General features: G+C 70.0%; 106 protein-coding genes, 6 pseudogenes and 1 riboswitch (2 of these 113 cut by a window edge). Of the genes and pseudogenes, 69 read left to right on the top strand and 43 right to left on the bottom strand.

Annotated features, from left to right (window positions below; translation table 11 throughout):
* Positions 1-536 carry the 5' portion of a hypothetical protein gene (locus ACKTSN_RS18460; RefSeq protein ID WP_409470136.1) on the bottom strand. 79 nt of this gene lie to the left of the window's left edge, so only the first 536 of its 615 coding nucleotides appear in the window; its start codon is at positions 534-536; the stop codon falls past the left edge of the window.
* A 308-nt stretch (positions 537-844) separates the two neighbouring features.
* Here ACKTSN_RS18460 and ACKTSN_RS18455 point away from each other — a divergent pair, with 308 nt between their 5' ends.
* From ACKTSN_RS18455 to ACKTSN_RS18420, 8 genes are all read left to right on the top strand, one after another.
* Positions 845-1,699, top strand: coding sequence for a bifunctional methylenetetrahydrofolate dehydrogenase/methenyltetrahydrofolate cyclohydrolase (locus ACKTSN_RS18455; protein WP_409470135.1), 855 nt, complete (start codon positions 845-847; stop codon positions 1,697-1,699).
* 61 nt (positions 1,700-1,760) lie between these two features.
* On the top strand, positions 1,761-2,201 hold the full coding sequence (locus tag ACKTSN_RS18450) for a DUF3017 domain-containing protein (RefSeq protein WP_409474861.1): 441 nt from the start codon (positions 1,761-1,763) through the stop codon (positions 2,199-2,201).
* 530 nt (positions 2,202-2,731) lie between these two features.
* Complete coding sequence (locus tag ACKTSN_RS18445; protein ID WP_409470134.1) at positions 2,732-3,985, top strand: helix-turn-helix domain-containing protein; 1,254 nt, start codon at positions 2,732-2,734, stop codon at positions 3,983-3,985.
* 317 nt (positions 3,986-4,302) lie between these two features.
* The gene (locus ACKTSN_RS18440; RefSeq protein ID WP_409470133.1) at positions 4,303-5,292 is read left to right on the top strand and encodes a malate dehydrogenase; all 990 of its coding nucleotides are present in this window, start codon (positions 4,303-4,305) and stop codon (positions 5,290-5,292) included.
* A 23-nt stretch (positions 5,293-5,315) separates the two neighbouring features.
* The gene (locus ACKTSN_RS18435; RefSeq protein ID WP_409470132.1) at positions 5,316-5,819 is read left to right on the top strand and encodes a DUF5954 family protein; all 504 of its coding nucleotides are present in this window, start codon (positions 5,316-5,318) and stop codon (positions 5,817-5,819) included.
* Between the two features lie 63 nt (positions 5,820-5,882).
* On the top strand, positions 5,883-7,739 hold the full coding sequence (locus ACKTSN_RS18430; protein WP_409470131.1) for a hypothetical protein: 1,857 nt from the start codon (positions 5,883-5,885) through the stop codon (positions 7,737-7,739).
* Positions 7,740-7,767: 28 nt separating this feature from the next.
* On the top strand, positions 7,768-8,151 hold the full coding sequence (locus ACKTSN_RS18425; RefSeq protein ID WP_409470130.1) for a hypothetical protein: 384 nt from the start codon (positions 7,768-7,770) through the stop codon (positions 8,149-8,151).
* A 3-nt stretch (positions 8,152-8,154) separates the two neighbouring features.
* On the top strand, positions 8,155-9,075 hold the full coding sequence (locus tag ACKTSN_RS18420; RefSeq protein WP_409470129.1) for a hypothetical protein: 921 nt from the start codon (positions 8,155-8,157) through the stop codon (positions 9,073-9,075).
* A 12-nt stretch (positions 9,076-9,087) separates the two neighbouring features.
* Here ACKTSN_RS18420 and ACKTSN_RS18415 read toward each other — a convergent pair whose 3' ends face one another.
* Positions 9,088-9,987 (bottom strand): GNAT family N-acetyltransferase, encoded by a 900-nt coding sequence (locus tag ACKTSN_RS18415; protein ID WP_409470128.1) that lies wholly within the window; start codon positions 9,985-9,987, stop codon positions 9,088-9,090.
* A 164-nt stretch (positions 9,988-10,151) separates the two neighbouring features.
* Here ACKTSN_RS18415 and ACKTSN_RS18410 point away from each other — a divergent pair, with 164 nt between their 5' ends.
* Genes ACKTSN_RS18410 through ACKTSN_RS18390 form a run of 5 tightly spaced genes read left to right on the top strand, consistent with a single transcriptional unit; the run spans position 10,152 to position 17,331 of the window.
* Complete coding sequence (locus tag ACKTSN_RS18410; protein ID WP_409470127.1) at positions 10,152-11,696, top strand: aldehyde dehydrogenase family protein; 1,545 nt, start codon at positions 10,152-10,154, stop codon at positions 11,694-11,696.
* A 47-nt stretch (positions 11,697-11,743) separates the two neighbouring features.
* Positions 11,744-13,273, top strand: a complete 1,530-nt coding sequence (locus ACKTSN_RS18405; protein ID WP_409470126.1) for a GMC family oxidoreductase — start codon at positions 11,744-11,746, stop codon at positions 13,271-13,273.
* Entirely contained in the window at positions 13,273-14,442 is a 1,170-nt protein-coding gene (locus tag ACKTSN_RS18400) for a quaternary amine ABC transporter ATP-binding protein (RefSeq protein WP_409470125.1), read from the top strand. Before ACKTSN_RS18405 ends, ACKTSN_RS18400 begins: the two co-directional genes overlap by 1 nt.
* A complete protein-coding gene (locus ACKTSN_RS18395) occupies positions 14,442-16,376 on the top strand; it encodes an ABC transporter permease (protein ID WP_409470124.1) in 1,935 nt (644 codons plus the stop codon). Before ACKTSN_RS18400 ends, ACKTSN_RS18395 begins: the two co-directional genes overlap by 1 nt.
* Before the next feature lies 1 nt (position 16,377).
* Positions 16,378-17,331, top strand: a complete 954-nt coding sequence (locus ACKTSN_RS18390) for an ABC transporter substrate-binding protein (protein WP_409470123.1) — start codon at positions 16,378-16,380, stop codon at positions 17,329-17,331.
* 89 nt (positions 17,332-17,420) lie between these two features.
* On the opposite strand, the gene ACKTSN_RS18385 is transcribed toward ACKTSN_RS18390, so the two are convergent.
* Entirely contained in the window at positions 17,421-17,930 is a 510-nt protein-coding gene (locus tag ACKTSN_RS18385) for a carboxymuconolactone decarboxylase family protein (RefSeq protein ID WP_409470122.1), read from the bottom strand.
* Between the two features lie 47 nt (positions 17,931-17,977).
* On the opposite strand from ACKTSN_RS18385, the gene ACKTSN_RS18380 reads away from it, so the two are divergent.
* From ACKTSN_RS18380 to ACKTSN_RS18370, 3 genes are all read left to right on the top strand, one after another.
* Positions 17,978-19,411, top strand: a complete 1,434-nt coding sequence (locus ACKTSN_RS18380; protein ID WP_409470121.1) for a PLP-dependent aminotransferase family protein — start codon at positions 17,978-17,980, stop codon at positions 19,409-19,411.
* 67 nt (positions 19,412-19,478) lie between these two features.
* Complete coding sequence (locus tag ACKTSN_RS18375) at positions 19,479-19,856, top strand: hypothetical protein (protein WP_409470120.1); 378 nt, start codon at positions 19,479-19,481, stop codon at positions 19,854-19,856.
* Between the two features lie 48 nt (positions 19,857-19,904).
* Complete coding sequence (locus tag ACKTSN_RS18370; RefSeq protein WP_409470119.1) at positions 19,905-21,089, top strand: glutathionylspermidine synthase family protein; 1,185 nt, start codon at positions 19,905-19,907, stop codon at positions 21,087-21,089.
* 8 nt (positions 21,090-21,097) lie between these two features.
* Here ACKTSN_RS18370 and rocD read toward each other — a convergent pair whose 3' ends face one another.
* Together rocD and ACKTSN_RS18360 are read right to left on the bottom strand one after the other, a co-directional pair.
* Positions 21,098-22,303 (bottom strand): ornithine--oxo-acid transaminase, encoded by a 1,206-nt coding sequence (gene rocD / locus ACKTSN_RS18365; RefSeq protein WP_409470118.1) that lies wholly within the window; start codon positions 22,301-22,303, stop codon positions 21,098-21,100.
* 113 nt (positions 22,304-22,416) lie between these two features.
* Positions 22,417-22,566 carry an Arc family DNA-binding protein gene (locus ACKTSN_RS18360; protein ID WP_409470117.1) on the bottom strand — a complete coding sequence of 50 codons (150 nt, stop codon included), beginning with the start codon at positions 22,564-22,566 and terminating at the stop codon, positions 22,417-22,419.
* Positions 22,567-22,636: 70 nt separating this feature from the next.
* On the opposite strand from ACKTSN_RS18360, the gene ACKTSN_RS18355 reads away from it, so the two are divergent.
* Both ACKTSN_RS18355 and ACKTSN_RS18350 read left to right on the top strand, forming a co-directional pair.
* Complete coding sequence (locus ACKTSN_RS18355) at positions 22,637-24,001, top strand: RNA-guided endonuclease InsQ/TnpB family protein (protein WP_409470116.1); 1,365 nt, start codon at positions 22,637-22,639, stop codon at positions 23,999-24,001.
* A 25-nt stretch (positions 24,002-24,026) separates the two neighbouring features.
* Positions 24,027-24,134, top strand: a riboswitch (ZMP/ZTP riboswitch).
* Positions 24,135-24,175: 41 nt separating this feature from the next.
* Positions 24,176-25,627, top strand: a complete 1,452-nt coding sequence (locus tag ACKTSN_RS18350; RefSeq protein WP_409470115.1) for a glycine hydroxymethyltransferase — start codon at positions 24,176-24,178, stop codon at positions 25,625-25,627.
* 38 nt (positions 25,628-25,665) lie between these two features.
* Here ACKTSN_RS18350 and ACKTSN_RS18345 read toward each other — a convergent pair whose 3' ends face one another.
* The 4 genes from ACKTSN_RS18345 to ACKTSN_RS18330 form a co-directional block, all read right to left on the bottom strand.
* Entirely contained in the window at positions 25,666-26,367 is a 702-nt protein-coding gene (locus ACKTSN_RS18345) for a hypothetical protein (RefSeq protein WP_409470114.1), read from the bottom strand.
* A gap of 63 nt (positions 26,368-26,430) precedes the next feature.
* Positions 26,431-27,180, bottom strand: coding sequence for a hypothetical protein (locus ACKTSN_RS18340; RefSeq protein ID WP_409470113.1), 750 nt, complete (start codon positions 27,178-27,180; stop codon positions 26,431-26,433).
* Between the two features lie 99 nt (positions 27,181-27,279).
* Positions 27,280-28,146, bottom strand: coding sequence for a hypothetical protein (locus ACKTSN_RS18335; RefSeq protein WP_409470112.1), 867 nt, complete (start codon positions 28,144-28,146; stop codon positions 27,280-27,282).
* On the bottom strand, positions 28,139-28,741 hold the full coding sequence (locus ACKTSN_RS18330; RefSeq protein WP_409470111.1) for an RNA polymerase sigma factor: 603 nt from the start codon (positions 28,739-28,741) through the stop codon (positions 28,139-28,141). Before ACKTSN_RS18330 ends, ACKTSN_RS18335 begins: the two co-directional genes overlap by 8 nt.
* Before the next feature lie 89 nt (positions 28,742-28,830).
* On the opposite strand from ACKTSN_RS18330, the gene trpS reads away from it, so the two are divergent.
* Together trpS and ACKTSN_RS18320 are read left to right on the top strand one after the other, a co-directional pair.
* Positions 28,831-29,844, top strand: a complete 1,014-nt coding sequence (trpS, locus tag ACKTSN_RS18325) for a tryptophan--tRNA ligase (protein ID WP_409470110.1) — start codon at positions 28,831-28,833, stop codon at positions 29,842-29,844.
* Positions 29,845-30,108: 264 nt separating this feature from the next.
* The gene (locus ACKTSN_RS18320; RefSeq protein ID WP_409470109.1) at positions 30,109-30,687 is read left to right on the top strand and encodes a 2'-5' RNA ligase family protein; all 579 of its coding nucleotides are present in this window, start codon (positions 30,109-30,111) and stop codon (positions 30,685-30,687) included.
* A 30-nt stretch (positions 30,688-30,717) separates the two neighbouring features.
* On the opposite strand, the gene ACKTSN_RS18315 is transcribed toward ACKTSN_RS18320, so the two are convergent.
* Positions 30,718-31,473, bottom strand: a complete 756-nt coding sequence (locus tag ACKTSN_RS18315) for a decaprenylphospho-beta-D-erythro-pentofuranosid-2-ulose 2-reductase (RefSeq protein WP_409474860.1) — start codon at positions 31,471-31,473, stop codon at positions 30,718-30,720.
* Between the two features lie 135 nt (positions 31,474-31,608).
* Between ACKTSN_RS18315 and ACKTSN_RS18310 the strand changes: the two genes are divergently transcribed.
* A complete protein-coding gene (locus ACKTSN_RS18310) occupies positions 31,609-32,520 on the top strand; it encodes a YihY/virulence factor BrkB family protein (protein ID WP_409470108.1) in 912 nt (303 codons plus the stop codon).
* Here ACKTSN_RS18310 and ACKTSN_RS18305 read toward each other — a convergent pair.
* The gene (locus ACKTSN_RS18305) at positions 32,474-33,772 is read right to left on the bottom strand and encodes a D-alanyl-D-alanine carboxypeptidase family protein (protein WP_409470107.1); all 1,299 of its coding nucleotides are present in this window, start codon (positions 33,770-33,772) and stop codon (positions 32,474-32,476) included. The genes ACKTSN_RS18310 and ACKTSN_RS18305 overlap by 47 nt on opposite strands.
* A gap of 91 nt (positions 33,773-33,863) precedes the next feature.
* On the opposite strand from ACKTSN_RS18305, the gene ACKTSN_RS18300 reads away from it, so the two are divergent.
* Together ACKTSN_RS18300 and ACKTSN_RS18295 are read left to right on the top strand one after the other, a co-directional pair.
* Positions 33,864-34,103 (top strand): SCO4848 family membrane protein, encoded by a 240-nt coding sequence (locus tag ACKTSN_RS18300; RefSeq protein ID WP_129799148.1) that lies wholly within the window; start codon positions 33,864-33,866, stop codon positions 34,101-34,103.
* Between the two features lie 34 nt (positions 34,104-34,137).
* Complete coding sequence (locus ACKTSN_RS18295) at positions 34,138-35,403, top strand: metallophosphoesterase (RefSeq protein ID WP_409470106.1); 1,266 nt, start codon at positions 34,138-34,140, stop codon at positions 35,401-35,403.
* Here ACKTSN_RS18295 and ACKTSN_RS18290 read toward each other — a convergent pair.
* A pseudogene (locus tag ACKTSN_RS18290) lies at positions 35,387-35,605 on the bottom strand (sensor histidine kinase); the annotation flags it as partial. The gene ACKTSN_RS18295 and the pseudogene ACKTSN_RS18290 overlap by 17 nt on opposite strands.
* Before the next feature lie 264 nt (positions 35,606-35,869).
* Between ACKTSN_RS18290 and ACKTSN_RS18285 the strand changes: the two are divergent.
* Together ACKTSN_RS18285 and ACKTSN_RS18280 are read left to right on the top strand one after the other, a co-directional pair.
* Positions 35,870-36,365: pseudogene (locus ACKTSN_RS18285) on the top strand (MMPL family transporter); the annotation flags it as partial.
* Positions 36,335-36,610 (top strand): carboxypeptidase-like regulatory domain-containing protein, encoded by a 276-nt coding sequence (locus tag ACKTSN_RS18280; protein ID WP_409470105.1) that lies wholly within the window; start codon positions 36,335-36,337, stop codon positions 36,608-36,610. The pseudogene ACKTSN_RS18285 and the gene ACKTSN_RS18280, both read left to right, overlap by 31 nt.
* Here ACKTSN_RS18280 and ACKTSN_RS18275 read toward each other — a convergent pair whose 3' ends face one another.
* Both ACKTSN_RS18275 and ACKTSN_RS18270 read right to left on the bottom strand, forming a co-directional pair.
* Positions 36,611-36,760: a hypothetical protein gene (locus tag ACKTSN_RS18275; protein ID WP_409470104.1), complete on the bottom strand. Its 150-nt coding sequence runs from the start codon at positions 36,758-36,760 to the stop codon at positions 36,611-36,613.
* 172 nt (positions 36,761-36,932) lie between these two features.
* Positions 36,933-37,340 carry a hypothetical protein gene (locus ACKTSN_RS18270; protein WP_409470103.1) on the bottom strand — a complete coding sequence of 136 codons (408 nt, stop codon included), beginning with the start codon at positions 37,338-37,340 and terminating at the stop codon, positions 36,933-36,935.
* A 112-nt stretch (positions 37,341-37,452) separates the two neighbouring features.
* Between ACKTSN_RS18270 and ACKTSN_RS18265 the strand changes: the two genes are divergently transcribed.
* The 5 genes from ACKTSN_RS18265 (at position 37,453) to ACKTSN_RS18245 (ending at position 41,976) form a co-directional block, all read left to right on the top strand.
* Positions 37,453-37,611 (top strand): hypothetical protein, encoded by a 159-nt coding sequence (locus ACKTSN_RS18265; protein ID WP_409470102.1) that lies wholly within the window; start codon positions 37,453-37,455, stop codon positions 37,609-37,611.
* A gap of 228 nt (positions 37,612-37,839) precedes the next feature.
* The gene (locus tag ACKTSN_RS18260; protein WP_409470101.1) at positions 37,840-38,820 is read left to right on the top strand and encodes a GNAT family N-acetyltransferase; all 981 of its coding nucleotides are present in this window, start codon (positions 37,840-37,842) and stop codon (positions 38,818-38,820) included.
* Positions 38,817-40,154 (top strand): ABC transporter substrate-binding protein, encoded by a 1,338-nt coding sequence (locus ACKTSN_RS18255; RefSeq protein ID WP_409470100.1) that lies wholly within the window; start codon positions 38,817-38,819, stop codon positions 40,152-40,154. The genes ACKTSN_RS18260 and ACKTSN_RS18255 overlap by 4 nt, the downstream gene beginning before the upstream one ends.
* Entirely contained in the window at positions 40,148-41,110 is a 963-nt protein-coding gene (locus ACKTSN_RS18250; protein WP_409470099.1) for a carbohydrate ABC transporter permease, read from the top strand. The genes ACKTSN_RS18255 and ACKTSN_RS18250 overlap by 7 nt, the downstream gene beginning before the upstream one ends.
* Positions 41,107-41,976, top strand: a complete 870-nt coding sequence (locus ACKTSN_RS18245; protein WP_409470098.1) for a carbohydrate ABC transporter permease — start codon at positions 41,107-41,109, stop codon at positions 41,974-41,976. The genes ACKTSN_RS18250 and ACKTSN_RS18245 overlap by 4 nt, the downstream gene beginning before the upstream one ends.
* Positions 41,977-42,192: 216 nt before the next feature.
* Here ACKTSN_RS18245 and ACKTSN_RS18240 read toward each other — a convergent pair.
* From ACKTSN_RS18240 to ACKTSN_RS18200, 9 genes and pseudogenes are all read right to left on the bottom strand, one after another.
* Positions 42,193-42,554, bottom strand: a pseudogene (locus ACKTSN_RS18240) (DEAD/DEAH box helicase); the annotation flags it as partial.
* A gap of 49 nt (positions 42,555-42,603) precedes the next feature.
* Positions 42,604-45,399 carry a glycoside hydrolase family 2 protein gene (locus tag ACKTSN_RS18235; RefSeq protein ID WP_409470097.1) on the bottom strand — a complete coding sequence of 932 codons (2,796 nt, stop codon included), beginning with the start codon at positions 45,397-45,399 and terminating at the stop codon, positions 42,604-42,606.
* A gap of 599 nt (positions 45,400-45,998) precedes the next feature.
* Positions 45,999-46,757: a TetR family transcriptional regulator gene (locus ACKTSN_RS18230; RefSeq protein WP_409470096.1), complete on the bottom strand. Its 759-nt coding sequence runs from the start codon at positions 46,755-46,757 to the stop codon at positions 45,999-46,001.
* A gap of 23 nt (positions 46,758-46,780) precedes the next feature.
* A complete protein-coding gene (locus tag ACKTSN_RS18225) occupies positions 46,781-47,191 on the bottom strand; it encodes a VOC family protein (protein WP_409470095.1) in 411 nt (136 codons plus the stop codon).
* Positions 47,192-47,430: 239 nt separating this feature from the next.
* Positions 47,431-48,192 (bottom strand): succinate dehydrogenase iron-sulfur subunit, encoded by a 762-nt coding sequence (locus ACKTSN_RS18220; RefSeq protein ID WP_129803663.1) that lies wholly within the window; start codon positions 48,190-48,192, stop codon positions 47,431-47,433.
* Positions 48,192-49,946: a succinate dehydrogenase flavoprotein subunit gene (gene sdhA / locus ACKTSN_RS18215; RefSeq protein WP_409470094.1), complete on the bottom strand. Its 1,755-nt coding sequence runs from the start codon at positions 49,944-49,946 to the stop codon at positions 48,192-48,194. The genes ACKTSN_RS18220 and sdhA overlap by 1 nt, the downstream gene beginning before the upstream one ends.
* A gap of 23 nt (positions 49,947-49,969) precedes the next feature.
* Complete coding sequence (locus ACKTSN_RS18210; protein WP_409470093.1) at positions 49,970-50,452, bottom strand: succinate dehydrogenase hydrophobic membrane anchor subunit; 483 nt, start codon at positions 50,450-50,452, stop codon at positions 49,970-49,972.
* A 5-nt stretch (positions 50,453-50,457) separates the two neighbouring features.
* Positions 50,458-50,838, bottom strand: a complete 381-nt coding sequence (gene sdhC / locus ACKTSN_RS18205; protein ID WP_129803666.1) for a succinate dehydrogenase, cytochrome b556 subunit — start codon at positions 50,836-50,838, stop codon at positions 50,458-50,460.
* 178 nt (positions 50,839-51,016) lie between these two features.
* Positions 51,017-51,586, bottom strand: a complete 570-nt coding sequence (locus ACKTSN_RS18200) for a 2-oxo-4-hydroxy-4-carboxy-5-ureidoimidazoline decarboxylase (protein WP_409474859.1) — start codon at positions 51,584-51,586, stop codon at positions 51,017-51,019.
* 167 nt (positions 51,587-51,753) lie between these two features.
* On the opposite strand from ACKTSN_RS18200, the gene ACKTSN_RS18195 reads away from it, so the two are divergent.
* From ACKTSN_RS18195 to ACKTSN_RS18180, 4 genes and pseudogenes are all read left to right on the top strand, one after another.
* Entirely contained in the window at positions 51,754-53,409 is a 1,656-nt protein-coding gene (locus tag ACKTSN_RS18195; RefSeq protein ID WP_409470092.1) for a beta-N-acetylhexosaminidase, read from the top strand.
* Between the two features lie 326 nt (positions 53,410-53,735).
* Positions 53,736-54,056, top strand: a pseudogene (locus ACKTSN_RS18190) (hypothetical protein); the annotation flags it as partial.
* 76 nt (positions 54,057-54,132) lie between these two features.
* Positions 54,133-54,720, top strand: a complete 588-nt coding sequence (locus ACKTSN_RS18185; protein WP_409470091.1) for a hypothetical protein — start codon at positions 54,133-54,135, stop codon at positions 54,718-54,720.
* Positions 54,721-54,850: 130 nt separating this feature from the next.
* Positions 54,851-55,246 (top strand): hypothetical protein, encoded by a 396-nt coding sequence (locus ACKTSN_RS18180; RefSeq protein ID WP_409470090.1) that lies wholly within the window; start codon positions 54,851-54,853, stop codon positions 55,244-55,246.
* A gap of 47 nt (positions 55,247-55,293) precedes the next feature.
* On the opposite strand, the gene ACKTSN_RS18175 is transcribed toward ACKTSN_RS18180, so the two are convergent.
* On the bottom strand, positions 55,294-57,912 hold the full coding sequence (locus ACKTSN_RS18175) for an FG-GAP-like repeat-containing protein (RefSeq protein ID WP_409470089.1): 2,619 nt from the start codon (positions 57,910-57,912) through the stop codon (positions 55,294-55,296).
* Between the two features lie 343 nt (positions 57,913-58,255).
* Here ACKTSN_RS18175 and ACKTSN_RS18170 point away from each other — a divergent pair, with 343 nt between their 5' ends.
* Positions 58,256-58,456, top strand: coding sequence for a hypothetical protein (locus ACKTSN_RS18170; RefSeq protein ID WP_409470088.1), 201 nt, complete (start codon positions 58,256-58,258; stop codon positions 58,454-58,456).
* A 148-nt stretch (positions 58,457-58,604) separates the two neighbouring features.
* A complete protein-coding gene (gene lepB / locus ACKTSN_RS18165; protein ID WP_409470087.1) occupies positions 58,605-59,246 on the top strand; it encodes a signal peptidase I in 642 nt (213 codons plus the stop codon).
* A gap of 90 nt (positions 59,247-59,336) precedes the next feature.
* Here lepB and ACKTSN_RS18160 read toward each other — a convergent pair whose 3' ends face one another.
* The 3 genes from ACKTSN_RS18160 to ACKTSN_RS18150 form a co-directional block, all read right to left on the bottom strand.
* A complete protein-coding gene (locus tag ACKTSN_RS18160; RefSeq protein WP_409470086.1) occupies positions 59,337-60,212 on the bottom strand; it encodes a septum formation family protein in 876 nt (291 codons plus the stop codon).
* Between the two features lie 498 nt (positions 60,213-60,710).
* Positions 60,711-60,920: a DUF397 domain-containing protein gene (locus tag ACKTSN_RS18155; RefSeq protein WP_409470085.1), complete on the bottom strand. Its 210-nt coding sequence runs from the start codon at positions 60,918-60,920 to the stop codon at positions 60,711-60,713.
* Positions 60,902-61,744, bottom strand: coding sequence for a helix-turn-helix domain-containing protein (locus ACKTSN_RS18150; protein WP_224738352.1), 843 nt, complete (start codon positions 61,742-61,744; stop codon positions 60,902-60,904). Before ACKTSN_RS18150 ends, ACKTSN_RS18155 begins: the two co-directional genes overlap by 19 nt.
* Positions 61,745-61,928: 184 nt before the next feature.
* Between ACKTSN_RS18150 and ACKTSN_RS18145 the strand changes: the two genes are divergently transcribed.
* The 7 genes from ACKTSN_RS18145 to ACKTSN_RS18115 all read left to right on the top strand — a co-directional run bounded on the left by ACKTSN_RS18145 (position 61,929) and on the right by ACKTSN_RS18115 (position 67,541).
* Positions 61,929-62,168 (top strand): hypothetical protein, encoded by a 240-nt coding sequence (locus ACKTSN_RS18145; RefSeq protein WP_224738349.1) that lies wholly within the window; start codon positions 61,929-61,931, stop codon positions 62,166-62,168.
* Entirely contained in the window at positions 62,165-62,410 is a 246-nt protein-coding gene (locus ACKTSN_RS18140; protein WP_409470084.1) for a hypothetical protein, read from the top strand. The genes ACKTSN_RS18145 and ACKTSN_RS18140 overlap by 4 nt, the downstream gene beginning before the upstream one ends.
* Before the next feature lie 493 nt (positions 62,411-62,903).
* Complete coding sequence (locus ACKTSN_RS18135; protein WP_409470083.1) at positions 62,904-63,581, top strand: hypothetical protein; 678 nt, start codon at positions 62,904-62,906, stop codon at positions 63,579-63,581.
* Between the two features lie 121 nt (positions 63,582-63,702).
* A complete protein-coding gene (locus tag ACKTSN_RS18130) occupies positions 63,703-64,320 on the top strand; it encodes an RNA polymerase sigma factor (RefSeq protein ID WP_409470082.1) in 618 nt (205 codons plus the stop codon).
* A 359-nt stretch (positions 64,321-64,679) separates the two neighbouring features.
* Positions 64,680-65,456: a hypothetical protein gene (locus tag ACKTSN_RS18125; protein WP_409470081.1), complete on the top strand. Its 777-nt coding sequence runs from the start codon at positions 64,680-64,682 to the stop codon at positions 65,454-65,456.
* Positions 65,457-65,850: 394 nt separating this feature from the next.
* The gene (locus ACKTSN_RS18120) at positions 65,851-66,522 is read left to right on the top strand and encodes an RNA polymerase sigma factor (RefSeq protein ID WP_409470080.1); all 672 of its coding nucleotides are present in this window, start codon (positions 65,851-65,853) and stop codon (positions 66,520-66,522) included.
* Positions 66,522-67,541, top strand: coding sequence for a hypothetical protein (locus ACKTSN_RS18115; RefSeq protein WP_409470079.1), 1,020 nt, complete (start codon positions 66,522-66,524; stop codon positions 67,539-67,541). Before ACKTSN_RS18120 ends, ACKTSN_RS18115 begins: the two co-directional genes overlap by 1 nt.
* A 200-nt stretch (positions 67,542-67,741) precedes the next feature.
* Here the strand turns inward: ACKTSN_RS18115 and ACKTSN_RS18110 are convergent, their stop codons facing one another.
* The gene (locus ACKTSN_RS18110; protein WP_409470078.1) at positions 67,742-68,614 is read right to left on the bottom strand and encodes a L,D-transpeptidase family protein; all 873 of its coding nucleotides are present in this window, start codon (positions 68,612-68,614) and stop codon (positions 67,742-67,744) included.
* Positions 68,615-68,767: 153 nt separating this feature from the next.
* Here ACKTSN_RS18110 and ACKTSN_RS18105 point away from each other — a divergent pair, with 153 nt between their 5' ends.
* The 3 genes from ACKTSN_RS18105 (at position 68,768) to leuE (ending at position 71,716) form a co-directional block, all read left to right on the top strand.
* Positions 68,768-70,348 carry an acyl-CoA mutase large subunit family protein gene (locus ACKTSN_RS18105; RefSeq protein WP_409470077.1) on the top strand — a complete coding sequence of 527 codons (1,581 nt, stop codon included), beginning with the start codon at positions 68,768-68,770 and terminating at the stop codon, positions 70,346-70,348.
* 93 nt (positions 70,349-70,441) lie between these two features.
* Complete coding sequence (locus ACKTSN_RS18100) at positions 70,442-71,023, top strand: Uma2 family endonuclease (RefSeq protein ID WP_409470076.1); 582 nt, start codon at positions 70,442-70,444, stop codon at positions 71,021-71,023.
* Positions 71,024-71,068: 45 nt separating this feature from the next.
* Positions 71,069-71,716 carry a leucine efflux protein LeuE gene (leuE, locus tag ACKTSN_RS18095; protein WP_409470075.1) on the top strand — a complete coding sequence of 216 codons (648 nt, stop codon included), beginning with the start codon at positions 71,069-71,071 and terminating at the stop codon, positions 71,714-71,716.
* Between the two features lie 153 nt (positions 71,717-71,869).
* On the opposite strand, the gene ACKTSN_RS18090 is transcribed toward leuE, so the two are convergent.
* Together ACKTSN_RS18090 and ACKTSN_RS18085 are read right to left on the bottom strand one after the other, a co-directional pair.
* Positions 71,870-72,808, bottom strand: a complete 939-nt coding sequence (locus ACKTSN_RS18090) for a class I SAM-dependent methyltransferase (protein ID WP_409470074.1) — start codon at positions 72,806-72,808, stop codon at positions 71,870-71,872.
* A 164-nt stretch (positions 72,809-72,972) separates the two neighbouring features.
* Complete coding sequence (locus ACKTSN_RS18085; protein ID WP_409470073.1) at positions 72,973-74,403, bottom strand: FAD-dependent oxidoreductase; 1,431 nt, start codon at positions 74,401-74,403, stop codon at positions 72,973-72,975.
* Positions 74,404-74,492: 89 nt separating this feature from the next.
* On the opposite strand from ACKTSN_RS18085, the gene ACKTSN_RS18080 reads away from it, so the two are divergent.
* Positions 74,493-75,167, top strand: a complete 675-nt coding sequence (locus ACKTSN_RS18080) for a TetR/AcrR family transcriptional regulator C-terminal domain-containing protein (RefSeq protein ID WP_409470072.1) — start codon at positions 74,493-74,495, stop codon at positions 75,165-75,167.
* 7 nt (positions 75,168-75,174) lie between these two features.
* On the opposite strand, the gene ACKTSN_RS18075 is transcribed toward ACKTSN_RS18080, so the two are convergent.
* Entirely contained in the window at positions 75,175-76,341 is a 1,167-nt protein-coding gene (locus ACKTSN_RS18075) for an acyltransferase family protein (protein WP_409470071.1), read from the bottom strand.
* Between the two features lie 287 nt (positions 76,342-76,628).
* On the opposite strand from ACKTSN_RS18075, the gene ACKTSN_RS18070 reads away from it, so the two are divergent.
* Complete coding sequence (locus ACKTSN_RS18070; protein ID WP_409470070.1) at positions 76,629-78,134, top strand: glycosyltransferase family 29 protein; 1,506 nt, start codon at positions 76,629-76,631, stop codon at positions 78,132-78,134.
* On the top strand, positions 78,131-80,467 hold the full coding sequence (locus tag ACKTSN_RS18065) for a glycosyltransferase (protein ID WP_409470069.1): 2,337 nt from the start codon (positions 78,131-78,133) through the stop codon (positions 80,465-80,467). The genes ACKTSN_RS18070 and ACKTSN_RS18065 overlap by 4 nt, the downstream gene beginning before the upstream one ends.
* Positions 80,468-80,542: 75 nt before the next feature.
* On the opposite strand, the gene ACKTSN_RS18060 is transcribed toward ACKTSN_RS18065, so the two are convergent.
* From ACKTSN_RS18060 to ACKTSN_RS18050, 3 genes are all read right to left on the bottom strand, one after another.
* Complete coding sequence (locus ACKTSN_RS18060) at positions 80,543-81,538, bottom strand: hypothetical protein (protein WP_409470068.1); 996 nt, start codon at positions 81,536-81,538, stop codon at positions 80,543-80,545.
* Between the two features lie 223 nt (positions 81,539-81,761).
* The gene (locus ACKTSN_RS18055) at positions 81,762-83,093 is read right to left on the bottom strand and encodes an alpha-2,8-polysialyltransferase family protein (RefSeq protein ID WP_409470067.1); all 1,332 of its coding nucleotides are present in this window, start codon (positions 83,091-83,093) and stop codon (positions 81,762-81,764) included.
* Positions 83,093-84,079: a glycosyltransferase family 2 protein gene (locus ACKTSN_RS18050; protein ID WP_409470066.1), complete on the bottom strand. Its 987-nt coding sequence runs from the start codon at positions 84,077-84,079 to the stop codon at positions 83,093-83,095. The genes ACKTSN_RS18055 and ACKTSN_RS18050 overlap by 1 nt, the downstream gene beginning before the upstream one ends.
* 198 nt (positions 84,080-84,277) lie before the next feature.
* On the opposite strand from ACKTSN_RS18050, the gene ACKTSN_RS18045 reads away from it, so the two are divergent.
* The 5 genes from ACKTSN_RS18045 to ACKTSN_RS18025 all read left to right on the top strand — a co-directional run bounded on the left by ACKTSN_RS18045 (position 84,278) and on the right by ACKTSN_RS18025 (position 90,859).
* Positions 84,278-85,645 (top strand): DUF6716 putative glycosyltransferase, encoded by a 1,368-nt coding sequence (locus ACKTSN_RS18045; protein ID WP_409470065.1) that lies wholly within the window; start codon positions 84,278-84,280, stop codon positions 85,643-85,645.
* Positions 85,646-85,686: 41 nt separating this feature from the next.
* Positions 85,687-86,967, top strand: a complete 1,281-nt coding sequence (locus tag ACKTSN_RS18040; RefSeq protein ID WP_409470064.1) for a cytidylyltransferase domain-containing protein — start codon at positions 85,687-85,689, stop codon at positions 86,965-86,967.
* A 14-nt stretch (positions 86,968-86,981) separates the two neighbouring features.
* Entirely contained in the window at positions 86,982-87,920 is a 939-nt protein-coding gene (locus ACKTSN_RS18035; RefSeq protein WP_224735114.1) for an N-acetylneuraminate synthase family protein, read from the top strand.
* A 59-nt stretch (positions 87,921-87,979) separates the two neighbouring features.
* Positions 87,980-89,044 (top strand): hypothetical protein, encoded by a 1,065-nt coding sequence (locus ACKTSN_RS18030; protein WP_409470063.1) that lies wholly within the window; start codon positions 87,980-87,982, stop codon positions 89,042-89,044.
* 93 nt (positions 89,045-89,137) lie between these two features.
* On the top strand, positions 89,138-90,859 hold the full coding sequence (locus tag ACKTSN_RS18025) for a response regulator transcription factor (RefSeq protein ID WP_409470062.1): 1,722 nt from the start codon (positions 89,138-89,140) through the stop codon (positions 90,857-90,859).
* Here ACKTSN_RS18025 and ACKTSN_RS18020 read toward each other — a convergent pair.
* The 4 genes from ACKTSN_RS18020 to ACKTSN_RS18005 form a co-directional block, all read right to left on the bottom strand.
* The gene (locus tag ACKTSN_RS18020; RefSeq protein WP_409470061.1) at positions 90,796-91,776 is read right to left on the bottom strand and encodes an EamA family transporter; all 981 of its coding nucleotides are present in this window, start codon (positions 91,774-91,776) and stop codon (positions 90,796-90,798) included. The genes ACKTSN_RS18025 and ACKTSN_RS18020 overlap by 64 nt on opposite strands.
* Positions 91,773-92,540: a methyltransferase domain-containing protein gene (locus tag ACKTSN_RS18015; RefSeq protein ID WP_409470060.1), complete on the bottom strand. Its 768-nt coding sequence runs from the start codon at positions 92,538-92,540 to the stop codon at positions 91,773-91,775. The genes ACKTSN_RS18020 and ACKTSN_RS18015 overlap by 4 nt, the downstream gene beginning before the upstream one ends.
* 95 nt (positions 92,541-92,635) lie before the next feature.
* Positions 92,636-92,833 carry a DUF397 domain-containing protein gene (locus ACKTSN_RS18010; RefSeq protein WP_409470059.1) on the bottom strand — a complete coding sequence of 66 codons (198 nt, stop codon included), beginning with the start codon at positions 92,831-92,833 and terminating at the stop codon, positions 92,636-92,638.
* An 8-nt stretch (positions 92,834-92,841) separates the two neighbouring features.
* Positions 92,842-93,693, bottom strand: coding sequence for a helix-turn-helix domain-containing protein (locus ACKTSN_RS18005; RefSeq protein WP_409470058.1), 852 nt, complete (start codon positions 93,691-93,693; stop codon positions 92,842-92,844).
* A 225-nt stretch (positions 93,694-93,918) separates the two neighbouring features.
* Between ACKTSN_RS18005 and ACKTSN_RS18000 the strand changes: the two genes are divergently transcribed.
* From ACKTSN_RS18000 to ACKTSN_RS17990, 3 genes and pseudogenes are all read left to right on the top strand, one after another.
* Positions 93,919-94,335, top strand: coding sequence for an ATP-binding protein (locus tag ACKTSN_RS18000; protein WP_409470057.1), 417 nt, complete (start codon positions 93,919-93,921; stop codon positions 94,333-94,335).
* Between the two features lie 67 nt (positions 94,336-94,402).
* Positions 94,403-94,687: pseudogene (locus ACKTSN_RS17995) on the top strand (hypothetical protein); the annotation flags it as partial.
* 56 nt (positions 94,688-94,743) lie between these two features.
* The gene (locus ACKTSN_RS17990) at positions 94,744-94,923 is read left to right on the top strand and encodes a hypothetical protein (protein ID WP_409470056.1); all 180 of its coding nucleotides are present in this window, start codon (positions 94,744-94,746) and stop codon (positions 94,921-94,923) included.
* Here ACKTSN_RS17990 and ACKTSN_RS17985 read toward each other — a convergent pair.
* Together ACKTSN_RS17985 and ACKTSN_RS17980 are read right to left on the bottom strand one after the other, a co-directional pair.
* Positions 94,912-95,520: a class I SAM-dependent methyltransferase gene (locus ACKTSN_RS17985; protein WP_409474858.1), complete on the bottom strand. Its 609-nt coding sequence runs from the start codon at positions 95,518-95,520 to the stop codon at positions 94,912-94,914. The genes ACKTSN_RS17990 and ACKTSN_RS17985 overlap by 12 nt on opposite strands.
* A gap of 198 nt (positions 95,521-95,718) precedes the next feature.
* Positions 95,719-95,850: pseudogene (locus ACKTSN_RS17980) on the bottom strand (IS256 family transposase); the annotation flags it as partial.
* 473 nt (positions 95,851-96,323) lie between these two features.
* Here ACKTSN_RS17980 and ACKTSN_RS17975 point away from each other — a divergent pair.
* A protein-coding gene (locus tag ACKTSN_RS17975) for an IS5 family transposase (protein WP_409474857.1) occupies positions 96,324-97,129 on the top strand; the annotation gives its coding sequence in 2 pieces (ribosomal slippage) (positions 96,324-96,645 and positions 96,645-97,129; 807 coding nt in all).
* Between the two features lie 469 nt (positions 97,130-97,598).
* Positions 97,599-98,852, top strand: coding sequence for an RNA-guided endonuclease InsQ/TnpB family protein (locus tag ACKTSN_RS17970; RefSeq protein ID WP_409470055.1), 1,254 nt, complete (start codon positions 97,599-97,601; stop codon positions 98,850-98,852).
* A 170-nt stretch (positions 98,853-99,022) separates the two neighbouring features.
* On the opposite strand, the gene ACKTSN_RS17965 is transcribed toward ACKTSN_RS17970, so the two are convergent.
* Positions 99,023-99,148 (bottom strand): hypothetical protein, encoded by a 126-nt coding sequence (locus ACKTSN_RS17965; protein ID WP_409470054.1) that lies wholly within the window; start codon positions 99,146-99,148, stop codon positions 99,023-99,025.
* Positions 99,149-99,482: 334 nt separating this feature from the next.
* Between ACKTSN_RS17965 and ACKTSN_RS17960 the strand changes: the two genes are divergently transcribed.
* The 9 genes from ACKTSN_RS17960 (at position 99,483) to ACKTSN_RS17920 (ending at position 110,266) form a co-directional block, all read left to right on the top strand.
* Positions 99,483-100,715: a M20 family metallopeptidase gene (locus tag ACKTSN_RS17960; protein WP_409470053.1), complete on the top strand. Its 1,233-nt coding sequence runs from the start codon at positions 99,483-99,485 to the stop codon at positions 100,713-100,715.
* A gap of 267 nt (positions 100,716-100,982) precedes the next feature.
* Positions 100,983-102,026, top strand: a complete 1,044-nt coding sequence (locus tag ACKTSN_RS17955) for a BMP family lipoprotein (protein WP_409470052.1) — start codon at positions 100,983-100,985, stop codon at positions 102,024-102,026.
* 434 nt (positions 102,027-102,460) lie between these two features.
* Positions 102,461-103,513 carry a BMP family lipoprotein gene (locus ACKTSN_RS17950; protein ID WP_409470051.1) on the top strand — a complete coding sequence of 351 codons (1,053 nt, stop codon included), beginning with the start codon at positions 102,461-102,463 and terminating at the stop codon, positions 103,511-103,513.
* Between the two features lie 347 nt (positions 103,514-103,860).
* Positions 103,861-105,456, top strand: coding sequence for an ABC transporter ATP-binding protein (locus ACKTSN_RS17945; protein ID WP_409474856.1), 1,596 nt, complete (start codon positions 103,861-103,863; stop codon positions 105,454-105,456).
* Complete coding sequence (locus ACKTSN_RS17940) at positions 105,456-106,577, top strand: ABC transporter permease (protein WP_409470050.1); 1,122 nt, start codon at positions 105,456-105,458, stop codon at positions 106,575-106,577. Before ACKTSN_RS17945 ends, ACKTSN_RS17940 begins: the two co-directional genes overlap by 1 nt.
* A complete protein-coding gene (locus tag ACKTSN_RS17935) occupies positions 106,574-107,839 on the top strand; it encodes an ABC transporter permease (RefSeq protein ID WP_409470049.1) in 1,266 nt (421 codons plus the stop codon). The genes ACKTSN_RS17940 and ACKTSN_RS17935 overlap by 4 nt, the downstream gene beginning before the upstream one ends.
* On the top strand, positions 107,836-108,231 hold the full coding sequence (locus tag ACKTSN_RS17930; protein WP_385263623.1) for a cytidine deaminase: 396 nt from the start codon (positions 107,836-107,838) through the stop codon (positions 108,229-108,231). The genes ACKTSN_RS17935 and ACKTSN_RS17930 overlap by 4 nt, the downstream gene beginning before the upstream one ends.
* A gap of 71 nt (positions 108,232-108,302) precedes the next feature.
* Positions 108,303-109,586, top strand: a complete 1,284-nt coding sequence (locus tag ACKTSN_RS17925) for a thymidine phosphorylase (RefSeq protein WP_409470048.1) — start codon at positions 108,303-108,305, stop codon at positions 109,584-109,586.
* A 95-nt stretch (positions 109,587-109,681) separates the two neighbouring features.
* The gene (locus ACKTSN_RS17920; RefSeq protein ID WP_224737231.1) at positions 109,682-110,266 is read left to right on the top strand and encodes a Uma2 family endonuclease; all 585 of its coding nucleotides are present in this window, start codon (positions 109,682-109,684) and stop codon (positions 110,264-110,266) included.
* A 3-nt stretch (positions 110,267-110,269) separates the two neighbouring features.
* Here the strand turns inward: ACKTSN_RS17920 and ACKTSN_RS17915 are convergent, their stop codons facing one another.
* Positions 110,270-111,190: an AEC family transporter gene (locus ACKTSN_RS17915; protein WP_409470047.1), complete on the bottom strand. Its 921-nt coding sequence runs from the start codon at positions 111,188-111,190 to the stop codon at positions 110,270-110,272.
* 145 nt (positions 111,191-111,335) lie between these two features.
* Between ACKTSN_RS17915 and ACKTSN_RS17910 the strand changes: the two genes are divergently transcribed.
* Complete coding sequence (locus tag ACKTSN_RS17910) at positions 111,336-111,722, top strand: STAS domain-containing protein (protein ID WP_409470046.1); 387 nt, start codon at positions 111,336-111,338, stop codon at positions 111,720-111,722.
* On the opposite strand, the gene ACKTSN_RS17905 is transcribed toward ACKTSN_RS17910, so the two are convergent.
* A protein-coding gene (locus ACKTSN_RS17905) for a sigma-70 family RNA polymerase sigma factor (protein ID WP_224737228.1) crosses the window boundary here: on the bottom strand, positions 111,606-112,203 show its 3' portion. 419 nt of this gene lie beyond the right edge of the window; the window shows 598 of its 1,017 coding nt (coding positions 420-1,017); the start codon falls outside the window, past its right edge — the gene reads right to left on this strand; the stop codon is at positions 111,606-111,608. The genes ACKTSN_RS17910 and ACKTSN_RS17905 overlap by 117 nt on opposite strands.

Here is a 112,203-nt window from a genome sequence, read left to right as displayed (position 1 = left end):
ATGATCAGACCGATGCCATAAGCCGCGATCATGAAGATGCCCGTGACGATCGCGAACGAACCGTAGACGATCGAGCAGACGCGGACACCGTTGCCGCCCTTGGCGTACTGCAGCAGCAGCGCAAGACCGAGGATCGCGAACACAGTGGCGAGACCGAGGAAGAAGACGACGACGCCCTTGCCCAGATCGGCGATCGCCTCCGCCTCGGAGTCACCGGTGACACCCGCCTCGGCCATGGTCTCGTCCCACTGGCCGAGCGCGACCCCGTACAGCACGGCGATGACCGCATGGGCCAGCGCGATCACACCGAGCATGATCTGCGAGGCGCGGGTGATGCCCGGCATCTGCGCGGGAGCACCGGGCAGGTAACCGTCGCCGTACGGCTGCTGGACGGGCGGGGCCGCCGGGTATCCGTAGCCCTGCGGCGGGGCGCCGGGCGGCGTCTGCTGGGGGTAGCCGTAACCGGGAGCGGGGGCCTGGGGCTGCTGGGGCGGCTGCCCGTGCCCGTAGGGGTTGTTCGGGTCGCCGAAACTCATGGCGGTCTTTCCTCCGTTTTGCCTGGAGTGCGGGGACGAGGCGCGGCCGGATTCGGAGGAAGGTTCTACAGATGCGGTTCGTCCCCCCGGTACTGCCCGCGACACTGTTCCGACAATCGTTCTTCAGTCACCGTCGGCTTGTCCAGCCGCATTCCGGATGTGTTGTGCAAGTGCAACATCATCGATCATGAGGGACCATGAGGGGATTCATGGGTTGATTCGTCAGGGGATCATGAGGGCGTACGGCGGGACGGCTCCGGAGCACCCGGATTGGAACCGGGACCCGGTCATCCGGGAGGATGGGGTTCATGACCGCCCAGATTCTCGATGGCAAGGCCACTGCAGCCGCGATCAAGTCCGATCTGACCGCCCGCGTGGCGGCGCTGAAGGAGAAGGGCGTCACGCCCGGCCTCGGCACGATCCTCGTCGGGGACGACCCCGGCAGCCAGAAGTACGTCGCCGGAAAGCACCGCGACTGCGCCGAGGTCGGCATCGCCTCCATCCAGCGCGAACTGCCCGGCACGGCGACGCAGGACGAGATCGAGGCGGTCGTACGGGAGCTGAACGAGGACCCGGCCTGCACCGGCTACATCGTCCAACTGCCGCTCCCCAAGGGCATCGACGAGAACCGCATCCTCGAACTCATGGACCCCGGCAAGGACGCGGACGGGCTGCACCCGATGAACCTCGGGCGGCTGGTCCTGAACGAGCCGGCGCCGCTGCCCTGCACGCCGAACGGTGTGCTGACCCTGCTGCGCCGCTACGGCGTGGAGATCAAGGGTGCCGAGGTCGTGGTCGTCGGCCGCGGGGTGACCATCGGCCGTCCGATGCCGCTGCTGCTCACCCGGCGCAGCGAGAACGCGACGGTGACCCAGTGCCACACCGGCACCCGTGACCTGTCGGCCCACCTGCGCCGCGCGGACATCATCGTCGCCGCGGCCGGTTCGGCCCACCTGATCCGGCCCGAGGACGTCAAGCCGGGCGCGGCCGTCCTCGACGTCGGTGTCTCCCGCAGCGCCGAGGGCAAGATCGTCGGCGATGTCCACCCCGGCGTCGCCGAGGTCGCCGGCTGGATCTCCCCCAACCCCGGCGGCGTCGGCCCGATGACCCGGGCCCAGCTGCTCGTCAACGTGGTCGAGGCGGCGGAGCGCAGTGTCGGCTGAGCAGGGCGATGTCGAGCGGGAGGGCGTATCCCCGAACGGCGCCGCCGCCGACGACGACGAGTTGGTCGTCCGGGATCCGATCAGTGTGCCCGACGCCGAAGGGACACCCCGGCGGGTCACTCGGCGGTTCCCGCTGTTCACGCGGGACACGGCGCGGCCCGAGGGCGGCGGCCGGGCGGCGCGGGGTGACGCGCCCGCCCCGGCGCGGCAGTGGCCGATGCTCGCGGTGCTGTCCCTGGTCGGGCTCGGTCTGCTGCTGACGGCGTTCGACGCGTTCCGGATCGGGACGATGCTGATCGGCGTCGCCCTGCTCGGCGGAGCCGTGCTGCGCTGGCTGTTGCCCGGCGTCGGCATGCTCGCGGTGCGCTCCCGCTTCACCGACATCGCCACGTACGGCGTGCTGGGCCTCGCGATCGTCCTGCTGGCGATGATGGTCCAGCCGAATCCCTGGCTGGAGATCCCGTTCCTGAAGGACACGTTGCACTTCACGGTCAGCAGCTAGTCGCTACCGCGGCGACGACCCGTCCCCTCCCCCGAGCAAGGACGGGCCGCCGCCGCACTCAAACTCCCGCACGGTGAACGGCCTGTTCAACAGCTGTCCGTGCGCCGTGGCTCGGAGGTGACCGTTCCGCTACCGTGTCCGCACCCTGCCACAGTCCTCGGCGTCCTCGGCGCGGTTGCGTCTGGGTGGGAGGGGCACCGCTGGGACGCCCGAGGTCACCGGTGTGTGTCCGTTGTGTCGATGTATTGACAGTTCCGGGATCCGGGGCCAAGGCGCTGCACAGCGGGGCTAATCTGCCCAATCGGGACGGTCCGGGACGTCCCGAGCTGGACCGCGGGCCAGTGGGCGTGCAACGGTGCATGCCCGCGGCGCCAACGCCCCCGTGCGCCCCCACCCCGGGAACTGAGATCCTGACCGGGCGCATCCCTGTGGGTAGCCAGAACGGGGACTCGGCAGAGGGCAGCACGCGCGGGGGAAGAACCAGCACGAACCGGGGGGAAGAGGGGGAAGCAATGCCTCGTTGGAGGGCCTTGCCGGACGAACTCGATCCGCAGGTCAGGGAGTTCACGAGCCAGTTGCGGCGACTCGTGGACCGCAGCGGCCTGAGCGTCGCGGCGGTGGCCGACCGCACGGGCTACAGCAAGACGTCCTGGGAGCGTTATCTCAACGGTCGGCTGCTCGCGCCCAAGGGTGCGATCGTCGCCCTGGCCGAGGTCACCGGCACCAATCCCATCCACCTGACGACGATGTGGGAGCTCGCCGAGCGCGCCTGGAGCCGTTCGGAGATGCGCCACGACATGACCATGGAGGCGATACGGATCTCCCAGGCCCGTGCGGCGCTGGGCGAGTTCGGGGCGCCACCGGCGAATGCCAAGGGCGGCAAGTCGGCCCGCCGGGGCGGCAGCGCGACGGCGACCCCCGGGATCGCGGGACCGGCGGGCGTGTCCCCGACGGTGCCGCAGCAGCCCACGCCGTCCGACGCGGACGCACGCGAGGGCACCGCACGGGCGGCCGGACCGGGGGCTTCCTCGGGCGGCAACTCGTGGGGGCTCGCGGGATACGCGGGACCCTCGCAGACCGGCGGCCGCGGAGCGGGTTCGCGCACCGGAGCGGGCTCCGGTGCCGGTCGTAGCGCCGGAGCCGGGGCCGGAAACGAGAACGGGGCCGGAGCGGGAACCAGCGCCGGTGCCGGATTCGGGACCGGCGCCGCACCGTCGGCGACACCCGCCGGCCACCCCGGCCACTCCGTCCGCCCCCCGTCCGGCGGTCGCCCGGCCTCCGGCAGGTCGTCGGGCAGGCGCCGGCTGACGATGTTCCTCGCGGGAGCCGTCGGCGTGGCCGTCGTGGCCGCCGCCGCGCTCTACCTCACCAACGGCGGCGACGGCGACAAGAACAACGACGCGTCGCCCTCCCCGTCCCCCTCCGTCACCACCGACGCCAACCTGCCGCCGGGCGTGAAGTGCAGCGGCGACAGCTGCACCGGCAAGGACGCGGAGAGCATGGGGTGCAGCGGGGACCTGGTGACCACCGCCAAGACGGCGACCGTGGGCACGACCGTCGTCGAGGTCCGCTACAGCAAGACCTGCGGGGCGGCCTGGGGGCGCATCACCCAGGCGACGCAGGGTGACGAGGTCCAGGTGACCGCGGGCGCCGCCAAGCAGAAGGGCTCCATCACGGTCGCCGGCGACGCCATCGCGTACACGCCGATGGTGGCGGTGCGGGACGCGGGCGAGGCGACGGCGTGCGCGACGCTGGCGTCGGGGCAGGAGGGGTGCACGGACTGACGCAGGTCAGTGAGTCGAGCCCGTCCGGTGGAAATTGGCCGGGGGACAGAGGAATGGCCGCCGTATTCCTGGGCACGCGAACCGTACCCCTACGGGAGTCCGGCAACGGTACCCCCACGCGGCGGCCGTCCCGTCTCTCCTCTCCCGGACGGGCGGCCGCCGCCTTTCGTGGTGCTGTGGGCTGGGCCACACCGACCCGGACGTCCGGGATCCCGGATGCGCGATAGCCTGACGCTGGATCTCTCTTGACGCCAAGAGATCGATCAAAAAAGCCGGGGCAGGGACGCCCCACCGCCAGCTGTCATACGGAGAACGCCATGACCCGCACTCCCGTGAACGTCACCGTCACCGGCGCGGCCGGCCAGATCGGTTACGCCCTGCTCTTCCGCATCGCCTCCGGCCAGCTGCTCGGCGCGGACGTGCCGGTCAGGCTTCGCCTCCTCGAGATCACCCCGGCGCTGAAGGCCGCCGAGGGCACCGCGATGGAGCTGGACGACTGCGCGTTCCCGCTGCTCCAGGGCATCGACATCAGCGACGACCCGAACGTCGCCTTCGACGGCGCCAACGTCGCTCTCCTGGTGGGCGCCCGCCCGCGCACCAAGGGCATGGAGCGCGGTGACCTGCTGGAGGCCAACGGCGGCATCTTCAAGCCGCAGGGCCAGGCCATCAACGCGCACGCCGCGGACGACATCAAGGTCCTGGTCGTCGGCAACCCGGCCAACACCAACGCGCTGATCGCGCAGGCCGCCGCCCCGGACGTACCGGCGGAGCGCTTCACCGCGATGACCCGCCTCGACCACAACCGCGCGCTGACCCAGCTGTCGAAGAAGACGGGCACCCCGGTCTCCGAGATCAGGAAGCTGACGATCTGGGGCAACCACTCCGCCACGCAGTACCCCGACATCTTCCACGCCACGGTCGCCGGCAAGAACGCCGCCGAGGTCGTGAACGACGAGAAGTGGCTCGCCGAGGACTTCATCCCGACCGTCGCCAAGCGCGGCGCCGCGATCATCGAGGCCCGCGGCGCGTCCTCCGCGGCCTCCGCCGCCAACGCCGCCATCGACCACATCTACTCCTGGGTCAATGGCACCCCGGAGGGCGACTGGGTCTCCATGGGCATCCCGTCCGACGGCTCCTACGGCGTCCCGGAGGGCCTGATCTCCTCCTTCCCGGTCACCACGAAGGACGGCAAGTACGAGATCGTCCAGGGCCTGGAGATCAACGACTTCTCCCGCGCCCGTATCGACGCCTCCGTCAAGGAGCTCGAGGAGGAGCGCGAGGCGGTCCGCTCCCTCGGCCTGATCTGACGGCTCCTGGCCGGCTTTCCTCTGTGATCCCCGGGTGGCTGCCGCCGCCCGGGGATCCTTGCGTTTCACTCCCTACGACCAACCATGCTCGCGAGTACGAGACGGGCGGAGGGGAGCTGCTGTCGTCCGGTGACGAGACTCCGCAGGCCGCCCGCGACTCCCTGGCCGCCTGGCTGCGGGTGATGGCTCCCTTCCGCCTGCGCCTCGGTGAGGAGGAGCGCGCGGAGTACGCCCGTCTGGCCGACCGGCTCGACGAACCCCGCTGCAACGTCCTCGCCGTCGCCGGTGTCCCCTATCGCGTGGCCCGTGTCGAACGCCTGATCCGTATCGGCCCCGACGGCCCCGAGCCACGAACGGCAGGAGGAGTTGAGGAGGCTCTGGTAGGCGTCCGCGGGAAAGGGTGCAGGAGCCGTGTGGGAAACGTGGGCGGAAGGGGTGGGAGGCATTATCAAGTGACGCGCGTCACAGGGGTGATCTATACTGATTGGCCCTGCCAGGTCAACTCGCTCTGTTTTCTAAGCAGTTGACCCGGTCACGACGATGAACTGCCACGACTGGTCCTGTACTGGTCCTGTATCGGGGGACGATCCATGACCCAGCCACAGCTCCCACCCCAGCGGGCGGGCGCGCCGGGACCCGGAGCGCGCCGTCCGGTCGACCCATCGCGGAGCGAGGCCTGCCGGCTGCTGTGCGCGGGCACGTATCTGCACGTCGGCTACCGGGACGCGGTGATCGACGAACTGTACGTGCACCGCGAGCGGTTCGCCGCGCCGTCCTACGGCTTCGACGCGGCCCGCGTCCTCGCCCACGCCCTGCGCGCCCGCCGCCAGGAAGTGGCCTGGGCCGCCGGCCTGATCGGCCTGTGGGTGGTCGCGGCGGCGCTCACCAAGGGGCTGATCATGCAGGTGATCTGGCCCATCCTTCTGATCGCCCTGGGCCGCCGACTGGGCGGCAGCCGTGGCATCGACGCGAAACTCCCGCAGTTCGCCCTGATGCGGCGCCTCCTCGCCTTCGTCCTGCGCTGGTACGGGCGCCTCACCCTGTTCTTCGCGTACTTCCTCCTGCTCCGGCTGCTCATCGTCGGTCCCGACGAGTACGCGTACGACTCCTTCGGCGGCTCCGGCGACAGTTACTTCGACTCGTCGGACAGCGGCGTCCTCGGCGGCCCCCTCGACGTGCTGTTCGCGGGCTTCACGGACGCGAGCCGCTTCACCGCCGGGTGCCTGCTCGCGCTGCCGCTGCTGCTCGCGCTGCTCAGCGTGTGGCAGCGCGGTCAGTTCGCGCGGACGATCGCGGGCGAGCTGTCCAAGGAGCGCTTCCCGAACATCGCCGACGACCCGGCCGAGGCGGCGCCCGGACCGTGGCTGAGCGAACTGAGCCGGCGTATTCGTCAGGAGCAGCACGCGCCGCTGATCCTGTACGCGAAGTCCGACCCGTTCCGTGGCGCGGGACTGCCGTATGAACCCTGGTCCCTGTCGATCGAGCTGCGCCCCCGCACGACGGGCGACGGCGACGCTCCACTCGACGCCCTCACCAAGTCCGCACCCGGGCCCGCGCCGGCGACTGCGGAGCCGCTCGACAACAACACGGTCCTGGAGAAGATCAAACCGCTGGTGGAGCAGCTGCAGGAGCCGTCGCCACGCAGTTCGCCGCGGGCGGCCGAGGCCGTGATCGACCGGCTGCGCGAACTCGTCGTCGACGAGTGCGTGTTCCTGCCCGCGGAAGGGCTGCCGGGCCGGATGGCCTTCCCGTACACGCCGGACACCTACGCGATGCACCGCGCCGACGCCGTGGAGGAGGGCGGCGAGCAGCGCCGGCACTTCCTGCGCGTCCGCGTCGGCGGCTGGGACGAGGAGATCGTCGTCACCGTGTTCGTCCGCGTCCACACGCAGGGCGGGATGCTGATGCTGGAGGTCGCGCCGCACGTACTGCCGCCGGTCAACCCGCTGTTCGCGATGGCCGACAGGATGGCTCACGAGCATCTGCACCGCGGCGGTTTCGGCCGCTACGTCTTCGCGCTGCTGCGCATCCCGGCCGCCACCGGCGACGCCCTGCGCGTCCTGGTCCGCGCCGTCGCCCAGCAGTGGCGGCAGCTGACTGGCGTCCACGCGGACACGCTGCCGGACGGGCCCGGCGTCTCCGTGCGGGAACTGGGCGCGGACGACGAGGCGACCCTCTTCCAGGAAATGGACATCGCCCGCTATCTCAAGTCCATCCAGGACCGGATCGCCGGCGGGGTGCGCCTGGCGCTGTGGAGCGCGGGGTACGACGTCGCCGAGTTCGAGCAGAAGGTCACCAACGTGTTCAACAACAGCGGGACCTTCGTCGGAGGCTCCGTCCAGGGCAATGGGATCGCCATAGGCGACAACAGCAAGGCCACCTCGTCGGGCGGCGGGGCGTCCAGAGCGTCGTCGGCGGGCACCGGTGGCGCGTCGAAGCCGAAGTAGCACACCCGTCAGCACAACGGAGGATGACATGAACCAAGCGCCAGCGGGCGACGGCCACGGCTCCGGCACGTATGTCGGGGGATCCGTCACCGGCAACGGCATCGCGGTCGGTGCGGGCGCCAGTGCCCGTTACACATCAATGTCGGCCCCGGCCGACGAGTCGCATCAGGCGTTGCTCCAGGCCATCCGCGACCTCAGTGAGGACCTGAAGAGATACCCGGTCACGTCCGAGACGCAGGAGCTCTCCGCGCGTCTGGAGGAGACCGAGCAGCAGGTGACCACCACCGGCCGCGCCGAGCCCGGCGTCCTCGACCGGCTGCGCACCGCCCTCGAGGCGGCGAGCGGTGTCCTCGGCGCGATCACGTCCGCCACGGCTCTCGGTACGGCCGTGGCCGGAATCGTCGGGGGCTGAGCGATGAGCGGCGGGGGCGCCGGCGAGGTCCGGTGGAACAAGGACACCCAGTCGTGGGAGCCGACGGGTGCGGGCGGTCACCCCGCCCCGCCTCCGCCGCCTGCTAGACCTGCCTGGCCACCGGCGGGCGGCGGGGCGGCCGGCGCCGCCGGCGGGGCGCCGCCGGAGCGGCCCCCCGCGGAACCGGCGGGCGGCGCGGCCCCGCCCGATTGGCCGCAGCCGCCCTCCGTACTGCCCGGGGCCCCGCGCGGCCGCCGGGGAAGGATCGTTGCCGGCGCGGTCGTCGCGGCGGTCGCGATCACCGCGCTGGCGAGCTGGCTCGCGGTCGACCGGGCGGGGGACGACGGCGACGACAAGGCGGGCCGCACCCCGTCGAGCACGGCCGGCCTTACCCGGGGCGGCCAGGTGCCACCGCCGGACGACTCGTCCGACGTCGCCTCGCCCTCCGAGGACCCGTTCACCGCCGCGTCCGAGTCGCCCGAAGTACCTGCCGGATACCGGCCGGTGGACGATCCTTCGGGCTTCTCCACCGTCGTTCCCGAGGACTGGACGCGCAGCGAGCAGGACGGCGGAGCCGTCGTCTTCTACACCTCGTCCGACGAGCGCGGCCTGCTGCAGATCTTCGAGGTGATCGAGGCGGGCTACACCCCCGACGACGCGCTGGACATCGCCGTCGACAGCCTCTCCGAGCAGCCGGGCTTCGCCGAGATCAGCCGGGGCCCCGTCCCCGAGGAGACGTACGCGAGCGAGCTCGTCTACGAGTACGACAGCGAGGACATCGGCGAGCGGGTGAGGGCTGTCGACCGGGTCTTCCAGACGGACGACGGGCGCCTCTACGCGATGATCGTCCGAGGCGCGACGGACGACTGGCCCGAGACGCGGGAGACACTGGAGAACGCCAGGTCGGCGTTCACGCCGAGCTGAGGCAGCCCCGGGTCAGCCGCCGTCGGGGGCGGGCAGACGCTTCTCGAACCAGTGGCTGGCGTAGACGTTGTCGTCGTACGCCGGGATCGCCGCGTATCCGCACGCCCGGTACATCGCCTGCGCCTCGGTGAGCGCGGTGTGGGTGTCGAGGCGTACGGCGGTCAAGTGCCGTGCCGCGGCCTCCTGTTCGAGGGCGCCTAGCAGGCGGCGGGCGAGACCGAGGCGGCGGGCGTCGGGGTGCACCCAGACGTGGCGGATCTCGCCGACGCCGGGTTCCAGGCGCCGTAGTGCTCCACAGCCCACCGGGCGGCCCTCCTCGTAGGCGACGAAGAACGCGCCGGCGTCGCCCGACACCTCCTCCGGCCGTACGAGGGAGTCCTTGTCGAACCCCTCGGGGAACCGCTTGTCGATGTCGGCCGCGTAGGCGTCCAGGCAGGCCCGGGCGTCTGGTGCCGCGCCGTCGACGAGGTCGACGGTGATGCCCGCGAGGCGCAGCAGGCGCTGCGTGGTGGCCAGCGCCTCGGTCAGTTCGGCGCGCTGCGGTTCGCTGAGGCATTCGAGCAGCCCGACGACGACCGCACCCGCCCGCCGGTTCTGCTCCTTCACCTCCACCCGTCCGGCCGGGGTCAGCTCGATCATGCGCAGCCGGTTGTCCTGCGGGTGCGCACTCAGCCGGACCATGCCCTGGGTCTCGAGCGCCTTGGCCATCCGGCTCAGATACCCGGCGTCCAGGCCGAGTCGGCTCCTGAGCTCACGCAGGGACGCGCCGTCCCCGATCTCGAAGAGCAGCCGGGCCTCGCCGAGCGGGCGGTTCTGACCGAGGTAGTGGTCGTCCAGTACGCCGATACGGCGCGTGAAGTAACGGTTGAAGCGGCGGAAGGCCGTCACATGGTCCGTCGATACTGGCTCCATATTTCTTTGACTTTAGTCAAAGGACGAGGCCTCGTCCACGGCTTCGTCCCCTTTGTCCGCATGTTCAGTGACACAGCGCACTTTCGGCCACCGGTTTCGCATGCCGGTGCAGACCCCGGGCAGGTGCTCCGGGTCCTGAACAGGAACGGAAGGCAACACCAGGCATGGCGGACAGAGCGGAACACCCCAAGGATCAGGAACTCCGGGCGCACGGCACCCTCCACATCGCAGGGGAGTGGCGGCACGCCGTCTCCGGTGCCACGCGCGAGATCCTCGACCCCGCGGACGCCCGGCCGTTCGCCGTGGTCGCCGAGGGTGACGAGAAGGACACGGATCTGGCCGTCGCGGCCGCCCACCGCGCCTTCGACGGAGGTCAGGGGGAGTGGCCGCGCACTCCCGTCGCGGAGCGCGCCGCACTGCTGCGCCGCGTCGCCGACCTCCTGGTCCGCGACCGGGAGCGGCTCGGCCTGCTGGAAAGCCGGGACGCCGGCAAGACCCTCGAAGAGGGCCGCGTCGACATCGACTGCGTCGCCGACGCCTTCCGCTACTTCGCGGACCTGGTGGCCGCGGAGGCCCCGGGACGGGTGGTCGACGCGGGCTCGCCCGACATCCACAGCGTGGTCGTGCACGAGCCGGTCGGCGTCTGCGCGCTGATCACGCCGTGGAACTACCCCCTCCTCCAGGCCAGCTGGAAGATCGCCCCCGCGCTCGCGGCCGGCAACACCTTTGTGATCAAGCCGAGCGAGATCACCCCGATGACCACCATCGCGCTGATCGAGCTGCTGGCCGAGGCCGGACTGCCCGCCGGAGTCGCCAACATCGTCACGGGTCCCGGCCACACCGTCGGCGCCCGCCTCGCCGAGCACCCCGACGTCGACCTGGTCTCCTTCACCGGCGGCCTGGTCAGCGGCACCAAGGTGGCCGCGGCTGCCGCACCGACCGTCAAGAAGGTCGCCCTCGAACTCGGCGGCAAGAACCCCAACGTCGTCTTCGCCGACGCCTGCGCCACCGAGGCGGACTTCGACACCGCCGTCGACCAGGCCCTCAACGCGGCCTTCATCCACAGCGGCCAGGTCTGCTCGGCGGGCGCGCGGCTCATCATCGAGGAGAGCGTCAGGGAGCGGTTCGTCGCCGAACTCGCCCGCCGCGCCGCGAAGATCCGCCTGGGCCGCGGCACCGAGCCGGGCGTCGAGTGCGGCCCGCTCGTCTCCGAGCAACAGCGCGCGAAGACCGAGGACTACGTCGCCTCCGCGCTGGCCGAGGGCGCGGTGCTGCGCTGCGGCGGCAAGCGCCCCGACCCCTCCCCGGAGCGGCCCGAGACCGGCTACTTCTACGAGCCGACGGTGCTCGACCAGTGCCACCGCGAGATGAGGGTCGTACGGGAAGAGGTCTTCGGGCCGGTGCTGACGGTGGAGACCTTCCGCACGGAGGACGAGGCCGTCGCGCTCGCCAACGACACCGAGTACGGGCTGGCCGGCGCCGTCTGGACCGCCGACGCCGGGCGGGCCCGCCGGGTCGCGGGCCGGCTGCGGCACGGCACCGTCTGGATCAACGACTTCCACCCCTACCTGCCGCAGGCGGAGTGGGGCGGCTTCGGCAAGAGCGGCGTCGGCCGCGAACTCGGCCCGGCCGGACTCGCCGAGTACCGCGAGGCCAAGCACATCTACCAGAACCTCGCGCCCAAGCCGGTGCGCTGGTTCGCCGGCTGAACCCGCACCCACCCCCTTCTTTCGACCCCCCACCGGAGTGCCACCCCATGCCCGAGAACACCCACGTCTACGACTACGTCGTCATCGGCGGCGGCACGGCAGGCTCCGTCATCGCCTCCCGGCTGACCGAGAACCCCGACGTCACCGTCGCCGTCATCGAGGGCGGCCCCAGTGACGTCGGCCGCGACGACGTCCTCACCCTGCGCCGCTGGATGGGCCTGCTCGGCGGCGAGCTGGACTACGACTACCCGACCACCGAGCAGCCGCGCGGCAACTCCCACATCCGGCACAGCCGCGCCCGCGTCCTCGGCGGCTGCTCCTCCCACAACACGCTGATCGCCTTCAAGCCGCTGCCGTCCGACTGGGACGAGTGGGAGAACGCCGGCGCCAAGGGCTGGGGCGCCGTCCAGATGGAGGCGTACTTCGCCCGCCTGCTGAACAACATCGTCCCGGTCGACGAGAAGGACCGGAACGCCATCGCCCGTGACTTCGTCGACGCCGCCCAGTCCGCGCTCGGCGTGCCCCGCGTCGAGGGCTTCAACAAGAAGCCGTTCACCGAGGGCGTCGGCTTCTTCGACCTCGCCTACCACCCCGAGAACAACAAGCGTTCGTCGGCCTCGGTGGCGTATCTGCACCCGGTCATGGACGAGCGGCCCAACCTGACGATCCTCCTGGAGACCTGGGCGTACCGGCTGGAACTGAACGGCACGCGCGCCGAAGGCGTCCACGTCCGCACGAAGGGCGGCGAGGAGATCCTCGTACGGGCCCGCAACGAGGTCGTCCTGTGCGCCGGCGCGGTCGACTCCCCGCGGCTGCTGCTGCACTCGGGCATCGGCCCGAAGGCCGACCTGGAGGAACTCGGCATACCCGTGGCGCACGACCTGCCCGGTGTCGGCGAGAACCTGCTCGACCACCCCGAGTCGGTGATCGTCTGGGAGACCCACGGCCCCATCCCGGAGAACTCCGCGATGGACTCCGACGCCGGCCTGTTCGTACGCCGCGACCCCGAACACGCGGGCCCCGACCTGATGTTCCACTTCTACCAGATCCCGTTCACGGACAACCCGGAGCGGCTCGGCTACGAACGCCCCGCGCACGGCGTCTCGATGACCCCGAACATCCCGAAACCGAAGAGCCGGGGGCGGCTGTACCTGAAGAGTGCGGACCCTGCCGAGAAGCCCGCCCTCGACTTCCGCTACTTCACCGACGAGGACGACTACGACGGCCGCACCCTCGTCGACGGCATCCGTATCGCCCGCGAGATCGCGAAGTCCGAGCCGCTCGCGCACTGGCTCAAGCGGGAGGTCTGCCCCGGCCCGGAGATCACCAGCGACGAGGAGCTCAGCGAGTGCGCCCGCAAGGTCGCGCACACCGTGTACCACCCGGCGGGCACCTGCCGCATGGGCGCCGTGGACGACGAACTCGCCGTGGTCGACCCGAAGTTGAGAATCCGCGGCCTGGACGGCATCCGGATCGCCGACGCCTCCGTCTTCCCGACCATGACCGCCGTGAACCCGATGATCGGGGTGCTGATGGTCGGTGAGCGGGCCGTGGACCTGATCGGGGGTGGTGCGTGATGAGTACGTCCGTGTTCTCGGTGGACGGCCTGTGGAAGGTCTTCGGCCCGAAAGCCGACCGCGTCCCGGCCGACCCCGAGCTGACCGCCCTCACCCCCGCCGAACTGCGCGCCCGCACCGGCTGCACGGCCGCCGTCCGGGACGTCTCCTTCGACGTGCGCAAGAGCGAGGTCTTCGTCGTGATGGGCCTGTCCGGCTCGGGCAAGTCGACGCTGGTGCGCTGCCTGACCCGACTGATCGAACCGACCGCCGGCACGATCGCCATCGACGGCGAGGACGTGCGGGCCATGGACAAGGCCCGGCTGCGCGAACTGCGCCGGCATCGTGCCGCGATGGTCTTCCAGCACTTCGGTCTGCTCCCGCACCGCACGGTCCTCGACAACGTGGCCTACGGCCTGGAGATCCAGGGCGTGGGCAGGGCGGAGCGGCGCGCCAAGGCCGCCGAGGTCGTCGCCAAGGTCGGCCTGGAAGGCATGGAGCAGCGCAGGCCCGGCCAGCTGTCGGGCGGCCAGCAGCAGCGGGTCGGGCTGGCCCGCGCGCTGGCCGTCGACCCCGAGGTGCTCCTGTTCGACGAGCCGTTCAGCGCACTGGACCCCCTCATCCGGCGGGACATGCAGGAGGAGGTCGTCCGGCTGCACCGCGAAGAGGGCCGCACGATGGTCTTCATCACCCACGACCTGAGCGAGGCCCTCAAACTCGGTGACCGTATCGCCCTGATGCGCGACGGCCGCATCGTCCAGCTCGGCACCCCGGAAGAGATCGTCGGCTCCCCGGCCGACGACTACGTCCGCGAGTTCGTCCGGGACGTGCCCCGTGAGCAGGTCATGACGGTCCGTACCGCCATGCGGCCCGCATCGGCGGACGAGGCGGACAGTGGCCCGGCGGTGGCGCCGGTGGCGACGGTGTCGGAGGCGATCGAGGCGGTCGCCCGCACCGGCGGCCCGGTCAGGGTGATGGACGGGGGCCGCTGCGTCGGCATCGTCGACCACACGGGCCTGCTGGACGTGGTGGCCGGCGTCGCTGACGTAGCTGCGGGCAGTCGTGCCGCTGGGGCGGCACGGGTGGGCGATGAGGGTGCCCCCGCGCGAGCTCGTTCGAGCGTGGGGGAGGCACCCCGCCAGCGCGGGCAAGCGACCAGCTCCGCCGGCACCAACAAGGAGCCGGTCTGATGGCCACGATCACCGCAGCACCCCCTCGCACGCTCCCCGGCGCCCTCAAACACCCCGCCGCCCGCAAGCTCCTCCTGCTCGCCCTCGCCGCGGCGATCCTTGTGCCGTTGGCCAACGCGCGTTGGACGAGCGGCACCTGGCCAACCGCCCTCACCATCGACCTCACCCAGCCGCTCACCGACGTCAGCGACTGGATCATCGACAACCGCGACAGCCACCCCCTGTTCCTCTACTTCTTCGGCCACATCAGCAACGCGGTCGTCCTCTCCGTACGCGCCGTCTACCTCACCCTCCTGACCATCGGCTGGGCAGGCGTGACGGCACTGGGCGCCCTCGTCGCCTGGCGAGTCGCCGGAGTGAGGCTCGCGCTCGGCACGGCGGCAGCCTTCCTCGCCTGCGGATTGCTCGGCATGTGGGTGCCGACGATGCAGACGCTGGCCCTGATGGTGGTCGCGGTGCTCGCGTCGGTCGTGGTCGGCGCCCTGCTCGGCCTCGCGGCGGGACTGTCCGACCGTATGGACCGAGCGTTGCGCCCGGTCCTGGACACCATGCAGGTGCTCCCGGCGTTCGCGTACCTGCTGCCCGTCGTGCTCGTCTTCGGCATCGGCGTCCCGGCCGCCGTCCTCGCCACCGTCGTCTACGCTGCCCCGCCCATGGCCCGCCTCACCGCCCTCGGCCTGCGCGGCGCCGACAAGGGTGTCCTGGAGGCGGTCGAGTCGCTGGGCGCCACCGCCCGCCAACGCCTGTTGACCGCCCGTGTCCCGCTGGCCCGCAAGGAACTCCTGCTCGGCCTCAACCAGACGATCATGATGGCGCTGTCCATGGCCGTCATCGCGTCGGTGATCGGCGCGGGCGGTCTCGGTGACCGCGTCTACCAGGCACTGGCCTCGGTGGACGTGGGCGCGGCGCTGGCCGCGGGCATCCCGATCGTGCTCCTCGCGGTTGTGCTTGACCGCGTGACGGCGGCGGCCGGGAACGGCGGCACGGAACATCCCCGCGCGGGATGGCCGTACGCCCTGGCTGCGGCCCTGTCCGTGGCGGTCGCCGGCCGCCTGCTCGGTCGTACCGACTGGCCCGACTCCTGGACTTTGAACATTGCCGAGCCGGTGAACCGGGCCGTCGACTGGATGACCGCCCACCTGTACTCGGGAGTGCCGGTCGTCGGCGGCACCGCCGACTGGGCGGGCCACTTCACCACCTGGGTCCTGGACCCGGTGCGCGACGGGCTGCAGTGGCTGCCCTGGTGGTCGGTGCTGCTCGTCGTGGCCGCCCTCGCCTGGCTGATCGGCACTTGGCGCACCGCGCTCACCGCCGTCCTCGCCATGGCCGCGATCGGCGTACTCGGCGTGTGGGAGCCGGCGCTGGACACGCTCTCGCAGGTGCTGGCGGCGGTCGCCGTCACCCTCGTCCTGGGCTTCGCGACCGGCATCGCGGCGGCCCGCAGTGACCGCTTCGAGCGGCTGCTCCGGCCCGTCCTGGACGTCTTCCAGACGATGCCGCAGTTCGTTTACCTGATCCCGGTCGTCGCACTGTTCGGTGTGGGCCGTGCCCCCGCCGTCGCCGCGGCCGTCGTCTACGCGCTCCCGGCCGTCGTCCGTATCACCGCGCAGGGCCTGCGCCAGGTCGACCCCGCGGCCATGGAGTCGGCCCGCTCGCTCGGCGCGACCAGCGGACAGCAGCTGCGCCAGGTCCAGCTCCCGCTCGCCCGGCCCGCGTTGCTGCTGGCGCTCAACCAGGGCGTGGTCCTGGTCCTCGCCGTGGTCATCATCGGCGGCCTGGTCGGCGCCGGCGCGCTCGGCTACGACGTCGTCTTCGGCCTTGCGCAGGGCGACCTGGCGACCGGGCTGGTGGCCGGTGCCGCGATCGTCTGCCTCGGCCTGATGCTCGACCGGGTGACACAGCCGACCGGTCGCCGTGCGAAGAAGGGAGCCTGAGATGCGTCGCAAGCGGATGACGGCGGCGGCTCTCGCCGTACTGGTGCTGACCGCCGGCTGCGGAGCCGCCGACATGACCAAGCAGGCCTCGCCCTTCGCCAACGCGCAGGGCGCCAAGACCGTGACCCTGTCCGTGCAGTCGTGGGTCGGAGCGCAGGCGAACGTCGCCGTCGCCCAGTACCTGCTCGAACACGAACTCGGCTACCGCGTCGACACCGTCCAGGTCGACGAGGTCCCCGCCTGGGACGCCCTCAGCCAGGGCCGCGTCGACGCGATCCTGGAGGACTGGGGCCACCCCGAGCAGGAGCAGCGGTACGTCGACGACAAGAAGACGATCACTCGAGGCGGCGACCTCGGGGTCACCGGGCACATCGGCTGGTACGTCCCCACGTACTTCGCCAAGCAGCACCCCGACGTCACGAACTGGAAGAACCTCAACAAGTACGCCGACCAGTTCCGCACCCCGGAGAGCGGCGGCAAGGGCCAGTTGATGGACGGCTCCCCCTCCTACGTCACCAACGACAAGGCGCTGGTGAAGAACCTGAAGCTGGACTACCAGGTCGTCTTCGCCGGTTCGGAGGCCGCGCAGATCACCCAGATCAAGCAGTTCGCCAAGGAGAAGAAGCCCTTCCTGACGTACTGGTACTCCCCGCAGTGGCTCTTCAAGAAGGTCCCCATGACCGAGGTGAAGCTCCCCGCGTACCAGGAGGACTGCGACGCGGACCCGGCGAAAGTCGCCTGCGCCTATCCGCACACGCCGCTGCAGAAGTACCTCAACACGGACTTCGCCCGGGACGGCGGCAAGGCCGCGGCCCTGCTGAAGAACTTCAAGTGGACGACCGAGGACCAGAACGAGGTCTCTCTGATGATCGCCGAACAGAAGCTGACGCCCGAGGAGGCGGCGAAGAAGTGGGTGGACAGCCACGAGTCGACCTGGCGGTCGTGGCTGCCCTGACCACTACTCCCGGGACTGGCTCAGGTCCGCGGCGATCTCCCGCAGCGCGTCCCTGGCGCGCTGCGGGAGGCGCAGCGTCGTACGAGCCGTCATGCGTGGTGCCCGCCCGGCTGGTAGTGGCCCGGCGTCATCCGGGCGGTCACGCCGAACCGGTTCCAGGCGTTGATCACGGTGATCGCGGCGATCAGCTGCGCCAGCTCGGCCTCCTCGAAGTGCTTGGCGGCCTTCTCGTACACCTCGTCCGGTACGAACCCGTCCGTGAGAACGGTCACCGCCTCGGTCAGCTCCAGCGCCGCGAGCTCCTTCTCGGTGTAGAAGTGGCGTGACTCCTCCCAGGCGCTGAGCTGCACGATCCGCTCGACGCTCTCGCCCGCAGCCAGTGCGTCCTTCGTGTGCATGTCGATGCAGAAGGCGCAGTGATTGATCTGGGAGGCGTGGATCTTCACCAGCTCGTACAGCGTCGGGTCGAGGCCCTGACGGGCGGCCGCGTCGAGCCGGACCATCGCCTTGTAGACGTCGGGGGCGAGCTTGGCCCACTGCAGACGCGGCGCGATCTCGGCGGCGTACTCCACGGTCTTCTCTTCGTTCGTCGTCGTCATGTCCTCGACCCTACGAGCGAAGCAGCCCAGGAGTATGGTCCATTTCCATGGCGAAACCTCGGGCCACTCTGGGCATCGACCTGCACCTCGAACCCTCCGGACCCGGCCTGCGGCGCGGCCTGACCGATGCGCTGCGCGAGGCCGTGCGCACCGGCCGGCTCGCCCCCGGCACCCGGCTGCCCTCCTCCCGCTCCCTCGCCGCCGACCTGGGCATCGCCCGCAACACCGTCGCCGAGTCCTACGCCGACCTCGTCGCCGAGGGCTGGCTCACCGCCCGCCAGGGCTCCGGCACCCGGGTCACCGACCGGGCCGTACCCCAGCCGCCCGAACGCACCGCAGCGCACCCGCGCGTACCCGGCCGACCCGCCTACAACCTGATCCCCGGCACCCCCGACCTGGCCTCCTTCCCCCGTGCCGAGTGGCTCAAGGCCACCCGTCGCGCCCTTGCCTCGGCCCCGAACGACGCCCTCGGCTACGGCGACCCCCGCGGCCGCATCGAACTGCGCACCGCCCTCGCCGGCTACCTCTCCCGCGCCCGCGGCGTGCGCGCCGACCCCGACCGGATCGTCGTCTGCGCCGGATTCGCCCACGGTCTCGAACTGCTCGCCGGGGTCCTCCACGCCCGCGGCCTGCGCACTCTCGCCGTGGAGTCCTACGGCCTCGACGTGCACTGGAACATCGTGGAACGGGCAGGCCTGCGGACCGCCCCGCTCCCGTTCGACGCCGACGGCACCGTCGTCCAACGTCTCGGCCCCGCCGGGGCCGGGAACACCCCCGTCGATGACGATGACGGTCTGGCCGGCGCACGGGCCGTGCTGCTGACCCCCGCGCACCAGTTCCCGATGGGCGTGGCGCTGCTCCCCGAGCGCCGGGCCGCGGTGGTGGACTGGGCGCGCCGCACCGGCGGACTGATCCTGGAGGACGACTACGACGGCGAGTTCCGCTACGACCGCCAGCCCGTCGGCGCCCTGCAGGACCTCGACCCCGACCACGTCGTCCATCTCGGCACCGCCAGCAAATCCCTCGCCCCCGGACTACGCCTGGCCTGGATGGTCCTGCCGCCGTCCCTCGTCACGGAGGTCACCCGGCACGGTGGCGGCCGGTCCGCCGGCGTCCTGGAACAGCTGACCCTCGCCGAGTTCCTCACCTCCGGCGCCTACGACCGCCATGTGCGCGCCGCCCGCCTGCGCTACCGGCGCCGCCGCGACGACCTGGTCGCCGCCCTCGCCGAACGTGCCCCGGACGTGCGCGCCACCGGCATCGCGGCCGGCCTGCATGCCGTACTCCAACTCCCGCCCGGCACCGAACAGTCGGTGGTCCGCGCCGCCACCTGGCAGGGCGTCGCCGTCCACGGCCTGTCCCGCTACCGCCACCCCACCGCCCCGACCCAGCCCCTCGACGCCCTGGTCGTCGGATACGGCACCCCACCCGACCACGCCTGGGCGGGAACACTGGAAGCGCTGTGCAACGCCCTGCCCTGATGTGATCGCGCACAGTCAAGCCCCCTATGATCACGGGTCGGACCACTGTCAACGGGGAGACAAGGACATGGCGGAAACCAGGCGTCGGCTGCGCTCCAGCACCGTCGTACTCGGCGGCATGGGCGTCATCGCCGCGGCCCTCACCTCCTGCGGATCCGAACCGGACCGCCGCTGTGTGGACCGCGACAGCTATGACTACATCAACGGCTACAAGATCGTCGCCGACCAGAACTGCAAGTCCTCCTCGTCCGGTTCGTCGTCCGGTTCCTCGTACGGCAAGGGCAGGAAGAGCACCGGCAGCAGCACCGGCAAGCGGGTCGACGCCGACTGGTACTACGACGCCGAGGTCAGCAGCGGCTACGCCGACTACGGCACCTTCAGCCGCAGCGAGGCCGTCGACCGCGGCGGCTTCGGCTGCTCCGGCTCCGGCAGCGGCGGCGGCTGAGCCGGCGGAATCGCACGGGATCCGACGGACACGCAAGGAAGCCGCTTCGTGGAACGCCGCACCATCGAGCCCCGCCCCGGCTGGCAGCAGACCGTCGAGGAACAGGGGCTCATCTACCCGCTCACCCGCTATCCCGACAACTCCCTGCGCCCCTACTGGGACGAGAGCGCGTACTACGTCTTCTCCCTCGCGGAGGTGGAGGCGCTGGAGGACGTGGTCGAGGAACTGCACCGCATGTGCCTCGCCGCCGCCGAGCACATCGTCACCACCGACCGCTTCACCGACCTCGGCATCACCGACCCGCGCATCGCCCGGGCCGTCGCCGAGGCCTGGCAGCGCCGCGCCGAACTCCCCTCCGTCTACGGCCGCTTCGACCTGCGCTACGACGACACAGGCCCGGCCAAGCTGCTCGAATACAACGCGGACACGCCCACCTCCCTGGTCGAGGCCGCCTCCCCCCAGTGGTTCTGGATGGAGGAGCGCTTCCCGGGCGCCGACCAGTGGAACTCCCTCCACGAACGCCTCGTCGCCGCCTGGAAGAAGCAGTCCGCCCTCCTCCCGCCCGGCAGCCCCCTGTACTTCGCCCACTCCAGCGCCGACGAACTCGGCGAGGACCTGATGACGGTCGCCTATCTCAAGGAGACCGCGGAGCAGGCCGGCCTCGACACCGACTGGATCTCCATGGAGGAGATCGGCTGGGACCGCCTCTCCGGACGCTTCGTCGACAACCACCTCCGCTTCATCCGCAGCTGCTTCAAGCTCTACCCCTGGGAATGGCTCACCACCGACCGCTTCGCCGACCACGTCCTCGACACCCTCGACAACGGCGGCGGCACCGGCACCACCCTGTGGATCGAGCCCGCCTGGAAGATGCTGCTGAGCAACAAGGCACTCCTCGCCATCCTCTGGGAGCTGTACCCCGGACACCCGAACCTGCTGCCCGCCTACCTCGACGGCCCCCGCGAACTGGCCACGACCAGCGGCTACGTCGCCAAGCCCCTGCTCGGCCGCGAGGGCGCCGGAGTGACGGTCCACCAGCCGGGCGCGGACCCGGTCGTGCGCGAAGAACCCTGCTGCTACCAGGAGTTGGCTCCCCTGCCCGACTTCGACGGCAACCGCGTCGTTCTCGGCACCTGGGTCGTCGAGGACGAGTCGGCCGGCCTCGGCATCCGCGAGTCCTCCGGCCTGATCACGGACGAGTACGCCCGCTTCCTGCCGCACGTCATCCTCTAGAGCAGAACCTAGACGCCCAGCACACCGCGAAGTTGGACCAGCCCCCAGTCCAGGTCCTCCTTCCCGATGACCAGCGGTGGGGCGATCCGGATGGTGGAACCGTGGGTGTCCTTCACCAGCACGCCCCGGTCCATCAGCTTCTCGGACACCTCCCGCGCGGTGCCGTACCTCGGGTGGATGTCCACACCCGCCCACAGCCCGCGCCCGCGCACCTGCGACACCCGCCCGGTCCCGGCCAGCGCCGCCAGCTCCCGGTGCAGATGCTCGCCGAGTTCCGCCGCCCGCGCCTGGTACTCGCCCGACCGCAGCATCGCGATCACCTCCAGCGCCACCGCACAGGCCAGCGGGTTCCCGCCGAACGTCGACCCGTGCTCCCCGGGCCGGAACACCCCGAGCACCTCCGCCGACGACACCACCGCCGACACCGGCACGATCCCGCCGCCCAGCGCCTTCCCGAGCACATAGACGTCCGGCACGACCCTCTCGTGCTCGCACGCGAACGTCCGCCCCGTACGCCCCAGGCCCGACTGGATCTCGTCGGCGATGAACAGCACATTCCGCTCCCGGGTCAGCTCCCGCACCGCCGGCAGATAACCCGGCGGCGGCACGATCACCCCCGACTCGCCCTGGATCGGCTCGAGCAGCACCGCGACCGTGTTCTCGGTCATCGTCTCCCGCATCGCCGTCAGATCCCCGTACGGCACGATCGCGAAGCCCGGCGTGTACGGTCCGAAGTCCGCCCGCGCCTCCGGGTCGGTGGAGAAGCTGATGATCGTCGTTGTCCGGCCATGGAAGTTGCCTCCGGCGACCACGATCTTCGCCATCTCCGCGGGCACGCCCTTGACCCGGTACCCCCACTTCCGGGCCGTCTTCACCGCGGACTCCACCGCCTCCGCGCCCGTGTTCATCGGCAGCACCATCTCCATCCCGCACAGCTCCGCCAGCTCCGCGCAGAACGCCGCGAACCGGTCGTGATGGAAGGCGCGTGAGGTCAGCGTCACCCGCTCCAACTGCGCTTTCGCCGCCTCGATAAGCCGCCGGTTGCCGTGCCCGAAGTTGAGCGCCGAGTAACCGGCCAGCAGATCCAGATAGCGTCGGCCCTCCACGTCCGTCATCCACGCCCCGTCGGCGCTGGCGACAACCACCGGCAGCGGGTGGTAGGTGTGTGCGCTGTGGGCTTCGGCGGCGGCGATGAGGGCGTCCGTCGTGGTCACGGGACCTCCAGAGGACAAGCGTGAACTCCTACCGCCATCGTCGGCTACTCCTCCCCCTTTAGCGCGGGCGGGATGTTCTGCCCCGTGAGCACAAGGAAAGAAGCGAATCCGCGTCAGAGTGATTCGTCTTCTGTCTCCACGGCGGCGAGAGCGACCTCCAACAGGTGCACGATCTCAGAGTTGAGGGATCGCCGGTCGGTCTCTGCCTGGGCGGCTAGCCGGGCATGAACATCATCAGGAAGCCTGAGCGTGATTCGAATCATGACACCATCATAGTGTCACCTCTGCTAAGGTTGTCATCAATTCGCAGGTGAGAGAGGAGGTGTGCTCTTGGTGTCCAAGGCTGATATCGGACGCCGGTACCGGATGTATCCGGAGCTGGAGGTTGCCCGTCGGCTTGAGGCATGGGGGCACACTGCTCGGGCGTTGTGGAATATGGAGCTGTACCAGCGGATCTACGTCTACGAGCAGCGCGGCGTGACCTTGAATCTTGCGGGGCAGGGCGGGTTTCTCACCGAGGCGCGAAAGGAGATGGACTGGGTTTCCGACCTTCCGGCGCAGGCGGCGCAGCAGGTGCTCCGGCACTTGGACGCGGCGTATGCGAACTTTTGGAACCCCGACCACCCCGCCGGGTTCCCCGCCTGGAAGACACGCGGTCACCGCCTGTCGGTTTCCTTCCCTGGTCAAGCCGTTGAGGTGCGCAAGCTCAACCGGCATTGGGCCGAGGTCCGGCTACCCAAGCTGGGATGGGTGCGGTTCCGTCTCTCCCGCTCTCTCGGTGGCACGATCCGTAATGCCACTGTCTCGCGGGACGGGGACGGCTGGCATGTCTCCTTCGGCGTGCACACTGGGCGGAAGCCCAGTGTGCCGAACGGCAAGCCCGCATGCGGAGTGGACTTCGGTGTCAGCGCCTCGGCTTTTGTGTCCACCGAGAGCACTCCGCGCCGGATGCCACCTACCTTGACCAAGTCGGAGCGGGCCCGCCTCAAGTTTCTGGAGCAGAAGAAAGCCCGACAGCTCACCTACGCCAAGAAACACGCGGGCGGTAAGTACAGCAACCGTCTCCGCGAGACGATCGCTCAGGTGGCCAAGCTCCAGACCCGGCAGGCCAACCGTCGCCAGGACTTCACACACAAGCTCACCACCGACCTTGCCAAAAGCCACGGCATGGTTGGTATCGAGGACCTCAGCGTGAAGAACATGACCAAGTCGGCCAAGGGCAGCGTCGAGCATCCTGGTAACCGAGTCCGGCAGAAGGCCGGGCTGAATCGCGGCATCCTGGACAACGCTCCAGGAGAGCGGCGGCGCCAGCTCGAGTACAAGTGCCGTATGTACGGCTCCACGCTGATCGCGGTGCCGCCCTTTCACACCTCCCAGACCTGTGCAGCTTGCGGCAAGGTCGACCCCCACAGTCGTCAAGGCTGCGGACGTCTCTTCCGATGTGTCCACTGCGGACACGAGGACGACGCAGATCACAATGCCTCGACAGAGATTGAGGCTCGAGCCCGCCGGACGGGTGGCTCGGTCATCAACAGCACGCGCAGCACACAAACAGTGCGAGTCCCCGCTCAGCGCGGGAGGCGGATGCGTGAAGCCCTCCCCGATACCCCATGGGTAGCGGAAGGGAATCTTCCTGCTTCAGCGTCGGCAGGGAGAGGAATCGTCAACCTCGCTCGCATGGTGGACTCGGGAACTTGATCGTCCGGCGCGCCCGGTAGGCTGACTCGCGGGCCGTGACTGGCGCGCTGGGATGGGACCGACCATCGGGGAGCGGCCCCCGAGGGCCTTGAGACGGCCTGGCGAGCGAGTGCCGTGCGCCTGGGCCGAACCGTGAACCGCGAACGCTGAAAGCCACGCCGCCCGGAGGCCGACATGTCAGAGCAGCAGCCCCTCTCCACTGAATCCACCGCCTTCCGCTCCGCCCTTGATGTGATCCGCGCCGTCGAGCCGCGCGTCGCCGACGCCATCGGCCAGGAGGTCCACGACCAGCGCGAGATGCTCAAGCTGATCGCGTCCGAGAACTACGCCTCCCCGGCCACCCTCCTCGCGATGGGCAACTGGTTCAGCGACAAGTACGCCGAGGGCACCATCGGCCGCCGCTTCTACGCCGGCTGCCGCAACGTCGACACCGTCGAGTCCCTGGCTGCCGAGCACGCCAAGGAGCTTTTCGGCGCCCGCCACGCCTACGTCCAGCCGCACTCCGGCATCGACGCCAACCTCGTCGCCTTCTGGGCCGTCCTCGCCCAGCGTGTCGAGGCCCCCTTCCTGGAGAAGACCGGCGCCCGCCAGGTCAACGACCTCTCCGAGGCCGACTGGGCCGAGCTGCGCCAGGCCTTCGGCAATCAGCGCATGCTCGGCATGTCCCTGGACGCCGGCGGTCACCTCACCCACGGCTTCCGCCCGAACATCTCCGGCAAGATGTTCGACCAGCGCTCCTACGGCACCGACCCCGCCACCGGCCTCATCGACTACGAGGCCCTGCGCGCCTCCGCCCGCGAGTTCAAGCCGCTGATCATCGTCGCCGGCTACTCCGCCTACCCTCGTCTGGTGAACTTCCGGATCATGCGGGAGATCGCCGACGAGGTCGGGGCGACCCTGATGGTCGACATGGCGCACTTCGCGGGTCTGGTGGCCGGCAAGGTGCTGACCGGCGACTTCGACCCGGTCCCGTACGCCCAGATCGTCACCACCACCACCCACAAGTCGCTGCGCGGCCCGCGCGGCGGCATGGTCCTGTGCGACGACTCCCTCAAGGACCAGGTCGACCGTGGCTGCCCGATGGTCCTGGGCGGCCCGCTCCCGCACGTCATGGCCGCCAAGGCCGTCGCTCTCGCCGAGGCACGGCAGCCCTCCTTCCGTGACTACGCCCAGCGCATCGTCGACAACTCCCGCGCCCTCGCCGAGGGCCTGATGCGCCGGGGCGCGACCCTGGTGACCGGCGGCACGGACAACCACCTCAACCTGATCGACGTCGCCTCCTCCTACGGCCTCACCGGCCGCCAGGCCGAGGCCGCGCTTCTCGAGTCCGGCATCGTCACCAACCGCAACGCCATCCCGGCCGACCCCAACGGGGCCTGGTACACCTCCGGCATCCGCATCGGCACCCCCGCCCTGACCACCCGTGGCCTGGGCACCGCCGAGATGGACGAGGTCGCCGGCCTCATCGACCGCGTCCTCACCACCGCCGAGCCGGGCACCACCAAGTCCGGCGCGCCCTCCAAGGCCGCCCACGTCCTCGACCCCAAGATCGCGGACGAGATCTCCCGCCGGGCGACCGACCTGGTGGCCGGCTTCCCGCTGTACCCGGAGATCGACCTCGGCTGACAGGCGCCCACTGTTGAGTTGTCAAAGACCGGTGACGCTCACAGATCGATGAGCTGCTGTCGTGGCTCCTCCCGCGGCGGTCCCCCTCCAGGGCGGGCCGCCGCGCGGCGTATCGCCAGGGTGCCGCCGGCCCCGGCCGCGAAGCCCACGGCCAGGCCCGGTATCGCCCACCACACGGCGTCCGCCGCCGGAGCCGAGCTGTCGGCCTGGGGCGCGGGCTCGCTCGCCGGTCCGCCCAGCAGGCCCGCCCTGTCCAGCCGCTCGTAGACCGAGCGCGGCGCCCGATGCCAGCGGATGTCGTCGTCCTCCACGTCCGGCGCCGGATCCGAACGCACCCACGGTGTGCCGTCCTCGGCGACGAGCAGCTGATCCTGCCGCTCTATCGCCACGTCCCCGCCGGGCGGACTGTCGGTCATGGGCCAGCCGCCCACCCCCGTCAGCCCCCACACCACCGTGATCTGCACCGGTGGATACCGGCCCTCGGTCCAGGCCTCAGGCACCCGCTCCGTCCCGGTGTACATCGGCTCCAGCAACTGCCACAGCCGCGCGAACGGCTGCTCACCGGACCGCACCGCGGTCGGCTGCCCGGCACCGCCCACGACCACCATCGCCAGATCGGGCGCCCGAGCCGCTCTGCCGGCTGCCCCGGCCGTCGGCGCTCCGCCGCACAGAGCCAGCGCCGCCGACACCGGCCCCAGCACCGCGAGCCGCGCCGCCGTCCGCCCCCTTCGGTCCCTCATTCGCCCTCGACCTCCCCCTACCGATCTCATCCGTCCGCCGCGCTCGTCCCGCATGCCCGGCGCTCACGCGTCCAGCAGCTCCTGCCGGGGCCCCGGCTCCCCGCGCCGACCGCCCAGCGGCAACCGCGTGGCGAAGGGCCGCAGGGTCAGCGCAAGCACCGCACCGGCCGCCCCGCCGGGCAGGGCCCACCACCAGTCGGTGTCATCGCTCATCCGCGATGCCGTCGCGGCGCTCTGGGGTGCCGCAGGTCCTTCCGCCGGTTCGGCCGGCACCGTCTCCGTCGTGGTGCCGTCCTGCCCGTCCGTCGCGTACGTCTCCCCGAGCGAGAAGGCCGACAAGTCCTCGTCGCCGTCGGGCTTGCCCAGCATGTTCAGGTCGGTGAGCAGGGCCCGGAGGCGCTCGGGGTTCGGGGCAAGGTGCCAGCTGCCCCTGGTCGGCTCGGTGATGCTCATCGACCGGTGCACCCACACGTCCTTGCCGTCGGTGACCGGGAAGATCCAGTCGACCCGCCAGGGCGAGGTGTCGTGTACGAGCCAGGTGACGGTGATGCGCCGGTCCACCATCGCGTCCTTGGGCGGCTTGCCGAGCATGCCCGCCTGGAGGAGGGAGTCCAGCTGGGTGTACTCCCGGTCCGAGTAGTACAGCCCCGCCGTCTCCCCGGTCGCCGGCGAGGCCAGGAACGCGCTCGTCGGCCCCCCGGCCGAGGCGGGCGCCGCACCCCACACGAACATCCCCAGCGTTACCGTCAACGCCCCCGCCAGCGCCGTCAGTCGACGCCATCCGCCTTTCGAGCCGAGCACTCGCCTGCGCATCCGAACCCCCAAGCAGTCGATCGCCGTGCGGCCCGTCCGCGAGCCGCGTGTCACTTCTGGTACACCGCCCGACCCGCCGGGGTTCCCACACCGGACCGACTATTCGGAGGACTTCTCCAGCGACTTCGCGATCTCCACTGCCCGCTCCTTCGACGTCACACCCTCCAGCCGCAGCGTGAGGCTGTCGTCGTCCGCCGCGCCTGTCCCGTGCGTCCACAGCAGCGTCGGTCCGGCCGTCCGCTCCTTGCGGGTGTAGGGAGAACCGTCCGCGCCCACGAGCCAGAAGCTCAGCAGATGCGGCCGCGCGAACCACAGAGCAGGCTCCGGCACGGAGGAGTCGCCCAGCGTGATCCACTCCGGCTGCTCCCGCACGGTCTTGATGAAGCCGGTGTCCAGGCGCGCCGAGAACTCGTCCAGCCGTATCGTCCGCTCGCCCTCCTGCCAGCACAGGCTCACCAGGAACCGCCCCCGCTGCTCCCCGGTCACCGTCACCGTGTCCGGCGCGCCCAGTGCCCGCGGCACAGCCGGCTCGAACCCGGCCCGGCGCTCGGCCTGACCAAGCGACACCGACTCCGAGGTCTCACAGCCAGGCACCTCGGCGCTCGCCGACGGCCGGGCCGACGGGTCGTAACGCACCTCGACCCCGCCGAAGCCGAACCAGTCGAAGACCGCCGCCCGCACCGGGGGCGTGAGCACGAGCACCGTGAGCAGACCGCACAGCACCGCGGTCAGCGAACGCCACCGCGCCCGCGTCCACCGCCGCGCCGAGCGCAGCCGCTCCCCGGCCCCCGCCGGCTCGGCCACCGGCACCGGAATCTGCTCGGCGAGTATCTGCTCCAGCACCCGCTCGACCATCGTCTCGGCGCCGTCCGACCCCGGCCGGTCAAGGGACCGCCCTAGCGACCGCAGCTCCTCCGGCAGCCCGGGGCCGCCGTCACCGTCGTACGAATGGCGCTCCTCACCCATGCTCCTCACCCCCTTCCCCGGGCTCGAAATCCGGCAGCAGCCTGCCCAGCTTGTGCAGTGCGCGATTGAGTCGGGACTTCACCGTCCCCCGGGGCCAGCCCAGTGCCTGGGCCGTCTCCGGCTCGTCCATCTCCAGCAGATAGCGGTAGGTGACGACCAGGCGGTGCTCCTCGCTCAGCTTCTCCAGGGCGGCCAGCAGGGCCACGCGGCGCTCCGTGCGCAGCGTCGCCACCGCCGGGTCCGCCGATTCCGGTATCAGCGGCTCGGCCTCCACGAAGGCCGCCTCCCGGCCGGCGAGCGTGCGCTGCCGGGCCGCCGTGCGCACTGTGTTCCTCGTCTCATTGGCGACGATCGACAGCAGCCACGGCCGGAACGCCGAACCGTCCCGGAACCGCCCCAGCGCGCAGTACGCCTTGACGAAGGCCTGCTGCACCGCGTCCTCCGCGTCCGCACCCGCCCCGAGCGCCGCGGCCGCCCGCAGTGCGATGCCCGTATGGGCCCGCACCAGCTCCGCGTACGCCTCCGGCTCTCCGGCTCGTACGCGTGCGATCACCGCGGCCTCATCGACGATGCGGCCCCCCTCCCGCGTCCTCACACTCTTGGTACACCGCGGAAGCCGAATCGGTTCCCACCTGTTTCGCGTCAGTTCCGGACCGGTCCGCGAGACCTGAGAGAATGGTGTGCATGGCCTCTGATCGACCCCGCGTGCTCTCCGGAATCCAGCCCACCGCAGGCTCGTTCCACCTCGGCAACTACCTCGGCGCCGTCCGCCAGTGGGTGGCCCTGCAGGAGACCCACGACGCGTTCTACATGGTCGTCGACCTGCACGCGATCACGGTTCCGCAGGACCCGAAGGAGCTGCGGGCCAACACCCGCCTCGCCGCCGCCCAGCTCCTCGCCGCCGGGCTGGACCCGGAGCGCTGCACGCTCTTCGTCCAGAGCCATGTCCCCGAGCACGCCCAGCTCGCCTGGATCATGAACTGCCTCACCGGCTTCGGCGAGGCGTCCCGCATGACCCAGTTCAAGGACAAGTCCGCCAAGCAGGGCGCGGACCGGGCATCCGTCGGCCTGTTCACGTACCCGGTCCTCCAGGTCGCGGACATCCTGCTCTACCAGGCCAACGAGGTCCCGGTCGGCGAGGACCAGCGCCAGCACATCGAGCTCACCCGCGACCTCGCCGAGCGCTTCAACAGCCGGTTCGGCGAGACCTTCACGGTCCCGAAGCCGTACATCCTCAAGGAGACGGCGAAGATCTACGACCTTCAGGACCCGTCGATCAAGATGAGCAAGTCGGCGTCCACGCCGAAGGGCCTCGTCAACCTTCTCGACGAGCCCAGGACCACCGCCAAGAAGGTCAAGAGCGCCGTCACCGACACGGACACCGTGATCCGCTTCGACCCGGAGAACAAGCCGGGCGTCAGCAACCTCCTCTCCATCTACTCGACCCTCACCGGGGCCGGAATCGGGGAACTGGAGGAGAAGTACGCCGGCAAGGGCTACGGTGCGCTCAAGACCGACCTCGCCGACGTCATGGTCGAGTTCGTGACGCCGTTCCGGGAGCGGACCAACCAGTACCTGGACGACCCGGAGACGCTCGACTCGGTCCTGGCCAAGGGCGCGGAGAAGGCGCGCGCCGTCGCCGCGGAGACGCTGGCGCAGGCCTACGACAGGGTGGGCTTCCTCCCGGCCAAACACTGAGCCGAGCAACCGAGCCGAGCAACCGAGCCGAGCGACCCAGCCGAGCAACCGGCCGCGCGCCGCAGCGAGCACCGAACCGAGCACGGATCCGGACACGGATCGACCCCGGGACGGCTCTCGGCGCGCGGCCCCTCACAGCGCTGCACATCACTACGGCCACGCCTGCCCAGGGCGCAGCCGTGGCCGTACAGTCGATAGCCGGGCAGCCGTACTCGCGGCCACCCGCCACGCACGGGACGTACCAACACGACGACAGGAGAAGACGTGGGGACCGTAACGATCGGTGTGTCGATCGCGGTCCCGGAGCCGCACGGCAGCCTGCTCCAGCAGCGGCGCGCGGGCTTCGGCGACGCCGCGGCTCACGGCATCCCCACGCACGTCACCCTGCTGCCGCCGACGGAGGTCGAGGCCTCGGAGCTGCCCGCGATCCAGGCGCACCTCGCGGAGGTCGCAGCCGCCGGGCGCCCCTTCGCGATGCGGCTGTCCGGCACCGGCACCTTCCGGCCCCTCTCGCCGGTCGTGTTCGTGCAGGTGGTCGACGGTGCCGAGGCCTGCGCCCGGCTGCAGAAGCGGGTGCGCGACACGTCGGGGCCGTTGGCGCGCGAACTGCAGTTCCCCTATCACCCGCACGTCACCGTGGCCCACGGCATCGACGACGAGGCCATGAACCGTGCCTACGAGGAGCTTGCCGACTACCGGGCGGAGTGGGCCTGCGTCGGCTTCGCCCTCTATGAGCAGGGCCCCGACGGGGTGTGGCGCAAGCTGCGCGAGTTCACCTTCGGGAGCGCGGCCGTGCCGCCGCAGGCGGGGCCTGTGGAGCGGGGCACCATTCCGAGCCGGTAAAAGCCGGCCGGCCGATACCTACCGACCGCTCTAGATCGGCAGCCGCCGGAACACCGCGCGCGGGGTGTGCCTCAGCGCCGACATGAGCAGGCGCAGCGCCCCCGGTACCCACACCGTCTCCGAGCGTCGGCGCAGACCCAGCTCGATCGCGGTCGCGACCGCCTCCGGGGTGGTCGCGAACGGGGCCTGAGCCCGTCCGGCGGTGCTCCTCGACCGTACGGACCCGGGGCGTACGACCATCACGTGGACGCCCGTGCCGTACAGCGCGTCGCCCAGGCCCTGGGCGAAGACGTCCAGGCCGGCCTTGCTGGAGCCGTAGATGAAGTCGGCGCGGCGGGCGCGCTCGCCGGCCACCGAGGAGAGCACGACGAGAGAGCCGTGGCCCTGGGCCTGCAACGCACGGGCGCAGACCAGGCCTGCCGACACGGCTCCCGTGTAGTTGGTCTGCGCGACGCGCACGGCGCTCACCGGCTCCCGCTCGTCGTGGGCCTGGTCGCCGAGCGTCCCGAACGCGAGCAGCACCATGTCGATGCCGCCCTCGGCGAAGACCTTGCCGAGCACCGTCTCGTGGGACTCGGGGTCGAGCGCGTCGAAGGCGGCCGTGCACACGTCGGCGCCCAGGGTTCGGAGCTCCTCGGCGGCCCGTTCGAGGGCGGGTGAGGGACGTCCGGCCAGCCACACCGTGCGGGTGCGGCGGGCGATCAGGCGGCGGGCGGTGGCCAGCGCGATCTCGGACGTACCGCCGAGGACGAGGAGGGACTGAGGGAGGCCGTTGGCGTCCTTCACGACGATCACGCTCCTTATGGAGGGCCGGGCATTGCGGCGACCGTAGCGCCCTGTATGCGGCAAGAGTTATGAAACATCCCTTACCTCCCCGGAATGGCTGATTAACGGGGGCGTCACGAAGGGCAAGGTCGGTTCATGGACTGGCTGAAGAAGCTCCCCGTCGTCGGCCCCGTGACCGCCCGCCTGATGGCCACGCACGCGTGGCGGTCGTACGAGCGGCTGGACCGTGTGAAGTGGACGCGGCTGGCCGCGGCGATGACGTTCACCAGCTTTGTCGCGCTGTTTCCGCTGCTCACCGTGGGTGCCGCGATCGGTGCCGCCACGCTCAGCGCCGAGCAGCAGCAGGAGCTGCAGGACAAGATCGCCGAGCAGGTGCCCGGCATCTCCAAGCAGCTGAACATCGGCGCCCTGGTCGACAACGCCGGCACCATCGGCCTCATCGCCGGTGCCCTGCTGCTGTTCACCGGCATCAGCTGGGTCGGCTCGATGCGCGACTGTCTGCGGGCGGTGTGGGAGCTGCCCGACAGCGAGGAGAACCCCGTTCTGGTCAAGGCCAAGGACGCGGGTGTCCTGATCGGTCTCGGCGGCGCGCTGCTGGTCACCCTCGCCGCGTCCACCGTCGCCTCGGCCGCCGTCACCTGGATCGCGCGCCAGCTGGGCCTGGCCGAGCACGGCTGGGGCAGCCTTCTGCTGCGTATCGCCGCGTTCGCCGTCGCCGTACTGGCCGACTTCCTGGTCCTGCTGTACGTGCTCACGCTGCTGCCGGGCGTCGAACCGTCCCGGCGCCGGCTGATCGTGGGCGCGTTGATCGGCGCGATCGGCTTCGAGCTGCTGAAGCTGCTGCTGAGCGGCTATATGCAGGGCGTGGCCGCGAAGAGCATGTACGGCGCGTTCGGCGTCCCCGTCGCCCTGCTGCTGTGGATCAACTTCACGTCGAAGCTGGTGCTGTTCTGCGCCGCCTGGACGGCGACGCAGAGCAAGGAGGCCGAGAAGGCGGAGGTCAACGGCGGCGACGCACCAGATCCGGCAGCGGCCAGCGGCGATTGACCAGGAACACCCCGCCCGCGAGCAGCACCAGCAGCCCACCGGTGATCGCGAGCGCGACCCCGATGCCGCTGGACCCGCCCTCGGTCCTGGCGCTCGCCACGGGCTTGGCCGAGCCGCCCCCGGAGGTACCCGCACCACCGGCCTCGCCCGCCTCGCCGGAAGCGGTCGCACCGGGCTCGGCGCCGGCCTGCGCGGCACCCTTCGGCGGCACCAGCTCACCGACCGGCTCCACCTTCCCGGCCGCCTTGAAGCCCCAGTCGAACAACCGCGCGGTCTCCTTGTAGACCTCGTTGTGCTCGTCGTTCTGCGGGTTCATGACGGTGACGAGCAGCACCCTGCCGCCTCGCTCGGCGACGCCGGTGAAGGTGGCCCCCGCGTTGGTGGTGTTGCCGTTCTTGACGCCCGCGATGCCCCGGTACTGGGAGAGGCCGTAGTCGCCGGTCAGCAGTCGGTTGGTGTTCTGTATCTCGAAGGACTTGCGGACGGGCTTGCCCTTCTTGTTCTTCGTCGTCGTGCCCGGGAACTTCGCGGTCGCCGTCGCGGCGTACTCGCGGAAGTCCTTCTTCTGCATCCCGGAACGGGCGATCAGGGTCAGGTCGTACGCGGAGGAGACCTGGCCGGGGGCGTCGTAGCCGTCGGGGCTGACCACGTGGGTGTCGAGGGCCTGGAGCTCCTCGGCGTGCTCGTTCATCTCCTTGACGGTGTTGTCGACGCCCCTGTTCATCGCGGACAGGACGTGCACCGCGTCGTTGCCGGAGCGCAGGAAGACGCCGAGCCACAGGTCGTGGACCGTGTAGGTCTCGTTCTCCTTTATCCCGACCATGCTGGAGCCGGCGCCGATGCCCGCCAGGTCGGAGACGGCGACCTTGTGCTTCATCGTCTTGGGGAACCTGGGCAGCACCGTGTCGGCGAACAGCATCTTCAGGGTGCTCGCCGGGGCCAGCCGCCAGTGCGCGTTGTGCGCGGCGAGCACCTCGCCGGACTCGGCGTCGGCGACGATCCAGGAACGGGCACTGACGTCCTTGGGCAGCACCGGAACCCCGTCGGCGAGGTTCACCTGCGTGCCCGGCCGGCCGAGCCGCTCGCCGCCCACGGTCGACATGTTCGCCGGGGGAGTGGCCGACGGGCTCGCCGAGGAACTGGGCGACGGGCGCGGCGCCGCGAGAGCCGCGGGCGCGGTCAGCGAAACAGTCAACAGGGTTGCGGATGCGAGCAGTAGGGATCGCCTGGCGGTCTTCTTGGGTGCGGGCACGAGCGAGAACGTACATGCCCGGGTTCGGGAAGTTCCGCCCCCCTCCCCACCCCGGGAACGGAACCGGACACCCGGCGGCGATACTGAACGTATGAAACTCAGCCGCCCGATCTCCTGGTTCCTGCTCGCCTTCGGGGTGTGGAGCTGGGTCATCTGGGTCACTTTCGTCAAGAACCTGATCAAGGACAGCAGCGGGCTCGCGTTCGACGACGGAGACCCGACGGCGTACTTCTGGGTGCATCTGACGCTCGCCGTCGTCTCCTTCGTATTGGGGACGGTCGTCGGGGCCATCGGGTTGCGCGGACTGCGCGCACTGCGCCGTACGTCATAGCAACCGGCACCCGGTCGAAGAGAGAAGCAACAGCATGGTGATCGTCTTTCTGCTCGTCGTCGTGAGTGTCCTCGTGGTGGCGAACTGGTATCTGTGGCGCCGCCTGTTCCGCGACACGACGCAGAGCCCGGGCCCGGTGCGCCGCACGGGCGCGGTACTGGTCGCCGGTGGCTGGGCGCTCGCCATCGGCGCGCTTGTCGCCGAACGCACGGGCGCCCCGTTCTGGTTCCAGCGCACCCTCGCCTGGCCGGGATTCATGTGGCTGGCACTGTCCATCTACCTGCTGCTGGCCCTGCTCGTGGGTGAGGTCGTACGACCGCTGCTCCGCCGCTTCCTCGAACGCCGGGACCGCGAGCGGGCGTCGGCCGTGGCCGGCATACCGCAGCCGGAACTCATCACGGCGGGCAGTACCGCCGCGCAGCCGGAGGCCACCGACCCCCCGCAGCCGCCGGACCCCGCCCCCGCCCCCACACCCGCCCCTTCTCGTCGTCTGTTCGTCTCCCGGGTCGTCGCCGGCGCCGCCGCCGCGGCGGCCGTCGGAACCGTCGGCTCCGGCACGTACGGCGTCCTGAACGGGCCGACTGTGAAACGCGTCACCGTCCCGCTGGCCAAACTCCCGCGCGCGGCGCACGGTTTCCGGATCGCGGTGGTCAGCGACATCCATCTGGGCCCGGTCCTCGGCCGGGGCTTCGCCCAGAAGGTCGTGGACACGATCAACTCGACACAGCCCGACCTCATCGCGGTCGTCGGCGACCTCGTCGACGGCAGTGTGAAGGACCTGGGGCCCGCTGCCGCACCCCTCGCCCAGTTGACGGCCCGACACGGCGCCTACTTCGTCACCGGCAACCACGAGTACTTCTCCGGCGCCGAGCAGTGGGTGGAAGAGGTACGGCGACTCGGCCTGCGCCCCCTGGAGAACGCTCGCACGGAACTGCCCCACTTCGACCTCGCGGGCGTCAACGACGTGGCCGGCGAGGAGGAGGGCGACGGCCCGGACCACGCCAAGGCCCTCGGCGACCGGGACGCGGCACGCGCGTGCGTGCTCCTGGCCCACCAGCCCGTGCAGATCCACGAGGCCGTCGAGTACGACGTCGACCTCCAGCTCTCCGGCCACACCCACGGCGGCCAGCTCTGGCCCGGCAACCTCCTTGCGGCCGCCGCCAACCCGACCGTGGCGGGCCTGGAGCGCTACGGCGACACCCAGCTGTACGTCAGCCGCGGAGCGGGCGCCTGGGGGCCGCCCACGCGCGTCGGCGCACCCTCCGACATCACGGTGATCGAGCTGGCCTCGCCCCGGTGACACACAGCCGTACCACCCCGTCGGAGCGCTCCACGCCGAGCCGCACCGGCACGTCGGCGGGTGTGTGGATACGGACGTTGCCCAGGAAGTTGCCGAGTATCCGGCGCAGCATGCCCTTGTCGTACAGCCGGAGGTAGCCGCGTATCGCGGACAGCGGGGTGCGCAGTTCGTGCGAGGCGTCGGCGGCGAAGCGGCGCAGCTGGACGTCGGCGATGCTCACCTCGTCCGCCACGACCAGCACGGTGCCGGGAGCCGTCGTCATGCCCCCAGTAGCGGCGCGGGCACTGACAACCGGTCCGTCTTCGCTTTGAAGTTCGTTGAGAGTCATGGGCGGGTCGTGTCCACGCCCGCGCCGGGCCGCCGATCCTGTTGTCCAGGACCTGGGGTACCAACCGACAACGGATGAAGGAGCGTTGAGCGTGGCGACATTGGCATGATGGTGCTGTCGGCACCGGCTGGTGGTCCGTTGCTGCCGCTTGTGGTCGCGATCTTCGGCGTGGGCACGGGCATGTTCTCCACCCGGCTGCTCAGCCATGCCACGAACGTCCCCGAACTCGCCTCGTTCCTGTCCACGTTGATCGGTCTCGGCGTCGGCATCGACTACGCCCTGTTCATCGTCACGCGGCACCGGCGCGGGATCCTGCGCGGCATGGCCCCGGAGGAGTCGGCGGCCACCGCCCTCAACACCTCCGGCCGGGCTGTGCTGTTCGCCGGCGGCACGGTGTGCATCGCGCTCGCCGGGATGCTGGTGACGAACCTGCGCTTCCTCGACGGTGTCGTCATCGGCACCTCACTGACCGTCGTCCTGAGCGTGCTCGCGGCCGTCACCCTGCTGCCCGCGATGCTCGGCTTCCTCGGCCACCGGGTGCTCAGCCGCCGCCAGCTGGCCGCGCAGGGGCCCGAGCCGGAGCGGCCGACCGGCCCCGCGTCGGTGGTCCACGGCTTCGTCCGCACGGCGGAGGGCGAGCCGGTGGAGGGCGCGGCGGTGACGCCGCTCTCGCGCGGCGGACGTCAGCTGGACCGGGTCACGCCCCTGGTGGACGGCTCGTACATCGTGGCGGTGCCGGGACCGGGCACATATCTGCTGGCGGCGACGGCGACCGGGCTGGCCTCACGGGCAGGGCATGTGGTCGCCGGGGAGGGGCCGCTGGTGTACGACGTGGAGCTGGCGGAGATGGCTGAGGGGGAGGTGGACGCGGTGAACTAGTCACGGCTGCCCGGCCTTGAGGATCTGTTCCACGTCGAGGGTGACCTCGGAGCCGATGGCATCCACACCGTCGCCCTGGTCATCGACGAGGACCAGCACCGGCCGCCGGCCGAGTACTGCCGCGTCATGCTGTCTCGTCTGCGCGAGCACTACCACGCCCGCGCCCAGGCCCGCTGACAGGCGGGTGCGAGCGGGCCCGCCAGTTCGTCACTGTGCTCGCACGATCGGCCGATCCCCGGGCCGAGGTCTGGCTCGTTGACATGTGCAGCAGCGCAAGCCTGCCGTACCCGGACATGTGGGGAGAGGAGACCCGGTGGAGCTCTCAGCCCGGCACGTGCCGTGGCGACACTTCGAGGACGAGCATGACGACATAAGGCTCGCTGAAGTGTGCGACGGAGTACGTTCGATTACCGAAGGGGACGGAGTCGAGGATCCCCATGCCGTCGTCGCCTTGGCCATCGCCGACGCCGAGGAAGCCGTGCGCCTTCTGACCGCAGCACAGTACCTGGCACCACTGCCCACCAGCGCACACGAGACCCTCACCGAGGTCGGTCGCCTGTTTGGCGACGACGCGAAGCTGTTCACGGCGGACCATGACCTCGATACGCCCGCTCACCGCGCCCGTGAACGCTGCGGATGCCGGATCGAGCTCACCGCCCGTGACGGCGCGCTGTGGGACTTCCGTCGCGAAGACAGTGAATGGTGCCTCGTACGCGGGGCTGACGGCCACTGGGTGGAACTCGCCGCCTCGGACGCATGCGCCGACCCACGTCACCTGACCGCCCTGATCCGCTCGGCCGCATCACTTCCGACGGTTCGGACCTGCCCAAGACCGAGTAGCGATGACCAAGACCACCGACGCTGTCATGGCACTCCCCGAAGCCGCCGCGCCCCTGCGCCCCTCTCACGGCTACGTCAACGGTGACGCCCGCATGACCTCGTCGACGAAGAGCGACGGGCACGCTGTTGACGGAGCGACCGGATCAGGAATGTTCCCCTGACGGAAGCGGATGCTGATGCGGAACCGACAGCCGCCACGGACACCCTGGGCCGAGCCGCCCTGCCCCCCCCACCGAGCAGCCGGGCGCGGACCGCCTCATCGCCCCACGCGCCCTCATGAACCAAACCCTGATCGCCGTGGCGCAGCGCACCCCACACCAGACCGCAGCAGCTCTGCAGGCGACGCTCGGCGCCGTCCCTGACCGGTGTATGGAAGGACAACCCCGCCGATGACCGATCGCACAACGACATCCCGGCCCGACATCCGTGGCTTTCGCGCGGGCGACGGACCGCAGGTGGTGGAGGTGTGGCGGCGCAGTGCGCCGGCCGACCCCGTCACTGCGGACCGCTTCCGCTCCCTGGTGCTGCTCGACGCCAACTTCGATCCGGAGGGTCTTCGGGTCGCCGTCGAGGGGAACCGTGTCGTCGGTGCGGCCTACGCGGTGCGCCGTCTGACGCCGATGACCGGCACCGACCTGGAGCCGGAGCAGGGCTGGATCCCGTTCTTCTTCGTCGACCCGGCCGCCCGCAGGCGCGGCCTCGGCCGTCGGCTGCTGGCCGACGCCCTCGACTGGCTGCACGGCCACGGCCGCACCCGGGTGGACTTCTCCTCGTACACCCCGAACTACGTCCTGCCCGGCCTGGACGCCGAGACGTACCCGGAAGCGGCCCTGCTCCTGGAGTCCCTGGGCTTTCGCACGCTGTACGAGGCGGAGGCGATGGATCGTGGCCTGGTGGGCTATCGCTTCCCGGAGGACGTCGCGCGCCACGTGGAGGAACTGACGGCGCAGGGCTACCGGTTCGCCACCCCGTCCGACGACGACCTGGTGGATCTGTTCGCGCTCGCCGGGAGCCACTTCGGTCCGGACTGGGCGTGCACGATCCGGGCATGTCTGGCCGCGGGCACGCCGCTCGACCGGATCGTCGTCGTCCGGGACCCTTCGGACCGCATGGTCGGCTGGGCGATGCACGGGGCGTTCGACGCGGTGGACGAGCGGTTCGGCCCGATCGGCGTGTTGGAGGAGATGCGCGGCATCGGACTCGGCGAGGTCCTCCTGCACCTGGTCCTGGAGAGGATGCGGGCGCGCCGCGCGCACTCCGCGTGGTTCCTGTGGACCGGCGCGCAGTCCCCGGCAGGCCACATGTACCGCAAGACCGGCTTCACCACGACCCGTGTGTTCCGCGTGATGCGCCGGACGGCCGCTCGATGACGCCGGCACGCCGCACCAGCCGTCTGAGCCGCCGCCACTTCGCGCTTGCGCTCCCCTCGGCGCTGCTCGCCTCCGGATGCGCGTCGCACCAGGGCACCGGGCGGCCCGGGGACCCGATCGTCCTCACCCTGCTCTCCCACTACGCGAGCGGGGTGCTCAAGGAGGCCCTACAGGGCCCGGTCGACGAGTGGAACGCCGGCCACGACCGGGTCAAGGTGCAGACCAAGGCCGTCGAGTTCACGGACCTGCTGACCACGTTCATGGTCCGGCAGGCCGCGGGCCAGGGCGCCGACATCCTCCACCCCTACTGCTTGTGGAACGGCCAGCTGGTCCAGGCCGGCGTCCTGCGGCCCGCTCCGGGGGAGCACGCCGAGGAGATCACACGCGGCTACAGCGAAGCTGCGGTCGACGCCGCCTCGGTGGGCGGCCGGGTCTACGGCTACCCGACCGAGGTGCAGACGTACGCCCTCTACTACAACAAGCGGCTGCTGCGGGAAGCCGGCATCGACGGCCCGCCACGCACCTGGCGGGAGCTGGAGGAGACCGCCTACCGCACCGCCAGGCATGACCGGTACGGCAACACATTGGTCCAGGGCTTCGGGCTGTCGACCGTTGACGACTCCACCACCGTCGGCCAGACACTCGCCCTGCTCAACGCCGCCGGCGGCAGGTTCCTCTCCGAGGACGGCAGGAGCACCGCCATCGACTCGCCGGCCGGACGGGCCGTGTTCGATCTGGAGCACCGCCTCGTCGTCAGAGGTGCGAGCGCCCCGGGTGTCAACGTCTACAAAGCGTTCCGGTCCGGGCAGGTGGCCATGGTGGTCAGCGCCGGCTGGTGGACCGGGAGCCTGAAGACCCTGATGGGCAAGGACTACCGCGACGTCGGCGTCGCGCCGCTGCCCCTCCCCGAGGCGGACGGCAAGCGCGCCACGCTCTCCACCGGCTTCATGCTGGGGGTCAACGCGGCCAGCAAGCACCCGCGCGCGGCCTGGGAGTTCCTGCGCTGGCTCAACACCGAGAAAGTGAACGTCAGAAGCGCCAAGGAGGGTGGGAAAGCGACCCGGATGAGCTCCCTACAGGTGTCGGTCGGCTCCCTGACCGGCCGCGCCGACGACATGCGCGGGCTCCTGGGCGCGCACAGCGACGCGAACCTGCGCCCCTTCCTGGACGCGCTGGCGTACTCGGTGCCGGAACCGAATGTGCCCGGCGCACAGCAGGCCAAATCGCTGCTGCGCAAGAACATCGAGGCGCTGTGGACCGGTCAGCAGTCAGTCGACCAGGCACTGCGCACCACCCGTCGTCAGGTCGATCGAGAGGTGTCGCGCTCATGGTGAACGCGCTGACGCCGGCGACGACCGAGCGGGCGGCGCCCAGCACGCGCTCCGCCGGGCCCGCCGTCGACGGCCGCGCCCGGTCCCGGCGCCGCCAGGCCGTCGTCGCCTATCTCTTCCTGGCGCCGACGTTGCTGTTCTTCGCCGTCTTCCTGATCCTGCCGCTCGGTTTCGCGCTGCTGCTGTCGATGTCCCGCTGGGCCGGGTTCGACCTCGGCGGCATCCAACCGGTCGGAACGGACAACTTCGCGGGCCTCTTCGCGGACGGATCGACGTTCCTGGCGCCGATCCTCACCAACACGCTGCTGTTCGCCCTGGGCACCGTGGTCCTTGCGCTCGCCGGCTCCGTGGTTGTCGCCACCTGCATCGACAACCTGCGTTTCCAGGGTCTGTGGCGCACCCTGTACTTCCTGCCGATCGTGACGACCGTCGTCGCCGTCGGCAACGTGTGGAAGTACATGTACGAGCCGGGCGGCCTCGTCAACGGCGTACTCAACGCCCTCGGACTCGGCTCGGTGGCCTTCCTCCAGGACCCGGACACTGCGCTGCCCTCGGTCGTGGTCGTCCAGGCCTGGGCCTCGGTCGGCTCGGCGGTCCTCATCCTGACTGCCGGGCTGAAGTCCATTCCCGAGTCGTACTACGAGGCCGCAGCGCTCGACGGCGCCGGGCCGGTCACCGTCTTCTGGAAGATCACACTGCCGCTGCTGCGGCCGTCCCTGCTGCTCGTGTGCATCACCCAGTTCATCAGCGGCCTGCAGTCGTTCGCGCTGATCACCGTGATGACCAAGGGCGGGCCGGGTGACGCGACCAACGTGGCTGCCCTGGAGATGTACCGGCAGGCCTTCTCGTACGGCCAGTGGGGCCCTGCGAGCGCCGCCGCCTTCGTACTGTTCGTGGTGGTCCTCGTGGTCACCCTGGCGCAGTTGTGGATCTTCCGGCGCAAGGAGGAGGACGCGTGATCCGCCGCCGTTTCCCGTGGTTGTCGTATCTGGTGGTCGTGACCGGCGCCGTGCTCACGGTGGTGCCGTTCCTCGACATGGTGATGACGTCGTTCAAGGGGGCCGGTGAGGCCGGCACGCTGCCGTACCAGTTCCTGCCCAAGGTGTTCGACCTGTCGAACTACCGGGCGGCGATCGACCAGCTCGATCTGCCGGTGCTCTTCCGCAACAGCGTCGTCGCAACCGCCGTGATCACCGGGTCGGTGCTGTTCACGTCATCACTCGCCGGCTACGCGCTGGCCAAACTCCGCTTCCCCGGCCGGAACTTGATCTTCCGACTCGTGCTGTCGACGATGATGTTCCCCCCGTTCCTCTTCTTCATCCCGCACTTCCTGATCCTGGTGCACTGGCCACTTGCGGGCGGCAACGACCTGTTCGGGCGCGGGGGCGCGGGCCTGACCGTCAGCATCGCCGCGCTCGCCATGCCGTTCCTCGTCAACGGCTTCGGAATCTTCCTGATGCGCCAGTTCATGGTCTCGATCCCGGACGAGGTCCTGGAGGCCGCGCGCATCGACGGTGCCGGCGAGTTCGCCGTGTGGTGGCGGATCGTCGTGCCGCAGACCAGGCCGGTCCTGCTGACGCTCGGTCTGCTGACCTTCGTCCAGGCGTGGAACGAGTACATCTGGGCGCTGCTCATCTCGACCGCCAACCCGGACGTGATGACCCTGCCCGTCGGCATCCAGTTCCTGCAGGACTACGTGGACCCGACCCGCACGATGCCGATCGTCATGGCCGGTCTCGTCCTGAGCATCCTGCCGGTCCTGATCCTCTTCCTGCTGCTGCAGAAGTACTACATCCGCGGCGTGATGCTCAGCGGGCTCAAGTGAGACGCTTCGGCACGCGCCCGACGTGAACTTCGCGGTGACAGGTGGGGCAGGCGCCCGCCCGGGTGGGCAGAGGATCTGAAGTTCTCGGACGACTTGGCAGAGGGTCAGGCCGGCGCCAGCCGCTGCAGGGTGCAGAAGGCGGGGGCACGGACAAAGGTGACGTGGTGGTGCCCGCATCTCCAGGTGCGGCCTTCGAAGCGGGCAAGTCCCGGGGCCTGCTTCCTCTCGCGGACTGGAGAAGTGCGGCAGCGCCGACTCCACCGAGGCCTCGGTGGCGTCCCGCCCCGCTCCTTGCCGTCGGCGCCGGCTCGGACGATCCGGCCGTCGGCGTCGCGCCGGACGTGCACCTTGCGCTCGTGCCCGGTCCTGGTCAGGGCGCGGAAAGCGAGCTGCTCGACGAGTCGTTCATCATGCGAGCGCAGGCCCTGGAGCACGGCTACCAAGGGACGGAGCCGGCGCCGACGATGTCCACGCCCTCGCCGGCAACCAGCAACGGGGCGGGGAAGGCGCGGTGCACACGCCGGCACATCGCGTCGATGCGCCTTGGCCAACTGGCACAGCACCTCGTGCCGCTCGGTGCCGTGCCAGTGGTCCGAGGTGGGCCTGGCGCCGCTGCACGCGGCATCGTCAGCTGGACGGGACGGTGACGGCCCGGGCGTTCCAACCAGAGACACGTACGCGTGGGGTGCCGTCCGGATCGACTGTCCGATGGGAGGCCACCAATGTTGCCGATTCGCCCGGCCACAGGCTGATCTGATTGTCGTTCCAGTGGACGGGCAGCGTGGGAGTCCTCCCGTCCGCGGAGACCAGGTCGACGTCGGTGAGCAGAGCGGGGGCGTTCGTGGTGCCCGGGTGGCGGAGGGCCACGGTCGTCGTCGATGTGCCGGCCCCAGTCACCTTCGTTGTGGCTGTCACGTCCAAGGTGACCTGCGGCATCGAGTTCAGTCCCGTCAGGTCGGCGTAGGAGGTGGTGGGGGTGTAGTACCAGTCGGTCTTGGCGTAGTCGAGGACGTCCTTGCGGGTGGAGAGCCAGTAGACGTTGCGGCCCAGTTCCCGGCCGGTGGCGTCGGTGAGCAACAGCCGGGCCAGGTACGTCTTTGTCAGGCCGGTGACCGAGGCCGGGAGGGTCAGCGAGGTGGTGGTCACGCCGCGGGCTTCGACGTCGACACCGGTCACCGTGCGGTCGTACTTCTTGGTCCCGTCGGTGTTGAAGAGCGTGACCCGGGCCTTCAGCCCTGAGGCGGCGGTGCTGCGGTTGTTGACGATGCTCACCGTGCGGTTGTCGTAGCCGTACTGGATGTGGAGGGGTTCGTTGGCCTTCTTCGCGCCGAAGTAGGCCCCGTTCTGGTCCAGATAGCGGTCGATGAGCTGCCAGTGGAGGGAGGTCCAGCCGCTGTTGAGCATCCAGTAGATGACGCCGGTCGCGGGGGCGGTGGTGTCCTTGGCGTTGCGGGAGTACGCCTCGAACTGCGCCCGGACGTTCTCGTACTGGGCGAGCTGGGCCTTGCGCACGTAGTCGCCGAGATCGGTCGGGGGTCCGTAGCGGCCGGCGAGCGCGGCGTTGTACAGCTTGAGTGTCGAGAATGTGGGTGAGGGAGAGCGGTGGTACTGCGGAGCGGAGGGTTGCTTCCAGAGGGTCTCCAGCTCGGCCGGGGTCAGCATCCGCCGCAGTGTGTCGAGGGTGGGGATGCTCGGGCCGGCGCTGGTCTCGGAGTTGAAGCCGGTGGCTCCTCCCTCGCGTTTGTCGTACCAGTAGCTGGGCGGCACCCAGTCGTAGGGGCCGGTCATCCGCATCCCGGAGCGGCCGGTGACGGGGGTCGGCTTCCCGGAGGCGGAAGGGATCACGGGCACGTTCCAGTCGGCCGCCCGCAGCGCTTTGAGGTATCCCGACTCGATCTCGGCGTTGGGCGCCGCGTCGCTGCCGATCAGGAACGAGATCACGCTGGGATGGTGGCGCAGCCGGGCCGCCTCGGCGGCCATCGACGCCTGGGCGACTGCGTGGTCGGCGGCGTCCCACTTCTCCCCGGACTCCGTGGGGTTGACCTCCCCTTCCCACTTGTTGCAGCACTCCCAGCCGGCGATCGTGAGGATCCCGTACCGGTCGGCGAGGTCGAAGAACTCGTCGGGCTCGAGGTGGCCTTCCAGGCGCAGCGTGTTCAGGCCCAGGTCGCGGACGTACTGCATGCGGTGCTCGGCGTAGGCGTGGTCCCAGCGCAGGAACTCGTCGGGGGACCAGCCCGCGCCCTTGATCAGCAGCGGGCGGCCGTTGATCCGGTACTGGCGCGCGCCGTCGGCATTGATCGGTGCTTGAACGTCGCGGATACCGAAGGTGGTGTGTGCGGTGTCGGAGGTGACCCCGTCGACCCTCACGGCCAGGTCGAGGTCGTACAGGGGCTGCCCACCCATCCCGGCGGGCCACCATACGCGTGGCGAAGCCACATGAAGTCCGGGGTGGTCGGCCGGGGAGAAGACCACGGTCCGGCTCTCCCCGGGCGCCAGCGTCACCTGCCGGCTGAGGGCTGCGGGCCCGGCCGTGCCGGAGAGGAGCGCCGTGACGGTGTCGGGTGAGTCGTTGCGCAGGCGGGCCTTCACGGTCAGGTCCGCGGAGGCGAGCGACGGCACGGCCAGGTCGGTCACGACGTGGGCGTCACGGAGGACCACCGGGCCGCTGCGGCGGACGACGACGTCGCGGACGATGCCCATGTTCCGGTCCGGTGGCGGCTGCAGCCAGTCGAGCCAGCCCACGGTGAGATGCTTGCGCGAGTCGTTGGGCTGCACCCGGAAGGCGACCGTGTTGGTGCCCGGCCTGACCAGAGCGGTGATGTCCAGCTCGTGTCGGGTGTAGGTCCCCGCGACCTGGCTCGCCGTCGAGATCCGACGGCCATTGACGAAGACGTCGGCGGCAGAGGTTACCCCGCTGAAGTCGAGATACGTACGACCTGCCCGGCCGTCGACCGAGAAGTCGGACCGGTACCACCACGGGACCGTGAAGTCGGCGGCAGGGATCAGCTTCTGGTTGGTGGAGTGAAATGGGTCGGGGTGGACGCCGGCCGCCAGCAGGGCGGCGAGGACGGTGGAGCGAGGGCCGGCCTGGTACCAGCCCTTCGTCGGATAGCCGGGGCTGGACACCTCGGCCGCCGGGTCCGTCACCCGGGCCGTCGACTGGATCATGAACCCGGCCAGAGCCGTGCCGGAGTCATGTCCGACGGTGACCGCGGCGGCAGCCGGCGTACCGATCGCCGCCCGGCCAATAAAACCGACCGGGGTGAGGGCAGGGGCCAGGAGGACAAGCAGGCCGAGGAGGGCGCAGACGACGGACCGGCCGGATACCCGAGCCCGGAGGTGTGACGGACCACGGGCCGGAATGGACGGGGACGGGTAACCAGGGCGGCACGGCGACACCCTGCCCAGCAGTTGAGGCATGCCATTCAGCATGGTGACGAAACCTTGACAGCCGACGCTCCACATGCCGCGCGTCGCCCGATCGCAGCAACCGAGGAGGGCGGGGAGGAGTAATTCCGAGGTCCTCAGGTGTTGCGCGCAACCCGGATGACGGGAGTGTGGGCCCCCTGACCAAACCCTACTGGCCATTCGTTGCCAGACGGCTCGCCTCCTCCCACGACGTCAGCTCCTGGACGCCGTCGAAATAGGGCGCCGCTTCGGCCGGCTCCAGGACGGCTTCGAGTTCGAGCGGGGCGTCAACGCGCGGAAGGAACCGCACGGCCTGGTCGCGCTGGTCGCCACTTCCTGCGGGCTGAGGAAGCTGCGGAGCCTGGCCCGGTGGCTGGGCGCCCTTCCGAGGAAGCTGCGGAAGTCACCTTCTGACCGAGTCTGCGACGTCGGTTCGTTTCGAAGTCACCCAGGGGTTTGCGGTGGGACGGCGGAGCGTGCTTCCACTGCTGGGGAACCTCACACTCAATGTCGATCTGTACGCAGCGATCCGCCATGACCCTGCGGCAGCATGTCAGACGGGCTTTGCAGCCGGCTCGGCGGACCTTGAGGACCACATCACCCGATAGTGATCAACCCGCCCGCCCCTTGCCTCCCGGATCCGGCATCACCTTCGTCATCCCCGGCAAGAAGTCCGTGAACAGCTCGTGCACCTCCAGCACCAGCGGCCGCAGCACCCGGAACCGCGCCAGCGACACCCCCCGAGCCGTCAGCCGCGCCCCCCGCTCGGCCAGTCGGTAACTCCGTTCGCGCCCTTGCGTGCGGTCGAAGATCCAGTACAGGCACAGGCCCATCTGAGCCAGCCACATCAACTCGGGAAGAACATCCCGCAGTTCCTCCGGCACCTTCGCCCCGGACCCGGCCAACACCTCCCGGTGCACGCTGATCGCCTCCACGCGCGCGTGCTCCGACTCCGGCGAGAACGGGCTGAGCGGGCTGTCCGGGTCGGCGGCGTTCTTGAAGAACTGCACCGCGAACTCGTGGTACGGCGTCGCGACGTCCAGCCATGCCTTCAGGACGCCCGCGAGCCGCGCCTCCAGGTCGGTCTCGCGGTCCAGGACGTCGCGGACCGCCTCCTGGTGCTCGGCGGCGATCCGGTCGTAGAAGCCCTGGACCAGGTGCTCCTTGCCGGCGAAGTAGTAGTACGCGTTGCCGACGGAGACCCCGGCCTCCTTGGCGATGGCCCGCATGGTGGTCCTGTCGTACCCGCGCTCCCTGAACAGCCGCATCGCAGTCTCCAGGATCAGCGCACGCGTCTGCTCGGACTTGGTCGGCGTACCGCTCCCCTCGGGGTGGTCGCTCGGCGCGGGACTGTCGTTCTTCGCAGGCACGAAGAGAGCCTAGCCAGTGGGATTCAGGGCCTCCGCCCCAGCTCCGGCCGCTTGCTGTAGTCCGTGAATCCGAGGATGTTCCCCCACGGATCGGCGATCTCGACGGTCCAGCCGGTGGCCACGGGGGAAGGGGCGTCCAGGAGGGGGATGCCGGCCTCGGTCAGGGCATGGGCCGCCGTGCGCGCGTCCGGCACCTCGAGCCACACCCGCGGCGACGGCCAGGGCGGCGGACGGTGCCCGAACTCCTCCTCCCGCCGCAGCAGAATTCCGGGCGTCTCACCTCCGACCTTCAGCAGTGCGATCCCGGCCTCGTCGAGCCGGAAGTCCGTCGCGAACCCGGCCCGCTCGTACCACCGCACGGCCTCGTCGAGGTCCCCGACGGGCAGCAGTACGTTGTCGAAGCCGAGCAGCTCGTACGACTGGTCATCTGACATGTCCTCAGGTTAGGTGCACGCCGAAGCCCGGCCACGGACACCGGACCGCGGGCCGACCATGTGATCACCCGTTGAGGTGAGGCCGAGGCCGAAGGCCCGTTGCCGATGACACGAAGATCACGGATCCGACCGTCCTGAGCCAGCTGTAGGTGACGTACGCGGATCTCCGGGAGCCCGACACAGCGAGGGCTCCCGGCCCGGCGTACCGGACGGGGAGCCCTCGCTGTGCTGACGGAAGGTCAGAAGCGCCGGGTGATCAGCGCCCTCTTCACTTCCTGGATCGCCTTCGTGACCTCGATGCCGCGCGGGCAGGCGTCCGTGCAGTTGAAGGTCGTGCGGCAGCGCCAGACGCCGTCGCGGTCGTTGAGGATCTCCAGGCGCTGCTCGCCGGCCTCGTCACGCGAGTCGAAGATGAAGCGGTGCGCGTTGACGATGGCCGCCGGGCCGAAGTACTGCCCGTCGTTCCAGAAGACCGGGCAGGACGACGTGCAGGCGGCGCACAGGATGCACTTCGTCGTGTCGTCGAAGCGCTCGCGGTCTTCGGCCGACTGCAGACGCTCACGCGTCGGCTCGTTCGTGTCCTTCGTGATCAGGAAGGGCATGACGTCCCGGTACGCCTGGAAGAACGGCTCCATGTCCACGACCAGGTCCTTCAGGACCGTCAGGCCCTTGATGGGCTCGACCGTGATCGGCTTCTCGGGGTTGATGTCCTTGATCAGCGTCTTGCAGGCCAGGCGGTTCTTGCCGTTGATCCGCATGGCGTCCGAGCCGCAGATGCCGTGCGCGCAGGAGCGGCGAAACGTGAGCGTGCCGTCCAGGTCCCACTTGATCTTGTGGAGGCCGTCGAGGACGCGCTCCTTGGGGTCGATCTCCAGCTGGAAGTCTTCCCAGGTCGCCTCCGCCGAGACCTCCGGGTTGAACCGGCGGACCCGGAAGGTGACGGTGATGTACGGGGTGGCCGTGGACTCCGCCTCGGCCTTGTCCAGAACAGGGGTAGCCATCAGTACTTACGCTCCATCGGCTGGTAGCGGGTCTGGACGACCGGCTTGTAGTCGAGACGGACGGACTCGGTCCCGTCGGCGCCGACCTCGCGGTACGCCATGGTGTGGCGCATGAAGTTGACGTCGTCGCGGTTGGGGTAGTCCTCGCGGTAGTGACCGCCGCGGGACTCCTTGCGGGCCAGCGCGGACACCGCCATGACCTCGGCCAGGTCGAGCAGGTTGCCCAGTTCGACGGCCTCCAGGAGGTCCGTGTTGAACCGCTTGCCCTTGTCCTGGATCGCCACGTTCTTGTAGCGCTCGCGCAGCTCGGCGATCTTCTCCACCGCCGTCTTGATCGTCTGCTCGGTGCGGAACACCATGACGTTGGCGTCCATGGTCTCCTGCAGCTCGCGGCGGAGAGTCGCCACACGCTCGTTGCCGGTCGACGTCCGCAGGCGCTCGATCTGCTCGACGACCAGGGACTCCGGGTTCTCCGGCAGCTCGACGAAGTCCGCCGTCTGCGAGTACTCCGCCGCCGCGATACCGGCCCGCTTGCCGAACACGTTGATGTCCAGCAGGGAGTTCGTGCCGAGACGGTTCGCGCCGTGCACGGACACGCACGCGACCTCACCGGCCGCGTACAGGCCCGGGACGACGGTGGTGTTGTCGGCGAGGACCTCGCCCTCGACGTTGGTCGGGATGCCGCCCATCGCGTAGTGCGCCGTCGGCTGGATCGGGATCGGGTCCGTGTACGGCTCGATGCCCAGGTACGTGCGCGCGAACTCGGTGATGTCGGGCAGCTTGGCGTCCAGCTGCTCCGGCGGCAGGTGGGTCAGGTCCAGGTAGACGTGGTCGCCCTCGGGACCACAGCCGCGGCCCTCACGGATCTCGGTGTAGATCGAGCGCGAAACCACGTCTCGCGACGCGAGGTCCTTCATCACCGGCGCGTACTTCTCCATGAAGCGCTCGCCGTCCTTGTTGCGGAGGATGCCGCCCTCACCACGGGCGCCCTCCGTCAGCAGGATGCCCATGCGCCAGATGCCGGTCGGGTGGAACTGGAAGAACTCCATGTCCTCCAGCGGCAGACCCCGGCGGTAGACCGCGGCCTGGCCGTCACCGGTCAGCGTGTGCGCGTTCGACGTCACCTTGAAGAACTTGCCGCAGCCGCCGGACGCGTAGATCACGGCCTTCGCCTGGAAGACGTGGATCTCGCCGGTGGCGAGTTCGTACGCCACCACACCGGCCGACTTCTTGATGCCGTCGACCTCGGTGATCAGCTGGTCCAGGACGTAGAACTCGTTGAAGAACTCCACGCCCTCCTTGACGCAGTTCTGGTACAGCGTCTGGAGGATCATGTGGCCGGTGCGGTCGGCCGCGTAGCAGGAGCGGCGGACCGGGGCCTCGCCGTGGTTGCGGGAGTGACCGCCGAAGCGGCGCTGGTCGATGGTGCCGTTCGGGGTGCGGTTGAACGGCAGGCCCATCTTCTCCAGGTCGAGGACCGAGTCGATGGCCTCCTTCGCCAGGATCTCGGCGGCGTCCTGGTCGACCAGGTAGTCACCGCCCTTGACCGTGTCGAAGGTGTGCCACTCCCAGTTGTCCTCCTCCACGTTGGCCAGCGCCGCGGCCATGCCGCCCTGCGCGGCGCCCGTGTGGGAGCGGGTGGGGTAGAGCTTGGTCAGCACGGCGGTGCGGCTGCGCTTCGTCGACTCGATGGCGGCGCGCATGCCCGCGCCGCCTGCGCCGACGATGACGGTGTCGTACTTGTGGATCTTCATGAGTGGATACCTCAGCCCCGTGCCTAGCGGATGTTCGGGTCGAAGGTGAAGATCACCAGCGTGCCCAGCAGGATGGTGAACACCGTTGCGGTGTACAGCAGGCCCTTCAGCCACAGGCGCGTGTTCGCGCGCTCCGCGTAGTCGTTGATGATCATGCGCAGACCGTTGGCGCCGTGCAGCATCGCCAGCCACAGCATCAGCAGGTCCCAGACCTGCCAGAACGGCGACGCCCAGCGGCCGGCCACAAAGGCGAAGCCGATCTTGGAGACGCCGCCGTCCAGCACGAGCTGGATCAGCAGGTGCCCGATGACCAGGACGACCAGGACGATGCCGGACAGGCGCATGAAGAGCCAGGCGGCCATCTCGAAATTGCCGCGCGTGGTCTTCGGGGTCTTCTTGGTGCGCTTGCGCGGGGGCTCGATGAGCGGTGCGGGGTTGTCGACCGTGTAGACGGAGCCGCCCTCGACGGGGCCGATCCCGGAAGCGGTCTTTTCAGTCGTGGACATTGGCGTCAGCTCCCGAACACTTCACGAGCGGCGTGGCCGAGAACGGGGTAGATCGCCCCGAGCATCAGCACGACCCAGATGCCCACGACCGTCCAGAGCATCTGCTTCTGGTAGCGCGGGCCCTTCGACCAGAAGTCGACGGCGATGACACGCAGGCCGTTGAGCGCGTGGAAGAGGATGGCGGCGACGAGGCCGTACTCCAGCACGGCGACGATCGGCGTCTTGTACGTGGCCACGACCTCGTCGTAGGCCTCGGGGGAGACACGGACGAGTGCGGTGTCCAGCACGTGTACGAACAGGAAGAAGAAGATGAGGACGCCGGTGACTCGGTGAGCCACCCAGGACCACATTCCTTCCCGGCCGCGGTACAGCGTTCCAGCCGGCACGGAAGAACCCTCCGGGAGCGGGGATTAGGGCCTGCCGGCTTCGTTGGTCGGACGGGCCCGGCCGGGTACGGTCCACCGGCCCCCAGCATCGTATCCACGGTTGCCTGCGGCGCTTACGGGGGGCCTGCGGATGTGATCAAACCGGCAGTCGAACGGGCTATTCGGGTGGAGTGTGCTGTTATGTGCCGGGTTTAGCGCCGTTTGGGCTGGTCGCGCAGTTCCCCGCGCCCCTTAGGGCGTTCACCAAACGTCCTCTTGCCAGGCGACGGAGTTCCTCTGCTGCTACCACCCGCTCCTCCTCCGGATCGTTGGCCAATCGTGACCGGATCGATGCCAGGATCTGGTCGAGGGCCTCGTCCGGAGGGAGGTCGTCCACGTAGATGACGAACGCATGTCCGAATCGGGACTCGTATGCCGCCTGCGCCGCGCTGAGTGCCGTGTGGGCGGCGGAGTACACGCCCTCGGGCAGCTCGGGCAAGGCCTCCGCCGCCAGCGCCTCCGCCAGGTCCCCCGGTGTCAGGTCGTACGCCGCCTCGTCGGATGCGGCGAGCAGGGCGTCCAGGTCGGGGTAGGGGCGGTGGGCGGTGAGGCGGTGGGCCCAGTGGGGGCTGCGCAGGCAGGTGAGGAGGATGCGCTGCACCGCCTCGGCGGGGGCCGTGTTGAACAGGTCCAGCGGGGCAGGGGTGCCGCGGGTCTGTTCCGGTAAGGCGACTTGGCCGGGGAGGTCGGGGAAACGGTGCGCAGGCAGCGTGGGTCCTTGTGGGCGTCACGTGTGTGTCGGCAGGGGATCTTGTGAGAGGTGTGTCGTCACGTTATCGAGAGTGGTCAGGGACTGTCCGATAGATGCGCGAATTTCACCCGCACGGCAGAGTTTGAGTGCGCGCGGTGGACGCTCGACGGCCTTAGGTTGGCGGAGTGAGCCAGCACAGACGCCGGACACCGGCGACGAAGGTGAAGCGGAGGCGGGTGCTGATCACGGCGGCCGTCGCCGGCGTGATCGCGGTCGGGCTGAGCCTGGGCGTGTGGGCCGTGGAGGGCGGCAGCGGTCCGGCCGGTTCGGCGAGCCGGCCCGCGGACACCGCCGCACCGACGGCCTCCGACCGCGATGCCGCGGCCGCGCCGACCCCGTCGCCCACCCGCTCGTACCCCCTGTCCACGGCCCCTCGCACGATCCCCGCCGTCCGCGACCACACTCCGGGGCGCGGCCCCGGATGGCGCCCGGCGCGTGGGTACCGCGTGGTGGTGAGCGACGCGGACCTGGCCGACGAGGGGCGGCTGATCGCCGGTGAGCTGGGGCTGTCGTACGGCGGTGAGAAGGATGACGTGCGCGCCGGGGACGTACGGCTGGCGCTCGGCGGCGAGGCGGGTGCGGACCCGGAGTCGTACACCATGACCGTGCGCGGCGGGCGGGTGACGATCAGCGGGCCTGCCGACGCGGGCGTCTTCTACGGCACCCGCACGCTGAAGCAGACCGTGCACGGCGGTGGCACGGCGCCGGAGGGCATCGTGCGCGACGAGCCGGCCAAGCCGCAGCGCGGGCTGATGCTGGACATCGCCCGCAAGCACTTCACCGCCGACTGGATCGAGGACCGGATACGGGAGCTGGGTGACCTGAAGTTCAACCAGCTGGGCCTGCACTTCTCCGACGACCAGGGCTTCCGCATCGAGTCCGACAAGCATCCGGAGATCGTGTCCGAGGAGCACCTGACCAAGGCGGAGGTCAGCAGGATCGTCGACCTCGCGGAGAGCCGGCACATCACGGTGGTGCCCGAGATCGACTCGCCGGGGCACCTGGGCGCGATCATCGCAGCCCATCCCGATCTGCAGTTGCGCAACGCGCAGGGTGTGGCGGCGCGCGGTGCGGTGGACATCTCCAAGCCGGCCGCCGCCGAGATCGTCGACGAGCTGATCGACGAGTACGCCGACCTCTTCCCCGGCGGGCAGTGGCACCTCGGCGGTGACGAGTACCGGGCGCTGACGGCCTCCGACCCCCAGGCCTCGTACCCGCAGCTCGCGGCCGCCGCTCGGGAGGCGTACGGCTCCGGCGCGACCGTCGCCGACCTCGCCACCGGCTGGCTCAACGACCGCGCCGCCACCGTCCGCGCCCACGGCCGCACCCCGCGCGCCTGGAACGACGGGTTCTATGCCGGTACGACCGTGCGGCCCGCCAGGGACATCAAGGTCGCGTACTGGACGGGCAAGGAGATCGGCGCGCGCATCCCGGTCGAGTATCTGAGGGCGGGCCGCGAGGTCATCAACTACAACGACGAGTTCCTGTACTACGTCCTCGGGCAGCCGCAGACCTTCGTCTATCCGACGGGGCAGCGGATCTACGAGCGGTGGACTCCGCGCGTGCTGCGCGGTACCCAGGCGGTTCCGGCGCAGTACGACGACCAGATCCTCGGCGGCTCCTTCGCGGTGTGGTGCGACCTCGCGAACTCCCAGACGCAAGCCCAGGTGGCCGCCGGCATCCGGATGCCGCTGCGGGCGACGGTCCAGAAACTGTGGGATCCGGGGCGGCCCGGGTTGTCCTGGGCGGAGTTCAAGGCGCTGGCGGACCGACTGGGCTAATCTTCGGGCACATTGGGTAATCGGCTGCTCTCTTTGGGTGATATAGTGGTGTGGTCGGTTACAGCGGAGCGCCTGTTATCGGCGAGGTGTGACTTTGCGCGACCAGAGGATCGTGCCGAGAGAGCTACCCGTCGGGGCGCTTGCGGCCGAGGACCGCAGGAGGGCGGACCAGCCCTGCCGAGGACTTCGCGCAGCCAGTGAGGCGTAAGACGCGGATCGCCGAAGCAGACCAGCGCGCCCTCTGACCCCGAGGACCGCTTGCGGGGCAGTCTGAGTAATCCGGATTGCGGCGCCTGGCCAATACTGGCCAGCGTCGTTAGGGGCGGTACGTCATGGACAGCGACTGTGGTCGCTGAAGGCGGCGGCGCCGGACAGCCGTCTGGACGACCTGTCCGGCCCGCGCCGCCATGGCCAGGCGCATCGGCGCCGGAAACGAGGGGCTGACCCTCGAGGACTACGTCCTCGAACCTCGCGACGCCGCCGAACGGGCCGTTGCCTGGGCCGCGGAGGCCGGTCACATCGTGCCCGCCGGGCCGCTGCTCGACGTCCTGACCGCCGACCCCGACCCGGCCCCGCTCCCGCGGGACCCCCTGGCCGAAAACCTCTTCTTCCGCTTCCTCGACCGGCTCGGCGTGGTACCCCTGTGACACTGCGGCGGCGTGGCGCGCAGTAAGGGGAAGTGCGGGCTCCGTAAGGGATGGCGCCCCGGAGCAGGAGGCGTGGATGAGCCTGGTGGAACTGATCGCGCAGGCCGACGAACGCGGACTGGTCGCCAGTGGGCTGGCTTGTTTGGATCGGTGTGTGCCCTTGTATCGGTGTGTGCCCTTGTTGGGCGGTGGCGACGAGGTGCTGCGCCCGCTGTGGGCGAACCTCGCGGACGGCTCGGACACGGGCGAGTGGGGCGCTCTGCTGGACAAGACGCGCGCACAGCTGGGCGTCGCGGACGTCATGGACGCCGAGGACATCGAGGACGAGGCCGCGTTGCTGGTCCGGCGGATGCTGGCCGCCGCCCCGGGTGTCCGGTCGGCCGCAGAGGCGCGGGTGTGGGCCGACGGCTGCTCGGTCGCCTCCCTGCAGATCCACCGCCTCCTCGACCCCGCCGAGGACGGCGCGGACTTGGTCGACTCCCACCGCGCGGGCCGTACGGAGGGCATGTCGCCGCTCGTCGCCGCCGAACTGCGCCGCCAGATCACCGTCCTGGAACTGCTCGCCGAGCACGGCTCGGGCGGATTGCGCCGGGCGCTGGAGGTCTCCACGGAGGGGCGGCGGGTGCTGCGGGCGGTCGTGTCGCGCCGGGCGCGTCACGCGTAAACCGGATTGCCGGAAAGAATCCTGTGACCGTCCTGGGGTGGCGTTGGGACGGTCCTGCGCCGGTTGCGGGAACCCGCCGGATCCGTGTGACGAATCCTCGCGCCGTCGCGCTCTTCGGAGTGTGACGACTGTGACGACAGAGCAGGGAACCAGGCCCTCAGCTGCGACGAAGCCGGTGCGCTGGGCGGCGGACGCGGTGGCGACGCTGCGCGAGGGGGCGCGGCTGCACCTCGACTACTCGGCGCAGAGCCTGTGGCGCGTCGACCGGCTGATCGACGAACTGCGCCGGGAGGAAACGCCGTACGCCGCCGTGGAGAGCGTGCTGCGCGGCCTGGGTGCGTACGCGGGTGAGGTGATCGTCCGTCAGACCGGCGCCGAGTGGTGGGCGACCGGGGGCGACCACTGGGTCCGCACCCCCGACGGCCGCCTCTGGGACCCGGTCGACGAGGCCCGCCGCTGCTTCTCGGGCGACGGTTCGCTGCGGCTGCTCTGCCGGGACGCGACGCTCGGTACGACAGGGCGGTGACGGCCGGGGCCCAAGTGCCGCGCGGGCCCCGGCCGTCGGATCCGCGGCTACGGCGTCAGGGTCTGGCCCAGCATGCCGTCCGTGGGGGTGCCCAGGGCGGACTTGCTGAGGATGACCGTCTGGGCGTAACCCAGGCCCGTGCTGTTGCTCGGCAGGTACATCAGGATGCCGTCGCCGCCGTCCTCGCCCGAGGCGCCGAACGTCAGGTCGGCGCGCCCGTATCCGGACAGGTCGGTGAGCGAGACGGCTGAGCCGAACCCGTCGTTGGACTCGGTCGAGCCGGGGACGCCGGTGGTGTCCTGTGAGATCGCGAGCGAGCCGGAGCCGGTGAGGCCGGTCGAGCTGCCCTTGATCAGGAGTGCGTTGCCCGCGTTGACCTGGTTCACCCCGCTGCGGGTGAGGTCCTCGTTCTTGGCGCCGGCGAGGACGTCCGGGTAGCCGTCCGCGTCGTAGTCGCCGATGGAGACGGAGATGCCGAGGGCGTCGCCGGACTCGTTGCCGCCGGGGACATCGGCGGTGTCCTGGTGGACGACCTTCATGCCGGTGGTGGTGAAGCCGGTCGACGTGCCGAGCAGCATGGTGACCTGGCCGCCGGAGATGGCGCCGGACTCGGCGGCGACGGGCTGGCCGATGACGATGTCGTCGTAGCCGTTGGCGTTGATGTCGCCCGCGGCGATGGAGCGGCCGCCCTTGACGGAGATGACGCCGGCCTTGGTCAGACCGGTCGCGGAGCCCGCGAACCGGGCCACACGCCCGATGCCCGCGGTGTCCCGGTAGTTGAGGGCGACGTCCGCGTAGCCGTCCCGGTTGAAGTCGCCGGTCGCGGCGTCGAGGTGGGCGAGCGAACCCGTGGCACTGGTCAGCGTGCCGGACGCGGTGGCGCCGCCGGACAGCCGCACGTGCCAGTTGCCGCCCTTGCCGGTGCCCGCCGAGAAGACGTCCGCCTTGCCGTCGGCGTTGAAGTCGCCGACCGTGACGGTGGAGCCGAGCTTGGCGCCGGCGGCTGTGACCGTGCCGGACGTGGTGTACGAGAAGCCCTTGGTGAGCGTGGGGCCGTACATCACCGTGACCTGGCCGCGGTCGGTGTTGCCGCCGGCGTCGTCCTCGCCGGGGGAGCCGATCGCGAGGTCGGCGTGGCCGTCGCCGTTGTAGTCGCCCCACGCGGTCGAGGCGCCGAAGGAGTCACCGGCCTCGGAGGAGTCGGGGACGCCGGCGCTGTTCTGGGTGAGGCCGATGCGCGACGCCGTGACGGGGCCGTCGATGCCGCCGGGGATCACGGTGACCCGGTTGGCCGCCGGCGTACCGGCGACGAGGTCGCTGACGCCGTCCCGGTTGTAGTCCGAGGTGGCCAGGGCGTGCGAGATGCCCGGCGTCTTGGCGAGGGAGCGGATCAGGCCCAGCTTGGGGTACAGGTTGGCGCCGGGGCAGGCCGTGGCGTTGGTGTCCTTGTGCCCGAAGACGCGCGGCAGGGTGATCTGCTCGCCCAGCGGCACGTTGTTGCCGCTGTAACCCTTCTCCGCGCGGGAGGTCAGCGTGACGCTGGTCGTCGGGTCGATGCCGTACATCCCGAACTTCCAGGCGATGATCCGGGCCATGGCGTCGAGCGCGGCGCGGCTCGGCTTGGCGGTCTCGAAGTTGCCGATGTACGAGATGCCGAGCGTGTCGGTGTTGAAACCGGCGTCGTGCGCGCCGACCACCGGCAGGTCCATGCCGCCGCTGCGGCCCTCGAAGATCTGGCCGCACTTGTCGACGATGAAGTTGTAGCCGACGTCGAACCATTCCTGGGCCAGGTGCGCCTGCTGGATCGTCCGCATCCGGGCCGCGCTCTCGGCGCAGGAGAGCGTGTTGTCGTTGTCCACGCCGGTGTGGTGGACGACGGCGGCCTTGATGTCGGTGCCGTAGCTCGGCGTGCCGTTGTAGTCCGTCGACGCACCCCACTGGGCCTGCGTGATGATCGGCGGCTTGACGACGGTCGAGGGCCGGGGAGCGGGGACCGTGGAGGTCGGGGTGGGCGTGGGGGACGCCGTCGGGGAGGAGGTGTCCGTGGCCGTGGGCGTGTCCGTCGGCGTCGGCGTCGCGGTGTCGGTCGGCGTATCGGTCGGCGTGGGCGTGTCCGTGGCCGTCGGCGATTCGGTGACCGGGGCGCTGGTCTCCGCGACGAATGCGGCGGGCTCCATCCCGTCGGCGCCGACGGTGTTGGTGCCGATGCCCTCCGGGTCGGTGCCCGGGTCGAGCAGCTTGACGTCCATGCCGGCCGGCTGGCCCGTCGCCTCCGTGCCGTCGGCGTTCACCAAGCGGACCTCGATGCCGTCGGACGCGCCGGTCCACAGCGACTCGGTGCCACCGCGCGCGGCGGCGCGCTCCGCCTCGGCACCGTCGGCCTGGCTCGGCTCGGCCACCAGTTCCTGCCACTTCGACCACTTACCGGTCTCGATGTCCCGAGTGCGCACCTGGGGCCTGCCCTTGGCCTTCGCCTCCGGATCGTCCCAGGTCAGCACCACGGCGCTGAACCGGTCGGTGTCCCGCCGGTCCAGGCTCTTGCGGCCCCTGCCCTCGTCCTTCAGCTTCAGCGTGTGTACGGACGGCTTGCGGCTCTCCCGCTTTGCGTCGGCCGGTGCGGACGGATCCGCGATCGCGTACGTCACGACACCGGCACCGCTGAGCACGACGGCTCCCACCGTCAGCCACGCGCGTCTCTTGAGACTGAGCGGTTTGTATGCATGCGACGTACGACGCGTACGTCGAGTACGACGACTCAAGACGAATCCACCCCAAAGAAGGCCGTACAAGGCCAGAGAAGAAAGTCACGTGAGGCACATCCGTCACACGGATGGCCTGCTTCCCCCAGCGATTCGCGCCAGGTAAACGTCACAGCCCGGCGAGTTTAGTGACGTAGATCACATCGGACGGCTCAGTCGATAGCGATCCGGGGGCCGAACTGCCCGCCGACTACAAGCAGTTGTGCCAGGCTTTCGGCGTCGGCGAGTTCTCGCAGGAGGTGTCGGTGCTGTGCGCCGACGAGACCCGGGTGGGGGACCTGCTGCTTGGTGGCGCGGACTGCTGGAGAGCGATGACAGTTCGGACGGCCTGTTCGCGCCCTACCGGATCCATGAGCCCGGCACGACCGGGGGCCTGATCCTCACCGATACCGGGTTCCGGCCCTGCACCGTGGCCGATGCCGTGCCTGAGCCGTTCTTCGAGCCTGCCTGAAGCGCCGGTGACGGAGAGGAGGGAACTTAGCCTGATGGACGATGTGTGGAAGCCGCCGGCGTACGAGTCCCAGCAACCAACCTCCGCACCGTATGTGTGGCCACACACGCCAGCGGCGGGCCGTGTGGGCAGTCGCATACCAATGGTGGTGGCGTTGGGGATCGCGGTGGCCGGCATGGTGCTCGCGGCGGTGAGCATCCTGGCGACCAGGGACGAGACGGCGGGCTACCGGACGTGGCAGCAGCAAAGCCGGGCGATGGAGCCGACGTATCCCGAGGGAAGCGACGTCACGGTGAGGCCCGTCGACGGTTCGGGTGTCCGGCGCGGTGACGTGGTCTTGTTCTCTGCACGTGACTGGGGCGCCGACAGCGTCTTCATGATGCGGGTGATAGGCGTCGGCGGCGATCACGTCGTCATCGACGAGACCGGGACGAGGGTGAGCGTCAACGGCAAGACCCTGCGGGAGCCGTACCTAGCCAAGGGGGATCCCGTTTTCGGCCTTCCTGTGGAGGTCACCGTCCCCGCGGGTCGGCTCTTCCTCCTCGGCGACCACCGGGACATCGCGGCCGACTCACGCGCCCCCCACTACGAGCACAGCGGAACCATCGCTCGCTCCGCCGTCGTCGGCATAGCGGTGGACCCCGCAAGTGTTCCCTCCCCCGATCGTCTGTGGACGTGGGTGGGCGCGGCAACAGCCGCCGCGGGCCTGGTCGCGGCAGCCGTCGCCGCGACCGTCAGGCGCCGCCGCATCGGACTTGCACCGAGAATCTGGCACCCCGCCAGCCGCTGAAGGAGGCCAGGCCGGACAGGAACACCGGCCGGCCAATGAGGAGGCGGGGCCGGGTCCTTGGCGGACGCGGCCCCACTGGTCCGAAGGGCGTCAGGTCGCCGCCCAGACCTCCGCATCGTCGGCCGGGACGGTGGTGGCCAGGCCCAGTTCCTTGCGGGCGGCGACCGTCTTGTTCGGGTCGAGGCCGGTGAAGGCCGGGTCGTAGGCGAGGTAGAACGCGTCGGCGTCGGTGGCGTTCGCGGCCTTCTTCCAGTGCTCGGCGGTCTTCTTCAGCTGCTCGCGAAGCTTGCCGACCTCCGTGCCCTCGATGTCCTGCAGGCCCTCGAGGTGCGCATCGAGGGCGGCTGCGACGGCTTTGGCCTGCGCCTTGTAGCCGTCCAGGTCGTCCTCGACGTAATCCTCTTCGGACTGGTTCGCCCACAGAGCGTCGTAGACGGCGTTCGCACCCTTCAGGTAAGCGGTCTGCTCGGGCTTCGACGCAGCCTTCAGTGAGCCGGTGAACTTGCCCGATTCCTTGGTGTAGGTGCAGGTCACGGCGCGGTCACCCGTCGCCCAGCTCTCCTTGGTCGGGGTGTAGTAGAAGAGGTCGACCCCCTTGGGGAGCGCCCAGGTGTCCTGGGCGAACTTCCCCGCCTCGACCGGGCACCGCTCGTCGGCGATCGCCGAGATCGCGTCGTCGCCGGGGTATGTCTTCTCATCGTCGATGTTGAATTCGCCGACGACCTGACCCGCGTGCGCCTCGCCGCAGGGCACGATCTCGACGGCGAACGTATCGCCCTCGACCTTGCCGTTCGGGTTGTAGCAGTCCCCGATGCCCAGCGAGAACACCGATCGCTGGCGGGCCACCTTCTTCGCGCCGTCCTTGGCGCTGTCGACGACATCCGAGCACCCCACCGCGCCGATCGCGAGCAGGGCGACGACGGCAGATATGCCACGAAGGGGACGGTATGGGGTACGGATTGCCATGACGTGTACATCCTCTTATGAGAACTTTATGAGGGGCGGCGTGCGCATCGTATGCCACTCCTGTGACGGGACTGCGCGAAGGCCCTTGCCAGTCAGGGCGGGTGCACGGCAAGTCCCAGCCCTCCAGGGTTTCGTGCCGACGCTCGACCCATTTCAGTCAGCGGCGATGTCGCGCTCCGTGCCGGGCCAGTACTCGGACAGCCGGTCCAGCGCCGGCAGGCCGCCGTCCTGCACTCTCCTCTTGGCTCGTCACAGCCTCTCTGACTCTCGACGAGCCGCAGTGGTTGTACGCGATCGCTGCAGGTGCGGTCCACGGCACGGCGAAGAGTTCGATGCGGCCGAAGTCTTGCAGGGCGGGTCCCTGGCCGGGAACGGGTCGGGATTCCGGGGTCGTGGCCGTCGTGGCTTCCGCTCGGTAGCCGGGCAGGGGGTGTCCGACCATGTCAACGGCCCTCGCCGTGGTGACGAGGGCCGGTTGTTCGAGGGCTGGCGGTGGGCTCAGGCGGGGAGTCCGCCGTCCTTGACGGCGGTGACGAACGACGACCACGCTCGGGCCTCGAAGGCGAGGGCGGGGCCGTCGGGGGCCTTGCTGTCACGGACGGGGACGATGGCGGGGAGGTTGGCGGCAACCTCGACGCACGCGCCGCCGTCCGGGTTGCTGTAGCTGCTCTTGCGCCACGTCGCTCCGGTCAGGTCGATGACTCGCACGGCACTTCCTCCAACATCCGCAGGATGAACTTCCGCGACTCGGCAGGGTTCAGTGCCAGGTCGCGCATCGCATCGTACGCACGTTGCAACCGCTCAACTGAGGCGTTTTCTTCGATCAGTTCACCGCGGTGCGCGTTCTCCGCGTACGCCACCGTAACGCCGTCCAGCAGCCGCAGGAACATCAGGTCGGTGCTCACCAGCCCGTGCAGGCCGGCACTCTGCGGTAGCACCTGAAGTGTGATGTTCGGTTGCTCCGACACCTTCAGCAGATACTCCAGTTGTTCCCTCCATGCCCCAGCGTCTTGTAGCGGGGTGCGCAGCACCGCCTCGGCGAGAAGGGCGCGGAACGGCGGCGCGTCCTCCCCGTCCAGCACCTTTCGCCGCCCTGTGCGTGCCTCGACCTGCTGGTCCAGCTCCTTGCCCTTGGCACCGCCCAGCGCGAGCACCTCGTATGCGTACGCCTCTGTCTGGAGCAGGCCGTGAACCGTGCTCACGCCGTAGTGCCACAGATTCACCGCCTCGCTCTCCAGCGCCATATACCGCCGATACTGCTCCTTGAACTGCGTAGGATCCCCCACCGCCAGCTCCCACAACGCCAACAACAACCCCGGCGTCCCGTAATGCTGATCCAGCGCCTCGGCCACTTCGGGGCTCCCCAGCGTCGCCCCGCTCTCCAACTTCCCGAACAGCGACGCGTCCCAGCCCACCACCTTGGCCAGCTCACGCAGACTCTCGCCCCTGGCCGTGCGCAGTAACCGGAGTTCCTCCGCGTACCGTCGGCGCGGTTCCTGGCTGCGTCCCGTGATCACCCTTCTCGGCGGCATCGCGCTCCTCCGTCGTCCCTGGAAGAAGGCCGTGGCAGGTGTGGAAGTAAGCCGCAGGGCGACGAAGGAGAACTCGTCCACGGCGTTCCGGTCCCGCTCCCGGGCCATGCTCGTAATGACCAGAACACACAGCGTAATCCAGGCAGTTCACCCCGCGTGGGGGAACGGCGGAAGGGGCGGACCCATGACGACGGAGCACCGGGCGGCGGCCGAGACGATCAGAGACGCCGAGGAGGTCAGGGATGCCCTCGCGTCCGCCCTCGAACGCGCCGGACTCAGACTCCCGTCGCTGAGGCTGGACCCGAACACCTACGCCGACGCGAACCCCCGGCCCCTCATCGAGCTGGGACGCTGTTCCCCGCCCCTCGCACGGGAGTTGGCGGCCGTCATCGAGAAGGGAAGCGAGAGGGGGGCGGCGCGGTGACCCGGCGCGTGTTCCGCTACGTCCCGTTCACCATCGAGCAGGACCGCACCGCGGAGCCCGAGTACGAGGCCCGTTGCGTGTCCGGCGACGAGACCGAGTGCGGTGCGCGGTCTGGTACGCACGGCCATGCCGCGCCCGTCGAGGAGTGGCAGCGCAAGCACACGCAGGAGACCCGGCACCTGCGCTACCGGCGGAACTTCGGCGACTACGCGGTGATGCGGGGGAGCGGGGGCACGACGTGACCGTCCTCCATCACTGCTCTGCCGAGCGGGAAGTTGGGGAAGACAGGGAAGACGTGGCGGCCGGTTCCGAGGTGTGCGAGCACTGGCAGATCGAGAAGCGTGACGGCAAGACGCACTGCCGGGACTGCGAGCGACAGCTCCACCTGTGAGGGATCGGCCCCCTGAGGCGCTTCGCAGACGCACGAGAGGTCCAAAGGCTGTACGCGTTCTGTGACTTTGCTGTGTGTGAATGAACACGTTCGTTACCCGTGATGCTCATGAGGCGACGTCCGCTTGATCAGCGGAAGGGCCGGAAGGAGCCCTTCCGCTGACCGAGCGAAGGGGTGGGGTCCCATGAGCACGCTGGATGAACGCGTCCCGTGCGCCAGAGACATGCGGTCGTGTGCGGCGGCGTTCGTCGCCCGCGTCACCGCCCGCAACCGGCTGCCGCTGGACTACTCGGTGGCCAGCCTGCGAGACCCCCGCCGAGTTCCTCGCCCTGGCCGAGGAGGCGATGGCCGCGGAGCAGGGCTGGACCTTCACGGTGAAGGGGCGCGAGGGCCTGGTCCTGCGAGGGCAGGAGAACGCCGCGACCTACACGGCCACCGTGCACCGGACCACCAGCGACCCGTGGGCGCTGCACTCCACCGGCACGATCCGCGGCAGGAACGGGGCCAAGCCAGAGGAGATCTACGTCGTCGACGGGACGGCGTACGTCAACGAGGGCGGCGGCGCCTGGGAACACGGGCCGCTCTCCGACCCGGAGTTCGCGGACAAGGTGGAGGACCCCCTCGCCGCGCTCGACGGGTTCCGGGGATACGGCGACGGGATCACCCTCGCCGAGCCGGACGGCCCCGAGGGCCGGGTCGAGTTGCGCGTCCGTACCACGACCGCCCGGCTGACCGGTGTACGGGACGAGGGCGTCGTACAGAAGGCGCTGCGCGAATTCACCCCGACCCTGGAGCAGTTGCGCGCGGCCGGTGTCACCGCCCCCGAGAGCCGGATCATCGTGGCGGGCACCGAGGAGTCCTTCGTGCTCGACGCCTCGACCTACCGCGTCACCGCGCACACCTTCAAGTGCACCTTCCTGATCCCCCACGAGGGGCGGCAGATCCGTTACGACCAGGAGGTGACGGAGCGGACCGCGGGGACGTACGAGGGCACCGTCGTGCTTCCGGACGGAGTGGGCTGATGAGCGCCCTGTGACACTTCTGTGAGGCCGGGCGCTGTTGACCGTGGGGGTAGGTGGGCAAAGTGCGGCCGTACCCCGGGGGCACGGATTCGCCACGAACCAGTACGGACGAGGACAGTTCTTGGGCCGAGGAGGGGAACCCCGCCGCGTGCACGCGCACGACGGGGAATTGGGCGCGGCCGTCGCGCGGGCCCAGGAAGGTGACGAGGCCGCCTTCGCGGCCGCGTACCGGCTGGTGCAGCCAGGACTGCTCGGGTACCTGCGCGGGCTGGTCGGGGACGACGCGGAGGACGTGGCGTCCGAGGCCTGGCTGGAGATCGCCCGGGACCTGGGCCGGTTCAAGGGCGACGGAGCCGGGTTCCGGGGCTGGAGCGCCACCATCGCCCGGCACCGGGCGCTGGACCATCTGCGCCGGCAGAAGGCACGGCCCCGGTCGTCGGCGCTGGAACAGGACGTACTGGACCTGGCCGGTCCGCACAGCACGCACGACCAGGCGCTGGAGTCGATCTCCACGGAGCACGCCGTGGAGCTGGTCCGCGGGCTGCCGCGGGACCAGGCTGAGGCCGTGCTGCTGCGGGTGGTGGTCGGCCTCGACGCCCCGGCCGCGGCCCGCGTCCTCGGCAAGCGCCCGGGCGCGGTGCGGACGGCCGCGTACCGGGGGCTGAAGCGCCTGGCCAAGCAGCTGGGCGTCGAAGGTGTGACGGATGGCGGCCCCCAGACGCTGGGGGAATCGAAATGAACAGTGAGTGACGGCGGCGGCCAAGACGGCGCATCGGCGAGGCAGGCCGGTCGGGTGCGGCGGCTCCCGGAAGGGCGCCGGTGGCCGGTCGACGGACGGGCGCGTGAGTCGTACGGGCGTGCGCGCCGTACAGGCTCTACGGAGGCCGCGAGTCACAGCTGCCACATGGGACACATAGCGCACATGGTCACAGAGACCACGTGGGCCAGGGGGCCATACGGGCCCCACAGGCGTGTGTGAGTCACAAGAGTCCACAGGCCACATGAATTGAACAGGTCGGACAGGGACGGGAAGCGGACATGGGTGAACAGCAGAGCGGCGGTGGGTCCCCCGGCCGTCGGCGTGTGCACCCTGACGGCATGGCCTCCGGCCACACGTCCGGCCACACGTCCGGTCACGCGTCCGGCCCGGCCGTGGCACTCGACGACGCCGAGCTGGAGGCGCTGCTCTTCGCCGCCGTGCTGCGCGGGCACCGCGTGGACGCCGAGGGCGAGCAGCGTGCCGTGGCCGCGTTCCAGGCCGCGCGGGACGCGGGGGCACACCGAGCGCGCACCCGGCGCCGGGACGACTGGCGGCCCCGCGAGCAACGGCGGCTGGCGCTCTCGGTGAAGACCACGCTCTCCCTGTTCATTGCGAGTCTCGCGCTGGGCGGCGTAGCGGTCGCCACGATCGGCTCGTCCGACTCGTCGGACGGCCCCGCCGCCGACCAGGGCAGGCCGACCCGGTCGACCAGTACCTCCGACCTGCCGGCCGCCGAGCGTTCCTCCGCGGCGTCCGACGCCGCCTCCGGGAAGCCCGACCACCCGTCCACCGCCCAGGGCACCGAGGCCCAGTGCCGCGCCTACGACCAGGTCAAGGACCGCGGTAACGCGCTGGACTCGACGGCCTGGCAGCGGCTCGTCACGGCGGCGGGCGGCGAGGACAAGGTGGCCGCGTACTGCGCCGAGCAGCCGGCGCGGGCGGCGGCCACGAGCAGGCCGAGCCAGGCGGCCACGCCGGGCGGCGGAGCGGCGGGCGCGACGAACGGTGCCGACGACAACCGTGCCGACAACGGGGAGAGCCGCGCGGGCAACGTGAACAGTGGCGCGGGCGGCGACCAGGCCGACAAGGCCACCGTGAACGGGAAGAAGAACTGACCCACAGGGAAAGAGCCCTGACCTCGCGCGCCCCGGTACCTCCACTCGCCAGGCGGCGCGGGCCCTGCGCCGAGGCAACGGCCGGGGTCGCCACCCCCCACAGGAGAGACCCCGGCCGTCGCGCGGCACGGACCGCGCGGCGGCCCGTACTTCCTACAGCGCCATGAGTGCGTTTTCTGTCACACCCGTCCGTGTCACGAGTTAGTTGCATCCTCTACGGACATGGACGGGGAGCGGTTTCAGGACGTAACGTGCTTTTCGCGCCGCGCCCGGAACGGGTGGCAGATGACCGCAACCACCAGGGGCCTGAAACAGCAACCATCAATTGAGGAACCACGATGGCGAGCAACCAGGTTCGCGAAAGCGGCGCCGGTTCAGGCGCAGAGGGAGTGCGGTGCTGGGGGACGACGCGGAGCTGACAGCCGCGGTGCTTGCGGCGCAGGACGGGGACGAGACCGCGTTCCGGACTGTGTACCGCGCGGTGCAGCCACGGTTGCTCGGATACGTACGGACGCTGGTCGGCGACCCCGACGCCGAGGACGTGGCGTCCGAGGCCTGGTTGCAGATAGCGCGGGACCTGGAGCGGTTCAGCGGGGACGCCGACCGGTTCCGGGGGTGGGCCGCCCGGATTGCCCGCAACCGTGCGCTGGATCACATACGCATGCGGGGACGCCGCCCCGCGATAGGCGGCGACGAGACGGAACTGACCGGCCGGGCCGCCGAGTCCGACACCGCGGGCGAGGCCATCGAGGCCCTGGCCACCGACCGGACCCTCTCCCTCATCGCCCGGCTGCCGCAGGACCAGGCCGAGGCCGTCGTCCTGCGCGTGGTGGTGGGCCTCGACGCGAAGACCGCTGCTGAGACGCTGGGCAAGCGCGCCGGTGCCGTACGCACCGCGGCGCACCGCGGTCTGAAGCGCCTCGCCGAGCTCCTCGGCGAGGCGGGAGCCGATCCGGAATCGGCCGGCGTCCTCGACGCCCTGCCGCCGCAGCGAGAACCGCGCGACCGCGCGGTGACGTCCGCGAGTGTGACGCCCAGGCGCGCGCGGACGCAGAAGGACATGTGATGGCCGACGAGCAGTACAGGTGGCTGGACCGCGATACGGCGGAGCGTTTGCTGAGCGGAGAGCCACTGGACGCTGTCGACGCCGCCGCCGGAGACCAGGCCGCAAGGCTTGCCGAAACGCTGGGTGCGCTGTCCGTGAAACCCGCGCCGGCCAGCGACGAACTCCCCGGTGAGGCCGCCGCGCTGGCCGCTTTCCGCAAGGCGCGGGCGGACCGGGACAGTGAGCGCGCCGACCTCGGTGCTCCCGGCCATGCGCACCCCTCCGCCGCCGGCCTCGTGCGGATCGGCGGCCGCTCCCACCGGCGTACGCCCGCTGTTCGCGGCCCGCGCTGGGCCCGCCCCGTGCGCCTGGGGCTGGCCGCCGCGCTGGCCGTCGGCATGGTCGGCGGGGTGGCTGTCGCGGCCGGAACCGGAGTCCTGCCCACGCCCTTCGACGACGAACCCGGCCCGGCCGCGTCGGTCTCGGCCGCCGAACCGCCGGATTCGGAGCGCCCGCTCGTCTCGCCCTCGTCGGCGCAGGGCGGCGAGACCGGCGCGCCCACGCCCGAGGGCACCACGAGCGGCCCCGCCGTCGAGGAGTCCACCCCGGCCGACAAGAGCACGGCCGAGGAGCGGGACGGCGCCGAGAGCCCGGCCGGCCGGCCCGGCGGCTGGTCGGAGGCGGTCACCTCGGCGTGCCGTGATGTGCGCAACGGCAAGGAGCTGGACCTGGGCCGCAAGCGGACCCTGGAGGGGGCGGCCGGCGGTTCGTCACGCGTGGAGAAGTACTGCGACGACGTCCTGAAGAACGCCGGCGGTGCCGAGGCCCAGGTCGACAAGGGCCGCAGTGACAGCAACGACGACAAAGGCAAGGACGAGGACCAGGACAAGGGCGACGACACAACCTCCGGCATCCCCGGGGGAAGCCTCAGTGACCGGGACGGCGTGTCGTCCTCGCCGTCGGCCTTCGCGCCCAGTCGTCCGGAGCGGTCGGCGACCTCGCCGCTGCCGACCGCCGGCCCGTCCCGCTCGGCCTTCTGACCTGCGGTTTCGTTCCGCATTGAACTTCTCGCCCCGCAGGGTGTGACATTTTCGGCCGCGGTGGCGCAGTACTGAATGAGCCGACTGGTCATCGGCCGTCGCACAGAGCCGGGGTTCCCCCCGTACCTACGGCTCGTGCATTCGGCGCGGGCGGGACACGTTCCCCCGGTCCCGCCCGCGCCCCGAACCCCTCCCTCGCCTCACCAGTGCACGACGACCTTGTCGCCATTGCGCACCTGGGCGAACAGATCCGCGATCGCCGCCTCGTCCCGCACGTTGACGCATCCGTGCGAGGCTCCGGCATACCCACGGGCGGCGAAGTCGGACGAGTAGTGCACGGCCTGTCCGCCGCTGAAGAACATGGCGTACGGCATGGGCGAGTCGTACAGCGTGGAGTGGTGGTGCCGGGACTTCCAGTAGACCTGGAACTCGCCCTCCCGGGTGGGGGTGTACGACGACCCGAAACGCACCGGCATCGTCGAGACCGTCCGCCCGTCGATCATCCAGCGCAGGGTGCGGCTCGACTTGCTGATGCACAGCACCCGGCCGGTCAGACAGCGCGGATCCGGGGCGTCGGCGGGCTGGCCGCCCATCAGATACAGATCCCACTGGCCCGGCTCACGCGTCATCTTCAGCAGCCGCTGCCAGGTGACCGTGTCGGTCTCACCCGTCTGCGGCAGCCCGCGCTTTCCCTGGAAGCCCCGGACGGCCTGCTCGGTCAGGTCGTCGTACGTCCCCGTCGGCCCGTCGAACAGCCAGGCGACCTGCCGCAGCCGCGCCTGCAGCTCACGCACGTCCCGGCCCGTGTCACCGGGTGACCAGAGGACCTTCGGCGGCGCGGCGGGCGGGGACGGGGCGCTGGATCTGTCGTCCTGGTCTTCGCCTTGGCGTTCGTCCACGTCCACGTCTTCGTCTTCGGCGGGGTGGGAGGATGTCGTGGGCGGCGTCGCCGGCCTGGTGCCGGTGATGTCGATGTGCACCGGCTCGCGGGGCTTTCCGTCCGCGTCCACGGCCTGCGCGGTGCAGCCGCACACCGTCACCAGCGCCGCCAGCGCGGCTATCGCTCTCCCCATGCCCGCAGTACGCATGACAGCCCCCGTCGTCTCATGGCCGCCCCACCCCAGGACGCCGACGTCACCTGAGATGTTCCCCGCGCATGACGGGTTGCGAACGGCGCGGCATCGTTATGAACAAGAAGTGAGTCGGTGTTCGGCGGGAGGCACACCATGGCGCGCGAGTCGGAGTCCGGACTGCCCATCGAGCCGGTGTACGGACCGGACACCCTGCAGAACTGGGACCCGGCGGAGAAGCTGGGCGAACCGGGGTCGTATCCCTTCACCCGTGGCGTGTACCCGACGATGTACACGGGCCGCCCCTGGACGATGCGCCAGTACGCGGGCTTCGGTACGGCGACGGAGTCCAACGCCCGCTACCGGGACCTGATCGCCCACGGCACGACCGGCCTGTCCGTCGCCTTCGACCTGCCGACCCAGATGGGCCACGACTCCGACGCGCCCCTCGCGCACGGCGAGGTCGGCAAGGTGGGGGTGGCCATCGACTCGATCGACGACATGCGGGTGCTGTTCGGCGGGATCCCGCTGGACAAGGTGTCGACATCGATGACGATCAACGCCCCGGCGGCGCTGCTTCTGCTGCTGTACCAGCTGGTCGCGGAGGAGCAGGGGATCAGCGCGGACCAGCTGACCGGCACGATCCAGAACGACGTACTGAAGGAGTACATCGCGCGCGGGACGTACATCTTCCCGCCGAAGCCCTCCCTGCGTCTGATCGCGGACATCTTCAAGTACTGCAAGGCCGAGATCCCCAAGTGGAACACGATCTCGATCTCCGGCTACCACATGGCCGAGGCGGGTGCCTCGCCCGCGCAGGAGATCGCGTTCACGCTGGCGGACGGCATCGAGTACGTCCGCACGGCGGTCGCGGCGGGCATGGGCGTGGACGACTTCGCCCCCCGCCTGTCCTTCTTCTTCGTCGCGCGTACGACGATCCTGGAGGAGGTCGCCAAGTTTCGTGCCGCGCGCCGGATCTGGGCGCGGGTGATGCGGGACGAGTTCGGCGCGAAGAACCCCAAGTCGCTGATGCTGCGCTTCCACACACAGACGGCGGGCGTTCAACTGACGGCCCAACAGCCGGAGGTGAACCTGGTCCGTGTCGCCGTCCAGGCCCTCGCGGCGGTGCTCGGCGGCACACAGTCCCTGCACACCAACTCCTTCGACGAGGCGATCGCCCTGCCGACCGACAAGAGCGCGCGGCTGGCGCTGCGGACGCAGCAGGTGCTGGCGTACGAGACGGACGTGACGGCGACGGTCGACCCCTTCGCGGGCTCGTACGCCATCGAGACGATGACGGACGAGGTCGAGGCGGCGGCCCTGGAGCTGATGGGCAAGGTGGAGGAGCTGGGCGGCGCGGTCGCGGCGATCGAGCGCGGCTTCCAGAAGGGCGAGATCGAACGCAACGCGTACCGGATCGCGCAGGAGACCGACGCAGGTGAGCGGGTCGTGGTCGGCGTCAACCGCTTCCAGCTCGACGAGGAGGAGCCGTACGAGCCACTCCGCGTGGACCCGGCCATCGAGGCCCAGCAGGCGGAACGGCTCGCGAAGCTGCGCGCCGAACGCGACCAGCGGGCGGTGGACGCGGCGCTCGCAGAACTGAAGAAGGCGGCGGAGGGGGAGGACAACGTCCTGTACCCGATGAAGGAGGCGCTGCGGTCTCGGGCGACGGTGGGGGAGGTGTGCAACGCGCTGCGGGGGGTTTGGGGGACTTACGTGCCGAGCGATGCGCTCTGAGCAGGGCGGTTACTCCGTATGAGTGATCACGGGCAGAAGCCGGTTGCCTCCGGTTACGCTCGTTGCAGAGTGGGCCCCGAAAAGGAGGACGCCATGGCCGTACTGCAGCAGGAAATGACCGTGGGCGAGGCCGCTGACCTGCTTGCCCGTGCACTGCCTGGCCGCCGCGTGGAGATTCTCCAGGGGAGGCTCATCGTGACACCGCCGCCGGACGGTTCGCATGCTCTGTCGTTGACCTGGCTGGTCGAAGAATTCGGGGGAGCCGGAGCCCGGAAGGCTGGGCTCAGGTACGTCCAGGGCATTGGCCTTTGGCTGCCGTCACTGCCCGACGACTTCGCAGTGCCGGACTTTTCGGTCGTAGACGAGGACTTCCGGGACGCTCACGTCCAGAAGAATTGCTACGCGCCGAACGTCTTCCGCATGGTCGTCGAAGTGACGTCGTCGAACTGGTCCGACGATCTCGGCCCCAAGGTTGAGTGCTACGCCCAGGCCGGCATCCCCGTCTACCTCATCGCCGACCGCAAACACGACGAGGTCCTCGTCTACCGGGACCCGTCCGACGGCAAATACCCCGCCCCCCTGCGCTACAAGCGAGGCCAGACCGTCCCCGTCCCCGAGTCCGTCGGCGTCAGTCTGGAACTCTCCGTCGACACCCTCCTCGACGGCGACGACTGAAAATCCAGAGTCGGAGTGTCGTACCCGCATGCGACACTCCTTTCCATGTTCGGCGTCATCGATCTCCCCACCTATCTGGCAGGCCTGGTCCTGATCGTCCTGCTGCCCGGCCCCAACTCCCTGTACGTCCTCTCCGTGGCCGCCCGCCGAGGCGTCCGGGCCGGATACACCGCCGCGGCCGGCGTGTGGTGCGGGGACACCGTGCTGATGACACTCTCGGCTGCCGGAGTGGCGTCTCTTCTCCAGGCCAACGCCGTGTTGTTCGGCATCGTGAAGTACGCCGGTGCCGGATATCTGACCTGGCTGGCAATAGGGATGCTGCGGGCCGCGTGGGGGATGTGGCGGACCCGGCGGGAGCAGTCCGCCGGCGACAGCGCGGCCGCCGTCGGCGACGAGCGGCCCTACCGCCGTGCCCTGGTCATCAGCCTGTTCAACCCTAAGGCGATCCTGTTCTTCGTCGCCTTCTTCGTACAGTTCGTCGACCCGGGATACGCCTACCCCGCCCTGTCCTTCGTCGTCCTCGGCACCTTCGCCCAGCTCGCCAGCGTCCTCTACCTCAGCGCGCTCATATTCAGCGGCACGAAGCTGGCCGCCGCCTTCCGCCGCCGCAGGCGCCTGTCGGCGGGGGCGACCTCGGCGGCGGGCGTGCTCTTCCTCGGCTTCGCGGCGAAGCTGTCGGTGGCCAGCGCGTAGCGCTCCGCTGAAAGGGGCGCGATGGGAAGTGCCGCGATGTGCCGTCGGTTGTCTGCGGCGCCGTCGTGGCTGGTCGCGCCCACGCGGCGGTAGCCGCACATCGAAACAGCCCCGCGCCCCTCAGGGGCGCTGCCCGCCACGTCAGCGTGTTGGTTACCGTCTGGCGGCGCGGGCGTTGACGATGGCGCGGGTCAGGACGGGCGGCAGCAGGTCGACCGCGAGGCGGCGGGTGCGGCTGCGCCGGTGCCGGTGCCGGGCCGGCCGGGTCGCCTCCGGTGCGGCCGCTTTCTCCGGCCGCTCGGCCACAGCGAGTTCGGGCTCGGGCTCGTCCGCGTGGCGGGAGAGCGGGAAGCCGGGAGCCTTCATGCCTCTGGACTTCAGCCGGACGAGACGGTGTCCGGCCGCGTGCTGCACGCTGAGCGCGCAGTCGTCCCGACCACGCACCATCGCCAGCAACTCCTCCTGCACGGGCCCGGGATCGCCCCAGGTGCCGTACAGCTTCTGCGTGCTCAGACAGATGGGCCGCAGCCCGCGCGTGAGCACGGCCTCCCACACGGCGACGGAGACGCCGGGCGTGTGCTCGGAGCGGAAGTCGTCCAGGACGACGATGCCGTCGGGCAGCAGGACATCACGCGCGGCGCCGATGTCGTCGTACACATGCTCGTAGAGATGCGAGCCGTCGATATGGACGAACCGGCACGAGCCGGGCTCGACCTCCGAGGGCACCATCGAGCTGGGGCCCTGCAGGATGCGGGGCAGTTCGTCATGGAAGGAGAGGTAGTTGGTCTCGAAGGCCTGGCGGGTGAGTGCGCTGTACGACTTCGTCGACTCGGCGCGGTTGGCGTCGTCCGGCGCGTCGCCCTCGAAGAGGTCGCACACCGTGTACCGCTCGCCATGCTGTAGACGGCGCCCCAGGAAGATCGCGCTCTTGCCCATGTAGACCCCGACTTCCAGCAGGTCGCCGCGGACTCCCGCGGCCTCCTGCCGGTCCAGGAGCCAGTCGAAGAGGACCTGGTCGAGTACGGGGAACCAGCCTGGAACATCGTCGAGCCGTCGGGGCCGCGGAGGTGCCTCATGTGCAGTGGTGGTCATGGAAGGAGAACGCCCTTCCTCGTGCGAATGGTGCGGTCAGGGACTGCCCCAGCGCCTGCCCGGGGGGCCAACCTGCCCAAACCAGTCGACAGGTGAACAACGGGTCAATTCCCTACGTACCGTACGCCGACAGCGCCCGCCCACCGAGTAACCGACGCCCGTGGCTACCCGGCTACCCCCGTCCGTGCCGCGTACTCCACCAGTCCCGCGCCCGTCTCACCCGCCCAGCCCACGTAGCCGTCGGGGCGGATCAGGAAGACGCCGGCGCCGTACGTCTGGTGCATCTGCTGCGCCTTGCACGCCGGAATGCGGACCGTGGGGACGGGGAGCGCCGGGAGGTCCGCTTCCGTGCCCACGGTCAGCAGCGTCCAGTGCGGCCCACGGAAGGCGTCGAACAGCCGCACCTCTTCAGTGATTCCGTCCGGCGCACGATCACCCGCACGGACCCCCGCGCCCGCGTCCGTACGGGTCTCCTCGGTGAGCGAGGAGTTGCGGTAGCCGAGGCCGAGCTGGCGGGTGGCCTCGCCGCGTCGGGTCTCGCCGCGGTGCACGCGGGTCGACAGTCCGAGCATGTCGGCGGCGATCGGGCGGCGCTCCTCCTCGTAGGTGCCCAGCAGGCTCGCGGGGGCGCCCGCGCGCAGCACCGCGCCCAGCTTCCAGCCCAGGTTGTAGGCGTCCTGGACGCTGGTGTTCAGGCCCTGCCCACCGGCCGGCGAGTGCACATGGGCCGCGTCCCCGGCGGGGAACACCCGGCCGTCCCGGAACCGGTCCGCCAGCGCCGTACGCGGCCGGAAGTCGGAGGCCCACCGCACCTCGGTGACGTCCTCGGGGACCAGATGCGACCGGGCCGCGACCAGCTTGCGCACCCCGTCGAGCGACAGGTCGGGCGTGGCGCCCTCCGGGAACTGGGCCACCACCTGGAAGTCCTCCGTACCGGCGAGCGGGCAGACGGCGAGGAAGTCGTCGCCCTCCCCGCGCGGCGGGAAGATGTGCCAGTTGTCACGGTCCAGGCCGGTGATCCGCACGTCCGCCACGAGCGTCGGGGCCGGATCGATGGTCTCGCCGGTCATGCCGATGCCGAGCGCGCGGCGCAGCGCCGAGCGGCCGCCGTCGCAGGCGACCGCGTACCGGGCGCGCACGTCCTCGCCGGAGGCGAAACGCGTGGTCACGCCGTCCGCGTCCTGCTCGACGCCGACAGCCTCGCGGCCGAAGGACACCCGCCCGCCCAGCTCCTCCAGCCGGGCGCGGAGGATCTCCTGCGTGCGCCACTGCGGCACCATCCACGGCTCGGCGTAGGGCGAGTCCTCGGTCGTGTCGGCCGGGTCGATCATCCGGTGCTCGCCGACCCGCTCACCGTTCTGCCAGATCATGCCGACCGGGTAGCCGCCGCCCGCCGCGAGGATCGCGTCGACCACGCCGAGGTCGTCGAACACCTCCATCGTGCGGGGCTGGATGCCCTTGCCCCGCGAGCCCGGGAACAGCCGGTCGGCGCGCTCCACGACCAGCGCCGGCACACCGCGCCGGGCCAGATCGATGCCGAGGGCGAGGCCGGTCGGGCCCGCGCCCACGATCAGTACGTCGGTGTGCAGAGCCATACCCATCTCCTTAACGTTGTTAAGTGACGACGTCCACGAGCGTGCCCTTAACGCCGTTAAGTTGTCGAGCGCGGGATAGGTTGACGGACGTGAGCGACACGGAACGACGAGCACCGCTGGACCGGCGACGCGTCGCGGACACCGCCCTGCGGCTCCTCAACGAGGTCGGTCTGGAGGGCCTGACCCTGCGCGCCATCGCCAGGGAACTGGACGTCAAGGCGCCCGCCCTGTACTGGCACTTCAAGGACAAGCAGGCGCTTCTCGACGAGATGGCCACGGAGATGATGCGGCGCATGAGCGCCGACCTCATGGAGGAGCCGGAGGCGCCGCACGAGGACTGGCGGGAGTTGTTCTTCCGGCGGATGAGCGGCCTGCGGGCGCATCTGCTGCGCTACCGCGACGGCGCCAAGGTCTACGCCGGCACCCACTTCACGGACCTGTCCTACGCGGAGCCCATGGAGGCCAACCTGCGGATGCTGACGGAGGCCGGGTTCACCCCCGGCCGCGCGGCCCGGGCCTGGTTCACCGCGTACAGCTACACCATCGGGTATGCCATCGAGGAACAGGCCATGGGTCCGGACCCGGCCGCGGGCGCCGAAGGCTACGACCTCGACGCCCGCGCCGAACGCCTGGCCGCGCACCCGCTGGCCGCGGCGGCCGGCCTCGAGATGTTCCAGGACCGCGACCGGGGCTTCGAAACCGGCCTCCGGGCGGTGATCGAGGGCATCGCGGCGACCCTGCGGCCCTCCGCGACACCCGACTGAGACAGCGTCAGACCTTCGGTACCTGGGCCTGCGTCAGTGACCGCCGCAGCAACGGCGTCGCCCACTTCTCCACACACCGGTTGAAAAGCCACGCCAGGGTCAGCATGAACGCCAGCGTGGTGGCCAGGGTCGCCCAGGACGTCAGGGCGAAGTCCCGGTGGAGGACCTCGATGACTGGCCAGCCCAGGTGCTCGTGGACCAGGTAGAAGGGGTACGTCAGGGCGCCCGCGACCGTCAGCCAGGGCCAGTCGGCCCAGCTCAGCCAGCCCAGCGCGACGGCCAGGACCGCGACGAAGCCGAAGGTGACGATCAGGATGATGACCGAGGCGGAACGGTAGGAGAACTGGTCCGGGTAGGGGCTGTGCCAGAGGCTGTCCACCGCCTCGTGCTGCCCGATCAGCCAGCTCACCGCCACGATGCCCCACGCGGTGACGTCCCGCCGGTTGCGGTACACCAGGTAGATGCCCATGCCGCCGATGAAGAACGGCGCGTACTCCGGCATCACGACCAGATCGAGGAACGGCTGGTCGGCGGCCTTGGTGATGGCGGCGAGCAGGGTCCACACGGCACACAGGAGCACCACGCGCCGGCGGTTCGCGCCCGGCAGCACGATGCACACGGCGAACAGCGCGTAGAAGCGGATCTCCACCCACAGCGTCCAGCACACGCCCAGCACCCGGTCCGCGCCCAGCGGCTGCTGGAGCAGCGTCAGATTCACCAGCGCGTCACTCGGCGTCACCGCCTCGTATGCCACCCCCGGCAGGGCGAACACGGCCGTCACGAGGACGACCGCCACCCAGTACGAGGGCATCAGCCGCGCGACCCGGGAGGCGAAGAACGACCGCAGCGGGCGGCCCCAGCCGCTCATGCAGATCACGAAGCCGCTGATCACGAAGAAGATCTGGACACCGAGACAGCCGTAGGCGAACCACGAGTGCAGCGTCGGGAACTGGACCTTCGGTGACGATCCCCACGCATGGGTGACCTCACCGCCCCGGCCGCCGTAGTGATAGAGCGCGACCATCAGCGCGGCCAGCAGCCGCAGCCCGTCCAGGGCGCGCAGCCGCCCTCCGGAGCTTCTCGTCCGTGGTCGGCCGCTCGCGGCCTCCCGCGGTCTCTCCGGCGCGGGAGCAGCGGGTCGGGGCTTCGCTGTGCTGACGACCGTCTCGGTCACGCTCGTATACCTCGGCTACCTCGTTTGTCCGCAGGCCTGTTCGGGCGCCCATCCTGCCCAATGCACCCGTATCAGTCATAACCCCCGGAGGTGTCTGTCAACGCCCTTTGACGCCGCCCGCCACCCTAAACGTCGTTCTACGGAATTCCGTTCGACGGAAACACGATTTGCCCACCGGTCCCGAGCGGTTCACCTTGTCGTCGTATTGGTTTCTTACTGTTCTCCAATCCACCATGTTTACCCAGGCAGATCCTTGCCTGCTTCGTCATATCCAGAGCAGGAGCACCATGACGGTTCGCAGCAGATGGTCCCGTTCCCGAACAGGGGACCCGGCATCGGCGGCCACTGACGCCGGGCCGCCGACCGCACAGGTGAACCCGGCCGAGCTGGAGGACTGCCTGCGTGCCTGCGCCGTCCACAGCGGCAAGCTGGTGGGCAGCCTCGACCGGCGCCGAACAGCGCTGGCCGAGAAGCTGCGCGAGCTGCTCGCCCTGTGGGCCGCACAGGAGCAGCCCCAGCCGGCCGCGACGGGCGCCGGCAGCCTGATCCGGCGTGGCGCCAAGGCCGTCAGCGGTAGCGGGCTGAGCAACGAACTCCTCGACGCACTCCTCGTCGTCGGCAACAAGGCCCTGGACTGCGGCTACGACGACGAGCTGAACCTCGCCCTGCTCATCAACGACACCGTGCTGACGCAGCGCAAGAACTCCCGCGCCGGCTGGCGGCTGCGCGGCCGGCTGCTCGAGGCGATGGGCCGCCCGGCCGCCGCCGTCGAGGCCTTCGACCGCTACCTGAGTCTCACGCAGGAGGACGGCTTCGGCGTCCGCGCCAAGGTCGCCGGCCTGCGCACCGCCCAGGAGCGACGCGGCGAACTGCTCGCCCTGCTCCAGCGGACCGTCCCGGACGCCGCCGCCTTCGCCGCAGGCCCGGCGACCGACGTGTGGGCCGAGGGGCTCGAGGCGCACTCCGCCGGCGACTGGGACGCCGCCCAGGCTCGCCTCGTGGGCGCGCTGCTGGCCATGGACCGAGCTCAGGCCCCCGAACAGGAGTTCCAGGAGGCGCTCAGCCACTACCTGGACCTGTGCACCGGCATCCACCAGCGGCCCACCCCCGAACTCACCGAGGCGATAGCCCTGTTCGCCGAGCAGCGCCGCAACCGGATGCGCGGCCCGCTGTCCGACCCCCTGTTCGGCGGCCTGCAATGGATCAGCCTCGGCGAGTTCCGCAACAGGATCGCCGGCAAGTCCATCTGCCTCATCGCCAACTCCGGCAAGGTCGGCGAGAGTTCGATGGGCGCCGAGATCGACGCCTACGACCTGGTCGTGCGCTTCAACTCGTACAAGATCGACGCGGTGCACACCGGCAAGCGGACCGACATCCACGTCTCCATCCACAAGCACGGCTTCAACTGGGACCAGCCGGTCGACATCCGCCTGATCTTCGGCGGCATCTCCGGCGACTGGAAGTGGTCCCTGCGCAACCGCCTGGTGCCCGGCGCACAGAAGTACCTGGGCGACGAGTCGCTGCGCTGGCCCGTGCGCAACATCGGCAAGCTGGGCACCGACGTGTGGCCCGCCATCCCGACCTCCGGCTTCAACATGCTCTGGCTGCTCGACTTCCTCGACGTCAGCCCGACCCTCGACCTGATCGGCTTCGACTTCTACGAGAGCGGTGCCTACCGCATCGACGCAGCGATGAAGATGCCTATCACCTCCGTTCACGAATACACCAGCGAGAAGGCGTGGGTCATGGAACGGGCCCAGAGCGTCTCCGGCATGAGGATTTCCCTGAGATGACCGCGACCCACATATCCGCCGCCGAGGCCCGCACCGCGGCCCCGGCCACCGATGCCCGCGCGCTGACCGGCAAGCGCCGTATCGCCTTCGCCAGCTTCGTGGACGAGAACTACCTGCCCGGTTTCCTCGCCCTGCTGCGCTCCCTCGCCCTGTCCAACCCGGGCGTGTGCGAGGACTTCGTCGTCCTGCACGACGACCTCAAGCCGTCCTCCGTGGCCCGCATCCGCGCCCTGCACCCGCGCGTGAGCTTCCGTCGCGTCGACGCCGACCACTACGACTCCTACGCCAAGGGCGACCAGGACAACTACCTGGTCCGCAAGGCGTACTTCATCCTCGACGTCTTCAAGATCCGCGACTACGACACCGTGATCACCCTGGACACCGACATGGTCGTCCTCGGTTCGATCTCCGAACTCCTCTCGCTGCGCGAGGGACTCGCCGCCGTACCGCAGTTCTTCTACGGCCAGCACAAGCTCAACAGCGGCCTGCTCGTCATTCAGAAGGAGTACCTGAGCGACGAGTTCTACGCGAAGATCGACCAGGTCGGCCGCAGCGGCTCCTACGAGCTCGACAAGCACGACCAGGGCATCCTCAACGCCGTCCTCGACGGCGACTTCGTCCGCCTCGACGCGAAGTACAACTTCGTCAAGCGGCGGCTGTCCGGCGACCTCCCCGTCCCCGACGACACGGCCATCCTGCACTTCACCGGCCGCCACAAGCCCTGGCAGGGCGGCGAGGCCGGCTACGAGCAGGCGCAGGAGCGCTGGCGCGAGTTCGACCTGAGCGACGCCGAGCTGCAGGCCGCCTACCTCACCGGCGGCGGCACCATGCACCACGACCTGCTGGTGCACTTCGGCACCCCGCACGTCGAGCGCACCGGCCACGTCGACACCGCCCGCCGCGTCGCCCACGCGCACATCGCCAAGGGCGACTACCAGGCCGCCGTCGACATCATGGAACGCGTCCACCTCCCCATCGACGAGGCCTGGCCGCACGAGGTCTACGGCCACGCCCTGATGAGCGTCTCCCGTTACGAGGAGGCCAGGGCCCAGCTGCTGCTGGCCACCGCCGCACCCAACCGCGCCGCGACCGCCTTCGCCCGCCTCGCCCAGATCTCCTGGGTGCACGGCGACGACGCCACCGCGCAGAAGTACGCCGTCCAGGGCCTCACCGTCGACCCCACGCACCGGGCCAGCCGCATCTGGCAGCAGCGCACCCTCGGCGTCCCCGCCCAGCAGTCCGGCAGCCCCGCCGAGCAGCTCGCGCACGTCGCCTTCTACATGGACCGGCAGGGCAACGCGGGCGACAAGCTGCTTCCGGAGAGCGTGCGCCTCGGCTTCGACCCCGACACCACCAGCCGCCGCTGGCACTCGGTGCACGCCCACCGCCTGTTCGACGAGGCGGCCCTGGAGCGCGTCAACGCCCGCCGCGGACTGGTCATCGGCGGCGGCGGCCTGTTCATCCCGGACACCATGCCCAACGGCAACAGCGCCTGGCAGTGGAACGTCCCCGACGAGCTGCTCAAGCGCATCGACGTGCCGATCGCGGTGTACGCCGTCGGCTTCAACGCCTTCGACGGACAGTCCTATCGCGCCCAGCGGTTCCGGGAGTCGCTGCGCCTGCTCGTCGAGAAGTCCGCCTTCTTCGGGCTGCGCAACCACGGCTCGATCGAGAAGGTACGGGCCATGCTCCCGGCCCATCTGCACGACAAGGTGCGCTTCCAGCCCTGCCCGACCACGGTCACCCGCCAGCTCGTCGCGAACTGGCAGGACCCGGCGACGCGCGACGACACCATCCTCATCAACGCCGCCTACGACCGCGCGGGGCTCCGCTTCGGCCACGACTACGGCTACTTCCTGGCTCAGATGGCCAAGGCGGTCAGGGAGCTCGGCAACCTCGGCGAGGTGCAGTGCGTGGCGCACTCGCTCGACGACGAGAAGCTCGCCTTCGACCTGCGCCGCGAGCACGGCGTCTCGATGCCGGTCATCCCGATGTACGACTTCGAGAACGACGAGATCCGCGACCTGTACGCCAGGACCAGGCTGGTCATCGGTATGCGCGGCCACGCGGGCATGATCCCGTTCGGCTGCGGCACGCCCATCATCAGCCTGATCTCGCACCCGAAGATGGCGTACTTCCTGCGGGACATCGAGCGTCCCGAGTGGGGTGTCTCCGTGCACGACCGCAACCTCGCCGACGTGCTGGTGGAGCGCTCCCGCGACCTGCTCGCCGACCACGACCGGACCGTCGCCGACGTGCACGGCCGGCAGCAGGAACTGTGGAAGATCACCCAGGCGAACGCGGCGGAGCTGCGCACCGTCCTGGGCGCCTGACCCACGACAAGGGCCGCCCGGCCGGGACGCGTGTCCCGGCCGGGCGGCCCTTGTCAAGGCGAGCGGGCCCCTCGCTCAGCTGCGCACCGCCTTGCGGACCAGCCGCTTGATGCGGGTCATCGGGGAGCGCCCGGCGGACTGCCGGCGGTCCCGCTCGTAGGCCTTCTTCAGCTGCTCGAAGTGGTCGGCGCGGGTGCGGCTGAGGTACTCGTCCGAGGTGAGCGGCCTGGCGATGGCCCAGGCCTGCTTGTGCCTGCCGTCGTAGTGGGCGACGTACGCCTTGGCCAGCTCCAGCACGGACTTGAACGGGATGCCGCCGGTGTGGTCGCGGTCGATGCGCTCCTGCACGGCGGAGATCAGCTCCAGCTTCCTGTCATAGCTGAAGCTGTCCTCGCTGATGACGGTCAGCACGTCCTCGGGGATGGGCTTGACGACCTCGAAGGCGAGGGTGGAGCGGATCGGCGGGCCGGCGATCTCGATGTACGGCAGCAGGGCGCCCGTGCTGTAGTGCAGCCAGGGCAGGCGCGGTCCCGCGAAGTCCTGGTGCAGGACGACCGACCCGGGCCGCAGCCGGGTCAGGAACCGCTCGGACACACACTTGAACACCCGGGACGTCTTGGCTATGTCGATGTGCAGGAACTCGACGGGCGTGCGGTCGTCCGGGTCGGAGGTCTGCCAGAGGTCACCGGCGTGGATCTCCAGGAAGGGCAGGAACGGATCCAGCCGCCGGCGGAACTCGTTCAGGAAGGAGTTGTCGCCCTCGGGTGCCTTGCCGGCGTCGAAGAACTTCTCCGTGGCGAAGGTGCCCTTGCCGACCCGGAAGAAGTCGTAGGCGTGCAGCCGTCCCGTCTTCTCGTCGAACATCGGGCTCTCGTGCAGCCCCATGGCCAGCGCGTACGTCGAGCCGCCCCCGCCGGAACCCAGCTCGACCAGTCGGTCCTCGCCCGTGAGGTGATGCCGGCCCAGCAGGTAGAGGAACTTCAGCTCCCACGTACTCACCTGTGTGTAGGGCAGGTTGTCCGGGAGCTGGACATCGTCGAAGAGGGAGTAGAGCCGGCCGAGGTTCGTCATGGGGGCCTCACGGATCGGTTGAGGTTGTTCTGAGGACCTGGTGCGCGATTGCGCGATCGTAGGCACCTTCACGACCGACCTGTTCGATTGTTCCCGGCTGTTCATCTGCTCTTCGCCGAAGCGCGGTGAACGAGAGAAACCCGGTGACCGTCCGGGCGCGGCGGGTGGGCCACGCCCGTGGCCCACCCGCCGCATCGCCCGCCCGGTCCACCCGCGAACTCCCTCAGCGGCGTACCGCCTTCTTCAGCGCCCGGACCTGCCGGACCACCCGGCGCGCCGCGGAGTTGCGGGGCAGGAACGACAGCCGCTCCGGGATACCGCCCGGCAGCCCCTGCGAGGTGAGCCGGCGCTTCTTGAAGTAGCGCTGGGTGCGCGGCCCGAGGTGCTGGGAGAGGAAGCGTTCCGCCGCGGGCCTCAGGCCCGCCTGGATCTGCGGCTGCATGGTGAAGCCGACCGTCTCGACCAGGCCGGTCAGCAGCTCGTCCGCGAGCGTCTCCTCGCCCTTGCCGTCCTCCAGGTCCGGCAGCAGCGCGTCGGCCAGGGTGACCGGAAGACGGTTGCTGTTCTGGTAGGGGGTGAGCCGGTCCAGCAGCGGCGCGGTGCCGATGCGGGCGACCGGCAGGTCGTAGAACGCGGACGCGGTGAACAGCGCGGTCGAGAAGCAGCCGACGACCAGCGCGGGCCGCGCCTTGGCGAACAGCACCTCCGCGAGCACCGGCGTGTCCAGGACGGTGAGGTCGACGCCGAGCTTCTCGGCCTCGCTCTCCAGGGCGCGGCTGTAGCGGGCCGGCGCGGTGGGGTGCGGCTTGAACACGATCGAGCGGTGCCCGCGGGCCACCGCCCCCCGCATCATCCGCACGTGCAGGTCCTCCTCCTCGGCCGGGGAGAGGATGTTCAGCGCGGACAGGTACTGGCCGAGCAGCAGCGCCGCGCTGTCCGGCAGCGGGGGCAGCTCCCCGGCGGTGTCCGTGAGGCCGCTCATCACCTTCAGGAAGGCGTCCGTCGGCACCACCTGCGCCGGCACGTCGAACTCGGTGAGCAGCAGCGGGGTGAGCCCCGGCACCAGGTCCAGGTGCAGCAGCCGCCGCACCCGGGTGCCGACCAGCGGGTCGAGCTTGTTGCGGGTGGGGCCGTAGCTCATCAGCCCGTCGGCGTAGACGACGAGGGGGGCGCCGGTGAAGATCTGGGCCAGCCCGAGCGCCGGGTTGACCTGGATGGACTCCATGACCAGCTCCACCCGGTCGTCGCCCAGCCCCCACAGCAGTCGCAGATGGCGCTCGAACAGCGGCAGGTCGTCGGGGCGCGGCGCCCAGGCGCCGGGGTGGAAGGGCCGGATCGCCTCGTTGTACGACAGGACGTCGTCGAAGTGGTCGCGCAGCGTGCCGAAGCCCGGCATCTCGTCGACGGCCGGGGTGGTCTCCGGCGTCGCCGAGTTGTTGAACACCAGCAGCACCCGGCGGTCCGCCTCGGCGAAGCAGTCCGAGTCGATCGCGGCGGCCAGGGTCGCGGCGCCGTACAGCGTCGAGACACAGAAGATCTGGGTGGTACGGGACATCAGGCAGCCGCCTTCGCTGTGGTGACCCGGCGCCGCAGCCGCCGCAGCTTGGAGGCGCGGCGCAGGTCCATGGTGTCGAGTACGTCGCCGAGCGCGTCCTGCGGCATGCGCTTTATCGCCGCCGCGCTCATGATCCGCAGCTGCTTGGCCACGGCCGGTTCGAACTTGTCGGTCTCCGACAGGTGGTGGGCGATGATCGCGCAGTAGGTGCGCACCGCCTTGGGCAGCAGCACATCGGCGTTACGGTCCGCCGCCGTCTCCTCGACGACCTGGTCGAAGGCGCGGATGAAGTCGAGCTGGCGGACGTCACCGATCTGCGTGAGGGAACCGGCGACTCCGCGCCGGTAGAACACGCCGAGCAGGTTCAGCACGGCGAAGGACTCCGCCTCGCGGTGCAGCTTCCAGATCCACGGCCGGTCCTCGGCCGTGCGCAGTCCGTCGGTGAAGTGCAGGACGCCCTTGTCCAGCAGGCGGCGGTGGAAGGCGCCCGCCCAGGCGTAGGCGTAGTCCACCGAGGTCGTGCGGTGGGCGGGCAGGATGTGGTCGCGGGGGTTCATCACCTCGTACCGCCGCCCGACGGGCGCACGGGTCACGCTGCGGGCGCGGGCGGTGGCCTGCACGTGGTCGGTGCGCACGAAGTCGCAGCCCAGCTCCTCGATGGCCGCCACCAGCTCGGTGTAGTAGCCCGGGGCCAGCCAGTCGTCACCGTCCAGGAAGGTGATGTACTCGCCGGTCGCGGCATCGAGGCCGGTATTGCGAGCGGTGGCCAGCCCTCCGTTTTCCTCTCTGCGGATATAGCGCACCTGAGCGACCGCGGAGAGTTCATCGGCCGCACGTTCGAGAATGGCCGGCGTTTCGTCCTTCGATTTGTCATCGACCAGGATGAACTCGAAGTCCGGCCTGGCATTGGCGCGAAGGCTTCTCAGGTTGTCGGGGGCGTATTGCTGCACGTTGTAGAACGGCACGATCACGGAAAGCTTTGGCACCTGCGAAAGCCTAGGAGGTGGCCCCGCTGCGGAACTTTCCGGTGAGGGTACTGAGGGTGAACTCAATGTGTCGGAACGGTGCATCCCGTGTACTTCCTGGACTTCGGCGGGGCAGTTCGGCTCTCGGTGGGTTGCTGTTAACTTTTCGTTGAGGCGAGGTTGGCCAGCAACTAGAAATTGCTTCCTAGCGTCTTGGACGTGCCACCAAGTACAACGAAGCCCACGCGGATCGCAGTACTCGCGGACTCCGACACCCGATGGAAATGGGGTGCGCTGACCGCGAGCCGTATCGCTCCGGGCCCGTCCATGGAAGCCGGACCGCAAGGCGAGACGCAAGTTGCCCCTGCCCTGGACGGGTTTCTGTTGCGCGGCCGGGCGACCCCCACCCCCCGCCAACTGGCCGAAGTGGGTGTCCGCGCCGATTCCCTCAGGGAGGTCACGGCCGTCGAGTTCCTGCGGATCATGGCGCAGGAGTCGTACGACGTCCTGGTCCTCTCCCTGGTCGGCGGCGGCGTCCAGGCGATGCTGCACGGCCTCGGGCGTGTCTGGGAGGACCGCGAGACGCGGCCCGTCGTCGTCACCGGCTATGTCGGCGTCGTCTACGAGAAGCTCGCCGACGGCCTGCTGCTGCGGCACGGCGCGGACCTCGTCCTCGCCAACTCCCGCCAGGACGCCGAGCGTTTCCGCGCGGTCTACGACGGGGTCGGCGCCGACTCCTCCGCGGTCACCGAGGTGGCACTGCCGTTCCTGGGCGGCGCGAAGTACACCGGCGAGCACGACCCCTACACGGTCGTCTTCGCCGCCCAACCGTCCGTTCCGGAGAGCCGCAAGGACCGGACGTACCTGCTGGACCGCCTGGTCCAGCACGCGCGGCTGCACCCCGAACGCGAGGTGCTGCTCAAGCTGCGCTCCAAGCCGGGCGAGCACACCACCCACATCGAGGAACTGCCGTATCAGAAGCTGGCGCAGAAGCTCGGTGACCTGCCGCCCAACTTCCGGCTGGTCTACGGCAACATGGGCGAGGTCCTCGACCGCACCGACCTGCTGGTCACCGTCAGCTCGACGGCCGCGCTGGAGTCACTGCACCGCCGGATCCCCACCGTCGTCCTGACCGACCTCGGCGTGCGCGAGGTGCTCGGCAACCACCACTTCGTCGGCTCCGGCTGCCTCGCCTCCTGGGACCAGCTCGACGCCGGGCACCGGCCCACGCCGGACGCCGACTGGGTGGCCCGGCAGGGCGTCGCAGCTGGGGGTACCCCCTCTGGGGGAGGCTCGTACGAGTCCGCTTTCATCCCGGCCCGCGAGCGGATCGCCAAGCTGCTCGGCCGACCCGGCGGACTGCCGCCCCTGACGCCGTACTACACGCCCGCGACGGCCCCCGGCTATCTGCCCGGCATCCTCGCCCGCCACCACCTCGGCCCCGACGGCACCCCGTTGCCCGGCGCTCCCGCCCACGACAAGGAGCCCGGCCCGGTCCGCCAGATAGTCCGCCGCGCCGCCCGCGGCGCCTACCGGCACGGCGTCCAGCGGGTCGCACCCGTCATCCGGCGGATGGGGGAGCTGTGAGCCACGGGACCTCACCTCACGCACGTCAAGGAGTAGAGCCAATGTCCAACCCGGAAGCGGGCCAAGGCGCTTCGGCGCGCCGGGTGCTCGCGGTGATCCCCGCGCGCGGCGGCTCCAAGGGCGTGCCCGCGAAGAACCTTGCCCCGGTCGGCGGCATCCCGCTGGTGGCCCGCGCGGTGCGCGAGTGCATCGCCAGCCGCCTGGTGACCGACGTCGTCGTCTCCACCGACGACCAGGCCATTGCCGCCGCCGCCCGCTCGGCCGGCGCCGAGGTCGTGCTGCGCCCCGCCGCCATCGCCGGTGACACCGCCACCTCCGAGGCCGCCGTGCTGCACGCCATGGACGCCCACGAGGCGCTGCACGGCTCCCCGGTCGACGCCGTCCTGCTCGTCCAGTGCACCAGCCCGTTCCTGATCCGCGAGGACATCGACGGCGTGGCCGGCGCGGTCGTCGAGAACAGCGCCGACACGGCCGTCACCGTCGCGCCCTTCCACGGCTTCATCTGGCGGGACGCGGACGCGGAGGCGGAGGCCGACAGCGTGGTCACCGCCGCAGACTCCCGCAGCACGGGCGGCGGCTACGGCGTCAACCACGACAAGTCCTTCCGCCCGCGCCGCCAGGACCGCCCCCAGGACCTGCTGGAGACCGGCGCCGCCTACGCGATGAACGCGGCCGGCTTCCGCGAGCACCAGCACCGCTTCTTCGGCCGCACCGAGCTGGTGCGCACCGACCCCGCGCGCGTGCTGGAGATCGACGACCCGCACGACCTCGCCCGCGCCCGGGCCCTCGCGCCGCTGTTCGACGCGGACCGCCCCGGCGCCCTTCCGACCGCCGCCGACATCGACGCGGTCGTACTCGACTTCGACGGCACCCAGACAGACGACCGGGTGCTGATCGATGCCGATGGACGGGAGTTCGTCTCCGTGCACCGCGGAGACGGCCTCGGCATCGCGGCCCTGCGGCGCAGCGGCCTGACCATGCTGATCCTGTCCACGGAGCAGAACCCGGTCGTCGCCGCCCGGGCCCGGAAGCTCAACATCCCGGTGCTGCACGGCGTCGACCGGAAAGACCTCGCGCTGAAGCAGTGGTGCGAGGAGCAGGGCATCGCGCCGGAGCGCGTGCTCTACGTCGGCAACGACGTCAACGACCTGCCGTGCTTCGCCCTCGTCGGCTGGCCGGTAGCGGTCGCGAGCGCCCACGACGTGGTACGCGGCGCCGCCCGCGCGGTCACCACCGTCCCCGGTGGCGTCGGCGCGATCCGAGAGATCGCCGGCTGGATCCTCGGACCCTCTCTCGACTCTCTCGACCCCTCCACCAAGTAAGGAAAGTTCCTGCCATGAGCACCAACTCCCGCCTCCGTACGTTCGGTTCCCGCGAGGTCGGCCCCGGCAAGCCCGTCTACATCTGCGGCGAGATCGGCATCAACCACAACGGCGAGCTGGAGAACGCCTTCAAGCTCATCGACGTGGCCGCCGAGGCGGGCTGCGACGCGGTCAAGTTCCAGAAGCGCACCCCGGAGATCTGCACCCCGCGCGACCAGTGGGACATCGAGCGCGACACCCCCTGGGGCCGGATGACCTACATCGACTACCGCCACCGCGTGGAGTTCGGTGAGGCCGAGTACCGCCAGATCGACGAGTACTGCAAGGAGAAGGGGATCGACTGGTTCGCCTCCCCGTGGGACACCGAGGCCGTCGCCTTCCTGGAGAAGTTCGACGTCCCCGCCCACAAGGTCGCGTCCGCGTCCCTGACGGACGACGAGCTGCTGAAGGCGCTGCGCGCCACCGGCCGCTCGATCATCCTCTCCACCGGCATGTCGACGCCGAAGCAGATCCGCCACGCGGTCGAGGTCCTCGGCTCCGACAACATCCTCATGTGCCACGCCACCTCCACCTACCCGGCGAAGGCCGAAGAGCTGAACCTCCGCGTGATCAACACGCTGGAGAAGGAGTTCCCGAACGTCCCGATCGGCTACTCCGGCCACGAGACCGGCCTGCAGACCACCCTCGCCGCGGTCGCGCTCGGGGCGACCTTCGTCGAGCGTCACATCACCCTCGACCGCGCGATGTGGGGTTCGGACCAGGCCGCCTCGGTCGAGCCGCAGGGCCTCACGCGCCTGGTGCGCGACATCCGCACCATCGAGGCCTCCCTCGGTGACGGCGTCAAGAAGGTCTACGAGTCCGAGCTGGGCCCGATGAAGAAGCTGCGCCGCGTCCAGGGCGTCGTCGCCGAGGCGGAGATCGCCGCGGCGGCGGGCGAGCCGCTCCAGGTCTGACGGCACCGTCAGCCCCTCACAACCCCCACAACGCCCTACGACGGGACGGTCGTACGCCGATGAGCCCCCGCGCCGGGAATGCCGGCCCTCACACTCTCGCCTTCGTCGAGAGTCCGGTACAGCTCCTGAACGTGCTGGAGTGGGCGCATGTCCACGCACCCGGCGCGGGGCTCACGCTCGTGGTCCTGTCGCCCGTCGACCCGATGACCCGCGGCCAGCTGCGGCGGATGGCGGAACTGGCGCGCGAGGAGGGCTACGAGGTCCGCTGGGAGGAAGCGCGCGGCGGCGCGTCGGCACCCTTCCAGACGATCGGCGGGCTCGTGGGGCCGCTGCGCCGTGCGGAACGGATCGTCATGGGCGATCCGTTCTCGCGGTACGTACAACTTCTGCTGACGATCACGCGGGCCCGTGACCTGGTGGTAGTGGACGACGGGACGGCGACGATGGAGTTCGTCGCCCAACTCGCCCGCGGTGAACGCCTGGAGCGCTGGCACCGGCGGGGCAGCCGTCCCGGCCCGCGCGATCTGCTCTTCGCCCCGGTGTCGTCCTCCGCCCGGCGCCGCCTGACGCCCGGCGAGCGCCGCCGGGTCGAGATCTTCTCCTCGATGCCGATCGACGAGGCACCGGGCGGCGTCACCGTCACCGCGAACGACTTCTCCTGGACCCGCACCCGCTTCGGCCCGCCCCGCATCACCAAGGGCGCCGACATGGTCGGCACCTCGCTGGTCGAGACGGGCGTCGTGGACGGCGAGCGGTACATCGACGCCGTACGCTCCCTCGCCAAGACGCACGGGGCCCGCCGCTACTTCGCCCACCGCCGCGAGAGCACCGACAAACTCCACCGGCTCGCGGTGGAAACGGGCCTGGAGATCGTCCGCCCCGACCTCCCCCTGGAACTCATCGCCCGCCGCGGCCCGGTCGGCCGCACGATCCTCAGCTTCCCGTCCACGGTCGTCCACACCCTCCCGCTGGCCCTCGCCGGTACGGTCGTCCGCGTCGCCGTCTGCGACATCAACCCCGAATGGCTCACCCGGACCGCATCACCGCGCGCCCAGGGCTTCCTGGACGGGGTGACGGGGACGGCCCGCGATGTGCATCGGCTGTCGGCGGTGACGGCGGTGTGAGTCGGCCGACGGGCGACAACTGCCGTGCCCGGCCCGGCGGTAGCCGCTTGTTACCCTCTGACCTGCGAGGTTGGCTGAGCTGAGAGGCGGGTCGTGGCAGCTGCCGGACATGACGATGATGCTGACGCTGCGTCGAGCAGGGCCGAGACGCTCCGTCGACGGGCCGAGCGTGCCTTCCGCTCCGGCCGGGCCGACTTGGCCCACCAGATCGCCGTCCGGGCACTGACCGAGGCCGGGCGGACGACGGACTCCCGCGCCCTGCTCCTGGAACACCTCGGCCGCTATCTCGACGCGGGAAGCACCAGCTGGGAGCACGACTACTTCGAGCAGTCCCTCGCCGAGCTGGGGCCGAAGGCTCCGCTGCACGAGCGGATCCGGGTGCTCTGCTCCTCCGGCCTCGCCGGGCTGCGGCGCGGCCGCACCGACGACGGCGTACGGCTGCTCCACGAGGCCGCAGAGCTGGCCCGCGAGGCCGACGACACCGAGCTGGAGACCGTCGTCTGCACGGTCGTGGCCGAGGCCGCCCTCACCCTGGGCCACCTCGACGAGTCCCTCCACCGCACCCGGCGGGCCCGCCGCCTGGGCATCGAGTCCCGGCAGTACCACCTGGTCGTACGCTCCTACTTCAACGAGGCCCGCGCCACCTACCTACGCACTGGGAACGTCGCCGACGCCGCCCGTATCCGCGGCGCAGGCCTGGCCTACGCCGCCGAACACGGCGAACTGGCCACCGAGGAGGGCAACACACTGCGCCTGGCCCTGATCGAGGACCTGATCGAGGCCGGCCGCTGGACCGAGGCCGACGACCTGCTGAGCGACCCGGCACCGCACGAGCGGAACGGTTCGCTCAACGAGGTCGAGGAGGTACTCGTACGGGCCTGGCTGCAGAGCTGGCGCAGCCGGGATGTGGACCCGGCACCGTCGTTGGTCCGGCTGGTGGCGACCAGCAGCCCGCTGCACGAGGCGTACTTCCTCAGCCTGGCGCTCGCTGTGGCGGCCAGGCTCGGCGATCACGCGGCCGTCGAGGAGCTGACCGGCCGTGCGCTCCTCCTGGCCGGCGGGCACCTCGCACCTCCCAGCAGCGGCCTGTACGTCATCGACGCGCTGGCCTCCGCGATCCACGCCCAGACGGCCGGCCCCCGGCCGCCCATGCTGCACCCCGACACCACGCCGCACCGGCTGCTGGAGATCGTGGAGGGCGTCTACGCCCGGGTACGCCACCATGTGGCCGCGCCCTACGAACTGACGGACGGCGTGGTGGCCGTGGCGCGTGCGGAAGCGGCACGGGTGCCGGGAGGATCCTGGGAGCAGGACGAGGCGGAGCACTGGGACACCGCCATCTGGGTCTTCCGCCGCACCCATGCCCGTGCCCGCCTGGTCCACGCCCTGCTGGGGCGGGCGGCCGTGTACGGATCGGGTGACGAACGCGCGGTCGAGCTGCTCGACGAGGCGGAGCGCATCGCCGTACCCATGGGAGCGGAGCCGTACCTCGAACGGATCGCCCGGCTGCGGGCGCCCCGTCCCCCGGACCGTCCCCCGGACCGTGCGCCGGCCGCGCGCCGGCCGCCCCCGGCACCGTCGGCCGACCTGACACCACGCCAGCGCGAGGTGATCGCCCGCCTCGCCGAGGGCCGCACGGACCGGGAGATCGCCGAGGAACTGCGCCTGAGCGTCCGCACGGTCAACGCGCATGTCGCCCAGCTCCTGACCAGACTGGGCGTGCGCAACCGTGCGGAGGCCGTGGGGTGGTACTACCGCTCCGAGGACGGACGCTCCGAGGACGGACGCGGTGCGGAGCGCGGTACGTCGGGCTGACCCACGATCGGTCCGGTCACCGTCGGCGTGGTGCTCCTCGTACCGCTGCGGCAGGCCGCCGTGCCCGCCACGCACACCAGCACCACACCGGCCAGCTGGCCCGCGTCCGGGGTCTGGGCGAGGACGAGGAAACCGATGCCCGTCGCGACCGCCGGTTCCAGGCTCATCAGCGTGCCGAACGCCCCCGCCGTCAGGCGGCGCAGCGCGAACAGTTCCAGTACATGCGGGGCGATCGGCAGCAGCACCGCGGCCAGCGCCGAAACGACCAGCACATGCGGGCTCCACCAGTCCGCCTCCGCCCCGCCGCCCGCCACCACTCCGGTGCACAGGGCCGCCACGGCCGTGGACAGCGCGACGCCTTGCTGACCGGGCAGCCGGTCGCCGACCCGCTGGGTGAGCACGATGTAGCTGCCGAGCCCCGTCGCGGCACCCAGTGCGTAGCCGATCCCCAGCCAGTCCGCGGACGCCTCCCAGGGCCGGGTGAGCAGCAGCACCCCGCCCAGCGCCAGCAGCGGCCACACCAGGTCGGCACGTCGCCGCGACCCCACGACGGCCACCAGCAGCGGCCCGGTGAACTCCACCGCGCTGACCGTGCCCAGTGGCAGCCGGTCGATGGCCTGGAAGGAGCACAGGGTCATCACCGCGCTGGCGCAGCCGAGCGCCGCCGTCGCGCCCAGGCTGCGGCGGGGCAGACGACGGATCCGCGGCCGGGTCCATACGAGCAGCAGTACTGCCGCGCAGCTCAGCCGCAGCCAGGCCGTCCCGGCCGGCGAAACCCGGTCGAAGAGGGGCACGGCGAGCGAGGCGCCGGTCTGCACGCTGACCATGGCGCAGACAGTGGCGGCCATCGCCGGTGCGGCAGCGCGGACGGGGGAGGCGGCGGGCGGGGCGGGCGCAGTGGGCGCGGTGGAGGTCATGCCGGTACGGGGGCGTACGCGGCGGTCGCCCGGACGAGGAACGCGGTTTCCGCGTAGAAGAACTCCCCGTCCTGCGCGGCCCGTTCCACGGACGCGGTCCACTCGTCGATCTCGGCGACCGACAGCGGTCCCGTCCCGCTGACCGCGCGTTCCCGCAGGGCCGCGGCGATCTGCTCCACCCGGTGCCGGGCGAATCCGGTCAGCTCCGTCCCCACCGTCACATGCGTGTCGACGTGCTCCATCCGCAGCAGGCTCTTGCGCACCAGGGCGGCCGCCTTGCGCCCCATCCAGGCGTCGCTGAACTCCATCCACTCCTCGGGGAACTCGGCCCATCCGTGGCACACGGCACGCGTCAGCTCCGGGTCGCCCGCGCGGATCACCAGGGCGTCGTAGTCGGTGTGCGAGATCACCGCCGTACCGCCCGGCCGCAGCAGCCGGGCCACTTCGTCGATCAGCGCCGCCGGGTCGCGCAGGAACTCCAGGACGTCGTGGCAGACGACCGCGTCCATGCTGCCGGCGGCGTACCGGGTCGGCTTGTTGAGGTCGTGCACCTCGATCTCGGCGTCCCCGCCCAGTAGGGTCCGCGTGGCCGCCACCGCCTCCCGATCGACGTCGCACCCGTGTAGTAAGGCGCCCGGCACCCGCTCCGCCACGGCCTGCAGTGTCCCGCCAGTTCCGCACCCGAGGTCCAGCACCCGCTGTCCGGTGGCCACGTCCAGGCTCGTGGCCAGCGCACGGTGTATCGAGTGACCAGGCATGGGCATACGAATGTCCTCCACAACTCTGAGACGAGCAGCACTGGTGACGTTTCTACGGGTGCTTGTGGGAGGAGCGCTTCGGTAGTTCTACCTAGCCGTGATCACTTGGCCGGAAACTCCCTCTTCAGGGCTTCGATGAAGGGGGTGAAGGCCTCGATTGGGACGCTGAGGGCCCCGTAGGACGGGGCCTTCGAGTCGCGGATGGCCATGTGGGTGCGGCGGTCTGAGATTTCCACGCAGGCGTTGCCGTCGCCGCCACCGGAGTATGACGACTTCCGCCAGTTGTCGGGAGTGTTCACCGTGTGCCTCACAGCTCTTTGGCCAGCTTGTGGATCAGTTCACGCGACCGTTCGGGATCGAGTGACGCAGCTTCTACTCTACGGAAAAGTGTTCGAAAGACGCTGAGTTGGGCCTCGGAGTCGATGAACGTCGTGCCGTGAGGGCCGTCGCGCACCACGGTGTCCAGCTTCGGGACGCCGCCGCCCGCGTAAATCATGGCGCAGCCGGTGTCGTCGAAGCGTTCCAGGGCGAAGGGGATGACACGGACGGTGATGTGATCCGCTTCGGAGAGTTCCAGGATGCGGGCGAGCTGAGCCTGTGCGGCAGCCCGGCCACCGACTCTGATCCGCAGGGCCGCCTCGTGGATCACCGCCTCGTACGGGATCGGCGTGGCCCCTTCGATGATCAGGCGCCGCTGCATGCGATGCCGAACGCGCAACTCTAGCTCTCCCTCGGGGAGTTCCGGAATGCGGGTTGAGAAGAGCGCCCGTGCGTAGTCCTCGGTCTGCAGAAGGCCTGACACGTGGAGCAGGTCCACGTCCCATCGGAAGGTGGCGTTGTGTTCCAACTCGGACAAGTCCAGGAACGACGTGGGCAGATGCCCCCGGTACTCCTCCCACCAGCCGCGCGTCCGGTCGGTCGCCATCGCCGTCAAGGCTTCGACGAACTCCTCGTCCGTGCAGGCGTAATGCCCTGCAAGTCGGCGCAGTCGCTGCTCGCTTACGCCCGAGGTGCCCGACTCGATCTGGCTGATCTGGACGGAGTTCACGCCGAGCAGTGCTGCTGACTCGCGTGCACTGAGCCCTGCCGCTTCGCGGAGCCTGCGCAATTCGACCGCCAGCCGCAACTGTCGCGCTGTGGGCTCGCGCTTGGTTCCCATCGACTGCTCCTTGGTTCAACGCGCTTGCAAGCGCGACTTGTTCGGGGGCCAGGTTAGGTGATCGGCTTGCTGCTTCTTAAATCTAAGGTCTACCGTCGGTGATGCGACGCACACTCTGCGGAACGCCGGGATCCCGGAAGCGCACCACTCCGTCCTGCCATGACGGCTGCGGCACTGCCACCGCCCGCTGACCGCAACCCCAAACCGCCGAACAGGAGTCGACGTATGCCCGAAACCGAGTCCGAGCCCGAGTCCTGGGAATACTCCCTCTCCATCCCGAACGACCTGCGCGCCGTCACCATCAGCCGCCGCACCCTCCGCCTGATCCTCACCATGCATGGCCTGATCAACCTCGTCGACGTCGCCGAACTGCTCGCCACTGAGCTGGTCTCCAATGCCGTACGCCACACGAAGGGGCCCGCAGCCCTACGGGTGTGCTGGGCGGCGGGCGTGCTGCGGATCGGGGCCTGGGATGCCGACCCCGAACCGCCTGAACCGCCAAGGTCGTTGGATCAGCTCGCCGAGCTGGAGGAAGGGCGCGGCCTCGCCCTCGTCCGGGCCTGCAGCGATCTGTGGGGATGGCGGCCGCTGTCCAGGCACGGCAACAGGGGCAAGTACGTCTGGTGCGAGGTGACCACGTAGGTCACGGCTGCTTGTGGGCCAGGACGAACGCGCGTGGGCGCGTCTCCTGGTCGACCGGTTCGCGCAGGACGCGGGCCTGGACCTTAAGGCCCGCCTTGGCCAGGTGGGCGGCGACCGTGTCCGGGGTGCGCCAGTAGTAGTCGAGCGATATCTCGTGGCCGAAGCGTTCCGCTCCACGGTCGTCCACGCCCTCCCGCTGGCCCTCGCCGGTACGGTCGTCCGCGTCGCCGTCTGCGACATCAACCCCGAATGGCTCACCCGGACCGCCTCACCGCGCGCCCAGGGCTTCCTGGACGGAGTGACGGGGACGGCCCGCGATGTGCACCGGCTGTCGGCGGTGCGGGCGGTGTAGCGATCCGCGAATGAGAGGATGCGCGGACCGCGGCACTCGCAAGCAGGGGGAGAGGCATGGAGATACTCGTGCTGTCCGGCGTTCTGGCGCTCGCCGTCGGAGGATGCGTCTGCGTCGTGTGGGCGGAACGGGGCGGCCCCCGCTGGGTGCGTGTGGTGGCCGCCGTGACCCGGACGGCCGGCGAGCTGCTGAGCCGGTCCGGAAGTTCGCGCAGTCGCTCCGGCTCAGACGACTAGAGACTTGCGGGCCAGCAGGAACGCCCGCGGGCGTTTCTCCTCGTCCTGGGGCTCGCGCAGGACACGGGCCTGGACGTCGAGGCCGGCCTTCGTCAGGAGGTCGGCCACCTTTTCGGGCGTACGCCAGTGGTAGTCCAGGGCGATCTCGTGGCCGAAGCGTTCCGTGAGGTGGAGGCGGTCCTCCGTGTCGCCGTGCTGAAAGCCCACCAGGACGTGTCCGCCGGGGAGCAGAACGCGGTGGAACTCGGCGAACGTCGCCGGCAGGTGCTCGTCCGGGATGTGGATGATCGAGTACAGCGCCAGCACGCCGGCCAGTGTCCCGTCCGGCAGGTCCAGGCTCGTCATCGAACCCACGTGGAAGCGCAGACCGGGGTGCGCCCGGCGGGCCAGCTCCACCATCCGCGGGGAGACGTCCACCCCGAACACCGGGACACCGAGACCGTCCAGCATCGCCGTGACCCCGCCCGGGCCCGAACCCAGGTCGGCCACGGGGGCGGGGGCGTGCGTACGGGCGAGGTCGGCGAAGGCGCCGATCACGGCCCGGTCCACGGGCATGCCGGGGCCGTCGGGGAAGTGGGCCGCGTAGTCGTCGGCCATCGCGTCGTAAGAGGCCCGGGTGGCCTTGAGGAAGTCGGGCGGGGCGGGGAGCACAAGGCACAGATTAGCCTCGCGCTTTCGCGAGGTGGACTGTCCGATGCTTGATCAAAAACGCGGAAAGTGCTCCTGACCTGTAACGATAGGACTTGCTGAGGGTCCTGCTGGCTGCGAGGAAAGAAGCACTTCCCAGGTGATGGAGAGGGCGTCGGCTTCCGCGGACATGAGCGCGTCGGCGAACGTCTTGACCATCGCGCGCAGCAGATCGGGACTCGCCGCGGCGAGATTCTCCTCCGCGAGGGCGTGCAAGGGCACACTGTCAGGTGCGGTCATCGTGCTGATCTCCTTCGAGGCTTCGACATCTCGAAGATCAGCCGGTGGCCGTTCTCGTATCCGGACACTCACTCCGACGCCGGGGCAAACGCCCGGATCAGGTGGGAGCCCGTACACCACTTCTCAGGACGCAACCCGGCTATCGCGCAGACGTCGGAATCCTGATTCCTGGGGCCGAACTTCCTGTTGTGTGACCGTGAGCGTGACCTTGAGATGCCTCGGAATTTTCGGGAGTGGCTGCCTACCGAGCACCTGTGCTAGAAGGTGCTCGACGTCGTTGGAGGGCTCGATCTTTCAGCGTTCGAGAGCAACTATCGCGCCGACGGGCAGGGAGGGGTGGCATATCCTCCTGCGAACCTGCTCGCGCTGATCCTGTACTGCTACAGCAAGGGTGCGCTCTACCCGCCGTTCTTAGAGCTTGTCTCACGTGGTGTCTGATCGATGCGGCATGATTCCTTCTTATGGGTGTCGATCTGTCGCAGCGGTTGGTTCCTGACGAACTCTGGTTGCGGGCGGCTCCGTTGCTTCCCTCGTTCGCGCCGCGCCCGCAGGGAGGAGGGACGGCCCCATGCGATGAGCGGGCCGTGTTCACCGCGGTTGTGTACGTGCTGACCAGCGGATGCGCGTGGCGGCATCTTCCCGAGACGTTCGGCGTCTCTCCCGCCACCACGCACCGCCGGTTCTCCGCGTGGACAGAAGCCGGGCTGTGGAGACGTCTACACCGGGCCGTCTTGGACGAGCTCGGTGCCCGCGGAGAGCTGGACTGGTCCTCCACGATCGTCGATGCAGCCTCGGTCCGCGCGAAAAAGGGGGATCGCTGACCGGGCGCAATCCGGTCGACCGGGGCAAGAAGGGCAGCAAGCTGCATGTGCTGTCCGACGCTCAGGGCTTACCCCTGGCGCTCGGCGTGTCCGGGGCGAACGTCCACGACAGCCAGGCTCTGCTGCCCCTGGTCCTGGGCATACCCGCGATCCGCTCGCGGCGCGGTCCGCGCCGGCGCCGTCCCGGCAGGCTCCGTGCGGACAAGGCCTACTACTCCGCCGAGCACGTGAAGTGGCTGCGCGGGCGCGGCATCGTCCCGCGTATCGCTCGGCCCGGCATCGAATCCAGTGAGCGCCTGGGCCGACACCGCTGGAAGATCGAACGGTCGATCTCCTGGCTCTTCGGCTACCGCCGCCTCACCGTCCGGTACGAGAGGAAGGGCACACACTTCTTGGCCTTCCTCGGCCTCGCAGCGGCACTGACCTGCTACAAGAAACTGGCCAAGCTCGCCACGTGAGACAAGCTCTTAGGCTAGGTGAAGCCGTCCAGTGAGCCTTGCGAGGTCGCGTCGGTTGCCAGCGGGGGTGCCGCCAATGCTGGAACAACGATACCGCTGCCACCAGCAGCCAGCGTTATCGCACCAGCAGGCTCAGGACCAGGCCTGCCGTGCCGAGCAGGCCGAATTTCGCCAGCATCCAGGGGATCTGCTCCTCGCCGCAGGCATACGCGTTCATGCGAGCAGTGTTCCCCGGAGGGACCTGCTGTGTGCGCTGCGTGGCGGAAACCTCATGCGGCGGTGATGGTTTGGGGCCGGATGGGGCGGCTCTGTACCCGCGTACTGGCCCGGTCCAGCTGGATGGACAGTTCCGGCGTCGCTGTGGCGATCTCATCCCGGCTCTGGATAGCGAGAGCAACTGGCCGTTGCGTATCCGGATTTTCTCATGTTCGAATGCGAAGGTTCGAAGTGTGAGGGTAGAGTCGCGGGCGTGAAACTGGTCGTGCAAGTGAAGCTGCTGCCGACGCCCCTGCAAGCGAAGGCACTGGAGGCGACACTGCGCGCTTGCAACGAGGCGGCGACCTGGGTCGGCCAACTGGCTTTCGAAAGAGATGTGAAGAACAACTTCGCGCTGCGCAAGCTCACCTATGACGAGGTGAAAGCGCGGTGGGGCCTGGGCGCGCAGGCGGCCCAGCACGTGATCAAGAAGACGTGCGATGCGTATGCCACGCTCAAGGCCAACATCAAGGCTGGAAACCTCGGAAAGCCCGGCTCGAAGCGGTATCGCCGTGCTGTAGAGAGTCCGATTGCCTTCCGTCCGGAAGGGGCGCAGCCGTACGACGACCGAATGTTGTCCTGGCAGATCGCCGAGCGGCGCGTGTCGGTATGGACGGTGACCGGCCGGGTGAAGAACATCGCGTTCAATGCCTCGCCGGAGCAGTTGGCGACCCTCGCCCTGCATCGCAGGGGAGAATCAGATCTCGTTTGCCGCGACGGCCTGTGGTTCCTGCTGGCCACCTGTGAGATCCCTGAGCAGTCGCTGAACATCGAACCGGTGGATTTCCTCGGCATCGATCTGGGCATCGTGAACATCGCCACTACCAGTGACGGTGAGATCATGGCCGGGCGTGAGCTCAACCGTGTGCGGAGCCGGGAACGGAAGCTCCGCGCGAAACTCCAGAAGAAGAACACCCCGTCCGCCAATCGCCGCCTGCGGAAGCGGCGGCGCAAGGAGGCGCGGCGGGCCAAGGACATCAACCACAAGATCGCGAAGCATGTGGTGGCCGAGGCGGAACGCACCGATCGCGGGATCGCCCTGGAAGATTTGACGGGCATCCGCGAGCGGGTACGGCTTGCAAAGCCCCAACGGGCCACCCACTCCGGCTGGTCGTTCGCCCAGCTGGGGGCGTTCATCGCGTACAAGGCCCGCCGGGCCGGGGTGCCGGTGGTGCACGTCGATCCGGCATACACCTCCCGTACCTGCGCCGAGTGCGGGCACATCGACAAGGCGAACAGGGTCTCCCAGGCCTGGTTCGCGTGCCGGAACTGCGGATTCGTTGATCATGCAGACCGGAACGGCTCCCGCAACATCCGCGCCCGCGCGTGGGAGTTGTGGCGACGCGGGGCCCAGTCAACGGCCCCTGCCCCACTACCGCGCCAGCGGAGTGGGGCTGGACGCAAACGCAGCACCACATCCAGTGATGCCCGTTCTGCAAGCCCGTCGCTCCAGCGACGAGTAGTTTGACAGGGTGAAGCAACTGCAACCGAGGTCGATCTTGCCGGGATAGCTCCTCCCGGCACGCTCCCTGAGGCGCTCCTCTACTTCTCATGCACCCGGATTCCCGAGTTCATCAATGCCTCGCGGCCCTGAAACGCTCCTCCTGCTCCTTCTGTCTCCGGAGCATCGCCCCGTCATCAAGGAACCTTGGTGCGCCAGGTGAAGCCGTTCAGCAGGCCCTGCGAGGTCTCGTCGGTCGTCTGTAGCGGATACCACCACCGGTGGACCAGCGACACCACAGCCACCAGCAGCCCGAATTTCACCAACCATCCAGGGGGTCTGGTCCTCGCCGCAACCGCACGCCTCCATGGGGTCCGCGAGCGGTGGCCGTGTGCGCTGGCTGGCGGAAACGTCGCGTGTTGGTGATGACTCCGGGATCCGAGCTCCCTTCCCCCACAGGTGCGATCCCGCCAGGTGGAACAGAACCGCCGCGTGAGTGCGGGGCGTGGTATGCGTAGAAAAAGAAAAGGCTACCCATTTCAGCCCACGCCCATGCGTCGAGCGGCCAGATTTTCTTCCCCTAACGGGTTGAACTTTTGCTGTTTGAGGATGAGTTGGCCACCCCGGCGTCCTACCCTTTAGAGGGTGAAGCAACTGATGTCCCCAGAATCCGAAGCCGATCATCCCGGGGGAGCCATTCTTCCCGGCACGCTGCCGACGGCGCTCGGCGCTGAACTCGTCGCGTTCCGGCGCGACTTGCACATGCACCCGGAGCTCGGCAACCAGGAGTTCCGTACGACTGCCGCGATCAAGGCACGCCTCGAGAAGGCCGGCCTGAAGCCGCGGGTGCTGCCCGTCGGGACCGGGCTCGTATGTGACGTCGGGGCCGACGGCGGGCAGTGGCGCGGCGGGGCCCCCATGCTCGGGTTCCGGGCCGACATCGACGCCCTGCCCATTCCGGATGCCAAGACCGAGTGCCCCTACCGGTCCACCGTGCCCGACCGGGCGCACGCCTGCGGGCACGACGTCCATACGACCGTGGTGCTCGGCGCCGGGCTAGTCCTCGCCGAGCTGCACAAGCAGGGGCTGCTGCCGCGGCCCGTGCGGCTGGTCTTCCAGCCGGCCGAGGAGGTGTTGCCCGGAGGTGCCGCCGACGCCATCGACTGCGGGGTGCTCGAGGGGGTGGAGCGGATGATCGCCGTGCACTGCGACCCCAGGGTCGACGCTGGGCTGATCGGGCTGCGGGAGGGCCCCATCACCTCCGCCTGCGACCGGCTGGAAATCGCCCTGGACGGGCCCGGCGGGCACACCGCCCGGCCCCATCTGACGACCGACCTGGTCACCGCCGTCGCCCGGGTGGTGACCGACGTGCCCGCGCTGGTCGCCCGGCGCGTCGACACCCGCAGCGGGCTCGCCGTGACCTGGGGGCGGATCGAGTCGGGGCACGCACCGAACGTCATCCCGCAGCACGCCGAGCTCTCCGGAACCGTGCGCTGCCTGGACCTCGACGCCTGGCGGCAGGCGCCCGACATCGTGCATGCGGCGATCGACGAGGTGGCCAACCTGCACCGCGCCAAGTCGGAGATCAACTACGTGCGCGGTGTTCCCCCCGTGGTCAACGAGGCCGAGACGACCGAGCTGCTGCGCGAGGCCATGACCGCGCGGCGCGGGGCCGACTCCGTCGAGGGGACCGACCAGAGCCTCGGCGGCGAGGACTTCTCCTGGTACCTGGAGCAGGTGCCCGGCGCCATGGCCCGGCTCGGCGTGCGCACCCCCGGCGAGCGCACGGTGCGCGATCTGCACCAGGGCGACTTCGATGTCGACGAGTCCGCCATCACCGTGGGCGTGGAGCTGTTCACCGCTGCGGCGCTGGTCCACGGCGGGCGGTAGGCCGGTCGTTCGACGTCGTTCTCCTCCGGTTGCGGCCCGCCGGGACTGGGGGCAGCCTGGTGCGCGTAGCGATCAGAGATGCCCTTCACCGCGCCGGGATCGCCCCAGGTGCACACCATTCGAGCCGGTGGTTCACAAGCACGTAACCGGCCACCGGCACGAATGGATAACGGCCACGCAGAAGCCCGTTCCCAGGAGTGTCTACGCGCGTTAATGTGCGCCGAACCGAGCACCCACTGCGGGGCTTTGGAGAATGGGGAACTTCAGATGCGTCGGATATCCAAACTGACCCGCGTCGCGGTGGGGGTCGCGTCGCTCGCACTCGCCGCCACGGCCTGCGGTGGCACCAGTGGTGACAGCGGCGGCGAGTCCAAGGAGAACCTGGGCCTCGCCATCGCGTACGACATCGGCGGCAAGGGCGACCAGTCCTTCAACGACGCCGCGTACGCCGGTCTGCAGAAGGCCGCGAAGGAGTTCGGCTACAAGACCGCCGACATCGAGCCCACCGAGGGCGAGACCGACGCCGACAAGGAGCAGCGCCTGGCCTCCCTCGCCAGGCAGGGCTACAACCCTGTCATCGGCGTCGGCTTCGCCTACGGGCCCGCCATGCAGGCCGTGGCCGAGAAGTACCCGGACACCACGTTCGGCATCGTCGACTCGGTCGTCGAGGGCGACAACGTGGCCTCCCTTGTGTTCGCCGAGGAGCAGGCCTCCTATCTTGCCGGTGTCGCTGCCGCCAAGGCCACCAAGACCAACACCGTGGGCTTCGTCGGCGGTGTGGACATTCCGCTGATCCACAAGTTCGAGGCCGGTTACAAGCAGGGCGTCGCGGAGACCAACCCGGACGTCAAGGTCGTCTCGCAGTACCTGACGCAGACCGCCGAGGAGGGTGGCTTCTCCAGCCCCGACAAGGGCAAAGCCGCCGCTGAGGGCCAGATCGAGAAGAAGGCCGACGTCGTCTACCAGGCGGCCGGTCTGTCCGGGCAGGGTGTCATCGAGGCCGCGGCCAAGGCCAAGGTGTGGGCGATCGGCGTCGACTCCGACCAGTACCAGCAGGAAGCGCTCTCGGCGTACAAGAACTACATCCTCACCTCCGCGCTCAAGGACGTCGGCGGTGCGGTGTACACGCTGGCCAAGTCCGTCGAGGACGAGAAGCCGCTGACCGGTACCCAGACCTTCGACCTGAAGGTGGACGGCGTCGGGCTGTCCGAGAGCAACCCGGAGTTCGCGAAGATCGCCGGTCTCCAGGATGCCGTGAACAAGGCCAAGGAAGGCATCATCGACGGCTCCATCAAGGTCAAGACCGAATAGGTTCGGATCGGTGAGAAGCGGGTGGGCGTTCGGAGCGTCTGCCCGCTTCCTGTTATGCCTGCGGCGGCCTGTGCCGCTGTGTGGGGGCTGGTGTCGCGCCTACCGGCGGTGGGTGGGTCGGGGCCGCGCCGGGGGGTGTCCGTCCTCGGTCTGCCGATGGGTTTCTTGGTGGGGTGTTCCGGCGTTCACGGCAGCCGCTGCGGGCGGACACCCCCCGGCACGTCCCCTTCCCGCCGTGGGCGGCTGCGCATCACCGAGTGCCACTTTCCGTTTGCAGGCGGCAAGGTGGTGACCTGGGGTGCGGGTGGTATTGGCCACGGGCGGATAACAAGGTGGACAGAAGGGGTTTTCAGGCAGGTCTACGCGCGTTAATCTGCGGCGAAGCCAGCGCCGAAGCTGAACCGTCCGGCGCTTGTACGACAGGAGCACCACACATGCGCCGGGTTTCCCGCATCGCGGTCGCAGGCGCAGCGACCGCATCCCTCGCCCTCGCTCTGTCCGCCTGCGGCGGCACCTCGACCGAGAGCTCGTCCTCCGACTCGAAGGGCGACAAGGGCCTCGCCATCGCCTACGACGTCGGCGGCAAGGGCGACCAGTCCTTCAATGACGCCGCTTACGCGGGCCTGGTGCAGGCGAAGAAGGAGTTCGGCTACAAGACCGCCGACATCGAGCCCACCGAGGGGGAGACGGACGCCGACAAGGCGCAGCGTCTGGCGTCGCTGGCGAGGCAGGGCTACAACCCGGTGATCGGTGTCGGCTACGCGTACGCGCCGGCCGTCAAGGAGGTCGCGGAGAAGTACCCCGACACCACCTTCGGCATCGTCGACGACGCCCAGGTCCAGGCGGACAACGTGGCGGACCTGGTCTTCTCCGAGGAGCAGGCCTCGTATCTCGCCGGTGTCGCTGCCGCCAAGGCCACCAAGACCAACACCGTGGGCTTCGTCGGCGGTGTGGACATTCCGCTGATCCACAAGTTCGAGGCCGGCTACAAGCAGGGCGTCGAGGACACCAGCGGTGGCAAGGTCAAGGTCGTCTCGCAGTACCTGACGCAGACGGCTGAGGAGGGCGGCTTCTCCAGCCCCGACAAGGGCAAGACCGCCGCCGAGGGGCAGATCGAGAAGAAGGCCGACGTCGTGTACGCGGCGGCCGGTCTGTCCGGTCAGGGTGTGATCGAGGCCGCCGCCGCCAACAAGGTGTGGGCGATCGGTGTCGACTCCGACCAGTACAAGCAGGAAGCCCTCGCCAAGTACAAGGACTACATCCTGACCTCGGCGACGAAGGACGTCGCCAAGGCGGTGTTCGGCCTGGCGAAGTCGGTCGAGGACGGCAAGCCCGTGACCGGTATCGTCAAGGGCGATCTGAAGACCGGCGAGGTCGGGCTCGCGGATTCCAACCCGAAGTTCGCGGACGACGCCGAGCTCCAGGAAGCCATCGAGACGGCCAAGGAGAAGATCATCAGCGGCGAGATCAAGGTCAAGAGCAGCTGACAGGGCAAGGGGGTGTCTCATGGATCAGGTCGGCTCCAAGTGGCAGCGCCTGCTAACGCGCTGAGCGGGGTCTGGTGCGTGCAGCTGCAAGGCGGAGGAGGGAGTCGACGCGGAGCGTCGGCGACTGACGACAACGCGGCAGATGTGCGTGCCAGACCCCGCGACGCCGGCAGGATCCATGAGACGCCCCCTTGGACTTCGAGCAGTCAGTAACCGCGGGGTTACGTCCGCTCAACGGGGTACGGGGAGGCTGTCTCCCTGTACCCCGTTGTCTCGGCGCGTCACCCCTTTGTATGCCGTAGGGGCGCTACGCGCGTAGACGACCCCCGTCCCCAGGAGAGTGCGCCATCAACGCGTCCAGCAGCCCTCCGGCAGGAGCGGCGGTCAACGGTCAGGCGACCGCCGTCGAACTCGCCGGGATCACCAAGCGTTTCCCCGGCGTCGTGGCCAACCACGACATCCACCTCAGCGTCCGCAAGGGCACCGTCCATGCCCTCGTCGGCGAGAACGGCGCCGGCAAGTCGACGCTGATGAAGATCCTCTACGGCATGCAGAAGCCGGACGAGGGCACGATCACGATCGACGGCGAGCAGGTCACCCTGCACAGCCCCGCCGACGCCATCGCCCGCGGCATCGGCATGGTGCACCAGCACTTCATGCTGGCCGACAACCTCACCGTGCTCGAGAACGTGGTGCTGGGCAGCGAGAAGCTGTACGGCATCGGCGCCAAGGCCCGCCGCAAGATCAAGGAGATCTCCGAGCGGTACGGCCTCGGGGTGCGGCCCGACGTTCTGGTCGAGGAGCTCGGCGTTGCCGCCCGCCAGCGTGTGGAGATCCTCAAGGTCCTGTATCGGGGTGCCACCACGCTGATCCTGGACGAGCCGACGGCCGTCCTGGTGCCGCAGGAGGTGGACGCGCTCTTCGACAACCTGCGCGAGCTCAAGGCGGAGGGCCTGTCGGTCATCTTCATCTCCCACAAGCTGGGCGAGGTGCTGTCCGTCGCGGACGAGATCACCGTCATCCGGCGCGGTACGACCGTCGGTACGGCCGTCCCCGCCGAGACCACCCCGCGCCAGCTCGCCGAGATGATGGTCGGCAGCGAGCTGCCCACGCCGGAGACCGCCGAGTCCACGGTCACCGACCGCCCCGTCATCACCGTGGAGAAACTGCGCCTGGAGGCGGCCGGCGGCAAGGCCCTCCTGGACGACATCAGCTTCACCATCCACGCAGGCGAGGTCCTGGGCATCGCCGGCGTCGAGGGCAACGGCCAGACCGAGCTGGTCGACGCGCTGATCGGCCTGCGCCATGCCGACTCCGGCACGATCCGGCTCGCCGACGAGGAGATCACCGGCTGGGCCACCCGCAAGCGCCGCGAGCAGGGCGTCGGCTACATCCCCGAGGACCGGCACCGCCACGGCCTGCTCCTGGAGGCCCCCCTCTGGGAGAACCGCATACTCGGCCACGTCACCGAGAAGCCCAACGCCAAGGGCGTATGGCTCGACCCGAAGGCCGCGCAGGCGGACACGCGCCGCATCGTCGAGGCGTACGACGTCCGCACCCCCGGCATCGACGTCACCGCCGCCTCCCTGTCCGGCGGCAACCAGCAGAAGCTGATCGTCGGCCGCGAGATGAGCCACAAGCCGCGCTTCCTGATCGCCGCGCACCCGACCCGCGGCGTGGACGTCGGCGCGCAGGCCGCGATCTGGGACCACATCCGTGAGGCCCGCCGCGAGGGCCTGGCCGTGCTGTTGATCTCCGCCGACCTGGACGAGCTGATCGGACTGTCCGACATGCTCCGGGTGATCTACAACGGCAAGCTGGTCGCCGACGCCGACCCGGCCACGATCACTCCCGAGGAGCTCGGTTCGGCCATGACCGGTGCCGCGACCGGACACCTCGAACACGAAGAGACCCCCGAGTCCGGCAAAGACGAGGCCCGCTGATGAAGAAGTTCGACAAGGAGCGTGTGCTCCTCGCCGTGGCCGGACCGGTCATCGCGCTCGCCGTGGCCTTCGTGCTGAGCGCGATCGTGCTGATCGCGTCGGGCAAGAACCCGGTCGAGCCGTTCGCCGTGATGTTCGAGCAGGCCGGTTTCTCCGACATCCAGGTCCTGATCATCAACCAGGCCTCGATGTACTACATCGCGGCGCTCGCGGTCGCCATCGGCTTCCGGATGAACCTGTTCAACATCGGCGTCGACGGCCAGTACCAGCTCGGCGCCATGCTGGCCGCGATCGTCGGCGCCCACATGAACCTGCCGGCCGCGATCCAGATCCCGCTGCTGCTCCTGACCGCCATCTGCACCGGCGCCTTCTGGGCCGGCATCGCCGGTGTCCTCAAGGTCACCCGGGGCGTCAGCGAGGTCGTCGCGACCATCATGCTCAACGCGATCGCGACCTCCGTCATCGGCTACCTGTGGCTGCCGACCGTCTTCGGCGTCAAGGTCGGCAACAACAACACCACCGGCGAAATGCACGAGTCGGGCTGGGTGCCCGGCATCGACATGGGAGCCGCCGGCGAGATCTACGGTCTGGTCGTCCTCGCCGTACTCCTCGGCATCGGCTACTGGGTCGTCCTCAACCGCACCCGCTTCGGCTTCGACCTGCGCGCCTCCGGCGCCTCGGAGACCGCCGCCGCGGCCAGCGGCGTGGACCCCAAGCGCATGGTCCTCACCGCGATGCTCATCTCCGGCGCCATCGCCGGACTCGCGGGCCTGCCGATCCTGCTCGGCGACACCCACACCTACAGCCTCAACTTCCCCACCGGCATCGGCTTCCTCGGCATCGGCATCGCCCTGCTCGGCCGTAACAGCCCCGTCGGTATCGCCTTCGCCGCCCTGCTGTGGGCGTGGCTCGACAAGGCCTCGCCCGAGCTGGACTTCCACGGCTACGACAAGGAGATCGCGGTCATCATGCAGGGCCTGATCGTGCTGTCGGTCGTCGTCTCCTACGAGGCCGTACGCGAATGGGGTCTGCGCCGCCAGCAGCGCCGGGTCGGCGCCGAACTGGCCGCCGGTCACGTCCTCGGCGCCCACAACACCACGAAGGAGGTGGCTGGCCGATGACCACCGCGACCGACGTCAACCAGCCCACGCTGCAGCCCGCGGCGCCGACCGGCCGCCGGATGTCCTGGCCGGTGCTGCTCCTGGTCATCGCCGGAGCCCTGGCGCTGACCTCGATCGTCCGCATCATCACCGGCGCCGACGGCATCACCAACGTCAGCCAGATGTCCACCGCGCTCCAGCTCGCCGTGCCGATCGGCCTCGCCGGTCTCGGCGGCCTCTGGGCCGAGCGCGCGGGCGTCGTCAACATCGGCCTCGAGGGCATGATGATCCTCGGCACCTGGTTCGGTGCCTGGGCCGGATTCCAGTGGGGCCCCTGGACCGGTGTCCTGGTCGGCATCATCGGCGGTGCGATCGGCGGCCTGCTGCACGCCTTCGTGACCGTCACCTTCAACGTCAACCACATCGTCTCCGGTGTGGCGATCAACATCCTCGCCCTCGGCGCCACCCGCTACCTCGCGCCCCTCGCCTTCGAGGGCCACCCGGGCGGCTCCGCCAAGCAGTCCCCGGCGGTCGAGTCCCTCGGCAACTTCACGGTGCCGGGCCTGTCCGACGGCCTGAGGGACCTCAACAACCAGGGCTGGTTCCTGATCTCCGACATCGCGGGCCTGCTGGGCGGCCTGGTCACCAACGTCTCCTGGCTGACCCTGATCGCCGTCGCGCTCGTCCCGGCGACCTGGTGGATTCTGTGGCGTACGGCCTTCGGCCTGCGGCTGCGCTCCTGCGGCGAGAACCCCGTCGCGGCCGAGTCCCTCGGCGTGAACGTCTACAAGTACAAGTACCTGGCCGTCATCATCTCCGGCGGCCTGGCGGGCCTGGGTGGCGTGTTCCTCTCCATCGTGGCCAACCCCTTCTACCTGGAGGGCCAGGTCAGCGGCCGTGGTTACATCGGTCTCGCCGCGATGATCTTCGGCAACTGGATGCCGGGCGGACTCGCCATCGGCGCGGGCCTGTTCGGCTACACCGACAGCCTCAACCTGCGCGGCGGCTCCGAGAACGTCCACGCACTGCTGTTGCTCGGCGCGCTGCTGCTGATCATCGGCGCGATCTGGCTGGCGGTCCGGAAGAAGTACGTCCAGGCCGTGATCACGCTGGTCGTCGGCGCCCTGGTGTTCGCCTGGTACGCCGGCACCAACGAGGTCCCCAACCAGGTCGTCTCCGCCACGCCGTACGTCATCACGCTGGTCGTCCTCGCCCTGTCGGCGCAGCGGCTGCGGATGCCGAAGGCGGACGGTCTGCCGTACCGGAAGGGACAAGGCAAGTGACGCCCGCGGTCGACTGGGACGCCCTGCGGGAGGTGGCGCGCGAGGCCATGAGCCACGCCTACGCCCCCTACTCGGGGTACCCCGTCGGCGTCGCGGCCCTCGTCGACGACGGCCGCACGGTCACCGGCTGCAACGTCGAGAACGCCTCGTACGGCCTCGGCCTGTGCGCCGAGTGCGGGCTGGTCTCGGAACTGCAGCGCACCGGGGGCGGCCGCCTCACGCACTTCACCTGCGTGGACGGCAGGGGCGAGATCCTCGTCCCGTGCGGCCGCTGCCGGCAGCTGCTGTACGAGTTCGGCGGCCCCGACCTGCTGCTGGAGACACCGGCGGGCATCCTGCCGCTGTCGGAGATGCTGCCGCAGGCCTTCGGGCCGGGGCACCTGAGCTCGTAACTCCTGTACGGCCCCTGGGACTCGACTTGCAGGGGCCGTACTCTTCGCAATCCCCGGAAGGAAAGCCAGCCATGGCCATGGACGTCATCTCCGTCATCCGCACCAAGCGGGACCGCGGTGAGCTCAGCGACGAGCAGATCGACTGGGTCATCGACGCGTACACGCGCGGCGAGGTCGCCGACGAGCAGATGTCGGCCCTCGCGATGGCCATCCTGCTCAACGGCATGAACCGGCGGGAGATCGCCCGCTGGACCGCAGCGATGATCGCCTCCGGCGAGCGCATGGACTTCTCGTCCCTGTCCCGCCCGACGGCGGACAAGCACTCGACGGGCGGGGTGGGCGACAAGATCACCCTCCCGCTCGCGCCCCTGGTCGCCGCCTGCGGTGCGGCGGTCCCTCAGCTGTCGGGCCGGGGCCTCGGCCACACGGGCGGCACGCTGGACAAGCTGGAGTCGATCCCCGGCTGGCGCGCGCTGCTCTCCAACGAGGAGATGCTGTCGGTACTGGACGGCGTCGGCGCCGTGATCTGCGCCGCGGGCGACGGACTGGCCCCGGCGGACAAGAAGCTCTACGCGCTCCGCGACGTCACGGGCACCGTCGAGGCGATCCCCCTGATCGCCTCCTCGATCATGTCGAAGAAGATCGCGGAGGGTACGGGCTCGCTGGTCCTGGACGTGAAGGTGGGCACGGGCGCCTTCATGAAGACGATCGAGGACGCGCGGGAGCTGGCGTCCACGATGGTGGGCCTGGGCACGGACCATGGGGTCAAGACGGTCGCGCTCCTGACGGACATGTCGACGCCTCTCGGTCTCACGGCGGGCAATGCCCTGGAGGTTCGCGAGTCGGTGGAGGTGCTGGCAGGCGGCGGCCCGTCCGATGTGGTCGAGCTGACCATCGCCCTGGCTCGCGAGATGCTGGACGCCGCCGGGGTGAAGGACGCCGACCCGGCGAAGGCGCTGGCCGACGGTTCGGCGATGGACGTCTGGCGGCGCATGATCGCGGCGCAGGGCGGCGACCCGGACGCGGAGCTGCCGGTGGCCCGCGAGCAGCACGTGGTGAAGGCGGGGGCCTCTGGCGTCCTGACCCGCCTCGACGCCTACGACATCGGCGTCGCCGCCTGGCGCCTGGGCGCGGGGCGTGCGCGCAAGGAGGACCCGGTGCAGGCGGGCGCGGGCGTCGAGATGCACGCCAAGCCGGGCGACACGGTGACCGAGGGCCAGCCGCTGCTGACCCTGCACACGGACACACCGGAGCGCTTCGAGTACGCGCTGCAGGCGGTCGAGGGCTCCTACGACATCGGGGCGCCGGGGACGGACTTCACGGCGTCGCCTGTCGTGCTGGAACGTATCGCCTGACCAGGCGGTTTCCCTTTCGGGTGAACGGGATCGGTGGACCGGCGCCGGTCCCGTTCGGCATGCTGGGATCGGTGACGCACCGATAGGAGACCGCCATGAGCGCACTCACCGTGAGCCAGGACCCCGACCAGAACTGGGACGACCTCGTCCGGTTCTGGGAGGAGATGGACTGGCCCGAGGGCAGCAAGGTGGAGATCATCGAGGGGATCATCACCGTGTCACCTGCTCCCGCATCCCGCCACAACGTGATCGCGGCCCGCATTCAGCGTCGCCTCTACTCCGCGATCCCCGAGGACTGGGAGATCTTCCAGACACTGGCCATTGCCGTGCCGTCCCGTCTGGGCATGCTCATCCCTGACCTGCTCGTGGCTCCCGTGCAGGAATGCGCGGAGGCGGAATCCCATATCCCGGCAGCCTTGGCCGAACTCGTCGTCGAGGTGACCTCCAAGTCCAACGCCCACCACGACCGCGTCAGCAAGCCCGCCGCCTACGCCACCGCCGGGATTCCGCTCTATCTGCTGATCGACCGCTGGGCCCCCGGAGGGCCCACCGCCACGCTCTTCGGAGAGCCGAAGGGCGATGTCTACCGTGTGCTGAGCGCAGTCAAGTTCGGTGACCCCATCAAGCTGCCAGAGCCGTTCGACGTGACGATCGACACCGGCGAGTTCCCCGTCGACTGACCGTCAGCCCAGCAACGCTGCCACCACCACCAGCACCGGCACCGAGATCACCGTCGACAGCAGGATCGAGTCCCGCGCCAAGCGCTCGCCCACCCGGTAGCTCGACGCGTACGTGTACAGGTTCTGCGCGGCCGGCAGCGCCGATGTCACCACCACGTCCAGCAAGGGCGCGCCCCGTAGGCCGAAGACGCCCGCCGCCAGGGCCCAGGCCGCCGCGGGCTGGCCCACCGACTTGAGGGCGACCGAGAGGAATACCGGATGCCGGTCCAGCCCCCGGCCCGGCATCGTGCTGCCGCACAGGGAGATGCCGAAGGCCAGGAGGACCGCCGGGACCGACATGCCGCCGATCAGGGTCAGCGGGTCCAGGACGGGGGCCGGGATGTGCAGGCCCGCCGCCGATACCGCCACCCCGGCCAGCGAACCGAGGGCGATCGGATTGCGGAACGGGGTGAGCAGACGTTGCCACAGGGGGTGTTTCCCGCCGCTGGTCGACAGGTCCAGGATCGTCAGGGCGATCGGGGTGACCCCGACGAGCTGGAACAGCAGCACCGGCGCCACCAGCGAGGCGTCTCCCAGCACGTACACCGCGATCGGGATGCCGAGGTTGCCGGAGTTGACGTAGCTGGAGCACAGCGCGCCGATCGTCGTCCGGCCCACACCCCAGCGGCGTACGACACCGACCGCCACGAACACGCCCGCCGCCGCTGCGGTGCTCAGGGCGGTGACCAGAAGCCGACTGGAGAAGATCACCGAGAGGTCGGCCCCTGCGAGGGTGGTGAAGAGTAGGGCCGGTGACGCCACGTGGAAGGCGAGCTTGGTGAGGACCTCGCGGCCCTGGTCGCCGAGATGGCCCCGGCGGCCGATCGCGTAGCCGACGCCGATGACCACGGCGATCACCGCGAAGCCGCTCAACACTCCCTGCACGGCGCCTCCTTGGGGAGGAGGCGCAGACCGGGTATCGCGGGCGGGGGTGATCCGTGGGGCATACAGCCACCCTCCGGGGGAGCCCTCGCCCAGGTCAATGTGATCCTCGCGGCGCCGCGAGCGGCACGCTGTACCGCTGCCCGCGATGAGTTACGGCCGCCCCGGCGGTCTACCGCTCGTGGACGCCATGACCCCCGCCGAAATCGTGCTGGCAGGCCCCGTCACCCGAGAGGAGGTGACAGGGCTGTGCGATGACGTGCGGGGATTGTTGGAGGCCAGTGGGGCCTCGGTCGTGGTGTGTGATGTCGGAGGGCTCGGGCCGCCGGGCCTGGCCGCCGTGGATCTGCTGGCGCGGCTGGAGCTGGCGGCCAAGCGGGCCGGGGGCCGGATCCGGCTGCGGGATCCCGATCCGGCCCTACACGCCCTCCTCGACCTGGTCGGCCTCCGCTTCGAGATGGAGGGGCAGCCCGAACAGCGGGAACCAGCGCTTGGTGTCGAGGAAGCAGTGGAACCCGGTGATCCGGCCGTCTGAGATCTCCAGCACCTGCACCGCCCACGGGACGAAGCCGCCCGACTCCGGATCCGGCTTGTAGTGGGCGAAGCCCGGCAGGCCGTTGACCTGGACGGGCCGCAGGCGTGAGTGGGCGCAGGCGGCGCCGAGGGTGGTCATGAAGCCGGTGATGTCCGCCGGGCCGCGCAGCCACAGGTCGAACGGCGGCATCGTCATGATGGCGTCCTCGTGGAGGAGGGCCGTGAGTGCCGTCATGTCGTAGCCCTCGAAGGCCGCGACATACCGCTCCAGGAGCTTCTGTTGCTCCTCGTCCAAGGGGTCGGAGACCGCCGCCTCGGCGCCCTTGTCCTCCCGCTCCGCGAGGGTCGCGCGGGCCCGCTGCAGGGCGCTGTTGACCGACGCGACCGACGTGCCGAGGAGCTCGGCGACCTCGCTCGCCTTCCAGGCCAGCACCTCGCGCAGGATCAGCACCGCCCGCTGCTTGGGCGGCAGCTGCTGCAGG

Source organism: Streptomyces flavusporus, assembly GCF_046267975.1.
GTDB classification, from domain to species: Bacteria; Actinomycetota; Actinomycetes; order Streptomycetales; family Streptomycetaceae; genus Streptomyces; species Streptomyces flavusporus.
The sequence above is the reverse complement of the archived record's forward strand: the minus strand, read 5'-3'. Positions and strand labels throughout refer to the sequence as shown.

Coding starts and splice junctions, on each gene's coding strand:
- ACKTSN_RS18065 (WP_409470069.1), top strand. CDS start 78,131: ATGACCGCGACCCACATATCCGCCGCCGAGGCCCGCACCGCGGCCCCG.
- ACKTSN_RS18340 (WP_409470113.1), bottom strand. CDS start 27,180: ATGCGCAGGCGAGTGCTCGGCTCGAAAGGCGGATGGCGTCGACTGACG.
- ACKTSN_RS17920 (WP_224737231.1), top strand. CDS start 109,682: ATGAGCGCACTCACCGTGAGCCAGGACCCCGACCAGAACTGGGACGAC.
- ACKTSN_RS18350 (WP_409470115.1), top strand. CDS start 24,176: ATGTCAGAGCAGCAGCCCCTCTCCACTGAATCCACCGCCTTCCGCTCC.
- ACKTSN_RS18335 (WP_409470112.1), bottom strand. CDS start 28,146: ATGGGTGAGGAGCGCCATTCGTACGACGGTGACGGCGGCCCCGGGCTG.
- ACKTSN_RS18425 (WP_409470130.1), top strand. CDS start 7,768: ATGAACCAAGCGCCAGCGGGCGACGGCCACGGCTCCGGCACGTATGTC.
- ACKTSN_RS18385 (WP_409470122.1), bottom strand. CDS start 17,930: ATGACGACGACGAACGAAGAGAAGACCGTGGAGTACGCCGCCGAGATC.
- ACKTSN_RS18255 (WP_409470100.1), top strand. CDS start 38,817: ATGACGCCGGCACGCCGCACCAGCCGTCTGAGCCGCCGCCACTTCGCG.
- ACKTSN_RS18040 (WP_409470064.1), top strand. CDS start 85,687: ATGTCCAACCCGGAAGCGGGCCAAGGCGCTTCGGCGCGCCGGGTGCTC.
- ACKTSN_RS17910 (WP_409470046.1), top strand. CDS start 111,336: ATGAGTTACGGCCGCCCCGGCGGTCTACCGCTCGTGGACGCCATGACC.
- ACKTSN_RS18105 (WP_409470077.1), top strand. CDS start 68,768: ATGGCGCGCGAGTCGGAGTCCGGACTGCCCATCGAGCCGGTGTACGGA.
- ACKTSN_RS18405 (WP_409470126.1), top strand. CDS start 11,744: ATGCCCGAGAACACCCACGTCTACGACTACGTCGTCATCGGCGGCGGC.
- leuE (WP_409470075.1), top strand. CDS start 71,069: ATGTTCGGCGTCATCGATCTCCCCACCTATCTGGCAGGCCTGGTCCTG.
- ACKTSN_RS18310 (WP_409470108.1), top strand. CDS start 31,609: ATGGACTGGCTGAAGAAGCTCCCCGTCGTCGGCCCCGTGACCGCCCGC.
- ACKTSN_RS18300 (WP_129799148.1), top strand. CDS start 33,864: ATGAAACTCAGCCGCCCGATCTCCTGGTTCCTGCTCGCCTTCGGGGTG.
- ACKTSN_RS18090 (WP_409470074.1), bottom strand. CDS start 72,808: ATGACCACCACTGCACATGAGGCACCTCCGCGGCCCCGACGGCTCGAC.
- sdhA (WP_409470094.1), bottom strand. CDS start 49,946: ATGAAGATCCACAAGTACGACACCGTCATCGTCGGCGCAGGCGGCGCG.
- ACKTSN_RS18000 (WP_409470057.1), top strand. CDS start 93,919: ATGCCCGAAACCGAGTCCGAGCCCGAGTCCTGGGAATACTCCCTCTCC.
- ACKTSN_RS18410 (WP_409470127.1), top strand. CDS start 10,152: ATGGCGGACAGAGCGGAACACCCCAAGGATCAGGAACTCCGGGCGCAC.
- ACKTSN_RS18060 (WP_409470068.1), bottom strand. CDS start 81,538: ATGACGAACCTCGGCCGGCTCTACTCCCTCTTCGACGATGTCCAGCTC.
- ACKTSN_RS17985 (WP_409474858.1), bottom strand. CDS start 95,520: ATGGCCGACGACTACGCGGCCCACTTCCCCGACGGCCCCGGCATGCCC.
- ACKTSN_RS18295 (WP_409470106.1), top strand. CDS start 34,138: ATGGTGATCGTCTTTCTGCTCGTCGTCGTGAGTGTCCTCGTGGTGGCG.
- ACKTSN_RS18375 (WP_409470120.1), top strand. CDS start 19,479: ATGGCGGAAACCAGGCGTCGGCTGCGCTCCAGCACCGTCGTACTCGGC.
- trpS (WP_409470110.1), top strand. CDS start 28,831: ATGGCCTCTGATCGACCCCGCGTGCTCTCCGGAATCCAGCCCACCGCA.
- ACKTSN_RS18185 (WP_409470091.1), top strand. CDS start 54,133: ATGAGCCTGGTGGAACTGATCGCGCAGGCCGACGAACGCGGACTGGTC.
- ACKTSN_RS18225 (WP_409470095.1), bottom strand. CDS start 47,191: ATGTCAGATGACCAGTCGTACGAGCTGCTCGGCTTCGACAACGTACTG.
- ACKTSN_RS18035 (WP_224735114.1), top strand. CDS start 86,982: ATGAGCACCAACTCCCGCCTCCGTACGTTCGGTTCCCGCGAGGTCGGC.
- ACKTSN_RS18415 (WP_409470128.1), bottom strand. CDS start 9,987: ATGGAGCCAGTATCGACGGACCATGTGACGGCCTTCCGCCGCTTCAAC.
- ACKTSN_RS17935 (WP_409470049.1), top strand. CDS start 106,574: ATGACCACCGCGACCGACGTCAACCAGCCCACGCTGCAGCCCGCGGCG.
- ACKTSN_RS18210 (WP_409470093.1), bottom strand. CDS start 50,452: ATGTCCACGACTGAAAAGACCGCTTCCGGGATCGGCCCCGTCGAGGGC.
- ACKTSN_RS18070 (WP_409470070.1), top strand. CDS start 76,629: ATGACGGTTCGCAGCAGATGGTCCCGTTCCCGAACAGGGGACCCGGCA.
- ACKTSN_RS18100 (WP_409470076.1), top strand. CDS start 70,442: ATGGCCGTACTGCAGCAGGAAATGACCGTGGGCGAGGCCGCTGACCTG.
- ACKTSN_RS17955 (WP_409470052.1), top strand. CDS start 100,983: ATGCGTCGGATATCCAAACTGACCCGCGTCGCGGTGGGGGTCGCGTCG.
- ACKTSN_RS18420 (WP_409470129.1), top strand. CDS start 8,155: ATGAGCGGCGGGGGCGCCGGCGAGGTCCGGTGGAACAAGGACACCCAG.
- ACKTSN_RS18145 (WP_224738349.1), top strand. CDS start 61,929: ATGACGACGGAGCACCGGGCGGCGGCCGAGACGATCAGAGACGCCGAG.
- ACKTSN_RS18345 (WP_409470114.1), bottom strand. CDS start 26,367: ATGAGGGACCGAAGGGGGCGGACGGCGGCGCGGCTCGCGGTGCTGGGG.
- ACKTSN_RS18135 (WP_409470083.1), top strand. CDS start 62,904: ATGGCCGCGGAGCAGGGCTGGACCTTCACGGTGAAGGGGCGCGAGGGC.
- ACKTSN_RS18380 (WP_409470121.1), top strand. CDS start 17,978: ATGGCGAAACCTCGGGCCACTCTGGGCATCGACCTGCACCTCGAACCC.
- ACKTSN_RS18015 (WP_409470060.1), bottom strand. CDS start 92,540: ATGCCCATGCCTGGTCACTCGATACACCGTGCGCTGGCCACGAGCCTG.
- ACKTSN_RS18055 (WP_409470067.1), bottom strand. CDS start 83,093: ATGTCCCGTACCACCCAGATCTTCTGTGTCTCGACGCTGTACGGCGCC.
- ACKTSN_RS18235 (WP_409470097.1), bottom strand. CDS start 45,399: ATGCCTCAACTGCTGGGCAGGGTGTCGCCGTGCCGCCCTGGTTACCCG.
- ACKTSN_RS18265 (WP_409470102.1), top strand. CDS start 37,453: ATGACCAAGACCACCGACGCTGTCATGGCACTCCCCGAAGCCGCCGCG.
- ACKTSN_RS18020 (WP_409470061.1), bottom strand. CDS start 91,776: ATGACCTCCACCGCGCCCACTGCGCCCGCCCCGCCCGCCGCCTCCCCC.
- ACKTSN_RS18125 (WP_409470081.1), top strand. CDS start 64,680: ATGGCCTCCGGCCACACGTCCGGCCACACGTCCGGTCACGCGTCCGGC.
- ACKTSN_RS17990 (WP_409470056.1), top strand. CDS start 94,744: ATGGAGATACTCGTGCTGTCCGGCGTTCTGGCGCTCGCCGTCGGAGGA.
- ACKTSN_RS18455 (WP_409470135.1), top strand. CDS start 845: ATGACCGCCCAGATTCTCGATGGCAAGGCCACTGCAGCCGCGATCAAG.
- ACKTSN_RS18430 (WP_409470131.1), top strand. CDS start 5,883: ATGACCCAGCCACAGCTCCCACCCCAGCGGGCGGGCGCGCCGGGACCC.
- ACKTSN_RS18110 (WP_409470078.1), bottom strand. CDS start 68,614: ATGGGGAGAGCGATAGCCGCGCTGGCGGCGCTGGTGACGGTGTGCGGC.
- ACKTSN_RS18030 (WP_409470063.1), top strand. CDS start 87,980: ATGAGCCCCCGCGCCGGGAATGCCGGCCCTCACACTCTCGCCTTCGTC.
- ACKTSN_RS17925 (WP_409470048.1), top strand. CDS start 108,303: ATGGCCATGGACGTCATCTCCGTCATCCGCACCAAGCGGGACCGCGGT.
- ACKTSN_RS18150 (WP_224738352.1), bottom strand. CDS start 61,744: ATGCCGCCGAGAAGGGTGATCACGGGACGCAGCCAGGAACCGCGCCGA.
- ACKTSN_RS17940 (WP_409470050.1), top strand. CDS start 105,456: ATGAAGAAGTTCGACAAGGAGCGTGTGCTCCTCGCCGTGGCCGGACCG.
- ACKTSN_RS18220 (WP_129803663.1), bottom strand. CDS start 48,192: ATGGCTACCCCTGTTCTGGACAAGGCCGAGGCGGAGTCCACGGCCACC.
- ACKTSN_RS17950 (WP_409470051.1), top strand. CDS start 102,461: ATGCGCCGGGTTTCCCGCATCGCGGTCGCAGGCGCAGCGACCGCATCC.
- ACKTSN_RS17960 (WP_409470053.1), top strand. CDS start 99,483: ATGTCCCCAGAATCCGAAGCCGATCATCCCGGGGGAGCCATTCTTCCC.
- ACKTSN_RS18360 (WP_409470117.1), bottom strand. CDS start 22,566: ATGATTCGAATCACGCTCAGGCTTCCTGATGATGTTCATGCCCGGCTA.
- ACKTSN_RS18395 (WP_409470124.1), top strand. CDS start 14,442: ATGGCCACGATCACCGCAGCACCCCCTCGCACGCTCCCCGGCGCCCTC.
- ACKTSN_RS18440 (WP_409470133.1), top strand. CDS start 4,303: ATGACCCGCACTCCCGTGAACGTCACCGTCACCGGCGCGGCCGGCCAG.
- ACKTSN_RS18085 (WP_409470073.1), bottom strand. CDS start 74,403: ATGGCTCTGCACACCGACGTACTGATCGTGGGCGCGGGCCCGACCGGC.
- ACKTSN_RS18160 (WP_409470086.1), bottom strand. CDS start 60,212: ATGGCAATCCGTACCCCATACCGTCCCCTTCGTGGCATATCTGCCGTC.
- ACKTSN_RS18250 (WP_409470099.1), top strand. CDS start 40,148: ATGGTGAACGCGCTGACGCCGGCGACGACCGAGCGGGCGGCGCCCAGC.
- ACKTSN_RS18260 (WP_409470101.1), top strand. CDS start 37,840: ATGACCGATCGCACAACGACATCCCGGCCCGACATCCGTGGCTTTCGC.
- ACKTSN_RS18115 (WP_409470079.1), top strand. CDS start 66,522: ATGGCCGACGAGCAGTACAGGTGGCTGGACCGCGATACGGCGGAGCGT.
- ACKTSN_RS18400 (WP_409470125.1), top strand. CDS start 13,273: ATGAGTACGTCCGTGTTCTCGGTGGACGGCCTGTGGAAGGTCTTCGGC.
- ACKTSN_RS18390 (WP_409470123.1), top strand. CDS start 16,378: ATGCGTCGCAAGCGGATGACGGCGGCGGCTCTCGCCGTACTGGTGCTG.
- ACKTSN_RS18005 (WP_409470058.1), bottom strand. CDS start 93,693: ATGGGAACCAAGCGCGAGCCCACAGCGCGACAGTTGCGGCTGGCGGTC.